The organism is Thalassovita mediterranea (genome assembly GCA_019448215.1).
GTDB lineage: Bacteria > Pseudomonadota > Alphaproteobacteria > Caulobacterales > Hyphomonadaceae > Henriciella.
In genome coordinates this window covers 1,745,847-1,858,693 of record CP080408.1, presented here as the reverse complement: position 1 = coordinate 1,858,693, position 112,847 = coordinate 1,745,847, and the positions used below count along the sequence as shown (strand labels likewise).

Annotated in this window: 113 protein-coding genes and 2 tRNA genes (2 of these 115 cut by a window edge); 68 read left to right on the top strand and 47 right to left on the bottom strand. The window is 60.9% G+C overall.

The features are described from left to right. Window positions 1–1,149, top strand: partial view of a winged helix-turn-helix domain-containing protein gene (locus KUV46_09260; GenBank protein QYI99543.1) — the 3' portion only. 84 nt of this gene lie to the left of the window's left edge; the window shows 1,149 of its 1,233 coding nt (coding positions 85–1,233); its start codon lies beyond the left edge, outside the window; its stop codon occupies window positions 1,147–1,149. On the opposite strand, the gene KUV46_09255 is transcribed toward KUV46_09260, so the two are convergent. Both KUV46_09255 and KUV46_09250 read right to left on the bottom strand, forming a co-directional pair. After that, on the bottom strand, window positions 1,146–1,814 hold the full coding sequence (locus KUV46_09255; GenBank protein ID QYI99542.1) for a hypothetical protein: 669 nt from the start codon (window positions 1,812–1,814) through the stop codon (window positions 1,146–1,148). The genes KUV46_09260 and KUV46_09255 overlap by 4 nt on opposite strands. Before the next feature lie 9 nt (window positions 1,815–1,823). Further along, entirely contained in the window at window positions 1,824–4,379 is a 2,556-nt protein-coding gene (locus tag KUV46_09250) for an alpha/beta hydrolase fold domain-containing protein (protein QYI99541.1), read from the bottom strand. A gap of 193 nt (window positions 4,380–4,572) precedes the next feature. Here KUV46_09250 and KUV46_09245 point away from each other — a divergent pair, with 193 nt between their 5' ends. Further along, complete coding sequence (locus tag KUV46_09245; GenBank protein ID QYI99540.1) at window positions 4,573–4,746, top strand: DUF1328 domain-containing protein; 174 nt, start codon at window positions 4,573–4,575, stop codon at window positions 4,744–4,746. A 9-nt stretch (window positions 4,747–4,755) separates the two neighbouring features. Here the strand turns inward: KUV46_09245 and KUV46_09240 are convergent, their stop codons facing one another. The 4 genes from KUV46_09240 to KUV46_09225 all read right to left on the bottom strand — a co-directional run bounded on the left by KUV46_09240 (window position 4,756) and on the right by KUV46_09225 (window position 9,208). Further along, a complete protein-coding gene (locus tag KUV46_09240) occupies window positions 4,756–5,493 on the bottom strand; it encodes a pyrimidine 5'-nucleotidase (protein ID QYI99539.1) in 738 nt (245 codons plus the stop codon). Continuing rightward, complete coding sequence (locus KUV46_09235; protein QYI99538.1) at window positions 5,493–6,488, bottom strand: DUF1036 domain-containing protein; 996 nt, start codon at window positions 6,486–6,488, stop codon at window positions 5,493–5,495. The genes KUV46_09240 and KUV46_09235 overlap by 1 nt, the downstream gene beginning before the upstream one ends. A 40-nt stretch (window positions 6,489–6,528) precedes the next feature. Beyond that, window positions 6,529–7,428, bottom strand: coding sequence for an acetylglutamate kinase (gene argB / locus KUV46_09230; protein QYI99537.1), 900 nt, complete (start codon window positions 7,426–7,428; stop codon window positions 6,529–6,531). Window positions 7,429–7,513: 85 nt separating this feature from the next. Beyond that, the gene (locus KUV46_09225; protein ID QYI99536.1) at window positions 7,514–9,208 is read right to left on the bottom strand and encodes a GIY-YIG nuclease family protein; all 1,695 of its coding nucleotides are present in this window, start codon (window positions 9,206–9,208) and stop codon (window positions 7,514–7,516) included. A gap of 124 nt (window positions 9,209–9,332) precedes the next feature. On the opposite strand from KUV46_09225, the gene KUV46_09220 reads away from it, so the two are divergent. The 3 genes from KUV46_09220 (at window position 9,333) to KUV46_09210 (ending at window position 12,060) form a co-directional block, all read left to right on the top strand. Beyond that, a complete protein-coding gene (locus tag KUV46_09220; GenBank protein ID QYI99535.1) occupies window positions 9,333–9,884 on the top strand; it encodes a lipocalin family protein in 552 nt (183 codons plus the stop codon). 581 nt (window positions 9,885–10,465) lie between these two features. After that, on the top strand, window positions 10,466–10,972 hold the full coding sequence (locus KUV46_09215) for a nuclear transport factor 2 family protein (protein QYI99534.1): 507 nt from the start codon (window positions 10,466–10,468) through the stop codon (window positions 10,970–10,972). Window positions 10,973–11,526: 554 nt separating this feature from the next. Then, on the top strand, window positions 11,527–12,060 hold the full coding sequence (locus tag KUV46_09210; GenBank protein QYI99533.1) for a hypothetical protein: 534 nt from the start codon (window positions 11,527–11,529) through the stop codon (window positions 12,058–12,060). A gap of 53 nt (window positions 12,061–12,113) precedes the next feature. Here the strand turns inward: KUV46_09210 and KUV46_09205 are convergent, their stop codons facing one another. Beyond that, entirely contained in the window at window positions 12,114–12,581 is a 468-nt protein-coding gene (locus tag KUV46_09205; protein ID QYI99532.1) for a GNAT family N-acetyltransferase, read from the bottom strand. Between the two features lie 133 nt (window positions 12,582–12,714). Between KUV46_09205 and KUV46_09200 the strand changes: the two genes are divergently transcribed. Together KUV46_09200 and KUV46_09195 are read left to right on the top strand one after the other, a co-directional pair. Then, window positions 12,715–12,951, top strand: coding sequence for a hypothetical protein (locus KUV46_09200; GenBank protein ID QYI99531.1), 237 nt, complete (start codon window positions 12,715–12,717; stop codon window positions 12,949–12,951). A gap of 98 nt (window positions 12,952–13,049) precedes the next feature. Next, entirely contained in the window at window positions 13,050–13,967 is a 918-nt protein-coding gene (locus KUV46_09195; GenBank protein ID QYI99530.1) for a hypothetical protein, read from the top strand. Here the strand turns inward: KUV46_09195 and yihA are convergent. The 4 genes from yihA to rpmH form a co-directional block, all read right to left on the bottom strand. Beyond that, complete coding sequence (gene yihA / locus KUV46_09190; protein QYJ02381.1) at window positions 13,957–14,526, bottom strand: ribosome biogenesis GTP-binding protein YihA/YsxC; 570 nt, start codon at window positions 14,524–14,526, stop codon at window positions 13,957–13,959. The two genes, KUV46_09195 and yihA, sit on opposite strands and share 11 nt — an antisense overlap. 71 nt (window positions 14,527–14,597) lie before the next feature. Continuing rightward, a complete protein-coding gene (gene yidC / locus KUV46_09185) occupies window positions 14,598–16,433 on the bottom strand; it encodes a membrane protein insertase YidC (protein ID QYI99529.1) in 1,836 nt (611 codons plus the stop codon). A gap of 41 nt (window positions 16,434–16,474) precedes the next feature. Then, window positions 16,475–16,867, bottom strand: a complete 393-nt coding sequence (gene rnpA, locus KUV46_09180; GenBank protein QYI99528.1) for a ribonuclease P protein component — start codon at window positions 16,865–16,867, stop codon at window positions 16,475–16,477. Window positions 16,868–16,904: 37 nt separating this feature from the next. Next, window positions 16,905–17,039: a 50S ribosomal protein L34 gene (gene rpmH / locus KUV46_09175; GenBank protein QYI99527.1), complete on the bottom strand. Its 135-nt coding sequence runs from the start codon at window positions 17,037–17,039 to the stop codon at window positions 16,905–16,907. A 282-nt stretch (window positions 17,040–17,321) separates the two neighbouring features. On the opposite strand from rpmH, the gene KUV46_09170 reads away from it, so the two are divergent. The 4 genes from KUV46_09170 to KUV46_09155 are packed head-to-tail and all read left to right on the top strand — an operon-like array spanning window position 17,322 to window position 21,795. After that, entirely contained in the window at window positions 17,322–18,047 is a 726-nt protein-coding gene (locus tag KUV46_09170; protein QYI99526.1) for a DUF547 domain-containing protein, read from the top strand. A 41-nt stretch (window positions 18,048–18,088) separates the two neighbouring features. Continuing rightward, window positions 18,089–18,835, top strand: a complete 747-nt coding sequence (locus KUV46_09165) for a VTT domain-containing protein (GenBank protein QYI99525.1) — start codon at window positions 18,089–18,091, stop codon at window positions 18,833–18,835. Continuing rightward, on the top strand, window positions 18,832–20,367 hold the full coding sequence (locus KUV46_09160; GenBank protein ID QYI99524.1) for an FAD-dependent oxidoreductase: 1,536 nt from the start codon (window positions 18,832–18,834) through the stop codon (window positions 20,365–20,367). The genes KUV46_09165 and KUV46_09160 overlap by 4 nt, the downstream gene beginning before the upstream one ends. Window positions 20,368–20,388: 21 nt before the next feature. Next, window positions 20,389–21,795 carry a HAMP domain-containing histidine kinase gene (locus tag KUV46_09155; GenBank protein ID QYI99523.1) on the top strand — a complete coding sequence of 469 codons (1,407 nt, stop codon included), beginning with the start codon at window positions 20,389–20,391 and terminating at the stop codon, window positions 21,793–21,795. A 1-nt stretch (window position 21,796) separates the two neighbouring features. Here KUV46_09155 and ggt read toward each other — a convergent pair whose 3' ends face one another. Both ggt and KUV46_09145 read right to left on the bottom strand, forming a co-directional pair. Next, a complete protein-coding gene (gene ggt, locus KUV46_09150; protein ID QYI99522.1) occupies window positions 21,797–23,575 on the bottom strand; it encodes a gamma-glutamyltransferase in 1,779 nt (592 codons plus the stop codon). Next, entirely contained in the window at window positions 23,575–23,874 is a 300-nt protein-coding gene (locus KUV46_09145) for a hypothetical protein (protein QYI99521.1), read from the bottom strand. Before KUV46_09145 ends, ggt begins: the two co-directional genes overlap by 1 nt. A gap of 212 nt (window positions 23,875–24,086) precedes the next feature. On the opposite strand from KUV46_09145, the gene KUV46_09140 reads away from it, so the two are divergent. Continuing rightward, window positions 24,087–25,067 (top strand): P1 family peptidase, encoded by a 981-nt coding sequence (locus tag KUV46_09140; GenBank protein ID QYI99520.1) that lies wholly within the window; start codon window positions 24,087–24,089, stop codon window positions 25,065–25,067. 62 nt (window positions 25,068–25,129) lie between these two features. Beyond that, a tRNA-Arg gene (locus tag KUV46_09135) sits at window positions 25,130–25,206 on the top strand. 15 nt (window positions 25,207–25,221) lie between these two features. Here the strand turns inward: KUV46_09135 and KUV46_09130 are convergent. Further along, on the bottom strand, window positions 25,222–25,494 hold the full coding sequence (locus KUV46_09130) for a hypothetical protein (GenBank protein QYI99519.1): 273 nt from the start codon (window positions 25,492–25,494) through the stop codon (window positions 25,222–25,224). A 152-nt stretch (window positions 25,495–25,646) separates the two neighbouring features. Next, on the bottom strand, window positions 25,647–26,135 hold the full coding sequence (locus tag KUV46_09125; GenBank protein ID QYI99518.1) for a hypothetical protein: 489 nt from the start codon (window positions 26,133–26,135) through the stop codon (window positions 25,647–25,649). A 124-nt stretch (window positions 26,136–26,259) separates the two neighbouring features. Between KUV46_09125 and KUV46_09120 the strand changes: the two genes are divergently transcribed. From KUV46_09120 to KUV46_09100, 5 genes are all read left to right on the top strand, one after another. Then, complete coding sequence (locus tag KUV46_09120) at window positions 26,260–26,943, top strand: hypothetical protein (GenBank protein QYI99517.1); 684 nt, start codon at window positions 26,260–26,262, stop codon at window positions 26,941–26,943. Window positions 26,944–27,001: 58 nt separating this feature from the next. Continuing rightward, window positions 27,002–28,087, top strand: coding sequence for a hypothetical protein (locus tag KUV46_09115; protein QYI99516.1), 1,086 nt, complete (start codon window positions 27,002–27,004; stop codon window positions 28,085–28,087). A 95-nt stretch (window positions 28,088–28,182) separates the two neighbouring features. Beyond that, complete coding sequence (locus tag KUV46_09110; GenBank protein QYI99515.1) at window positions 28,183–29,364, top strand: VWA domain-containing protein; 1,182 nt, start codon at window positions 28,183–28,185, stop codon at window positions 29,362–29,364. Between the two features lie 189 nt (window positions 29,365–29,553). Then, on the top strand, window positions 29,554–30,456 hold the full coding sequence (locus tag KUV46_09105) for an alpha/beta hydrolase (GenBank protein ID QYI99514.1): 903 nt from the start codon (window positions 29,554–29,556) through the stop codon (window positions 30,454–30,456). A 5-nt stretch (window positions 30,457–30,461) separates the two neighbouring features. Then, on the top strand, window positions 30,462–31,238 hold the full coding sequence (locus KUV46_09100) for a crotonase/enoyl-CoA hydratase family protein (protein QYI99513.1): 777 nt from the start codon (window positions 30,462–30,464) through the stop codon (window positions 31,236–31,238). Window position 31,239: 1 nt separating this feature from the next. Here the strand turns inward: KUV46_09100 and KUV46_09095 are convergent, their stop codons facing one another. Together KUV46_09095 and KUV46_09090 are read right to left on the bottom strand one after the other, a co-directional pair. After that, complete coding sequence (locus KUV46_09095; protein QYI99512.1) at window positions 31,240–32,943, bottom strand: DUF2207 domain-containing protein; 1,704 nt, start codon at window positions 32,941–32,943, stop codon at window positions 31,240–31,242. After that, window positions 32,940–33,506, bottom strand: a complete 567-nt coding sequence (locus KUV46_09090; GenBank protein QYI99511.1) for a LemA family protein — start codon at window positions 33,504–33,506, stop codon at window positions 32,940–32,942. Before KUV46_09090 ends, KUV46_09095 begins: the two co-directional genes overlap by 4 nt. Window positions 33,507–33,693: 187 nt before the next feature. Between KUV46_09090 and KUV46_09085 the strand changes: the two genes are divergently transcribed. Continuing rightward, window positions 33,694–35,715: a S9 family peptidase gene (locus tag KUV46_09085; GenBank protein QYI99510.1), complete on the top strand. Its 2,022-nt coding sequence runs from the start codon at window positions 33,694–33,696 to the stop codon at window positions 35,713–35,715. Between the two features lie 59 nt (window positions 35,716–35,774). Next, window positions 35,775–36,629, top strand: a complete 855-nt coding sequence (locus KUV46_09080; protein QYI99509.1) for a DMT family transporter — start codon at window positions 35,775–35,777, stop codon at window positions 36,627–36,629. On the opposite strand, the gene KUV46_09075 is transcribed toward KUV46_09080, so the two are convergent. Then, window positions 36,630–38,468, bottom strand: coding sequence for a PDZ domain-containing protein (locus tag KUV46_09075; protein ID QYI99508.1), 1,839 nt, complete (start codon window positions 38,466–38,468; stop codon window positions 36,630–36,632). A gap of 168 nt (window positions 38,469–38,636) precedes the next feature. Between KUV46_09075 and KUV46_09070 the strand changes: the two genes are divergently transcribed. From KUV46_09070 to KUV46_09060, 3 genes are read left to right on the top strand one after another with little or no spacing between them, the layout of a single operon-like run. After that, window positions 38,637–39,908 carry a TCR/Tet family MFS transporter gene (locus tag KUV46_09070; GenBank protein QYI99507.1) on the top strand — a complete coding sequence of 424 codons (1,272 nt, stop codon included), beginning with the start codon at window positions 38,637–38,639 and terminating at the stop codon, window positions 39,906–39,908. A 50-nt stretch (window positions 39,909–39,958) separates the two neighbouring features. Further along, the gene (locus KUV46_09065) at window positions 39,959–40,489 is read left to right on the top strand and encodes an HAD family hydrolase (GenBank protein QYI99506.1); all 531 of its coding nucleotides are present in this window, start codon (window positions 39,959–39,961) and stop codon (window positions 40,487–40,489) included. Then, the gene (locus tag KUV46_09060) at window positions 40,486–41,178 is read left to right on the top strand and encodes an aspartate/glutamate racemase family protein (GenBank protein ID QYI99505.1); all 693 of its coding nucleotides are present in this window, start codon (window positions 40,486–40,488) and stop codon (window positions 41,176–41,178) included. The genes KUV46_09065 and KUV46_09060 overlap by 4 nt, the downstream gene beginning before the upstream one ends. Window positions 41,179–41,281: 103 nt before the next feature. Here the strand turns inward: KUV46_09060 and KUV46_09055 are convergent, their stop codons facing one another. From KUV46_09055 to KUV46_09035, 5 genes are all read right to left on the bottom strand, one after another. Then, the gene (locus tag KUV46_09055) at window positions 41,282–41,719 is read right to left on the bottom strand and encodes an EVE domain-containing protein (protein ID QYI99504.1); all 438 of its coding nucleotides are present in this window, start codon (window positions 41,717–41,719) and stop codon (window positions 41,282–41,284) included. A gap of 80 nt (window positions 41,720–41,799) precedes the next feature. Further along, the gene (locus KUV46_09050; GenBank protein ID QYI99503.1) at window positions 41,800–42,300 is read right to left on the bottom strand and encodes a DUF4188 domain-containing protein; all 501 of its coding nucleotides are present in this window, start codon (window positions 42,298–42,300) and stop codon (window positions 41,800–41,802) included. Between the two features lie 20 nt (window positions 42,301–42,320). After that, window positions 42,321–43,133 (bottom strand): DUF3445 domain-containing protein, encoded by an 813-nt coding sequence (locus tag KUV46_09045; protein ID QYI99502.1) that lies wholly within the window; start codon window positions 43,131–43,133, stop codon window positions 42,321–42,323. Continuing rightward, on the bottom strand, window positions 43,123–43,749 hold the full coding sequence (locus KUV46_09040) for a class I SAM-dependent methyltransferase (GenBank protein ID QYI99501.1): 627 nt from the start codon (window positions 43,747–43,749) through the stop codon (window positions 43,123–43,125). Before KUV46_09040 ends, KUV46_09045 begins: the two co-directional genes overlap by 11 nt. A gap of 2 nt (window positions 43,750–43,751) precedes the next feature. After that, entirely contained in the window at window positions 43,752–44,453 is a 702-nt protein-coding gene (locus KUV46_09035; GenBank protein ID QYI99500.1) for a hypothetical protein, read from the bottom strand. Window positions 44,454–44,608: 155 nt separating this feature from the next. On the opposite strand from KUV46_09035, the gene KUV46_09030 reads away from it, so the two are divergent. The 3 genes from KUV46_09030 (at window position 44,609) to KUV46_09020 (ending at window position 48,184) form a co-directional block, all read left to right on the top strand. After that, on the top strand, window positions 44,609–46,690 hold the full coding sequence (locus KUV46_09030; protein QYI99499.1) for a S9 family peptidase: 2,082 nt from the start codon (window positions 44,609–44,611) through the stop codon (window positions 46,688–46,690). Between the two features lie 8 nt (window positions 46,691–46,698). Beyond that, entirely contained in the window at window positions 46,699–47,712 is a 1,014-nt protein-coding gene (locus tag KUV46_09025) for an adenosine deaminase (GenBank protein ID QYI99498.1), read from the top strand. 73 nt (window positions 47,713–47,785) lie between these two features. After that, window positions 47,786–48,184, top strand: coding sequence for a DUF1622 domain-containing protein (locus KUV46_09020; protein ID QYI99497.1), 399 nt, complete (start codon window positions 47,786–47,788; stop codon window positions 48,182–48,184). Here KUV46_09020 and KUV46_09015 read toward each other — a convergent pair. Then, entirely contained in the window at window positions 48,181–48,657 is a 477-nt protein-coding gene (locus tag KUV46_09015) for a GNAT family N-acetyltransferase (protein ID QYI99496.1), read from the bottom strand. The genes KUV46_09020 and KUV46_09015 overlap by 4 nt on opposite strands. A gap of 126 nt (window positions 48,658–48,783) precedes the next feature. Here KUV46_09015 and KUV46_09010 point away from each other — a divergent pair, with 126 nt between their 5' ends. Continuing rightward, on the top strand, window positions 48,784–49,302 hold the full coding sequence (locus tag KUV46_09010; protein ID QYI99495.1) for a hypothetical protein: 519 nt from the start codon (window positions 48,784–48,786) through the stop codon (window positions 49,300–49,302). On the opposite strand, the gene KUV46_09005 is transcribed toward KUV46_09010, so the two are convergent. Together KUV46_09005 and KUV46_09000 are read right to left on the bottom strand one after the other, a co-directional pair. Then, entirely contained in the window at window positions 49,299–50,267 is a 969-nt protein-coding gene (locus tag KUV46_09005) for a sensor histidine kinase (protein QYI99494.1), read from the bottom strand. The genes KUV46_09010 and KUV46_09005 overlap by 4 nt on opposite strands. A 55-nt stretch (window positions 50,268–50,322) precedes the next feature. After that, complete coding sequence (locus KUV46_09000; GenBank protein QYI99493.1) at window positions 50,323–50,844, bottom strand: methanogen output domain 1-containing protein; 522 nt, start codon at window positions 50,842–50,844, stop codon at window positions 50,323–50,325. Window positions 50,845–51,076: 232 nt separating this feature from the next. Between KUV46_09000 and KUV46_08995 the strand changes: the two genes are divergently transcribed. Beyond that, window positions 51,077–51,367 carry a hypothetical protein gene (locus tag KUV46_08995; protein ID QYI99492.1) on the top strand — a complete coding sequence of 97 codons (291 nt, stop codon included), beginning with the start codon at window positions 51,077–51,079 and terminating at the stop codon, window positions 51,365–51,367. A gap of 139 nt (window positions 51,368–51,506) precedes the next feature. Here the strand turns inward: KUV46_08995 and typA are convergent, their stop codons facing one another. Beyond that, complete coding sequence (typA, locus tag KUV46_08990; GenBank protein ID QYI99491.1) at window positions 51,507–53,336, bottom strand: translational GTPase TypA; 1,830 nt, start codon at window positions 53,334–53,336, stop codon at window positions 51,507–51,509. Between the two features lie 89 nt (window positions 53,337–53,425). After that, on the bottom strand, window positions 53,426–55,099 hold the full coding sequence (locus KUV46_08985) for a basic secretory family protein (GenBank protein ID QYI99490.1): 1,674 nt from the start codon (window positions 55,097–55,099) through the stop codon (window positions 53,426–53,428). A 102-nt stretch (window positions 55,100–55,201) separates the two neighbouring features. On the opposite strand from KUV46_08985, the gene KUV46_08980 reads away from it, so the two are divergent. Beyond that, window positions 55,202–55,663: a PH domain-containing protein gene (locus KUV46_08980; GenBank protein QYI99489.1), complete on the top strand. Its 462-nt coding sequence runs from the start codon at window positions 55,202–55,204 to the stop codon at window positions 55,661–55,663. Window positions 55,664–55,778: 115 nt separating this feature from the next. After that, window positions 55,779–56,354 (top strand): type 1 glutamine amidotransferase, encoded by a 576-nt coding sequence (locus KUV46_08975; GenBank protein QYI99488.1) that lies wholly within the window; start codon window positions 55,779–55,781, stop codon window positions 56,352–56,354. Window positions 56,355–56,411: 57 nt separating this feature from the next. Here the strand turns inward: KUV46_08975 and KUV46_08970 are convergent, their stop codons facing one another. After that, window positions 56,412–56,867, bottom strand: coding sequence for a hypothetical protein (locus KUV46_08970; protein ID QYI99487.1), 456 nt, complete (start codon window positions 56,865–56,867; stop codon window positions 56,412–56,414). A gap of 129 nt (window positions 56,868–56,996) precedes the next feature. On the opposite strand from KUV46_08970, the gene KUV46_08965 reads away from it, so the two are divergent. Further along, the gene (locus KUV46_08965; protein QYI99486.1) at window positions 56,997–57,281 is read left to right on the top strand and encodes a metalloregulator ArsR/SmtB family transcription factor; all 285 of its coding nucleotides are present in this window, start codon (window positions 56,997–56,999) and stop codon (window positions 57,279–57,281) included. Continuing rightward, the gene (locus KUV46_08960) at window positions 57,278–57,982 is read left to right on the top strand and encodes an SdpI family protein (GenBank protein QYI99485.1); all 705 of its coding nucleotides are present in this window, start codon (window positions 57,278–57,280) and stop codon (window positions 57,980–57,982) included. Before KUV46_08965 ends, KUV46_08960 begins: the two co-directional genes overlap by 4 nt. Before the next feature lie 66 nt (window positions 57,983–58,048). Here the strand turns inward: KUV46_08960 and KUV46_08955 are convergent, their stop codons facing one another. Beyond that, window positions 58,049–58,810 carry a hypothetical protein gene (locus tag KUV46_08955; GenBank protein QYI99484.1) on the bottom strand — a complete coding sequence of 254 codons (762 nt, stop codon included), beginning with the start codon at window positions 58,808–58,810 and terminating at the stop codon, window positions 58,049–58,051. A 209-nt stretch (window positions 58,811–59,019) separates the two neighbouring features. Here KUV46_08955 and KUV46_08950 point away from each other — a divergent pair, with 209 nt between their 5' ends. The 7 genes from KUV46_08950 to KUV46_08920 all read left to right on the top strand — a co-directional run bounded on the left by KUV46_08950 (window position 59,020) and on the right by KUV46_08920 (window position 63,626). Further along, window positions 59,020–59,271, top strand: a complete 252-nt coding sequence (locus tag KUV46_08950; protein ID QYI99483.1) for a GlsB/YeaQ/YmgE family stress response membrane protein — start codon at window positions 59,020–59,022, stop codon at window positions 59,269–59,271. A gap of 144 nt (window positions 59,272–59,415) precedes the next feature. Continuing rightward, complete coding sequence (locus KUV46_08945) at window positions 59,416–60,654, top strand: argininosuccinate synthase (protein QYI99482.1); 1,239 nt, start codon at window positions 59,416–59,418, stop codon at window positions 60,652–60,654. A gap of 352 nt (window positions 60,655–61,006) precedes the next feature. Further along, a tRNA-Gly gene (locus KUV46_08940) sits at window positions 61,007–61,101 on the top strand. 42 nt (window positions 61,102–61,143) lie between these two features. Continuing rightward, the gene (locus tag KUV46_08935) at window positions 61,144–61,521 is read left to right on the top strand and encodes a hypothetical protein (GenBank protein ID QYI99481.1); all 378 of its coding nucleotides are present in this window, start codon (window positions 61,144–61,146) and stop codon (window positions 61,519–61,521) included. A 427-nt stretch (window positions 61,522–61,948) separates the two neighbouring features. Beyond that, on the top strand, window positions 61,949–62,251 hold the full coding sequence (locus KUV46_08930) for a GIY-YIG nuclease family protein (protein QYI99480.1): 303 nt from the start codon (window positions 61,949–61,951) through the stop codon (window positions 62,249–62,251). Window positions 62,252–62,381: 130 nt separating this feature from the next. Continuing rightward, complete coding sequence (locus KUV46_08925) at window positions 62,382–62,807, top strand: DUF2147 domain-containing protein (GenBank protein ID QYI99479.1); 426 nt, start codon at window positions 62,382–62,384, stop codon at window positions 62,805–62,807. A gap of 324 nt (window positions 62,808–63,131) precedes the next feature. Continuing rightward, window positions 63,132–63,626 (top strand): GNAT family N-acetyltransferase, encoded by a 495-nt coding sequence (locus tag KUV46_08920; GenBank protein ID QYI99478.1) that lies wholly within the window; start codon window positions 63,132–63,134, stop codon window positions 63,624–63,626. A 22-nt stretch (window positions 63,627–63,648) separates the two neighbouring features. Here KUV46_08920 and KUV46_08915 read toward each other — a convergent pair whose 3' ends face one another. After that, on the bottom strand, window positions 63,649–64,257 hold the full coding sequence (locus KUV46_08915; GenBank protein ID QYI99477.1) for a GNAT family N-acetyltransferase: 609 nt from the start codon (window positions 64,255–64,257) through the stop codon (window positions 63,649–63,651). Window positions 64,258–64,446: 189 nt separating this feature from the next. Between KUV46_08915 and KUV46_08910 the strand changes: the two genes are divergently transcribed. Beyond that, on the top strand, window positions 64,447–64,905 hold the full coding sequence (locus tag KUV46_08910) for a hypothetical protein (protein QYI99476.1): 459 nt from the start codon (window positions 64,447–64,449) through the stop codon (window positions 64,903–64,905). Here the strand turns inward: KUV46_08910 and KUV46_08905 are convergent. Further along, window positions 64,902–65,540 (bottom strand): hypothetical protein, encoded by a 639-nt coding sequence (locus tag KUV46_08905; GenBank protein QYI99475.1) that lies wholly within the window; start codon window positions 65,538–65,540, stop codon window positions 64,902–64,904. The two genes, KUV46_08910 and KUV46_08905, sit on opposite strands and share 4 nt — an antisense overlap. Window positions 65,541–65,799: 259 nt before the next feature. On the opposite strand from KUV46_08905, the gene KUV46_08900 reads away from it, so the two are divergent. After that, on the top strand, window positions 65,800–66,672 hold the full coding sequence (locus KUV46_08900; protein ID QYI99474.1) for an rRNA pseudouridine synthase: 873 nt from the start codon (window positions 65,800–65,802) through the stop codon (window positions 66,670–66,672). A gap of 872 nt (window positions 66,673–67,544) precedes the next feature. Here the strand turns inward: KUV46_08900 and KUV46_08895 are convergent. After that, window positions 67,545–69,092, bottom strand: a complete 1,548-nt coding sequence (locus KUV46_08895; GenBank protein ID QYI99473.1) for a propionyl-CoA carboxylase — start codon at window positions 69,090–69,092, stop codon at window positions 67,545–67,547. Window positions 69,093–69,199: 107 nt separating this feature from the next. On the opposite strand from KUV46_08895, the gene KUV46_08890 reads away from it, so the two are divergent. The 7 genes from KUV46_08890 (at window position 69,200) to KUV46_08860 (ending at window position 73,979) form a co-directional block, all read left to right on the top strand. Beyond that, window positions 69,200–70,051 (top strand): hypothetical protein, encoded by an 852-nt coding sequence (locus KUV46_08890; GenBank protein ID QYI99472.1) that lies wholly within the window; start codon window positions 69,200–69,202, stop codon window positions 70,049–70,051. Between the two features lie 90 nt (window positions 70,052–70,141). Next, complete coding sequence (locus tag KUV46_08885) at window positions 70,142–70,762, top strand: TetR/AcrR family transcriptional regulator (GenBank protein QYI99471.1); 621 nt, start codon at window positions 70,142–70,144, stop codon at window positions 70,760–70,762. A gap of 5 nt (window positions 70,763–70,767) precedes the next feature. Further along, window positions 70,768–71,274, top strand: a complete 507-nt coding sequence (locus tag KUV46_08880; protein ID QYI99470.1) for an SRPBCC family protein — start codon at window positions 70,768–70,770, stop codon at window positions 71,272–71,274. An 11-nt stretch (window positions 71,275–71,285) separates the two neighbouring features. Next, the gene (locus tag KUV46_08875) at window positions 71,286–71,753 is read left to right on the top strand and encodes a VOC family protein (protein ID QYI99469.1); all 468 of its coding nucleotides are present in this window, start codon (window positions 71,286–71,288) and stop codon (window positions 71,751–71,753) included. A 129-nt stretch (window positions 71,754–71,882) separates the two neighbouring features. Continuing rightward, window positions 71,883–72,185, top strand: a complete 303-nt coding sequence (locus KUV46_08870) for an SCP2 sterol-binding domain-containing protein (protein ID QYI99468.1) — start codon at window positions 71,883–71,885, stop codon at window positions 72,183–72,185. A gap of 105 nt (window positions 72,186–72,290) precedes the next feature. Next, window positions 72,291–73,238, top strand: a complete 948-nt coding sequence (locus tag KUV46_08865) for an alpha/beta hydrolase (GenBank protein ID QYI99467.1) — start codon at window positions 72,291–72,293, stop codon at window positions 73,236–73,238. Between the two features lie 78 nt (window positions 73,239–73,316). Beyond that, complete coding sequence (locus KUV46_08860; protein ID QYI99466.1) at window positions 73,317–73,979, top strand: glutathione S-transferase; 663 nt, start codon at window positions 73,317–73,319, stop codon at window positions 73,977–73,979. Window positions 73,980–73,982: 3 nt separating this feature from the next. Here KUV46_08860 and bfr read toward each other — a convergent pair whose 3' ends face one another. Both bfr and KUV46_08850 read right to left on the bottom strand, forming a co-directional pair. Further along, window positions 73,983–74,477, bottom strand: a complete 495-nt coding sequence (gene bfr / locus KUV46_08855) for a bacterioferritin (GenBank protein QYI99465.1) — start codon at window positions 74,475–74,477, stop codon at window positions 73,983–73,985. Between the two features lie 186 nt (window positions 74,478–74,663). Continuing rightward, window positions 74,664–74,864 (bottom strand): (2Fe-2S)-binding protein, encoded by a 201-nt coding sequence (locus KUV46_08850; GenBank protein QYI99464.1) that lies wholly within the window; start codon window positions 74,862–74,864, stop codon window positions 74,664–74,666. Window positions 74,865–75,016: 152 nt separating this feature from the next. Between KUV46_08850 and KUV46_08845 the strand changes: the two genes are divergently transcribed. The 4 genes from KUV46_08845 to KUV46_08830 all read left to right on the top strand — a co-directional run bounded on the left by KUV46_08845 (window position 75,017) and on the right by KUV46_08830 (window position 78,342). Further along, on the top strand, window positions 75,017–75,796 hold the full coding sequence (locus KUV46_08845; protein ID QYI99463.1) for a GGDEF domain-containing protein: 780 nt from the start codon (window positions 75,017–75,019) through the stop codon (window positions 75,794–75,796). An 89-nt stretch (window positions 75,797–75,885) separates the two neighbouring features. After that, window positions 75,886–77,487 (top strand): lysine--tRNA ligase, encoded by a 1,602-nt coding sequence (locus KUV46_08840; protein QYI99462.1) that lies wholly within the window; start codon window positions 75,886–75,888, stop codon window positions 77,485–77,487. Window positions 77,488–77,497: 10 nt separating this feature from the next. Then, on the top strand, window positions 77,498–77,857 hold the full coding sequence (locus KUV46_08835) for a hypothetical protein (GenBank protein ID QYI99461.1): 360 nt from the start codon (window positions 77,498–77,500) through the stop codon (window positions 77,855–77,857). A 95-nt stretch (window positions 77,858–77,952) separates the two neighbouring features. Then, on the top strand, window positions 77,953–78,342 hold the full coding sequence (locus KUV46_08830) for a hypothetical protein (protein QYI99460.1): 390 nt from the start codon (window positions 77,953–77,955) through the stop codon (window positions 78,340–78,342). A 66-nt stretch (window positions 78,343–78,408) separates the two neighbouring features. Here KUV46_08830 and KUV46_08825 read toward each other — a convergent pair whose 3' ends face one another. Continuing rightward, window positions 78,409–81,867 carry an indolepyruvate ferredoxin oxidoreductase family protein gene (locus KUV46_08825; protein ID QYI99459.1) on the bottom strand — a complete coding sequence of 1,153 codons (3,459 nt, stop codon included), beginning with the start codon at window positions 81,865–81,867 and terminating at the stop codon, window positions 78,409–78,411. 129 nt (window positions 81,868–81,996) lie between these two features. Here KUV46_08825 and KUV46_08820 point away from each other — a divergent pair, with 129 nt between their 5' ends. The 3 genes from KUV46_08820 to KUV46_08810 all read left to right on the top strand — a co-directional run bounded on the left by KUV46_08820 (window position 81,997) and on the right by KUV46_08810 (window position 85,081). Then, window positions 81,997–82,491 (top strand): Lrp/AsnC family transcriptional regulator, encoded by a 495-nt coding sequence (locus KUV46_08820; protein QYI99458.1) that lies wholly within the window; start codon window positions 81,997–81,999, stop codon window positions 82,489–82,491. After that, window positions 82,491–83,630, top strand: a complete 1,140-nt coding sequence (locus KUV46_08815) for a beta-lactamase family protein (protein ID QYI99457.1) — start codon at window positions 82,491–82,493, stop codon at window positions 83,628–83,630. Before KUV46_08820 ends, KUV46_08815 begins: the two co-directional genes overlap by 1 nt. Before the next feature lie 173 nt (window positions 83,631–83,803). Further along, on the top strand, window positions 83,804–85,081 hold the full coding sequence (locus tag KUV46_08810) for a phytanoyl-CoA dioxygenase family protein (GenBank protein QYI99456.1): 1,278 nt from the start codon (window positions 83,804–83,806) through the stop codon (window positions 85,079–85,081). A gap of 32 nt (window positions 85,082–85,113) precedes the next feature. Here KUV46_08810 and KUV46_08805 read toward each other — a convergent pair whose 3' ends face one another. Then, window positions 85,114–86,190 (bottom strand): DUF2332 domain-containing protein, encoded by a 1,077-nt coding sequence (locus tag KUV46_08805; GenBank protein QYI99455.1) that lies wholly within the window; start codon window positions 86,188–86,190, stop codon window positions 85,114–85,116. Window positions 86,191–86,199: 9 nt separating this feature from the next. Next, a complete protein-coding gene (locus KUV46_08800) occupies window positions 86,200–87,378 on the bottom strand; it encodes a thiolase family protein (protein QYI99454.1) in 1,179 nt (392 codons plus the stop codon). Window positions 87,379–87,597: 219 nt separating this feature from the next. On the opposite strand from KUV46_08800, the gene KUV46_08795 reads away from it, so the two are divergent. From KUV46_08795 to KUV46_08780, 4 genes are all read left to right on the top strand, one after another. Continuing rightward, window positions 87,598–87,900, top strand: a complete 303-nt coding sequence (locus KUV46_08795; GenBank protein ID QYI99453.1) for a PepSY domain-containing protein — start codon at window positions 87,598–87,600, stop codon at window positions 87,898–87,900. A 73-nt stretch (window positions 87,901–87,973) separates the two neighbouring features. Next, on the top strand, window positions 87,974–88,651 hold the full coding sequence (locus tag KUV46_08790; GenBank protein QYI99452.1) for a response regulator transcription factor: 678 nt from the start codon (window positions 87,974–87,976) through the stop codon (window positions 88,649–88,651). A gap of 1 nt (window position 88,652) precedes the next feature. Further along, on the top strand, window positions 88,653–89,975 hold the full coding sequence (locus KUV46_08785; protein QYI99451.1) for a HAMP domain-containing histidine kinase: 1,323 nt from the start codon (window positions 88,653–88,655) through the stop codon (window positions 89,973–89,975). A 172-nt stretch (window positions 89,976–90,147) separates the two neighbouring features. Then, the gene (locus tag KUV46_08780; protein ID QYJ02380.1) at window positions 90,148–91,194 is read left to right on the top strand and encodes a zinc-binding dehydrogenase; all 1,047 of its coding nucleotides are present in this window, start codon (window positions 90,148–90,150) and stop codon (window positions 91,192–91,194) included. A gap of 4 nt (window positions 91,195–91,198) precedes the next feature. Here the strand turns inward: KUV46_08780 and KUV46_08775 are convergent, their stop codons facing one another. The 6 genes from KUV46_08775 to KUV46_08750 all read right to left on the bottom strand — a co-directional run bounded on the left by KUV46_08775 (window position 91,199) and on the right by KUV46_08750 (window position 100,439). Beyond that, the gene (locus KUV46_08775) at window positions 91,199–91,612 is read right to left on the bottom strand and encodes a hypothetical protein (protein QYI99450.1); all 414 of its coding nucleotides are present in this window, start codon (window positions 91,610–91,612) and stop codon (window positions 91,199–91,201) included. Window positions 91,613–91,696: 84 nt separating this feature from the next. Beyond that, window positions 91,697–92,047, bottom strand: a complete 351-nt coding sequence (locus tag KUV46_08770) for a DUF1801 domain-containing protein (protein QYI99449.1) — start codon at window positions 92,045–92,047, stop codon at window positions 91,697–91,699. A 180-nt stretch (window positions 92,048–92,227) separates the two neighbouring features. Then, window positions 92,228–94,411: a M13 family metallopeptidase gene (locus KUV46_08765; GenBank protein ID QYI99448.1), complete on the bottom strand. Its 2,184-nt coding sequence runs from the start codon at window positions 94,409–94,411 to the stop codon at window positions 92,228–92,230. Between the two features lie 86 nt (window positions 94,412–94,497). Beyond that, a complete protein-coding gene (locus KUV46_08760; GenBank protein ID QYI99447.1) occupies window positions 94,498–97,716 on the bottom strand; it encodes an efflux RND transporter permease subunit in 3,219 nt (1,072 codons plus the stop codon). After that, a complete protein-coding gene (locus KUV46_08755) occupies window positions 97,713–98,990 on the bottom strand; it encodes an efflux RND transporter periplasmic adaptor subunit (GenBank protein ID QYI99446.1) in 1,278 nt (425 codons plus the stop codon). The genes KUV46_08760 and KUV46_08755 overlap by 4 nt, the downstream gene beginning before the upstream one ends. A gap of 24 nt (window positions 98,991–99,014) precedes the next feature. After that, on the bottom strand, window positions 99,015–100,439 hold the full coding sequence (locus KUV46_08750; protein ID QYI99445.1) for an efflux transporter outer membrane subunit: 1,425 nt from the start codon (window positions 100,437–100,439) through the stop codon (window positions 99,015–99,017). Window positions 100,440–100,687: 248 nt separating this feature from the next. On the opposite strand from KUV46_08750, the gene KUV46_08745 reads away from it, so the two are divergent. The 8 genes from KUV46_08745 to ald all read left to right on the top strand — a co-directional run bounded on the left by KUV46_08745 (window position 100,688) and on the right by ald (window position 109,242). Next, entirely contained in the window at window positions 100,688–101,992 is a 1,305-nt protein-coding gene (locus KUV46_08745; GenBank protein QYI99444.1) for a two-component sensor histidine kinase, read from the top strand. Window positions 101,993–101,995: 3 nt separating this feature from the next. After that, window positions 101,996–102,652: an RluA family pseudouridine synthase gene (locus KUV46_08740; GenBank protein QYI99443.1), complete on the top strand. Its 657-nt coding sequence runs from the start codon at window positions 101,996–101,998 to the stop codon at window positions 102,650–102,652. A gap of 106 nt (window positions 102,653–102,758) precedes the next feature. After that, on the top strand, window positions 102,759–104,165 hold the full coding sequence (pstC, locus tag KUV46_08735; GenBank protein QYI99442.1) for a phosphate ABC transporter permease subunit PstC: 1,407 nt from the start codon (window positions 102,759–102,761) through the stop codon (window positions 104,163–104,165). Then, window positions 104,158–105,759, top strand: a complete 1,602-nt coding sequence (gene pstA, locus KUV46_08730) for a phosphate ABC transporter permease PstA (GenBank protein ID QYI99441.1) — start codon at window positions 104,158–104,160, stop codon at window positions 105,757–105,759. The genes pstC and pstA overlap by 8 nt, the downstream gene beginning before the upstream one ends. Before the next feature lie 17 nt (window positions 105,760–105,776). Next, a complete protein-coding gene (gene pstB, locus KUV46_08725) occupies window positions 105,777–106,586 on the top strand; it encodes a phosphate ABC transporter ATP-binding protein PstB (protein QYJ02379.1) in 810 nt (269 codons plus the stop codon). Between the two features lie 20 nt (window positions 106,587–106,606). Beyond that, window positions 106,607–107,311 carry a phosphate signaling complex protein PhoU gene (phoU, locus tag KUV46_08720; protein ID QYI99440.1) on the top strand — a complete coding sequence of 235 codons (705 nt, stop codon included), beginning with the start codon at window positions 106,607–106,609 and terminating at the stop codon, window positions 107,309–107,311. Beyond that, on the top strand, window positions 107,308–107,994 hold the full coding sequence (phoB, locus tag KUV46_08715; protein ID QYI99439.1) for a phosphate regulon transcriptional regulator PhoB: 687 nt from the start codon (window positions 107,308–107,310) through the stop codon (window positions 107,992–107,994). The genes phoU and phoB overlap by 4 nt, the downstream gene beginning before the upstream one ends. Window positions 107,995–108,120: 126 nt before the next feature. After that, on the top strand, window positions 108,121–109,242 hold the full coding sequence (ald, locus tag KUV46_08710; protein ID QYI99438.1) for an alanine dehydrogenase: 1,122 nt from the start codon (window positions 108,121–108,123) through the stop codon (window positions 109,240–109,242). Window positions 109,243–109,249: 7 nt separating this feature from the next. On the opposite strand, the gene KUV46_08705 is transcribed toward ald, so the two are convergent. Further along, complete coding sequence (locus tag KUV46_08705) at window positions 109,250–110,257, bottom strand: RluA family pseudouridine synthase (protein QYI99437.1); 1,008 nt, start codon at window positions 110,255–110,257, stop codon at window positions 109,250–109,252. A gap of 86 nt (window positions 110,258–110,343) precedes the next feature. Here KUV46_08705 and KUV46_08700 point away from each other — a divergent pair, with 86 nt between their 5' ends. Further along, on the top strand, window positions 110,344–112,053 hold the full coding sequence (locus KUV46_08700; GenBank protein QYI99436.1) for an alkaline phosphatase D family protein: 1,710 nt from the start codon (window positions 110,344–110,346) through the stop codon (window positions 112,051–112,053). On the opposite strand, the gene queF is transcribed toward KUV46_08700, so the two are convergent. Together queF and KUV46_08690 are read right to left on the bottom strand one after the other, a co-directional pair. Then, window positions 112,050–112,514 carry a preQ(1) synthase gene (gene queF, locus KUV46_08695; GenBank protein QYI99435.1) on the bottom strand — a complete coding sequence of 155 codons (465 nt, stop codon included), beginning with the start codon at window positions 112,512–112,514 and terminating at the stop codon, window positions 112,050–112,052. The genes KUV46_08700 and queF overlap by 4 nt on opposite strands. 3 nt (window positions 112,515–112,517) lie before the next feature. After that, on the bottom strand, window positions 112,518–112,847 hold the end of the coding sequence (locus KUV46_08690) for a calcium/sodium antiporter (GenBank protein QYJ02378.1). 705 nt of this gene lie beyond the right edge of the window; only the last 330 of its 1,035 coding nucleotides appear in the window; its start codon lies off the right edge, out of view; its stop codon occupies window positions 112,518–112,520.

The following is a 112,847-nucleotide window of genomic DNA, read 5'->3' as shown; positions in this document are numbered from 1 at the left end:
GTCGAACCGCGCGTCATGGACCTTCTCATGCTGCTGGCCAGCAAGCCGGGCGAGGTCTTCTCCAAAACCGAGATTGCAGACGCGCTTTGGGGCGACGTCCACGTCAATGACGATGCCCTGACCCGCAGCATCTTCAAACTCCGCAAGGCGCTCGGCGATGATGCGAGGAATACGCGCTACATCGCGACTGTGCCAAAGCGCGGCTACCGGCTCATCGCTGAGGTTTCGCATCCGCCCGCACCCGCCCAGACAGCTAACGAGCCAGCCGCTAATCGCTTCGGCCGTGTCCACTGGGTCGGTCTCGCCGCCTGCCTTCTCGTCCTCATCGCCGGGCTGGTGTTCTTCGGCTCAAACACGTCAACGCCCACCGACGACACGGCGCCCGCAGCCAACGATGAGCGTATCGCCCGCGCCGACGGCTTCTACAGTCAGTTCACCCGGACCGATAATGAAGCGGCGCTGCAACTCTACCAGTCCGTCCTTGATGAGACGCCAGACAATGCCGCCGCCCTTGCCGGGCTCTCCAACGCGCTGACACAGCGCGTCATCCGCTATCAGGGCAAAACTGAGGGCGAAGCCGACCGCACGACGCTGACAGAGGCCCTCGAAAGCGGCTGGCTCCGATCAGATGAGGCGATTGCCCGCCTCGACCGCGCCATCGCCCTTGCGCAGCAGGCTACCGAAATTGATCCGTCCCATGCCCGCGCCTGGCGCGCGCTTGGCCTCGCCTTGGCTGCAAGGCAGGATTTCGAGGCGGCCGAGCGCGCCTATGAACGCGCCCTCGTTATCAATCCTGATGACTGGGGGACGATGATCAACCTGTCAGAACTTGCCGGCTTGATGGGGCAGCCTGCCCGCTCGACGCCCTATCTGGAACAGGCCTGGACGGCGATGGACCGCAGCTATCAGAGCGACCCCGTCGCCATCCGCCCCTGGCATAGCGACGTCGGGCTCGCGATCGCCGAGGCGAAAGTCGCCAGCAGCCAGCCGCAGGACGCCGAGCTCTGGTATCGCCGCGTACTCGCCCTCGATCCGCTCAACCCAGACGCCGTAAGAGGCCTCGCGGCCTTGCTCAGCCAGTATGGCGACAGGGAAACCGCCGATGAGCTGTGCAGAGACCTCGCCCGCGCCACGGACGAGGCCTGCTAGCAGGCCTCCCAGCTCTGAAGCCGACCCTCCCAGACGGTAACCTCGCCACCATTCTCCAGCCATGCGACCTCGGCGGCATGCGGGATGACCATACCCCTGATCTTTCGATAGTCTCCGAACGGGCCCCGCCATGGTGCCGTCTCGAACCCGCCCTTTACCGCGCGCGGGCGATCCACCGCATAGGCCTCGGCGATATACCCCTCATCATCCAGCGAGAACCGGATCTCGCCAGCCACCTCGCCCAACTTGGCACGCACGATGATTGCATCACCGCTTGCTTCCCATTCGAGATGAGGGTTCTGCAGCATGGCACCGGGCGCCCACGGCAGTTCGGCAAGATACCGCAGCAGCTCTCCACGTGTTGCGTCCGGCGATGAACTGACACGGACCATCGGGACAAGCCCCAGCACGCTGACGCCAATCTGCCCTTCACCATCTCTCAGACAGTCGCGCACGTGAACAAGACCGAACGGTCCCGTACGCGCCCGCCAGTCGAACGCACATTCGCTCAGGGAAATTGTCTGCGCCGCCCGGAACGACATCCAGCGCGAGGTCGCATCCTGACGCATGCGCCCGGACTGCGAGAAGCGGACATGGCCCGTCCCCGCCGCTTCGCTAGCACCAAGTCGGTGAGCAAGCTCGCGGATAGGGCCGGGAAGATCCATCAGCGAAGCCTAGGCCGAAACCGCTTCCAGACGCTGTTTCGCCTTTGCCGTTTCGAAGCCGTGATAGCCGCTGGCGGCGATCTGGTCGCAGATGATGCGGTAGACATCGACGCCTGCGACATAGGCCATGAAGGTGCGCGGCTTGCCCGGCACATTGGCACCAATGTACCAGCTATTGGCCTGCGGAAAGAGGGTCTGGTTTGCCATCGCCTCATTGTGCTCGGCCCACTCTTCTTCGGCGGCCTCTGTCGGCTCAATCGTTTCCAGACCGCGCTCACGCATCCAGCCGATACAGTCGCTCACCCAGTCCACATGCTGCTCGATGGAGACCATCATGTTGGAGAGGACTGACGGGCTGGACGGCCCGGTAATCGTGAACAGGTTCGGGAAACCGGCAATCGCGATGCCGAGATAGGTATGCGGCCCGTTCGCCCACTTGTCGCGCAGCGCCGTGCCGCCCTTGCCGCGAATATCCACCTTGAGCAGCGCACCGGTCATCGCATCGAACCCGGTCGCAAAGACGATCACGTCGAAGTCTTCCTCGCCCGCGCTCGTCTTGATGCCTCTCGGCGTGACCTTCTCCATCGGCGTCTTGCGAAGGTCGACCAGGGTCACATTATCGCGGTTGAAGGTCTCATAGAAATTGGTGTCGAGACATGGCCGCTTCGTGCCGAACGGATACGAATACGGCGTCAGCGTCTCGGCAATTTCAGGGTCCTTCACGCGCGCCTTGATCCGCTCGCGAATGAAGTCAGCGATGATCGCATTGGACTCCTCGTCCGCCAGCGCGTCGGCGAACTTGGTCGTCAGGCCCGTCAGGCCCTGCGTCCAGCCTTCTTCAAGGCGCCGCTGGCGCTCCTCAGCTGGCACCATGGCCGCAGGCTCCAGCGCCCGCTCCGGCTTTGGAATACCTGCGAAATTATACTTCTGCTCCTCACGAAAGTCGCGGTAGCGGCCTTTCATGTCAGAGACTTCCTGATTGGTCAGCGGCCGGTTGCCCGCAGGCAGAGAATAGGCCGGCGTGCGCTGATAGACGGTCAGCTGGCTTGCCTGCTCTGCGATATGCGGAATGGCCTGAATGGCTGAAGAGCCCGTGCCGATGACGGCGACTTTCTTGCCGGTAAAATCGACGCCCTCATGCGGCCAGCGACCGGTGACATAGGTCGGGCCTTCAAAGCTGTCTGCGCCTTCGATATCGGGCTCCTTCGGCACAGACAGACAGCCCGTCGCCATGATGAAATACTTGGCAGAGATCGCCTCGCCCGTATCGGTATAGATCGTCCAGCGCGAGGTATCCTCATCATAGATCGCACGCGTCACGCGCATCTCGAAGGTGATGTCCTTCTTCAGGTCATAGCGTTTGGCCACATGTTCTGCATAGGACAGGATTTCCGGCTGCGTCGCATAGCGCTCGCTCCAGCTCCAGTCCTGCTCCAGCTCCGGGTCAAAGCCATAGGAATAGCCAAGGCTTTCAATGTCGCAGCGTGCGCCCGGATAGCGGTTCCAGTACCAGGTCCCGCCGACATCGTCGCCCGCCTCGATGACGCGTGTCTTCAGCCCCATCTCTCGCAGGCGCTTGAGCTGGTACATGCCCGCAAAGCCTGCGCCCACGACCACCGCATCGGCCTGCGAATAGCGGCCAAGGTGCTGATCGATCTGGTCGCCGACATAGTCGATAGCCTTTGCCTGTGCAGGCAGAAGGCCCGGCATGGCGAAGAAATTATGCATCTGCCGGTCGAACTGTTTGAAGGTGACCGGCACGCCCGCCTTGCGCAGCGCGTCGGCATAGGCCTCGCTCTCTTCGCGCAGGATGTCGTACTCCGCCGTCACCACAACCGCTGGCGGCAGGCCGGACAGATCCTTGGCGTGCAGAGGCGACGCATCGACATTCTTCCGGTCGGGCTCATTCGGCGCATAATGGTCCCAGAAGTACTTCATCATCGGCGTATTGAGCAGCAGCTGGTTGTCCATGTTCGCGTAAGACGGCCGCGTCATGTCGCAGTCGGTCACCGGGTAGACCAGCATCTGAAGCGCGATCTTCGGCGCGCCAGCGGCCTTCGCCTTCTGGCAGACGATCGCTGCGAGATTGCCGCCCGCACTGTCGCCGCCCACCATGATGGGCAGGTCAGCGCCGCCCAGCGTTTTCAGGTTCGCCGCTGCCCAGTTCAGCGCGTCCCAGGCATCATTCGCTGCCGTCGGATAGCGATGCTCTGGCGCCTTGCGATAGTCGACCAGCAGCACGGTGCACGCCGTGCGCTCGGCCAGCTGGCGCCCGACACAGTCATACTGGTCAATGTTCGACAGGACCCAGCCGCCGCCATGATAGAAGACCATCACGCCCTTCGGCTTGTCGACCGGGCGATGGATGCGCGCGCGGATCTTCGCGCCGTCGCTTGCCGGGATCTCGATGTCGCGCGTTTCGGCCATTTCCGGGCCGTCGGGATAGGCGCTCGCCATGCCCTCGCCGATCATCCGGGCTTCATCCGGGCTCAGCTCATACATGGGCGGGCCGTCCGCCTGTGCGAACTGGGCCAGCAATGCAGTTGTCGCAATATCCAGTTTCATGGCCTGTCTCTCCCTTGTCTTTTGCTGCCATGGTCGCTTTTGGAACGCGTTATGGCAATCGTGCACGCAAGGGAAAGCGGTGTGATTGGAGAACAGGAATGGGCCGGGTGCCCGAATGTCTGCCGGAACCTGAAAGGCACCAAGCGGGTTTTCTCAGGAAGACAAACTCAAACCGACCGTGAAAGCGTACCCCATGATCAAGCTCGCCTTCGTCTTCCTCATCATCGCCCTGATCGCAGGCCTGCTCGGCCTCACAGGCATTGCCGGCGTCGCCGTCGATATTGCGATGTTCCTCTTTATCGCCGCCCTGGTGATCTTCGCCGTCCTGCTTATCCTCGGCCTGACGGTGTTCAAGAAAGTCACCTGAACAAGGTCCTCAGAGGCCCCGGACAGCTCCGGGGCGCACCACCTGCAGGACGCCCTGCAGGAAGCCCGTGAGGTCGTCGGTCAGATAGTCGACATGCGGGTGGTCGGCGTCATCCGCCCCCGCAGGCCGCGCCTCGACCGGCTCATGGCTCCAGTCCTTCTTTGAGTGGACTAGCACAGTCGCAAAGCCCATCGCATGGGCGGGCTTCAGGTTGCGCTCAAGGTCCTCAAAGAAGACCGCCCGCGCCGGGTCGACATCATGATGGCGGCAGAAGGCGTCATAGGCAGACTGCGTCGGCTTCGGCGCATAATCGCTGTCCTCGATGCCGAACAGGCCATCGAAACTTGCCCCCAGCTTCATATACTCGGTCACGCGCTCTGCGTGGCGGCGCGAGCCATTGGTATAGACGAGCTTGCGCCCCGGCAGCGCCGCGATCACCTCACAGAGGTCCGGCAGGTGCGGCAGCGGCGAGAGGTCGATCTCATGCACATGCGCAAGGAAGTCCTCAGGCGACATGCCATGCATCGTCATCATGCCGCGCAGGGTCGTGCCATGCTCGGCATAATACCGCTTCTGCAGCGCCCGCGCCTCGTTCCGCTCCATGCGCAGGAAGCGCGCGACGAAATCCGTCATCCGCTGGTCGATCTCGGCGAAGAGGTCGCACTCGGCCGGATAGAGCGTATTGTCGAGGTCGAACACCCAAGTGTCGCGCCCCGCCAGCGCCTCAAACTCATCTGCCAACGCCATCAGCCCGCCGCCTCGTCAAAGTCGCGCTCAAAGAACTCATAGGTGAGCTTCCCGTCCGCCGCAGGCGCCGTGCCCTTGAAGGACACGGTGCGATAGGCCGACGCCTCGCAATCCTCACGCCCGGCAATCGCAAACCGCCCACGCGACACGCAGAAGAGGTCGCTCGCCCCTTTAAGGCGCCGCGTGCCGTCCTCAGTCTCCATCTCCGCGAACACGAAATGCGGCGCGTTCAGCAGCGCATCATCGATCGCCCGCGCGCAACCACCAGATTCCAGCTGCCACCAGCCGCGGCTCTCCCAGCCTTCGCCCTTTCGCCGCGCAATCGCCGCCCAGATCCGCTCATGCGTGCGATTACAGAGGGTGAGGCCAACCTCCCGCCCCTTCTCGCGTGCAATCTGCTCCAGCACATCGACCAGTTCGGCATCGCTCGTCTCGGCGCTCAGCTCATTCTCATTCAGGAAAGTGCGGATCGCGCCGCGCGTATTGCGCCCGATATAGCCGTCAATCCGCCCCTCATAGACGTCCGCCTCGTTCAGCAGGCGCTGCACACCGGCCGCCGCCGCCGTTTCGAGGTCATAGTCCTCAAGCTCCTTGAAGCTCGTCGTCCAGGCGTCCGCCTCCTCGATCAGGACCGGCCTGAACTTGCGCGATGACAGCCCCATGGACGCGCATTGCGACGGGCTCTCGACAGAGAAGCTGCCCGTCGTATCGACGCAATAGGCATTGTCCCCGCCCCAGACCTTGCGGCCACCCCGGTGCGCAGACGAAGACCGCCCGAACAGGTAATGCACGCCCGGCTCCAGCGGCCCTTCCAGCGCAACCTCGCAGGAGCCGGGCCGCAGCCGCGTCCACCCCTCGACCGTCACGCCCTGGCCCTCGAACCGGCCGGTCGCCGCCTCAACCACATAGCTTGTCTGATTGCACAGCTGCCAGCCGCCCGGGCTCGCCGGAAGGCCGCTATCGCCTTGCGCCGCCGCCGCACCGGGCAGAGCCACGGCCAGCGCCGCGCCCGCGAAAAGCCCGCTTACAAACCGCCTAAAGGACAATCGTCCCGGCCCCGTGTTCTGTGAAAAGCTCCATGAGAAGCGCATGTTTCGCACGTCCGTCCAGAATGACCGCCCCGCCGACGCCATTCTTCACGGCGGACGCGGCCGTTTCAAGCTTGGGTATCATACCGCCGGACGCGACCCCGTCGCGCACCAGCGCTGGCACATCATCGGCCTTAAGCTCGCGGATCAGTTCCTTCTTGCCGTCCAGCACGCCGGCCACATCGGTCAGCAGCAGAAGGCGCGTCGCCTTCAGCGCAGAGGCAATCGCCCCCGCCGCCGTGTCGGCATTGACGTTATAGCGCTTGCCGTTCGCATCGACGCCCACAGGCGCGATCACCGGGATGAAGTCATGGTCGTAATTGGTGAGCAGTTTCAGCACCGCCACATCGACCGCTTCCGGCTCACCGACATAGCCAAGGTCGATCACCTGCTCGACATGGCTGTCAGGGTCGCGTGTCGTGCGCGTCGCGCGGCGGACCCGCATCATGTCAGCGTCAGAGCCAGAGAGGCCCACCGCCTTGCCGCCCGCCTTGTTGATCGCCCGCACGATGGATTTGTTGATCGGGCCCGACAGGACCATCTCGACCACTTCCATCGTCGCATCATCGGTCACCCGCAGCCCGTCACGAAACTCTGACTTGATGGACAGCCGGTCCAGAAGGCTCGCAATCTGCGGCCCCCCGCCATGCACGATGACCGGGTTCACACCCAGATGCTTCAGCAGCACGACATCGCGCGCAAACGCCTCTGACAAGGCCTCATCCACCATGGCATGCCCGCCATATTTGATGACCACGGTCTGGCGGTCATAGCGCTGGATATAGGGCAGCGCCTCAGACAGGGTTTCAGCGGTGAATTGCGCAGGGGTATGGGGGGTATCGCTCATGGCGCCGCGTTTAGCGGGTTTTGGGAGGTGGGGGAAGGTCGGGCTTCTTCATTGCTGGCCTCATATTGCTCGTGCAGCAATCCACTTATTCTCCCCTAGCGATTTCTGCGTTCACAATAGCAACAATCGTCTCGAGAGGCGCTTTGAAGTATTCTCGTCGGTTATTCACCCGATAAGCCAGAAGTGCGGCATGTACCGCAGTCTCAAGCCCCTCAGGGTTGTCATGAACCCAGCTTTTCACCACATAAAAAGGTATTGCCACACCAGTAGCCGCCGAAAGTTCTCTCGCGCGATTTATTGCCGTCCCAGAAGTCCAACCAACTTTGTAAATGCCTTCCTCCATGGCCGGATTCCGCATCACGTAAACTACTCCGCTGGCAGCGGGGTCGAAGTCCCCTTCAGGAGCTTCAACAAGTTCCTGAATATCTTTTTGAGCGGACGAAATTAGGGATTTCACATAAACGACATTCTCTTGGTCAACTTCATCTCGCCAAGTATTGCGAGCTTTCACCCAAGTTCGACCGGTTACGCTCTCACCATTTGGGCCCGTTCCAATACTTGAGGCCTTTAATCTTCGCCAATGACCCTCCGTCTCAACCATGAAATGCGGCACGTCGATCTTGCTTGATACGATGCCGTCATCCGAGACAAACTCTACAGCAGTGACAGTCTTAAATTGGTGTTTGAGGCCTTTGCCCCCTTTCGATGTGAAGGATTGCTTTTTTTGCCCTCTCTCGACCAATATTCTTTCCTGAACTTTCAACCTGTGTTTGAAATACTGTGGAAGCGCGAATAGCGCTTTTGACAGATCCCACATCGCTTTGGCCGAATTAATCGCCTGCATGTTTTCTTCTATAAACGCCTGCCGCGCTTCTTCATCTTTAATATAATCGAATATTATTGGATCGTCAGAACGCATCATGAAGGTGTGCTCGGTTTCTATCATGTGACACCGGCCCAAAATTTTCTGACTTATGAGATCAATCTCACCCGCGATGATTGTTCTCATAGCGGTGGTTGTCCCTTCCAGCGGGAGTGGATCGCCCGCAGTCTTCCGCTCATTCGCGATTTCGTTGACCAAACCGATTTTCCACGGCGGCGTATTCTCTAAGTCCATTTCCGGAGCGCCTTCTCCACATCGCTCCTTCCACTCTTCGTCGCTAAGGACCTCTCCACCCAACATATACCAATGTAGAGAGTTGCCACGCCTGACGAAGGAAAATCCCGCAAAAAGAAACTCTCGTCCCTCATCGTTTCTGACACTAAAGTCCAAGACACTGCCATTCGCTGTGAAATGGAAAACTATATCCTCCTGCAGCTTACCCAATTCCTCGAAATTCGCTATTTTCACGTCCGAGGAGGTAATGAAATCAAAAAAGTCCGCGAAGCTGAAAAGATGATTGAGCTCTTTTAGGGGAGAAGCAAAAGGCGCAATGCTTCGTTCTATAAAGTCTATTTTGCAGAACGGTTCTATGTAATTAAAACTTACAGGCTGCGTATAAAGCCCGGACGAAGCATATCTATTCGTATACTCATTCACAAAATGCCTGAGGAGGGCATCAACAGGATATCCAGCGCCGGACTTAAAATTGCGCTCTATTATTTGTTTATATGCCTGCGTCAGACGCCGCGCGTCTTTTTCCAACTTCCTACGCTCGCTTCTACTCATGCCAGCATGGCGCTTCTCCATTTCGCCAGAAATTAACCTATGGTCGAGTCTGGCCTCATGCGGCACCCTTGAGAGTAGCGACAACCGTTTATTTTGATCAGAAATACTCATGCAATCACGCCTTAGATATTTTATCCTTTGGTTTAACGTAAAACGCGGTTTGATCCACCCAACCAAGTCCGCCCTCACGCGTTACCCGCTCTCGACACCCAATCCACAAGTCTCCGAGAGCCCCATGCGCAAACTCTATTTCGCCCTCCCCCTTCTCGCGCTGATCCCGCTGGCGGCGGCCTGTGCGCTCAGCCAGCCTGATTACCGCGATGCCAGCGGAGAGCCTGCCACTGTCGATGAGGTAGACCTCACCCGTTATGCCGGCACCTGGTATGAGATTGCCCGCTATCCCAACAGCTTCGAGAAGAACTGTATCGAGACCACGGCGACCTATGGCCTGAACGAGGACGGCACGGTCAGCGTCGTGAATGAGTGCACGAACAGCGAAACCGGAGAGACAAAGCGCGCCGAGGGCACGGCCCGCGTGGTCGAAGGCTCGAACAATTCCAAACTCGAGGTCAAGTTCGCCCCTGACTGGGTGCCGTTTGCCTGGGGCGACTACTGGATCCTCGCGCTGGAGGCCGACTATTCCGCCGCCCTCGTCGGCTCCCCCGACGGCAAATACCTCTGGATCCTCGCCCGCGAGGAGGCGCCAGACCAGGCCGTGATCGACCGCATGCTGGCTGCGGCCCGCGAAAAGGGCTTTGCGACTGAGCCGCTGGTGTTCAGGCAATAGACTGAAATCAAGGCAGGCGCCTCCCCTCTCCCGGATGCGGGAGAGGGGGTAGGGGGTGAGGGCGCCGATCTTGGTGGTTGGCGCGAACGCCCCACCTAACCTTAGACGTTGCAGCCCTCATCCAGCCCCCTCATGGTGAGCGAAGTCGAACCACTCCCGCATTCGGGAGAAGGGAGAAGAACCGGACCTTCAGGCCGAATGGCAGACCCTGCCATTGGGCCACAGCCAGCCTCTTTCGATCTGCTTTTCCGGGTCAAGGGCGCTTCGCGTCCGGAGGATTATACCCTTGACCCGGAAAATCAGATCGGACACGCGCCCACTCGCGGGAAGGACAAACTCCGAAAACCGCCCTCTCAAGCCCATCCCCACCGTTCCGAAGACCCCTGTGAAGACAGGGGTCCATGGTGTTTCCTTTCAGCTAACCACCAGCTTGGACGAGGCTCCATGGATACCTGCCTGCGCAGGTATCTTCGGCAAACTCGCGAACACTCTCATTCGGCTGCCAGCTTCCCTCAATCCACCAGCCTTGCCAACGCGGCAAACCCCGCGCATCCTCCCTGCCAACCAGAAGGGGGACACGCATGAAACTTTCCACCAGCATCGCCGCCGCACTCACCGCAGCGGCCATCACCGCCGCACCGGCTGCCGTTGCCGACAATCACGCCGAGTTTGACCCGGCCGCCGAAGCCGCCGCCATTGATGAGGCGCGCACCGGCTTCATGCACGCCATCTCCACCGGCGCGATGGCGGAGCTGGGCGCCCTCCTCCATCCGCAGGTCATCATGGTCGTCCCCGGCGGGCCAGAGCATCTCAAAATGTATGAACAGGCTGAGCAGCCGCCCTTCCCGGCCGGCGCCACCATCGAGATCACGCCCACCGAAACCGTCGTGATCAATGAGACCTGGGCCTATGATTTCGGCACCTCGATCATCACCTACACCCCCGACGGCAGCACAGAGCCGCTGGAGCTGCGCGACACCTATCTCATGCTGCTCAAAAAGCATGACGGCAAATGGAAACCCTACCGAGAAGTCGCCAGCGCAACCCCGCCCCCCGGCGGCTGGCCTGACCTGAATATGGTGCCTTAGGCAGGGGCGGGCCGGCGCCGCTCATCCCGGACCTGATCCGGGATCTCGTCCGGCAAGCTCAACCTTCAAGGCACGCGCCTTCCCTCTCCCGATTACGGGAGAGGGATTGAGGGTGAGGGCGCCGACGTCAGAGAGTGGTGCGAACGGCCCACCACGTAGAACCGCTGCAGCCCTCATCCCCGACCCTTCTCCCGCATTCGGGAGAAGGGAGAAACAGGGTACCCTCAGGCCTTGAGGCGATGACATCATAGGTCCCCGAAGCTCATCTTCACCGACCCGAAGACCCCTGTGAAGACAGGGGTCCATGGTGCCTCCTATCAGCCAAGCACCAGCTTGGACGCGGCTCCATGAATACCTGCCTGCGCAGGTATCTCCGGCGAACTTGGAAAAGTCTCTGCCCCCTCTCAATTCTTCCAATCCACCGCCTCCAACGCCCTCATCCTGAGCGTGGTTCGTCAGGCTCACCATGCGGGTCGAAGGACGAGGGCGCCCACACCCCCGAGGAAAAACCCAAAACATCCCCATCCCCCGGAACCAGCCATACACTCCCCCGAATGCTGGACTGGCCAACCCTTGTGAAAGCGCATGCGCTCGTACCCGTCTGGTACTGGCCGGTCCTCTGGCATCATCTCGCCAGACTGGAAGCCACCGCAGAGCTTGCCCGCGCCGAAGGGCGCGGCGGCTTTGGATGGGAACTTCTGAAGACAGGTGTCATCCGCGTCACGCACTGGCCAGAGTCGGACGCCGAGCGCGCCGCGCGCGGCGCCCTGCCGCGCAGTTTCGACTACACCCCCTGGACACGCCTCGACCCGGACCTTGCGCCCGCCTGGCCGCTGCCAGACCCGTACACCGCAGAAACACCGCCCATACACCGTGGCTGCACCCTCCATGCACCACCCGGGGTGCACCCGGCCGCCCGCGCGCCGCCTCCCCTTCGTCCGCTCATCCCGGACTTGATCCGGGATCTCTTCGAAGCGCCCGGAAATCAGTCCGGTGGACTGATTTCAGCGAAGAAGGCCACGGCAGTGGCAAGCAAGCTCAGACCCGGATTGGCCGAGATCCCGGCCTGCGCCGGGATGAACGGATAAAAAACTGAAGCACCAACCGCCCTGCCCACAAGCAGCGCGGCCGCACGCGCTGGTCAGGCCAGCGCCTTCACCATGAAGACCGAGTTCGGGTCTTCCCGATAGTCTCCGAACGGGCCGCAGGAGACAAAACCGTGGCTTTCATAAAGGCTGCGCGCGGGCTGGAAGGCAGGCTGGCTGCCGGTCTCGAGGTAGACCCGTGAATAGTACCGCTCATTGGCCGCCGAGAGGATATGGCGCAGCATCGACTTGCCGAGCCCACCCCGCCTGAACTGGGCGACCGTATGCATCGCCTTGATTTCCCCTGATTTTCCGTCAGAAAGACTCTTCAGCGCGCCGCAGCCAACCAGCTTGTCGCCGTCGCGCATTTCCCAGACCGTCAGGTCCGGCGCGCGCATCGCCTCGATCCTGAGAGCATGGGAGCTTTCTGGCGGGGTCGTTTCGAGCATCAGCGCCTTGTGAGCGCCGATGAGGCCTCTGAAATCCTCTGCGTCGAGGTTGGCGGGCGCGATGGAAACGGTCATCTCGGGTGTCAGAAATGCCGCGCGGCGGGCCGACTTGCAAGCCAAAATCTTGTGACACCGCCCCTGAAAGGACGGCTTGAAACGAAAGCGGAAAACCTCAATGCTGACAGGTATGGCATCCAGATCCCGACACGTGAAGACACTCGCCCTCCTCCTCGCCGGCATGGCGCTCACGGCCTGCGTCGGCCCACGAAAAGAAGCGGTTCCCTACATGTCGAGCGAAGGCGTCGCCAATGCGGCCTACACCGCGAACTATAACGGAAACGCCTCCGCCAGCGGGAAGGCCCGAATCCAGCCAGCCGCTCAGACCGAAGAGACGGGCAAGTCGGAAGAACAAGCCGCTGAACCCGCCGAGGCCAGCGAGAAGTAAGTGTCTCGCCGGGCCTGAATTTGCGTTCATGTCACAGTCAGGCGGGGGCTGTTAGTCTGAACACAGACTGACTGAAACCGACACGTACTGGAGACATCATGTCCCGTTCTTTCCGCCGCGCTGGCTTGCTGCTTGGCCTTGTTTCCGCTGGCTTTCTCGCAACGGCCTGCACCACCTATGACGCTTATGGCTACTATGATGATGGCCATTATGGCGACGGCTACTATTCCGACGACTATTATGACAGCGGCTATGGCACGGGGTATCTGAACGACGGGTATTACGGCGCCGGTTATTATGGCGATGGCTATTATTATACCGGCAGCTCCATCGTCTATTCGCAATATGTCTACTACCCGACCCGCGATGGCTGGCTGAACCGCCATAATCGGAATTACCGCCACCGCGATGCCCGGCCGTCCCAGCGCGTCCACCGGGGACAGGACGGACGGCGCGGCGTGCCGCCTCGCTTCCGTGATCAGCGCCCGGACAATGTCCGCGACCAGCGTCCAGACCGCCCACGCTATGACCGCGACCGGGGCCGCGATGGTGACTGGAATCGAGGCCGGGACCGGGATCGGGACAGAAACCGCGACCGCTACAATAATCGCGACCAGCGCCGCGACGGCCGTGACGGCAACCGCGATCGCAACCGCGACAACCGGGGCAACCGGGGCAATCGCGGCGCAAACCGCGGCGACCAGTCCGGCGTCCAATATCAACGTGGCTCCCATCGCGGCTATGGTAACCGGAACCAGGAAGACCGGGGAAACAGGGGACGTGGAAATCGCGGCCAGCAGGGCGCGGATATAAACACGAACCGCCAGCATGCCCGGGCCGCTGCCCAGCAGGCACGCCAGGAACGCCGCGTTTCGCGTCGTGAAGCGCTGCAGGAACGCGAAAGGGCTCAGCGCGCCCAGAGCGATAACAACCAGCCAGATAGCGAACTGCGCGGTGGACGCGGATTAGAGCCTATTAGCCGGCGCGACCGCGATCGCGGTGTCGTCAGGCAGTAAGCTGGTAGATCTCGGCGCGAAGTTCCGGCAGGCCGCCGCCCTTTTCGGCGGAGGTCAGCCGGATGACCGGATGGGCGGCGGGGCGCTTCTTCAGTGCTTCGGCCACTTTGGCGCGGACCGCATCGGCTTCGGTCTTCTTGACCTTGTCTGCCTTGGTCAGGACGATCTGATAGGTCACGGCCGCTGAGTCCAGCATGTCCATGACTTCATGGTCAGTATCCATCAGGCCCCGGCGGGAGTCGACGAGCAGGAAGACCCGGCGAAGATTCACCCGGCCCCGCAGATAGCGGAGCGTCAGGCGCTGCCATTCCTGTGCCTGCGTGCGGGAAACTTTCGCATAGCCAAAACCTGGAAGGTCAACCAGCCAGAGACGGCCTTCACCAAGGTTGAAGTAGTTCAGCTCCCGCGTACGACCTGGTTCTGAGGAGGCACGGGCGAGGTTCTTGCGCCAGAGAAGCGCGTTGATCAGGCTGGACTTGCCGACATTGGAACGGCCCGCAAAGGCAATCTCTGGCCGGTCAGCCTCTGGCAGCTGGGTCAGCGCGGCGGCGCCGAGCACGAATTCGCATGGGCCCGAGCAAAGCACGCGGGCAGCCTCTATCGTTTCCTCGCTGAATTCAGGGGCGTCGCTCACGCATCTTCCTTTTTACGCCCAAGCAAGCGGGCGATCAGCTTGTCGAGCTCTGTCTCAACCCCATTCCGGCGCATGATGAAGTATTGCTGGATGAGGGACAGGACGTTCGACCAGACCCAGTAGAGCACCAGACCGGCGGCAAAGCCTGCAAACACGAACATGAAGATAAGCGGCAGGAAGCGCATGATCATCTTCTGCGTCGGATCGGTCGGCGGCGGTGAAAGCGCCTGAATGCCCGACATGGTGACACCGTAGAGGATCGGCAGGATGCCGATACCGATGACAAGACCAATGATCGGGATCGCCTTCACATCGGCAGCCGCCCATGGGAGCAGGCCGAAGAGGTTGCCGATCGCAGTCGGGTCCGGCGCGGAAAGGTCGTTGATGTACCAGAAGGATGCGTGGCGCATCTCGATGGTGACGAACAGCACCTTGTAGAGCGCGAAGAAGACCGGGATTGTGAGGAGGATCGGGATACAACCTGCAATCGGATTGGCTTTCTCACGCTGGTAAAGCTTCATCACTTCCTGCTGGCGGCGCTGCGGGTCTTCCTTGAAGCGCTCCTGGATCTCTTTCATCGGCTCGGCGAGCTTTTTCATCTTCGCCATCGACTTGTAGGACTGGTTGTAAAGCGGAACGAGCGGCAGGCGGACGAGAACCGTCAGCGCCAGAATTGCGAGACCGAACGTCCCCACCATGCCTTCGAGCCAGCGCAGCAGCGAGAAGAGCGGCTTGGTGATGTAGTAAAGGATGTTGCCCCAGTCGATCGCGTCCTCGAAACGCGGCACGCCGCCTTCCTGATAGGTATCGAGGACGGCGAGTTCCTTGGCGCCTGAGAAGATACGGTTCTCTGAGGTGACCGTCTCACCCGGCTCAATGACACGGGCGGCGCTCGCCACGGTGAGCTGCATGACAGGGCCGGTCTCACGCGACAGGCGCTCATAACGGCCAGCAAACTCATATTGCTGCTCAGGGATCAGGGTGGTCATCCAGTATTTGTCGGTAAAGCCCAGCCAGCCGCCTTCGGACGCGCGGCGCACACCGAGATCGTCGGAATCCTTCAGGCCCTTGCCCTGGTCCAAATTCTTGTAATTGCGCCAGGTAAGATTGTTATCGAAGACGCCAATCAGGCCCATATGCGCCATGCCGGACGTGCTCGATGAGCCAGGGTCAGTTGCTTCGAGGAATTCCTTCCACTGCCCCTGACGGCGGATGGAGCCGAGCGGTGCCAGCGTGCGCGCTTCCGAACCGGTGTTCGTCAGGCGGTCGCTATAGGTGAACATGTAGTTCTCATCGACGCTGATCGTGCGCTCGATAGAGACGCCATTGCCTTCATAGGTCAGCGTGACCGGATTGCCGGTCGACAGCGTCGGGTTGCCCTGAACCTGCCATTCGGTCGCTGGGCCGGTGACCGGCTGGTTGCCGTCGAACCAGTACCAGCTGGCGAAATAGCCATGGTCGAAATTCGTTGGACGCAGGAGGCGCAGCTCATTCACGCGCTCAACGGTCGTATAGTGATCCTTGAGCTGCAGGTCGTCGAGGATCGCGCCGCGCAGGCGGATCGAGCCGTCGACGCGGTCGGCGTCCAGCGTGACACGTGAGTTCGCGCTGAGGGCTTCTTCAACCGACTCGGCGGCGGTGACCTGTTCGATCGTGTCACCTGCCTGCGGGACGGCCGCCTCGCGCTCTGCCTCTGCCTGCTCCTGCGCTTCCAGACGCGCTTCTTCCTGCGGTTGCAGGACGAAAGTCTGATAGCCAAAGACGAAAACCAGCATCAGCACGATTGCGATGATGAAATTGCGCTGGTCCTGCGGGTCCATACCCTGGTTCATGTCGTTATAATCCGCCGGTATTCCGTGATAACAAAAAGGGGTCAGGCCGGGCCCGACCCCGCATTCAAGGCTGCGCGGAGGCTTATCAGCGCGCTTTCCATATCGTCAAGCAAGCGCTGCCAGCCAATTTCAGCCGTATCCATGCGCGCAATGAAGACATAGTCGGTATGTGGGACACCATGGCGCGGCAGAAGCTCTCGCGCGGCGGACCGAAGCCGGCGTTTCGCACGGTTGCGCACGACGGCATTTCCGATCTTCTTGGTGGCGGTAAAGCCCTCGCCAATCGTCGCTTTTTCGGCCCGCGCGCCAGTCCGCTGGCGGGCCTGAATGACGAGGCTCTTGCGGCGCTCACTGAGCCCTCCGCGCACAAAAAGAAACTGAGGCCGAACGGTGAGCCGCTCGACCTCAGCAAATGTATCTTCGACTGTCGTCATGGCAGCGCTCCAGACGCCGGAGCGGCGCAGGCAGCCTTTAGGCTGACAGACGCTTGCGGCCCTTGGCGCGGCGGCGCGAAAGCACCTTGCGACCGTTCTTGGTGGCCATGCGGGACCGGAAACCGTGACGGCGGGCGCGCTTAAGACGCGAAGGCTGGAATGTACGTTTCATGGGCGTCGAGCCTCAATCAAGTGTTGACCGAATTCGGAAACCGCGGCTGATACAGGCTGCATTCGGGTAGGTCAAGGCTACCTAACCAGTCTTTCCAGCCCTTTTACTGCGGCGAGCGGCGGGCGCCGATCCTGCCGCCGGGACAGTTCACGCTCGTGTGAAGCAGCGGGACTGGAGTGTGACGTGTCAGCCGCGAAGACGAAGTCTATATGCCCGGTTATGAAACTTGCAGTCCATACATTTTCCCGCATAGCTGCGGTCCTCACAGGGGTAGCCGTCGCCATGACATCATTTACAGCGTCCGCGCAGGGCGCGATTTCTCATGAAAGCTGGGGCGACATCCTCGAAGCCTATGTCTCGCCCGGCCCTGACGGGGTGAATCTGGTCGACTATGGCGCGCTCGAGGCCAATGCCGAAGATCGCGAAAAGCTGGACGCTTATATCGCCCAGTTCGACGGGGCCGATATCGCCGCGATGGAGCGCGATGCGCAATTCGCGGCCTGGTCCAACCTCTATAACGCGGTGACTGTCCGCTATATCGTCGAGAAATATCCGACAGATACGATCAAGCCCTGGTACTCGACCGGCCCGTGGAAGAGCATCAAGGTCCGTGCGGGCGATGACCTCATCTCCCTTCACGGCATCGAGCATGACGTGCTGCGCAAGCAGTGGAGCGATGATCCGCGGCTCCATTATGCGATCAATTGCGCGTCCTATAGCTGCCCGGACCTTCGCACCACGCCATGGGTGGCTGAGACGCTGAATGCAGACCTCGATGACGCCGCCCGCGCCTATGTGAATCATCCGCGCGGCGTGCGCGTCGACGGCGACAGCATCGATGTCTCATCCATCTATAAATGGTTCGAGGAAGATTTTGGCGGCTCTGAAGCTGCCGTGATCGACCATCTCATCCAATATGCCGACGCCGACCTCGCAGAACAGATAGCTGCCCGGCGAAAGATCGACGACTATGATTATGACTGGTCGCTCAATGACACGGCGAAATAAGCCTGTCTCACACCCTGACATCCAGCTGAAAGCCCATCGCCATGTCTGAAGATAATACCAAGACCGGGACGTCCATCTGGGTCCGCCTCTGGCCGATCTATGTGATTGTCGCGGGTCTCATCGCCGCATGGGCGTTTGGCCTGTTCGACTATCTCTCCATCGAAACGCTGCAACGCCAGAATGCTAGCATGCAGGCCTTTGTGGACGAGAACATTGTCCTCGCTGTGGCCGCCTATATCGCGATCTATGCGCTTGCGACGGCTTTCATGCTGCCGGGCGCACTCTGGATCACGATTGCGGGCGGCCTGCTCTTTGGCCTGTTCGGCGGGAGCGCGGCCACAGTCGTCGGCGCCACGCTGGGCGCGAGCGCACTTTTCCTCGCGGCGAAGACATCGATTGGCAAGACGCTGCAGGAGAAAGCGGGCGGCTTCGTCAAGCGGATGGAGAAGGGCTTTCAGGAGGACGCAGTGTCCTACATGTTTGCGCTCCGACTCCTGCCGCTGGTGCCGTTCCCGGTCGCCAATATCGCCCCTGCCCTGCTTGGCGCGAAGTTCCGCGATTATGTCCTCACCACGGCGCTCGGCATTGTCCCCGGCGTGGTTGCATATACGTGGATCGGTGCGAGCCTTGGCGCGACGTTTGATCAGGGCGAGACCAATTCGCTGCTGGATGCGGTCGCCAATTTCGCGCCGGCCTTCCTTGCGCTGGCCGTCGTGGCGCTGCTGCCAGTGGCCTACAAGAAGATTTTCCGCCGCAAGGCGGCCCAGATTGAGGAAGCTGCCCAATGAGTGATGATGCGACCGCCAAGCAGAATGCCCGCGCGCCCATCCCGGGCGAGCAGTCCCCTGACAAGGTAAATACTGAGCCTGCGCCCCACTCGGTTGGCGCCGCGCCGCATCGCAATCTCAAGGCTGATCTGGTCGTCATCGGCGCCGGGTCTGGCGGTCTCTCAGCGGCTGCCGGAGCGGCCATGCTGGGGCTGAAGGTCGTTCTGTTTGAAAAGGGCGAGATGGGCGGCGACTGCCTCAACTCCGGCTGCGTGCCGTCAAAGGCGCTGATCTCTGCTGCGAAATACGCCGCTTCGGCGCGCGAGGGCGTCGATTATGGCATTGTCACGGGTACGCCGGTGACGGACTGGCAGAAGGTGCAGGCGCATATCCGCTCTGCCATTGATACGATCGCGCCCGTCGACAGCCAGGAACGGTTTGAAGGCCTTGGCGTCACCGTTATCCGCGAACATGCGAAATTCTCGGACCCCCAGACGATCAATTCGCCCAGCGCGACCGTGAAGGCGCGCCGGATCGTTATTGCGACCGGCTCACGCGCTTTCATTCCGCCCGTGCCGGGCCTTGCGACGGTCAACTATCTTACCAATGAGACCATTTTCGATATCGACAAGCTGCCGCTTCACCTGATCATCCTTGGCGGCGGGCCGATCGGGATGGAAATGGCGCAGGCTTTCCGCCGCCTCGGCTCTGAGGTCACGGTTGTCGAGATGGGCCGCGTGCTCGCCTCGTCTGATGAGGACCATGCCAGGGTCGCTGCTGACACTCTCCGCGATGAGGGTGTGACGCTGCTGGAGGGCTATGAGGCCGCCAGCGTCAGTGAAAGCGACGGCACGATCGTGCTGGAAGCTGAAGGTCCGGACGGCAAGAAGATCGTGCGCGGCAGCCACCTCCTCGTTGCGGCTGGCCGCCAGCCGGTGCTGGATGGGCTCGATCTTGAAGTCGGCGACGTCGAATACGACAAGCGCGGCATCAAGGTCAGCCAGAAGCTGCGCTCGATCTCCAACAAGCGGGTCTGGGCGCTAGGCGATGTCGCGGGGATGGGTCAGTTCACCCACCTTGCCGGTTGGCATGCGTCTGTGCTGGTGCGCCGGGCTTTCTTCAAGCAGGGCTCGCGCGCCGACAGCCTGCCACTGCCAGCGGTGACGTACACCTCGCCGGAGGTTGCGCAGGTCGGCCTCACCGAAGCGACGGCGCGGAAGCAGTTTGGCGACAAGGTCGAGACGTCCGTCTTTGCCTTCGAGGAGAATGACCGCGCCATTGCCGAGGGCAAGACCAAGGGCGAATGCAAGCTCGTCATCCACAAAGGCAAGCTGGTCGGCGCGTCGATTGTGGGCGAGGGCGCGGGCGATATCATCCAGCTGGTCGGCTATGCCATGTCGAACGGAATGAAGCTGACATCGCTCACCAATTTCATCTCGCCCTACCCGACGCGGACCGAAGTCGTGAAGCGGGCGGCGAGCGCGCATTTCTCTGGCGCCGTGTTCGGCCGGCCCGCGCGCCTTCTTGTCAGCTTGCTTCAACGCATCGCCTAGCTTAATTGCCGCTGCGTGCCGTTGCGTGAGCCTGAAGCGAATACGACCAACCGACGCGGGCTGTTCGACAGCCTGAGCGTGCGGCTATTCCTCGTTACGATCGGCGTGATCCTGCTGATCGAATTCATCATTTTCCTGCCGAGCGCCGCCAATTATCGCGAAAGCTGGCTGAATGAGCGCGTGCAGGCGGCACGTATTGCGGCCCTCTCACTCGAGGCCGCGCCAAGCCGCATGGTGTCCGAAGAGCTATCCAACGACTTGCTTATGCGCGCCGAAGTGCTGGCCGTGGCTGAGCTCAGCGACGATATGCGCGAGCAGATCCTGCCGCCCGCCATGCCGCTCGAAGGGCCGATGAAAGAGATCGACATGATGTCGGAGAGCTATTTCGGCGAGATTGGCGAGACGCTGGAGACCCTGCTGGCAGAGGACGGACGGATGCTGGTCATTCGCGGCATGGGCTCTGGCGAGGGGCGCGTGCTGGAAGTCATCCTACCAGAAGCGCCGCTGAAGCGAGGGCTAACCGCCTATGCCGCGCGGATCCTGATCGTGTCGCTCATCGTCTCGATCACGGCGGCGATGCTGATCTATTTCCTCCTGATCGCGCTTGTCGTGCGGCCCATCCAGCGGGTGACGCAGGCCGTCATCCAGTTCAGGCAGGATCCGGGCAGCTGGACGCGGCGGCTGGGGCCGACTTCGCGGCGCGATGAGATTGGCCGCGCGCAGAATGCCCTGGCCGACATGGAAGAGGCCGTTTCCGACAGCTTCCGCCAGCGCGAGCGGCTGGCTCAGCTTGGCGAGGCGGTCGCCAAGATCAATCACGACCTCAGAAACACGCTCGCCACCGCGCAGCTTGCATCTGATGCCCTCTCGACGTCTGATGACCCACGCGTACAGCGCGCCGTCCCGCGGCTCGAACGCGCGCTGGAGCGGGCTATCGGCCTTGCAAGCGACACGCTGCGCTATGGACGCTCATCCACGCCAGTGGCGCGTCTGCAGATGGTGAGGCTGGCCGAAACGGTGAGCGAGGCGGCCATGGAAGGGATTGGCGATACCGGTCAGGTCCGCTTCGCCAATGAGATCGACCCCGGCCTCACCGGCTATTGCGACCCGGATCATCTCTACCGGATCGCGGCGAACCTGATCCGCAATGCGGTGGAAGCCATGGGAGAGGCTGGCGGGACGATCACCGTGTCCGGCGACCCGACCCGCATCGATTTTGCAGATACTGGCCCGGGCCTGCCAAAGCGGGCGCAGGAGAACCTCTTCAAGCCTTTCGCCGCTTCATCGAGGCGGGATGGGACGGGGCTTGGCCTGTCGCTGTCGCGTGACCTTGCCCGCGCCATGGGCGGGGAGCTTTCGCTGGTAGAGACCAGCGAGGCGGGCACGCGGTTCAGGCTGACCCTTCCCGCTGCGCCGCCTGCCAAATAGGCTAGTCGAGCGTCAGGGCGACGCCTTCGCGGCGGGGGTCTGCCCCGCCATCAAGCCCGTCGCCGCGCACGATAATGACGTGAAGACCTGAATTCTCGCCAGTCCGCTCTTCAACAGGGTAACCTGCAGCCGACAGCGCATCGGCCCAGTCCTGACCGCGCTCCACATCAATCTCGACGCCGACAGATGGGCCGCGGGCGATCACGTTCGGAAGATTGATTGCTTCCTGCGCGGAGAGACCCCAGTCGAGCACGCCGACAATCGTCTTGGAGACATAGGCCACGATGGAATTGCCGCCCGGAGACCCAGTGACCATGAAGAGGTCGCCGTCCTGATCGAACACCATGGTCGGGGACATGGACGAGCGCGGGCGTTTCCCACCCGCCGGTGCATTGGCCACTGGCAGGCTGTTGATCGTCGGCTGGCGCGAGAAGTCGGTCAGCTCATTGTTGAGCAGATAGCCGTTCACCATGCGCGAATTGCCGAAGGCGGACTCGACCGTCGCCGTCATGGAGACGGCGTTGCCCTGACCATCAATGATGGAAATGTGGGTCGTGCCTGGCGTTTCATCGGTGAGGTCCCTGCCCCACATGCCGATCATCGAACCGCGGCCGAGAACCTCACCCGGGTCACCGGGCTGCGGGTTTGCGTCTGGCGCATAGACATCGCCGACGCGCGCGTCGAAATAGCGCGGATCGATCAGGTCAGAGGTCGGCACCTGAACGTAGTCGGCATCGGCGACATAATGATCGCGGTCAGCATAGGCGATGCGCTGGGCATCGACCCATGCAGCGAGCTTCTCATCGCTATAGCCGGGGCCGCTGCCCTCGGTCATGCGCTCGTAAAGACCCCAGATCATGTTCTGGGTGACCGCGCCGGAGCTTGGCGGCGGCGCAGAGCAGATGCGCATTGTTTCATGGTCGCCGCATACGGCCGGGCGCAGCTTCACTTCGTAGGAGGAGATATCATCTAGCGTCATCGTGCTGGGCAGCGGTTCCTGCGAGAGCACATCGACAATGGCCTGCGCATTCTCGCCTTCGTAGAAGGCGGACGGTCCGTTTTCGGCGACAGACTGGAGGAGGTCGGCATAGGCAGGATTGTCCCGCACCGTGCCGACAGTCAGCGGCTCACCTTCCGGGAAGAAGTAGACGCTTGCATTTTCGTCCTCATCGAGGCGCATGGCACCGCGAAGACGGTCATTCGCGAGAAGACCGGCAAGGCGCGGAGAAACTTCGAAACCATCGCGGGCAAGATCAATGGCAGGCTGGAAGAGCGAAGCCCATTCGGCTTCGCCTTCTGCCTCATGTGCAGCCTTGTAGAGCGCGATCATGCCGGGCACGCCTGCCGAGCGGCCCGATTGCCATGCCGTGACATAGTCGAGGACTTCGCCGTCGACCACGAACAGGTTTTCGTCTGCGGCCTGAGGCGCCGTCTCGCGCCCATCGAATACGGTCAGCGCATCGTCCTCATAGTCGTAATAGACCATGAAGGCCCCGCCGCCGATGCCGGAGCTCTGCGGCTCAACCAGGCCGAGGACCGTGTGAACGGCGATGGCGGCATCGATCGCGGTGCCGCCTTCACGCAGGATTTTGAGGCCCGCTTCTACGGCGCGGGGATCTGCCGCCGCCACCATGGCGCCCTTGTCCCAGATCCTGGGCGCAGGCGCTTGCTCTGTTTCTTCTAGTGTCGGTCGGTCGGGGACGCTGGTTTCAGATTGTGGCTGACACGCAGCAAGCGCGACCAGAGCGAGCGCTGGACAGAGCAAGGTGGAAGGTTTCATCAGGACTCCTCTTCGGTGTCCCCTTCAGCGGTTTCACCGGTCATGGTGTTTTCCATGCGATAGGGCGTTTCACCCGCATTATCCATAGGCACTTGAGGCATTGCCGCGCGCACTTCGCCAAGATTGGCGCTGATGCAGTCATCAAGCTCTTCCTGCGTCGCCTCACCATCGGCGCCTGCGCGCTCAATGCACTGGCTGAGGTTCGGGACTTCCGTCGAATAGGTCTGCGCCTCTTGTGCGGCTGCCGAAAGGCCGCCTGCTGCGATGGCTGAGACTGCGATGGCAATTTTGAGTTTCATGTCCTGCTCCCCTGACACGTTAAGACCTTACCCATTGGGGCGGTGGGCGCAAATGAAGCTTTTGTGCCCGGCTTGCCTGACTGCAAGCAGGTTTCATGCCGGAGAGGCGGGGCGGCTGGCGTGTTGTGTCAGGGGGCTGCCAGCTTTAGGGGTCAGGTTGACGCGAACTCCTGTCCCAGCCCGGGACGGGCGAAAATGTGGAGCAGCTCGATATGTCCCGGCCCGGCCCAAAAAATCTCATCACCGACGTTCCAGGAATCGAGGTCGGCAATGCGGAAAACCGGGACGTGCTGACCGGTACGACCGTCATTGTCGCGGATGAGCCCGCAACGGCCGCCTGCGCGGTCGCCGGAGGTGGACCCGGCACACGCGAGACGGATCTTCTGCGTGCCGACACGATGGTTGAGCAGGTCGATGCCGTCGTGCTGTCGGGCGGCAGTGCCTATGGTCTCGCTGCCGCAGATGGTGTGTCAGCGAAACTCGGCGCGATGGGGCGCGGCTATGGCCTGAAGGACCTTCCGGGCGTGCCAAAAACGCCAATCGTTCCAGCGGCCATTCTCTATGACCTTGCCAATGGCGGCGACAAGGGCTGGGGCGAACAGCCGCCCTATCGCCTGCTTGGTGAAGAAGCGTTTGAGAACCGGGCGAAGTCCTTCCCGCTCGGCAATGTTGGTTGCGGGCTTGGTGCAAATGCTGGTGCGCACGCAGGCGGGCTTGGCTCTGCCTCGCTTCGCACGGCTGACGGGATCACGATCGGCGCCCTTGCGGGGGTGAACTGCTTCGGCTCGGTCTTTATGCCGGGGACAACCTGCTTCTGGGCCTGGCCGTATGAGCAGAATGGTGAGTTTGGCAATCATCGCCCGGGCGAGGGCTATAATCCTGACCCCGAAGAATGGGGCGATGCAAAGATGAACCCTCAGCCCGGCCAGAACACGACGATTGCGTGTATCGCGACCGATGCAGCGCTTAGCCCGGCGCAGGCGCACCGCGTCGCCCAGATGGCGCTTTCGGGTTTCTCCCGCGCGATCAGACCGGTTTTCGCACCTTTCGATGGGGATGCGCTGTTCGTTCTGTCGACCGGCAAGATCCCTCTGGAAGAGCCCTCACCCATTTCCCTGACGCGCATCGGAGAGCTTGCCGCTTCCACGCTCGCAAGGGCGATTGCACGGGGTGTATATGAGGCAGATCAGTAGACTGCAGCATAAGCGCTTGCATCGTGCGCGCGGCGCCGCTATGTGTCCGCCCTCTCAACGGAGCACCCGTAGCTCAGCTGGATAGAGCACCAGACTACGAATCTGGGGGTCAGAGGTTCGAATCCTCTCGGGTGTGCCATTTCTTCCACGAAAATCAGCAGGCAAGGCCGGGCTTATTGCCCCGCAATGAGCGCCATTTGGTCAAGGCCTGCTCACGAAATTCCTCAAGACGGTCCCGGGTGGTTTCGTATTTCAGCTGATCAGAGTCTGTCGGCTGCTGATCTTCCCGGAAACTGGCCCAGGCTGCGTCGAGCGCCTCAATCTCATTTTCGATATCGTCGATGAAGTCATTCCAGTCTTGGCGGGACTCAAGACCACTGGGCAGTCCGGCGTGGCTGACGAACACACTACTCGGTTTAAATTTCATGGAGGAAGTTGCTTCGTTTCTCTGTTATTCGAATACAATCAAAGCGCTGAGGTGGATCTAGTTCCAAGCAATCACGTAAAATCAGGCATAGCTTTATCTTGGCTACACGTTTTCTATTGCAGGCTCAAGCAGACGATAAAATATTTAAAATTCTAGACTGTTTCGCCTGGCGTCACCTGACTGATGACATGACGGATAGTCATGAAAAGCCTGACGACCGTGGCGGTGAGTAGCGCGCATACCATGACTGTGAGCGCGAAGATCACCTCATACATCAGACGGTACCAGCCATCCGGCATCTGATCGAATTCTCCCACCGGCAGCACCAGCATGAGGAGCAGGATGACAGCCCCGACAAGACTGATGGTTGAGAGCCAGGCGACCTGCGAAATACTTCGATATACGTCATCATCGAAATCGGTCTTCGTCTGATTGGTCAGCCCGAGAAGCGTCAACATGAGGGCCAGCGTGGTGGCCGAGGCGCCCGCGATGGCAGAGCCAAGATAGAGGCCCGTCTGGGTCAGCGCCTGAATGAGATTTGTCGCTTCTGCCTCGCTGTAAACATTGCCGATGGCAAAGCGCGCGCCAATGCCGATAAGGATAACGAGCCCGGTCGTCAGGACCACCGCGAGATGCTTCATGTCAGGAATGCCTCCTCCAGCCTGTTGCCAGACCTAATGCGGCAGGCCTTGCTCGCGTTCCGACCGCACGGTGAAGCGGAAACCTCACGGCGGGCCTGCGCGTTTGATGAAAGTGACTCAATGCTTGCTGACACCTGACGACATCTGGCCGGACGGCCTGCCGGAGAGCGACCCGCTGATTTCGCAGCTGCGAGCGCGTGTCCACCGCGACGGCATCTGCGCCGAAGACTTCCGCCTGCTGGCCGAGCGCGGCGGCGAAGCGTTCCAGCTGGTCTTTGGCGAAAACGTGCTGGTGAAGATCGAGTTTGATGTCGCCAGCGTCGGTGAACATTCGCATCTGGTCCATGTGGCAGACGCTGGCAGGCGCCCCGAAATCATCACCGCCTACCCGGAAGATGGAGAGCTGCGCGTGCTCGGGCCGATGGGCTGGGGCGAAAGCCCGCACTCGCCCTTACGGCAGCCGCGCGGCACGCAGCGCGTCGGCATCATTGCCAGGGACTTTGGACATCAGCGCTGGCTGAAAGTCGCCGTGCTCGCCCGCGCGATCGATGAGGCGCGGCTGAACTACAACTTCCTGTTCCAGAATTCCAATTCAGTCGTGGCGACACTGGCGGATGCAGCCGAGACAGGATTTATCGACTTGCCGGGCGGCGGTCTGAATCTCGGCTCGGGCAACCTGCTCTATGATGAGCTGATGGGCGGCCGCCAGGCGCCCCGCTTTCTTGTGCGCGGCGGCACGTCCTATTCAGCGGGCACAGAAAGCCCTGTTCCCGATACGTGGCCGCAGTCAGCAAATACAGACGGTTAGCGGGAACGCCCCCTTCGCAAGTCCGTTGGTTTTACAATAGACAAGCAAGGAGAAGAACATGTCAGAACAGACATCCCTCGACACTTTCAGGCAAGCATTCGCCGGCTTTTCCGACAAGACGACAAGCGTTTACGTCCCGCGCCCTTCCGTGGAAGTTGGTGGCGAGAAATGGCGTATCCTGCGCAAGAATGTCATCGACGCCGTCGAAAAGCACGCGCCGGACGCGGCCTTCATTAAGGAGCGGCTTGAGAGCTTTGAGCTCGCCGACTTCCGCGCCAACGGCATTGCGCTTTTCGAGGACAAGGACAATCAGCGCATGGCGCATCTCAATGCGCGGCCGGTCGCCTCGATCACAACGGGCGAACATCCGTTCATCCTGCCGCTTCTCGCCGACTATCAGAGTCGCAAGACCCATTGGGTTCTGTTCGTGACGAAGAGTGAGCCGAAGCTCTATCTCTATCAGGGCGGCAATGTGAAAGACATGACCGACCGTCTCGACGCGCCGAAGTATCGCTCCGTCGAAGCACGCCGCCATGTGCAGGATGATGTGTTCTTCCATTCCGGCTCACGCGGTTCTGCCCGCAGCAGTGATGGCCGCTCTGTCTATCACGCCCTCGGCACCGGACAGGACGAAGAGCGCGACAAGACGGACCGCGCCTTCTATGAGGAAATTGCCAATGCGGCCGATGAGGCGCTGCCACCGCAGACCAAGACGCTGCACCTGATCGGCGACGAAGGCACTGTCGGGCATTTCGCCAAGGTGATGGAAGCCGGCCGGTTCGATATCGTCCAACATCACGCAGGCGGTACTGAAAATGTGGACCAGCACATCATCAAGGCCTTTGCCGAAGAGCCTGCCGTTGATGGCGAACTGCCGGAAGGCAAGAGCCTGCCGGACCTGCAGGATGCCGCGAAAGCCGGCCAGCTCGGCACGCTCTACCTGCCGCTTGAAAGCGCTATGCTCGAAGAGATGCACGATCAGGCCGATGAGCATGTGAAGTTCCGCGAGTTCGACCATGACAGCGCGGAAGCCGAGCAGAACCGCACCACCATGCTGGCGCTCGAAAATGGCGCCGACATCAGCTGGTATGCAGCGCATGATCATGACGCTGTTGCGGAAATCCGCGCCGATCTTCGCTGGTAATCGTCCGGCTATCTTCCAGTTGCGCCGCGTCAGCCCTTGGACAGAGGGCTGGCGCGCGCTAATGTGTTTAGAAGAGACTGGAGAGATAACCGCCCATGTTCCTCAACTTCTTCAATGAGCTTCGTTCCGCCAAGATCCCCGTCACGCTGAAGGAGTATCTTCTCCTGCTCGAGGCAATGGACAATGACGTGATCGAGATGGAGGTCGAGGACTTCTACTATCTCTCGCGCGCCGCGCTCGTGAAGGATGAGCGCAATCTCGACAAGTTCGACCGCGTCTTCTCCCACGTCTTCAAGGGCCTCGACACGATGCAGGACGCTGTCGACGTGCAGGACCTGCCTGAAGAGTGGCTGCGCAAGATGTCGGAGAAATTCCTCACCAAGGAGGAGATGGACGAGATCGAGGCCATGGGCGGCTTCGAAAAGCTCATGGAGACGCTCAAAGAGCGCCTCGAAGAGCAGAAGAAGCGCCATGAAGGCGGCAATAAGTGGATCGGTACGGGTGGCACGTCGCCATTCGGGGCCAATGGCTACAACCCGGAAGGTGTGCGCATTGGACAGGAAAAGTCCCGTCACCGCCGCGCCGTAAAGGTCTGGGACAAGCGCGAATTCAAGAATTACGACGACAGCGTCGAGATCGGCACGCGCAACATCAAGGTTGCGATGAAGCGCCTGCGCAAATGGGCGCGCGATGGTGCCAATGAAGAGCTCGACCTCGACAATACGATCCGCAAGACGGCCAAGCAGGGCTATCTCGACATCGAGATGCGCCCCGAAAAGCGCAACACGGTCTCAGTCCTGCTGCTGATGGATGTCGGCGGCTCCATGGACCCGCACGTCCGCGTGATGGAAGAGCTGTTCTCTGCGGCCCGCTCAGAGATCAAGAACCTCGAATACTACTACTTCCACAACTGCATCTATGAGGGCCTCTGGAAGGACAATCGCCGCCGGATGAATGAGCGCATCCCGACCTGGGACGTGCTCCATAAATATCCATCTGACTATAAGGTCATCGTCGTCGGCGACGCCACGATGAGCCCCTATGAGATCACCTATGCAGGCGGCTCGGTCGAGCACTGGAACGAGGAGGCCGGCGGCCTCTGGATCCAGCGTTTCGTGGAGCAGTTCCCGAACTTCGTCTGGCTCAACCCGGTCAAGGCCGGCGCATGGGACTATACCGGCTCCATCAAGCTGATTAACGAGCTGATCGGCCCCGGCCGCATGTTCGAGATGACCCTACAGGGCCTCGAAGACGCGATGAAGGAACTCAGCCGATAGGCACATTCCTACTGGTGTAAAACTAAACAGCCCGCGTGGTTCGACTTCACTCACCATGCGGGCTTTTTGTATCTTCTCAGAAGACCGCATGGTGAGCGGAGCCGGACCATCGGCGTGCGCAACGCCTTTACAGCCGCCGCGGCAACCCTTCTAAATCCCGGAAAACTAAAACAGTGAGGAGACGCGCCCATGCCACGTATCAAGGCCAATGGCATCGAGATCGAATACCGCGAGATCGGCAACCCGGATGATCCGATGCTGCTGCTTGTCTCAGGCTTTTCCACGCAGATGATTCCCTGGCCGGAGAGCTATCTTGAAGGGCTGGCCGCCGCAGGGCGCCGCGTCGTCATCTTCGATAATCGCGACATTGGCCTGTCGACCGAGTTCACCAATGAGATCCCCCCTGCCCCGGGCGACATCATAAAGGGGCTTTCCGAGGGCAAGGACATGTCCAAGGAGGTGCCTTACCTTCTCGACGACATGGCCGCCGATGCGGCCGCGCTGATCACGGCGCTGGGCGCGGACAAGGCCGACGTCATGGGCAATTCCATGGGCGGCATGATCGTGCAGCTGATCGCGCTCAATCACCCTGAGAAAGTGCGCACGCTCATCCCTGTGATGACAACGTCTGGCGAACCCTCCCTGCCGCGCTCAACCCCGGAGGCCCAGAAAGCCCTTACGGCCCAGCCGGAAATGCGCACCGCCGATGCGGTGGCCGAAATCTCTGTCGCATCACGCCGTGTCATCGGGTCGGCCGACGGTGTCCGCAACAGCGATGAGGAAACGGCAGAGAGCGCCCGCGCGAGCTTCAACCGCTCGGACCGGCCCATGGGTGTGGCCCGGCAGTATGCCGCCATCCTTGCCCAGCCGCGCTGGCATGAGCGCCTGTCCACGATCAGCGTGCCGACGCTTGTCCTGCACGGAGCCATCGACCCGCTCATCCTGCCAGCTTGCGGCGAGGACATCGCCAAGCGCGTGCCGGGCGCAAAGCTCGAAATCATCGACAAGTGGGGTCATGACATGCCCAACGCGATGGTCCAGCCGCTGCTGGAGAAGATCGTTCCTTTCCTGAAAGCGAACGAACCGGGCTGAAGGCAATGAGCGAGGCCGCACCTGTCCTGACGCAGACGGATGACAACATCCTCATCGTCACCATCAACCGGCCTGCGGCGCGCAACGCCGTAGACCGGGAGGCCGCGCAGGCGCTCTATGAAGCCTTCAAGGCGTTCGACGCGGATGACAGCCTGTCGGTTGCGATCCTGACAGGGGCGGAGGGAAACTTCTGCGCGGGTGCAGACCTCAAAGCCGTGTCCGAAGGACGCGGCAATATCACGAAGCTGGACGGCGACCTTGGCCCGATGGGGCCAACACGCCTTGCCCTCTCCAAACCCGTCATCGCCGCCGTCGAAGGCTATGCCGTCGCTGGCGGGCTGGAGCTCGCGCTCTGGTGCGACATGCGGGTCGCCAGTGAAACTGCGCGCTTTGGCGTATTCTGTCGCCGCTTTGGCGTGCCGCTGATTGATGGCGGCACCGTTCGGCTGCCACGGCTGATTGGTCAATCACGGGCGATGGACATGGTGCTGACGGGGCGCGAGGTCGGTGTCGGCGAAGCGCTCACCATCGGTCTCGCCAACCGCCACGCTGAAGCTGGCGGTGCACTCGATGCCGCACTGCAGCTTGCCCGCGAAATCGCGGCCTTCCCTCAGGCCTGCATGCGCGCAGATCGGGCCTCCCTGCTAAACCAGTGGAGCCTGAATAAAGAAACCGCCCTGCGCGAAGAGATCAAAGGCGGGATGGACGTGATACGTTCAGGCGAGACGCAAGCTGGCGCGGCGCGCTTCACGACAGGAACAGGCCGGCACGGCAAGTTCTAGCTTACCAGCCGCCACCGCCGCCGCCGCCGCCACCGCCGCCGGAGAAGCCTCCGCCCCCGGAGCCGGATGAGGATGAGCTTTGCGGCATGGAAGCCGCGACGGCCGCGGCGACGTTCGCCGTGACCGCCTTGTTCAGGCTGGCGACAGAGCCGCGCCCCATATGGGCTGCGCTCCAGCCGGGATTATAATCGGCTGCTTCCTGAGGCAGGACGGACTCAAAATGCTTGGTCCAGGGCTTTTCCACGCCGAGCGCGATGGCATAGGGCAGGAAGGTTTCGTACCGGTCCTTCGTCATCGGCGGCGGACGGTCGCCGCCAACTTCGGCCGCGTTAAGCTGCAGCTTCTCGGCCGTCTCCATGTAGAGCCTGAAGCCCTTGATCTTGGTGCGGACATCCTCGCCTTTCTGGGTGGCGGCAGGCATCAGATACATGAAAAGCCCGTTCATCGCCGCGATGACGATGACTAGGCCCGTCAGCCAGTTATTCCAGTTGGTGGCGTGAACGATGGCAAAGATGATGGCGACCGCAGACAGCGCAATCGCGACGAACGTATAGCTGAGATTCCAGCGAAAATAGTCGGAGCCGAATTTGTCTGACACCTTCTTGCGGAAGGCCTGATAGGCGGCGGTGAAGTCCTTGTCATAGCTCTTGCCGAGCGTGACAGGTTCGCTACCTGCGAAAAGCTTACGGTACAGCGTCCATTCCTCGGCAGGCAGGCGCGGCGCCGCAGAGGCCGGCTTGGGTGTAAGCACGGTGTTCTTCTTGTCCTCGGCATCGATGTCGAGCCTGCCCTTGATGCCGAGGTTCACCAGCGTCGAAATCAGCGCGTCATGATCGTTGAAGCCGCGATGATAGATATGGTGACAGGCGGCGGGTGAATATCCTGCAGGCGGCTCATAAAGCGCGAAGACAGGCCCGCGCGCCGGATCACGCCCGACGCGGTTCCAGGAGCGGTAAAGGAATATGAAAACCCCGATGAGCGAAGCGAGCAGGACAGCGAGTGAGCCATGCCGCTGCCACCAGAGCGCGCGCTTGTCGCCTGCAGATGGCGGATCGATGACGCCCTTTTCAATGCTGAGCGACACAGTGAGCCCTTCGCGCCGGGCCAGCGGCGCGGTCGTCTCGAACACATAGTCACTGCGCATGCGCTCGAACCGGTAGGCGCTGCCGTCACCACCCTGCGCGCCGGTATAGCCAGATTGCGCGACATAGCTGCCGCCTTCAGGAAGCGAGATGCGCGCGCTGGCTTCGCGGATCGGGAATTCCCAATAGCTGCCCGTGACGTTCCAGTAGAGCTCATCATAATCGTCGAAATAGCGAACCTGGTTTTTGACGCGGTAGCTGATCTCATAGACGTGTTCGCCCACGCTGAGGCGCCGGTCCGGGTCCCCGATGCGGATGCGATAGGCATTGCCCTCGGTCGACGTCTCGTAAGGCTCATCATCACCGCCGCGCTCGACCGACAGGATGTCATAATCGTAGCGGAGCCGGTCGCCATTGTTCTCAAAATAGCGTGGGAGTTCGCGGAAGATGCCGCGCTGGATCTGATCGCCCTCGGCTGTGATATTGATCGTTTCGGTGACGATGATGTCGCCATTCTGCTGGACATCGATGTCCACATCGAAACGGTTGATGACCTCTTCAGCGGCTGCCGGAAAAACCGCCGCGACGAGCAGGCAGAGGAGAGCGAGGACGCGGATCATCACGATTTGCCTCCGAAATCGACCTCCGGCAGGGCCCTGTCTGCGGTCTCGATCTCGAAATAGGCGGCCTGATGGAAACCGAACGGGCCTGCGATGAGACTACCGGGGAAGGTCTCGACCGCGGTGTTCAACTCACGCACGGCCCCATTGTAGAAGCGGCGGGCCATTTCGATCTTGTTTTCAGTGTCGGACAGGTCGTCCTGCAGATCCTTGAAATTGGCGCTGGCTTTCAGTTCGGGATAGCCCTCACCAAGCGCGATCAACTTTCCGATCGGACGAGAGAGCGCGCTCTCTGCGGCCCCGCGCGCGGCAGCATCATCGCCTGCGGCGCGGGCCTGATTGCGCTTTTCAACTACCTCTTCGAACAGCTGGCGCTCATGGCTGGCGTAGCCGCGAACAGTGGCGACGAGGGACGGGATCAGGTCAGCGCGGCGCTTGAGCTGGACGTCGATGTCAGCCCAGCCATTGTTCACCATCTGACGCTTGGCCACCAGATTGTTGTAGAGGATGATCGCGGTCACAACGAGCAGGACCAGAACGCCGATCAGGACGAAAAGCGCAGCCATGATGGCTCCTCTTCTTGCAAAACCTGAGGCGACTATCAGGCATCCCGGCCTCTCTGTTAAGGCCTTTATTGGCCTCCCGCGCCCGCGATTGATGCAGGCATGCGCATCTCCGGCATACAGCTTCCCTCTCGGTTGACAGCGCCGCATGGCAGGCGCACCCAAAGTGCAGTCGACCGGAGGAATGGACATGAAAAACGCGCTGATCGCCCTTCTTGGCTCAACCATGCTGGCTGCCCCCGCTTTTGCGCAGGACGCCGAGGCGGGATCAGAAAGCCCGGCTTCGGAAGCCTCCTATGGGGGCCAGTCTGGCCCGGACATGTCCCTCGAGGCGATGACGCCTGAGGATGAATCGGTGAATGTCGGCCTGTCAGGACAGGACCCGGCCAATATTGCGCGCTATCTGCTCGCCAGCGGCGCGGGCAGCGTGTCGATTTCTCCGGATGGCGAAATGCTCGCCTTTCGCTGGGACGTGACGGGCGAGCCGCAGCTCTGGAGCCTGCCTGTCAGCGGCGGACAGCCACAGCAGCTGACCTTCGGCAATGGCATCACTTTCTTCTCGTGGTCGCCGGACAGCGAAACGCTGATCTATGGCGCCGACAATGATGGCAATGAGCAGGAGTCCTACTACCGCATCGCTGCAGACGGCTCGTCCGAAGCGCTGGTTCTGGCGGCTGTCGAAGGTGGCTTCCGCTCCTTTGGTGATTTCGGCGCCGACGGCGAGACAATCGCTTTCGCCTCAACCGAGCGCAATAGGCAGGACTTCGACATCTATACGGCGAACCTCTCGACCGGAGAGACGACGCGCCTCTATGAAGGCACGTTCGGCTTTTTCGCGCATGACATCTCTCCCGATGGCACAAAGCTGATCGTCAGCGAAACGGTGGGCGAGGATTCCGACAATCTCTACCTGCTCGACATTGAAAGCCGTGAGATCACGACGCTCGCGAAACCTAATCCGCGCGCCAATCATACGAATGGCGGTTTCGCCTGGCTGCCGGACTCGTCGGGCTCGTCGGGCTTCTATTTCGCATCCAATGAGGACCGGGAGTTTTCAGCCATCACCCGCTATGACGTCGCGTCGGGCGAGATGAGCGTAGTGAAGGAGGCCGACTATGATCTTGGCGGGATCGAACTTTGCGGCGAAGCCGGGGCCTACATGGTCTACACCGAAAACGTCGATGGTTTCGATACGCTGCACATTGACCGGGATGGCGAAGACGCCGGCCTCGACACCAGCTTCCTGCCAGAAGGCCAGTACCAGACGAGCTGTACGTTGACGGGGACCAAGCTCTTGATCCACGTCAACGGCTGGCGCACGCCGGGCGATGTCTATGTGATGGACCTTGAAACCGGTGACCATACCCAGGTCTTCGCCTCCAATTATGCAGGCCTCGACCCGGACCGCCTTATCCGCCCCGAAAGCGTGCGCATGATGGCGCGTGACGGGGTAGAGCTTCAGGGTCTCCTCTATCTGCCGGACGAAACCTCCCGCACTGAGGATGGGCCACCGCCGGTGATCTTCTTCGTGCATGGCGGGCCGACCGGCCAGTCGGTCGCAAGCTTTGACCCGGTCGTGCAATATCATCTCGACCGCGGCCTTGCCGTCTTTGAACCCAACGTGCGCGGCTCCACCGGTTTCGGGCGGACTTATGTCACGCTGGATGACCAGAAGAAGCGCCGCGACAGCGTGCGCGACCTGATCGACATGCTGGCCGCGCTGGAAGAAGACGGCCGCGTCGATACGAGCCGTGCGGCTGTCGTAGGTGGCTCCTATGGCGGCTATATGGTGAACGCTGTTCTGGCGCTTTATCCCGATGCTTTCGACGCGGGCGCGTCGCTGTTCGGCGTCGGCAACTGGGTGACCGCGCTTCAGGTCGCCTCGCCCGGCCTCAAGGCGTCCGACCGGATCGAGTATGGCGATATCCGCGAGCAGGAATGGGTCGACTATTACACCGAGAACTCGCCCGTCACCCTCGCTGACCAGATCAAGGTGCCGGTCCTCTATTCGCACGGCGTTCAGGACCCGCGCATCGACATCTACGAGACAGAGATCATGGTGAAAACGCTGCGCGAGAATGGGATAGAGACGCCCTATGTCCGCATCCCGGATGAGGGCCATGGCTGGCGCAAGCTGAAGAACCAGCTCTTCTATTTCCGCCGCCAGGCTGAATTCCTCGAAGAACAACTGATGGGGGATCACGCCGAATAGAGGCCTTCCTTGCTGAACGCTCTGGTCACGCGTCCCGGTTTCAGGCATCGGGGCGCGTGATGGCCTTTCCGCTCCGCCTCTTTCTTGTGACGGCACTCGCCATGACGGCGTTTGCCGCGAACTCCGTGCTGGCGCGCCTTGCCATGGCGACCGGCGAGGCAGGCCCGTGGAGTTTTACGCTGATCCGCCTTCTCTCAGGCGCGGTCGTACTGGCGCTGATCGTCTCGCCCAAGCGCGCGATAGGGTCTGGCAGCTGGGCATCAGGGGCCGCACTCCTTCTTTATGCAGCGGCGTTCTCGCTCGCCTATCTTACCCTTGCGACGGGGACGGGCGCGCTCATCCTCTTTGCCATCGTCCAGATCACCATGATCGGCTGGGGCATCCTGCAAGGCGAACGGCTGGCGGCCGCGCGGTGGGCAGGACTGGCGCTGGCACTTGGGGGGCTTGTCTGGCTGCTCCTGCCCGGCCTTGAGGCCCCGCCCCTGATCGGCGCGCTGCTCATGGGCGCGGCAGGTATTGGCTGGGGCATCTACTCGTTACGCGGCCGCGGTGCGAGCCAACCGACCGTCATGACGGCCGGAAATTTCGCACGCGCTTGCGTGCTGGCCATTGTGATTGCAGGACCTGCACTGCTTCTCAGCGGCGAAGCCTTCCCAAGCATCGAAGGCGTCGTTTACGCCCTCGCATCTGGCGCAATCACATCGGCGCTTGGCTACGCAATCTGGTACGCCGCGCTGCGCGATCTTAGCGCCAGCCTTGCTGCGATCGCGCAACTGACCGTACCTGCCATCGCCGCCCTAGGCGGCATGGTCTTCCTGAGCGAGCCGCTGACCTTGCGCTTTGTGATCGCCACCGGCCTCATCCTTGGCGGCGTCGCGCTTGCGAGCTTTGCCCGCCGCAGATCACCGAACTGATCAGCCTGCGTCCTCGGTCTCTTCGACGCCCAGCCAGTCTTCGCGGAAGCGTTTCTCTGCTGCCGACAGCTCGTCGTCACCAGCTTCCTTGCGGGTGACCTTGAGCGCGGGGTCTTCAACGAGGGTGACCGAGACATTGCCCTCACCGCTGCGCGAAACATAAGCGACCTCGACAGTGTCGCCCGGCTCAAGGCGTGAGAGCGCCGTGTCCACGTCGCCAGTCGAGTTGATGTCGAAACGACCGATCCGGACGATTTCATCGCCGCGATCCAGCCCGGCCTCATAGAGCGGCGTGCCGCGCACCGTGTTGGACGCAATCTTCACGACGGGGCCATCGCCCTCAAAGCTACCGCCGATCCAGGCCTTGTCCGGATTGGCAGGCCCAAGCTCAAGCCCCGCCTGCGCAAGGAGCGGGCCATAGTCCGGCAACGCGCCTGTTTCGATATAGTTCGCGAAGAAGCCTTCCGCGAAGGCCTCATCACCCGTCACCTCGGCCAGCGTGACCTTCAGGTCTTCATGCGTGTAGGGCGTCTCGGTCTTTCCGAATTTCTGCCAGAGGCGGCGCATATAATCATCGAGCGAAATGCCCTCAAACTTGCCACGAAGTTCAAGGTCCAGCGCAAGGCCGATCATGGCCCCATAGGGATAGTAGGACACGAACGTGTTTGCGTTGTTGTCGGGGTCGATCGCGGTCGCTGCATCGACGAAAGGCGCACGCAGGCTCATCGCCATGGGCGAGCGTAGCTCGCGCCCAGCGCCGTTCACGACGTAGCTGAGGTTCCGGCTCAGCGTTTTGAGATACCCATCGACATCTTCTTCGCCTGCCCGCCGGATCATCAGCGGGGCATAATAGGTGGTGAAGCCTTCCGCGAACCAGAGCGTGGTTGTGGGATTAGCCTTCGTGAAGTCGAAGGGCTCCAGCTCTGCCGGACGCAGGCGTTCGACATTCCAGGCATGGATGAACTCATGCGAAAGCGTGCTCAGCTGGCCGAACTCGTCCTCATAGAGGCCCTTGGTGTTGCTGATGACGGTAGAATTGCGATGCTCCATCCCGTCGCCGCTAACATGGGGCAGATAGTCGGCGATGAAAGTGTAGGTGCCATAGTCAAAACGCGGCGCCTCTCCGAAGAGCTTGATCTGCTCATCGACGACATTCTTCGCCATCTCGGCATAGGTATCAGCGTCTTCTGGCGTGCCGTCATGGTGGATGGCGAGCCGGATTGTCTGGGCAGTATCGCCCTCCCCGATCGTCCATTCGCGGAGATCAAAATCGGACAGTTCGGTCGGGCTATCCATGAGGTATTGAAAGTCCGGCGCAGTGAACGCCATCGCGGCATCTGTGGGAACGAGCTGCGTTGCCGCTTTCCAGTCCGGGGACGCAGGCTCAAAACTGATCTCGACGGGCCGGTTTTCCATACCCTCCGCCCAGAGCAGCGTAGCGGGCATGTTGAGATGCGCATGGGTGAGATCAATCTGCGAATAGGTGCCGTCGGCGCGGTCGGCATAGAGGGTGTAGGTCACCGTCGCCTCGCCGCCATGGCCTTCGATTGTCCATGAATAGGGATCGTCCTGCGATACAGCCAGCGCCTGCCCGTCCGCATCGACCGCGCTCAGGCCGTAAACATTCTTGGCAAACTCATGCAGCGCATACCGCCCCGACGAAGCACGCGACATGCGCACAGTGAGCGGCCCGTCGCCGATCTCACGGAAGGTGACAGCGATTTCCGCCTCATGGTGCACGGCATTCGGGAAGGACACGTCATAGGAAACCGCCGCGTCCTGCGCCCACGCGCCTGCAGAAAGCAGAAGGGCTGCACTCCCCAATAGTATTGCGCGCATGGTCCAGCTCCTTCTGCCTGTCTTCCCTCGCATATAAGCGGTTCGCCGGGCTGGCGACTAGGTGAAGTGCTGTCTCAACGCAGCTGAGCTGACGCCGCGGCGCTTCAATCCCGGGCATTCATCATCAATGATTGACGCCCGCGCCGTTCCCGGCCATTGCCTTGCGCCATGAGTGAGGCCCCCGCCACCCGCAAGCATGGGAAGAATGCCTTCCTGTTCGTGATCGTCTGTGTGGCGATGGACATGATGGGCTTTGGCATCATCATCCCCGTCATGCCTTCCCTGCTCGAAGAGCTGACGGGTAACCCGGCTTCAGAAACCATCGTTATCGGCGGCTACCTGATGGCGACCTATGGCATCCTCAACTTCGTTGCCATGCCCACAATCGGCAATCTGTCGGACCGGTATGGCAGGCGGCCCGTCATGCTGGTTTCCATCGCCACGCTGGGCATGGATTTCATCATCATGGGGCTCGCCGACTCGGTCTGGCTTCTCTTTATCGGCCGCGCGCTGACCGGCATCTCATCGGCCACCTTCTCGACCGCGAACGCCTACATTGCCGACGTCACAGAGCCTGAAGAACGCGGCAAGGCGTTCGGCATGATCGGCGCAGCTTTCGGCATTGGCTTCATCCTTGGCCCGGCAATAGGCGGGCTTCTGGGGTCGATCGATACACGCCTTCCCTTCTTCGGCGCGGCTGCGCTCTCCATCGCCAATTTCCTGTATGGCTATTTCGTCCTGCCGGAATCGCTGGCCAAAGAGGACCGCCGCCCTTTCAATGTGAAGCGCGCCAACCCGTTCGGGGCCGTCAAACACTTCTCAAAGATCCCGAAGGTTGGCTGGTTCATCGTCGCCTTTGGTATCTTCCAGTTCGCCCACAGCGTCTTCCCGTCGACCTGGAACTTCTATTCCGACATCCGCTATGACTGGTCCGAAACGCAGATCGGTCTCTCGCTCGCGGCGGTCGGTCTTGGGTCTGCCGTCACGCAGGTCCTGCTGATCGGGCCGGCCATCAAGCGGTTTGGCCCGGTGCGCACCGCCCTTGGCGGCATCGGCATCATGGTGCTCGCGCTCGGGCTTTTTGCAGGTGCGGTACAGGGCTGGATGATCTATGCAATCATTCCGCTCAGCGCGCTTGGCGGCGTGTTCGGCCCGTCCATCAACCAGATCATGTCCGGCCTGACACCGCGTAACGCGCAGGGTGAGCTTCAGGGCGCGACAGCCAGCCTCAACGCATTCTCCATCATCTTCGCCCCGCTTCTGATGACGCAGACGCTGCACGCTTTCTCGGCGCCCGATGCGCCGGTCTACTTCCCCGGTGCGGCCTTCCTCCTTGCGTCAATCCTGACGGCGCTCTGCCTCATCCCATTCATGCTCGGTGTGCGCGCGAACCGGCGGGCCGTGTCAGAGCTTGGACAGGACGAAGGCGCCAGCAGCTGAATGCAGCACCCTGATCTGGTGCCGCCGCTGCGCTTGGCGTAGGAAACCTTATGGCCGAACGACGCCCCGCCCTTTTTCTCGACCGCGACGGCGTCCTCAATGTCGACCGCGGCTATGTCAGCCGCATCGAGGACTTCGAGTGGATCGAGGGCGCCAAGACCTGCATCGCCAACTTCAACAGACGCGGCTGGTATGTCTTCGTTGTCACCAACCAGTCAGGCATCGCGCGCGGCTATTACACAGAGGCCGATATGCAGGCGCTGCACGACCATATGACCAAAGAGCTGAAAGAGGCCGGCGCCCATATCGACCGCTTCTATCACGCCCCCTGGCATGAAGACGGAGAGATTGCGCGCTACCGCAAGTCGAGCATCGATCGCAAACCGGGGCCAGGCATGCTGCTGCAGGCCATGGCGGACTTCAACGTCAACCGCGAACAGAGCTTCCTGATCGGCGACAAGGAAACCGATCTCGATGCGGCCCGCGCAGCAGGCGTCGGCGCCTTCCTGTTCAGGGGTGGCAATCTTGGCGTTTTCGCCGAATGGGCGCTCGCCAGCTTTGAAGACGGCGTGCGCGGATGAAGCGGATCGGCATCCTCGGCGGGATGAGCCCGGAAAGCACGATCATCTATTACCGCGCGCTGAACGCCGGCGCACGCGAGCGGTTAAGCGCCCTTGCGACGGCAGACTGCGTCATCGCCTCCATGAATTTCGGTGAGATTCAGGCCATGCAGAAGGCAGGCGACTGGGCTGGGGCCGGTGAACACCTTGTACGAGCTGCGAAGGGGCTTGAGGCCGCTGGCGTCGACCTCGTCCTGCTTGCGACCAACACGATGCATCGCTGCGCCGACACCATAGAAAGCGCGCTTGGCGTGCCCTTCCTCCACATCGCTGATGCGACGGCCATCAGGCTGAAATCAGATGGCCGCGCACGTCCGCTTCTGCTTGGGACCGCCTACACGATGGAGCAGGACTTCTACAAAGGACGGCTCGCAGACCAGCACGGCCTTGGTGTGATTGTGCCGGGTGAGGCCGACCGCGCGCGCATTCACGCCATCATCTTCGACGAGCTGGTGAATGGCATCACGCGCGAAGAAAGCTTGGACGCCTTCGTTGATATCGTTCGCAAATATGCGAAAGCCGGCGCCGACAGCGTCATCCTCGGCTGCACCGAGATTGGCATGCTGCTCGACGCCGGCAATTCGCCTCTGCCCGTCTATGACACCGCGCTCATCCATTGCGAGGTCGCACTGGAAATGGCCTTGGCCTAGCGCTTGCGGGGGCAGAAAGGACCAAACGCCAGCGTCGCGATTTCCTCCCCCGTTGACGGGGGAGGTGCCGGCAGGCGGAGGGGGCAAGCCGAAGCAAAGGAACCTAGAGCGGCTTCAGCGTCTTTCCGTTAAGCCCGCCCATGCGGCAAACTTCCATCCACTCATCATCCTTCACAGGCTGGACCGAGAGACGGAAGCTCGTGACGAGCGCCATGTCCTCAAGTTTCTCGTTCGCTTTCACATCCTTGAGGGTCACGGATTTCGGCATATCGCAGACCGCCCGCAGATCGACGCAATCCCAGCGATCGTCATCGGTTGTTTTGTCCTGCGCGCTCTCTGCCGAGACCTCGACAATGCCGACAACTTCGAGGCCCTTATTGGAGTGGTAGAAGAAGCCTTTGTCGCCCACCTTCATGTCGCGCATGAAATTGCGCGCCTGGTAGTTGCGAATACCGGTCCACTGCGTGCCCTCTTCGCCAGCTTCTTTCTGGTCGTCCCAGCTCCATTTGAACGGCTCGGACTTGAACAGCCAATATGCCATCGCTGTCTCCTCTCCATGACTTCGTGAGCTGACATAAGACGGTTCGCCGTCATTGCGACAGGGACAAGCAGAGGCTTGGCTCACACGATGTCAGTGGTGTCTGTCCCATCGCTTTGCCTGAGACGTCCGCGCGCCGATCGGCGTCGGCCATCGGCTGGGGCCAGCGTACCTGCCTGCCCGAGGCCTGTCGCGGGCATGGCATTGTAAACGGCTTCATACGCACCGGATTTAACAAGGTAGGTCTCATGCCAGATCCCGACATCACCACTTGAGCCAGCCGTTCGATTGAAGGCCTTCCAGGCCGGCAGATGGGCGAGTGTGCGGTTGGTCGCATACGCTTCCAGATGCTCAAAACTGCGCCAGTACTGAATGACCATCGTGCCTGGAAATCCGAACACTGTTCGAGCATGCAAAAGCCCAAGCTCGGGATGCTTTTCAAGTTCAGCCAGCATGCGCGGCATGGCCATGAATGGCGGCCACCATTTCCAGACTTTCCAAGCCTTGTTGACCCGCATCCCGATCAGGAAAACAACAAAGTCTCCTTCGAGCTCTGCTGTCATCCGCTGATCGATACGCGCCACTTTTGTTCACCAGCTCTTGTTCAGCCCGTCGCCGCCGACTGGAGGCAGGCTTCGCGAACCAGAAGCTCAAGCTCATTCCAGCCCTTATAGGCGCGAAGATCCCGGTCGGCGCCGATCCAGGCATCCTCGAAGCTTTCGCGAAGATCATCATCAACAAGGATCGGCAAAAGTGGGTCGAGACAGACCCGGATGGTGAAACAGATCGCGCCTGTTTCCGGCAGCTTCCTTACCGTCTGGCGCTCAACGCGCAGGAACAGGTCTTCAGGCTCTGCCGCAAGCGTCAGCGGGCGCTCCTGCGTGAAGCGCTGCGCGCCCGCCTGGACGGTCCAGTTGAACCGCTCAAGCACCTTGCCCGGCGCAAGGTTGGTGAAGATCCGGTCGATCCGGCTGGCAAGCTCCGGGCTGCCGCCCGGTACAGGGCCGTGCAGGTCATGCAGCGTGCCGCCCATCACTTCAGGCAAGGACCAATAGGTCGGCGCCGTCACCGCGGCCGCGACAAGACGCCAGACGCCGTCATGGTCAGGCTCCAGCAGGCAGAGATCATCGGATACAAGCGTCGCCGCCCTTGCGAGGGCATTTTCGAACGAGCTTTGCGATGAGGTATTCACGGCCTCACCAATCATGGCGAGCAGTTCGCGCGCGGCAGGGCCGTTCAATTCTCCAAGCAGCGTTTCCTCGGGCTGTTCCTCGAGCAGCATGAGCCGGTCCAGCTCGCAGCCATCCATCTCCATATCCGGCAGGAGCCAGCTGCGCTCCGGAATGGGGTTCAGCGCCGGGGCGACTGCAGGCGGGCCATGCAGAAAAGGCAGATAGGGCGGCGTCCTAAGCGGCACGTGCCTGCCCCCAGCTGACGAAACCTGCAATCTTTGGCGTGCTCGGCAGGTACATGGTGTGCACATCTTCCATGACGAAACCGGCGTCAGCCAGCATCGCCTTGGCATCGCGGGTGAGGTGACAGCCGCCTGCAAGCGGTTTCCAGAACCGCTCGACCCGGCGCTGCCATTTGGCGACGCCCTGGTCAGGGGCAAGGCCATGCTCGGAGAAGAGCACCTTGCCGCCCGGCTTCAGGACACGGCGGACTTCTGCCAGCGACCCGGCCCAGTCAGGGATAGTGCAGAGCACGAAAGTGATCACGACCGTGTCGATACTATCGTCAGGCAGTGGCACGTCTTCAGCGCCCGTTTCCAGAAATTCGATCCGGTCCGCCCAGCCAAACTGGTTCGCCTCCTTGCGGGCGCGCGCCATCATTTCAGGCGATGGTTCGAGAGCGTAGAGCTTTTCCAGCTTCGAGGCGTCGTAGAAGCCGAAATTCGTGCCTGACCCACAACCGAGTTCCAGCACCTTGCCGGTGGCGAGCGGCACGACCTTCTCGCGCTGCTTCATGATCGGCTTGGTCGCGCACGCGCACGAGATGAGTGGTGGTACGACGAATTTGTCCCAGAGCCCCAAGGTCAGCTCCCTGTTTCGAGTTGCTGGCGCGCGGCGGCATTGGCCGGCTCAAGTCGCAGCGCCTGCTGTGTGATGACAATGTCATAGGCGAGGCCATCTGCCATGGGGGCGTAAACAGCAGAGCCGAACTGGCTGCCCTTCACGCCGACCCGCTCGCCCTGCTCACGGGCAAGGGCGAATACGTCGAGGCCGGGGTTCTCCGACAGGGCGAGACCATTGCTCGTCGCCTCACTGACAGAGCTTGTATTGTACCGGCGGTTCATCCGGCCTTCCATATATTCAAGCCGGTAGACGCTGTCATAGCCCAGCATGTTAGCCATGGGTTCAAAGGTGATGACGCGCGCGCCGAGCGAGAACTCATCCCCGCTAAGAACACAAGGCTCTCCCTCGGCGCCCGGGTCGAAACAGATGACCTCACCGCCGCCTGCGAGATCGACATTCACCCGGTAGGCATTCTCTTCGCCGCCGACCGCCGCAAAGGTGACGCGCGCGACGGGCCGCTCATAGGTCAGGCGCTCATAGGTCTGCAGGTTCAGGCCGAGAAACGTGCCGATGCCAGCGATCCCCAGAAAACCGATCCCGAAGAGGAAGCGCAGCGCACCGGTCATAACCCGCAGCTTGAAAAGTCGTCCAAGCCCCGCAAAGGTCAGCATCAGGCCAACGACACCCGACAGCGCGGGCAATATCCACCAGATCAGGTCCATTTTCTCATCTCCATCGCCCCCCAAGGCGGTATTTCCAGCAAGACCCTAGCTCATCAGGGCAGCATGTCACCAAAATAACGCCTGCTTAACCCTGTCATTGCGGAATGTGCATGCTAGACATTCCTGCAATGTCAAAAGCTGCGGGAGGATTTCAGATGAAAAAGTGGGCATTTCTTGCGGGCGTCTGCCTGACCGGATTGTGCGCGTTGGGCGCTGGCGCGCAGGACGCAGGCAGCGACGAGGAAAGCCGCCGCTTCACCGCTGAACGCGTCTTCGACATTGAATACGCAACCTCTCCCCAGATTTCGCCTGACGGCTCGAAGATCGTCTATGTCCGCCATTCCATGGACCAGCTGAAAGACCGCGACCGCGGCGACCTCTGGATCATCGACGTCGCCTCTGGCGAGCAGCGCCCGCTCGTGACAGGCGGCGCATCTGCCGGAGCGCCGGCCTGGTCTCCCGACGGCTCGAAGCTGCTCTACTCCACCGCCTCGGCTGACGGTAAGCCAGAGCTTCGCCTCCACTATCTCGACACTGGCCAGAGTTTCTCCCTCGCCCAGCTTGAGTACGGCGCTGGCGGCGCGAAATGGTCGCCCGACGGCTCGAAGATCGCTTTCTCGATGTTCGTGAAGGGTGAGAAGCCAAGCTTTGCCACCGCCCCTAGCCAGCGCGAAGGCGCAGAGTGGAACGAACCCGTCCGTGTCTTCGATGATCTAACCTTCCGCTTCGACGGTCAGGGCTATCTCGAGGAAGGCACCACGCACACTTTCGTGCTCTCTGCCGATGGTGGCTCACCGCGCCAGGTCACCAAGGGCGACGCTGATCTCGGCGGGCCTGTCTGGCTCGACAATGATACGCTGCTCGTCACAGGCAACACGGCCGAAGACGCCGACCTCGACCCGATCGAGAGCGAGATTTACGCCGTAGAGCTCTCCGATCTTTCCATGCGCCCACTGACCAGCCGCGACGGCCCTGACTTTGGCCCTGTCGTCTCACCAGACGGGCGCACGATCGCGTTCCGCGGCCATGACGATAATCTGAAAGCCTATGAGCAGGCCAACCTCTACCTGATGGATGCCGACGGCTCGAACGTCCGCGAAATTGCCGCCGACTTCGACCGTGAGATCGGCGCCCTGCAATGGGCACCCGATGGCCGCTCGCTCTACAGCGCCATTGAGAATGCCGGCAATATGGACATCTTCCAGATCACGACGGGCGGCGACACCTCCATCGCCGTCTCAGGCCTTGGCGGCACCTCTATCGGCCGGCCCTATGCGGGCGCAGACTTCTCTGTTTCGCAGACGCGTAATCCAGTCATCGCCTATACCGCTGGCACCGCCGACGCCCCAGCAGAGGTCGCGGTCGCCGGGCGCGGCGTGAATGCACGTACGCTGACCTCACTCAATGCCGACGTCCTGCCCTATCTCGACATGGCCCGCGTTGAGGAAGTGAAAGTCTCTTCCAGCGCCGATGGCCGCGAAATCGAGGCCTGGGTGGCCCTGCCGCCAGACTTTACCGCCGATGGCAGCTTCCCGATGATCCTTGAGATCCATGGCGGCCCGTTCTCCATGTACGGCCCCTTCTTCGCAAGCGAGATCCAGCGCTATGCCGCCGAAGGCTATGTGACCGTCTGGGCCAACCCGCGCGGTTCGACCGGCTATGGTGAGGAGTTCGCCCAGCTGATCGACAAGGCCTATCCGTCCACCGACCATGATGACCTGATGACCGTCGTCGATGAGATGGTGGCCCGCAATTATGTCGACCCGGAACGCCTCTTCATCACTGGCGGGTCTGGCGGTGGCGTCCTCACCGCATGGGCCGTTGGCAAGACAGACCGTTTTGCGGCAGCCGCCACGATCAAGCCGGTGATCAACTGGTTTACCATGGCGCTGGCAGGCGATATCGCCCCCTTCGTCTGGCGCCACTGGATCCGCGAGGACCCGTGGGAAAACCCGCAGGCCTATTTCGACCTCTCGCCAATCTCGCTCGTTGGCAATGTGACGACGCCGACGCTTGTCATGGTGGGCGAGGAAGACTGGCGCACGCCGACCTGGGAAGCTGAGCAGTTCTACACCGCTCTGAAACTCCAGGGCGTCGACACGGCTCTTATTCGCGTTCCAGGCTCCCCGCACTATATCGCCGGTCGCCCGAGCCGCCTCATCGCCAAGACCGACAACATCATGGGTTGGTTCGCGAAGTATGATCCTGCAAAGCAGGACGAAGAAAGCGAGGAATAGGACCCACAATGTCAGACCTTGATGCCCTGATCGACGCGCTGCCCAAGGCCGAGCTGCACCTTCACCTCGAAGGTAGTCTCGAGCCTGAGCAGCTTCTCGAATTTGCCGCCCGCAACAAGGTCGACATTCCCTTCAAGACGCTTGAGGAAGTCCGCGCCGCGTACGAGTTCTCGAACCTGCAGGACTTCCTCGACATCTATTATCAGGGCATGTCGGTCCTGCAGACAGAGGCCGACTTCCACGACCTGACCGATGCCTATCTGCAGCGCGTCGCCGCCGATAATGTCCGCCATGTCGAGGTTTTCTTTGACCCGCAGGGCCACACCGAACGCGGCATCCCATTCGACGTGCCGATCCGCGGTATCCTGAAAGCGCTCGACGCGGCCAACGACAAGTACGGCATAACCTATCGCCTTATCATGTGCTTCCTGCGCCACCTCTCCGAGGAAGAGGCGTTCGAGACCTGGGACCAGGCAAAGCCATGGCTCTCAAGGATCCATGGCATCGGCCTCGACAGTTCAGAGAATGGCCACCCGCCTTCCAAGTTTGCGCGCATCTATGAAGAGGCCCGCAAAGCCGGGCTGAAGCTTGTCGCCCATGCAGGTGAAGAAGGCCCGCCCGCCTATGTCTATGAGGCGCTGGACGAGCTGAAGGTAGACCGCATCGATCACGGCAATCGCTCGCTGGAAGATGAGAAGCTTGTCGCCCGCCTCGCTGAAAGCGGCATGACGCTGACAGTGTGCCCGCTTTCGAACCTCTCGCTTTGTGTCGTCGATGACCTCAAAGAACACCCCATGAAAAAGATGCTGGAACTTGGCCTCAAGGCGACGGTGAACTCCGACGATCCGGCCTATTTCGGCGGCTATGTGAACCAGAACTTCCGCGAAACGGCCAAGGCCGTCGGCCTGACGCGTGACGACATCATCACGCTGGCGAAGAACAGTTTTACAGGCTCCTTCCTGCCAGCCGAAGAGCAGGCAAGGCACCTCGCCGAGATCGACAAGGTCGCCGCCGCCCATTGAACTTGGCAGGGCCTGAAGAAAACCGTCTGGAACCTGCGGCACGTCCCGAGCGTCGCTTGGCTAGGAGGCCCCCATGGAATCTGGCGAAACGAATTATCTGACGAGCATTCTTGAGACGCTGTCGTTCTGTATTGAGCTTGTCTCCGCACTGATCCTGATCATCGGCTCGCTGGTTTTTCTGTGGACGGTTGCAACCGGCCTGCTTTCGCCATCGCTTAGCGCGACCACAGCCCTGCAGCGCGGCCGCCTCAAACTTGGCACATATATTCTTGCGGCGCTCGAATTTCTCATCGTCGCGGATATTCTCTTCACGATCGTTCACCGCACCCTCGACGACGTGATCGTCCTCGCCATTGTCGCCGGTGTACGCACAGTCGTCAGCTACTTCCTCGGCAAGGAGATTGAGGCGCTAAGTCAGGAAGAAAGCGAGGCGCTTGGACTGTCCGGCCACCGCGCCCGAAAAACGGGCTAAGGCCCCGTAAGCCGCCTTTGGCCCGGCCGGATCGATGTGTCGACCTTCTCGGTCCAGCCCATTGCGAGATAGGCCTTCATCGCCAGCGCATTCTGGTCATCGACATCGAGCGAAAGCGGCGCGCGCGCCAGATCACGCGCAACCTCCAGCAGGCCTGATCCCACCCCGCAAAGTCGCCAGTCCTCAGCAACAAACAAGTGCGGCACATAAGAGCTTTTCCGCTCCAGCGTCAGGAAACCGATCACACCGGCATGGGGCTCTTCGGCAACGATGCAGCGCGAAAGGCGAAGTGTCTGGCGAAGGCGGATAAGCTCATCGACGGGGCCGCTGCGCCAGGGAAAGGCATCGAGGCAATCGAGAAAAAGCGTCTCCACGCTGACATTGTCAGTCCGAGCATAAGGCCTGATCTTCCAGCCTGCACCCTGATGAAGCAAAAGCGCCATGAGGACATGTGTATCGCGCCATGCGGCCATGCATAGAAGTTTATGACGCTTTGGTAACGCGATGTTCCGCTTTCCCCCTCACCCGATGCAAACAAGCCACAACTTGCCAGTCCGGCATTCTCCGCAAATAGTGCGTGCAAAGAGATGGAGGAGTTCATGAGATCAGCCTGTCTTCTGGCCGCCGCGCTTGTCGGCCTGCCAGCCAGCGCCGAAGTCGTCACCGCGACCGCAGATCATTACACGCTGCGCCATGAAGCGGTGTCGGCGCTGGGCGTCGAGGAGACATGGGAGCGCCTCATCCAGCCAGACAGCTGGTGGCACCCAGATCACACCTATTCCGGCAAGGCCGAACACCTCTGGCTCAACCCGAATGCGGGCGGATTGTGGATGGAAAGCTGGGAGGGCAATGCGGTTGAGCATGGCCGCGTCCTCTCAATCCTTGAGAACAAGATGCTGCGGCTCGACGCTCCTTTCGGGCCATTGCAGGGCATGGGCGTACAGGTCGTCTGGACCATCACGCTGGAAGAAGATTCCGAAACTGGCGGCACGAAGATCGTTTTCGATGAAGTGGCGAACGGATCGAGGCAGAGCAGCCTCGCGCAGATCGCGCCTGCTGTAGATGGCGTAAAGCAGCAGGCGATTGCCCGCCTCGCCGATCCTACCCTGACCGACTAGGCGAGCGTCACGAATTGAAGTCTGAGACGCCTGCCGCCTTCATCATTACGCATCACTGCGACGCCCGCCTGCTTGGCCAGCGTGTCGATCAGCGTATTGGCCTCTGCGGGATCTCCGGTCGCAGGGACGTCAGACCATTGGCCGCTATCTGACAATTCCAACCAAGGGCCGCCCTCGTCCAGATCAGCGCGCAGCTCTATCCGGCCCTCACCATCGCCGTCATCAGGCGCGAAAACGCGGGTCAGCGTTTCATGAATGATCAGAGCGAGCGGCGTTACCTGCGGCACGGACACGGTGAAGCGTGCGTTCAAGGACAGATCAATATCTCGCTCGGTGGGCAGGATTTCGGCGGCCTGCCGCGCCAGTTTCTCTGCAAGATCGGAGATGTCCACGCCGGTTTCGCCGCTTCGATAGGTCAGGTCCAGGCCTGCGGACATGGCGCGAAGGCGTCCGATGGCGTGCTCGACAAAGCGTTTTACTTCCACATTCGCCGTTAGCCGTGCAGCGCGTCGCAACAGTGATATCTGCAGCTGCAGATTATTGTTCACCCGGTGATGAAGCTCTTTCGTCAGCAGGCGGTTGATCTCCAGTGCTGCCTCTGCCGACTGCTGGGCCGCGCGGCGGGCACGCACTTCCTGGTCCAGCTCCGCGACCTGCAGGCTGAGCGCCGCGAAATTATCGCCGTCGTCTGAACTGAAGCGAAGCGTAAAGTAGACGCCGCGACCGGCCCGGCGCAGACGCTTGCCAACGCCGCGCAGTTTCAGGTCTTCGCCATCTGCGTCCTTCAAGGTCAGGCTTATGGGAAGGGGGTCTGCGCTGGTGCGCAGGCTTGAGACGAGGTCGCCAAACGCTTCGTCACCGCCAGCCAGATGCGATCCAAGCTCTGACCCCGGCTTTGCCCCCGACAGGATCTGGCGCATGGGGCCATTGCTGGCGTGTATGACCCCGTCGTCGCCAACCAGCATCAGCGCCTCCCTGGAGACGTCGAAAATATCTACCCAGTCCGCGAAAGGCGAAGGATCAGGCGCCAAAATATTCGCGCCCCTCGGGCGCTTCATCAGGTTGCACCAGATTGACCACGACCCGGCATCCTGTGTCTCCGCGCGCGATGGCTTCCTCGATCACCACATTGGCATAGCCAAGATTGTCGGCAGCGATGGTCCCGAACACATTCGACGTCATCATGCAAAGCGACGGGCGCCCGTCGACATAACGGCCAAACGGGCAGGCATTGTTGCCCAGCACGATCTTCGTGTCGTCGGCTTCAATAATGTAGAAGTCGCCCTCGATGCGGCGTTTCAGGTCGACGAGCACCTCGCCGATCTGGTCGCGGCTGAGATTCTGGACATTGATCTCATTCTTGTAGGCCTGGTTGATCTGACGCCCGATGGCGCCGCCAACGACGGAGATATAGCCAGAGGCATCTTCTAGACCGACAACGGCCTCGAGCGTGCCGGAGAGTTCACGAAGAAGCGATCGCAGGAAAACGTCCCGGTTGAGCCCTACTTCTGCCGATCCAACAGCCGCGTCAGTGCCTGCCATGCTCAAACTCCCCAACTTGAGTGTTGATAACATAAGTTAGACGGAAAGGTTGCGTCGGCCACTGCAGCAAGTTTTACGGTCTGACCGATAGCGTCATGCCGTCCAGTGGATACGCGTGCGTGCCTACAGGCTGGGCGATTGGGCGTCTCACGAAAATTTTTCCCCATCACCTCCTTGCGCAAATCACGATTTCGTCACATCGCTCAACATCCGCTTATGAAAGGGTCCGGACATGAAAAAACTTTTCTACATTGCTGCTGCTGGCGCATTCGCCGCTGTCCTCGCTGGTTGCGAAGGTGAAACCACTGAGGTCGAGATCGAAACCCCGCCTGCAGAAGAAGAAGTCGTCATCGAAGAAGAAACCGTTGGTGACGAGCTTGAAGAAGCTGGTGAAGCAATCGAAGACGGCACCGCTGAAGCCGTCGAAGAGACAGGCGAAGCGATGGATGATGCTGGCGAAGCCATCCAGGATGCTGCCAACGACACCGAAGAAGCTATGACGGACGACGAAACCCCGAACTAAGTACGGGGTCTCCGCGCCTCTGCCGCATGGCGGGGGCCAGGTCTGCCAGAAACGAAAGCGGCCAGCCCAATATCGGTGCTGGCCGCAATCATTTTGACGTCTGAACCACTCTCGCAAGCGATAGCAGCGCTATACCACTTTACGCGCTGGCTGCCTTTGCCGCCTTCTTACGCTCATGCGGGTCGAGGTGGATCTTACGCAGGCGGATGGACTGCGGCGTCACTTCGACCAGCTCATCGTCAGCGATATAGGCCAGCGAACGCTCCAGCGTCATCTGCAGCGGCGGGGTCAGGCGCACGGCCTCATCAGTGCCCGACGCGCGCACGTTGGTCAGCTTCTTGCCCTTCATGACGTTGACCTCGAGGTCATTGTCGCGCGTATGCTCGCCGATGATCATGCCCTGATAGACCTTGTCGCCAGGGTGGATCATCATCGGGCCCCGGTCTTCGAGGTTGAAGAGGGCAAAAGCCACTGCCTCGCCCTGCTCCATCGACACGAGCACGCCGGTGTGGCGGCCTTTGATCGGGCCTTTGTAGGGCGCGTATTCAAGGAAGACGCGGTTCATGATGGCCGTGCCGCGCGTGTCAGACAGAAGCTCACCCTGATAGCCGATCAGGCCGCGCGTCGGCGCGTGGAAGACAAGCCGCGTACGCCCGGCGCCCGATGGCTTCATCTCCATCATGTCGGCCTTGCGCTCCTGCAGCTTCTGCACAATCACGCCGGTGTGCTCATCATCGACGTCGATGACAACTTCCTCGATCGGCTCGAGCTTTTCGCCCGTATCCGGGTCTTCCTTCATGACGACCTTCGGACGCATCACGCCAAGTTCAAAGCCTTCGCGGCGCATGGTCTCGATAAGGACGGCCAGTTGAAGCTCGCCCCGGCCGGAGACGGTGAAGGCTTCGGCTTCGGTCGAGCGCTCCACCTGAAGCGCAACGTTGCCCTCAGCTTCCTTGACCAGACGGTCCCAGATAAGGCGCGAGGTCACCTTCTTGCCTTCGGTACCGGCCAGCGGGCTGTCATTGACGCGGAAGGTCATGGAGAGCGTTGGCGGGTCAATCGGCTGGGCCTGGATAGGCTCACTGACCGAAGGATCGACAAAAGTGTCGGCCACGTTCGCCTTGGTGAGGCCTGACAGCGAAACGATGTCGCCAGCGACGCCTTCCTCGATCGGCTCACGGCCAAGACCGCGGAACGCCAGCACCTTGGAGACACGGCCCTGCTCAACCAGCTCACCATCGCGCGAGAGCACTTTCACCGTCTGGTTTGGCTTGATGGTGCCGGAGGTGATGCGACCGGTCAGGATGCGGCCAAGGAAGTTGTCGGACGAGATGGTCGTCGCGAGCATCCGGAACGGGCCTTCCTCGGTGCGCGGCTCTGGCACATGCTTGATGACCAGCTCGAACAAAGCCGCCATGTCGGTTTCCGGCTTCTCGTGATCCATGCTCATCCAGCCATTCTTCGCCGAGCCGTAGAGGATCGGGAAGTCGAGCTGTTCGTCATCGGCGCCAAGGTCAGCGAAGAGGTCGAACACTTCGTTGATGACGTAGTCAGGACGGCTGTCCGGCTTGTCGATCTTGTTGACGCAGACGATGGGCTTCAGGCCCACTTTCAGCGCCTTCGACACAACAAACTTGGTTTGCGGCATTGGGCCTTCAGCGGCGTCGACCAGCACGATCGCGCCATCCACCATGTTCAGGATACGCTCCACTTCGCCGCCAAAGTCGGCGTGACCCGGCGTGTCGACAATGTTGACGCGCGTATCGCCCCAGACGACCGACGTGGTCTTGGCGAGGATCGTGATGCCGCGCTCGCGCTCCAGATCGTTGGAGTCCATCATCCGGTCGGCAGTCTCTTCATTCTCGCGGAAGGTGCCGGACTGTTTGAGAAGGCAGTCGACCAGCGTGGTCTTGCCGTGGTCAACGTGGGCGATGATCGCGATATTGCGAAGCGATGTAGGCTCGGTCATGGGAGGATAAGGCTTTCAAGTCTTGTATGGGGCGCGCTTTACACGCCTTGGCCCATAAAAGCGAGTGCCTGCCCACAGGCAGCGCGGTCTCAGAGCTGAGGGAGCTCAGGAAGCGCGCGAACGACCGCCAATGCTGGAAGGTTGGTCATCCACTCGCCGCAGGAGATTGGCGCCAGCTCCTCGCCATTCAGCTGGCCAAGGACGATGGCTTCGCCAGAACTGCACGCGCGCCGCATTTCAGCATAGGCCGCGCCCGGCGCGTCGATAAGGTCGACACCGTTAAGCCGCCTCAGCTGCGGGTTGCCGGGCAGCTGGCCGCCGCAATGCTCGCTGATATCGGTCCAGTAATGGTCTTCGCGCTGATAGAGGCTAACCTGGTTCTGGCAGACATCCCGCTGCAGCGCGCCAAGGGCGGCCGCTGCTAGCTGGAAATCATCAGGATGAGGGTCGGTCGGCGCCAGAAGCTCTACCTCAACCCCGATCTTCGAAAGGCCAATTAGGAAGCCGCTCCACTCTTCGGCGTCCATGCCCTCAGCAAACATGTCCATCCGGCGAGCAAAGGCCTCTCCGCCAGCCTCGCTCGCCGCCGCCTTGAAGGTCGCTGAATCGAAAGTGCGGTCTTCTCCGGTGCGGGCGAACACATCCTTCCAGATGTCCAGAATATCGCCGCCACCATGTTCACGCGACGCTGCCTCGGCGATCAGCTGGACCAGTGCGCCGCAATCATAGGGCGCCCGCCCCCGGCTGCCATAGCGTGTCGCGATCAAAGGCCGACGCACCAGCGCGCGCTGGCACTGATTGATCTTCTCTTCAATGTCGGCACGCAGCTGAGCCTCATCCATCCCGGCGCGCATGGAGATGTATTCCGCCGCCCCCTCATGCACCCAGGACTGCTGTGCATTCTCGCTGGAGCTGTAGAGCTGCCCGATCCACACATGCACCGTTTCATGAAGGGCAAGGCTCTTCATCCGGCCCATGAAGTCATCATCCGATGGGTCAAGCTCGAAACCGCGCACATTCAGCGTGATGAAACGGCCAAGGGAGCTCCCCTTGAAGCTCGCCCCGTCGCCTTCGCGATAAGTCATGACCAGAACGGGCGGCGCAGGTGGCGGCTCAGCAAACCGGTCTGTCAGTGTCTCGCTGACCGCGTCGATATCCGCCACGAACTTCTCGCGCAGCCAGCCCGGAATATCAGGACCCGCGATCACGGTGGCATGGTCTTCGGTGATGTGATCTTCCGGGCCAATATAGACGAAACCACCCGTCGCCGCGGCGACGCTTTCGCCGCTCGCGCGGCGCTCATTTGCGGCGAGGAAGACCTCTCCATCCGCCATCCCGCTCGCGGCCATAAAGGTCTCATAGCCGCTCAGCGACAGCCCCTCGCTCAAGACCGTCCAGCCCGCCTCACCAATTCGGAGCACCGGGACATATCTGCGATCATAGAATTGGTCAGAAGGTTTGAGCCGCATCTCAAAACTCTCAAAGGCGGAGCCGTCCACCCGAGCAAGGACCGTCCCGTCGAACTGCCAGCCATCGCCCTGCGGCATCCAGAGCCGGATGCGCTCATCGGCCTCCACCCACCCCTCAAAGCTCACGCTTTCTGCAGGTTCGGCCAGCGTCCATACCGCCGCCAGCTCATCACCCTGGCGCTCAAGCATTACGTCAGCGCGCGGAATCTCTACGTCTTCGCTCGTCTCGCCAACGGCAAGTCCGGCGAATAGCGTCATGACGAGAAGGACGAGCAGGGGTCTGAACAGCATCATCCCTGGGTTCTGACCGAAACCCCACCCCGTGCCAAGTTGCGGAACGTCTGGTCCTGCCCCCCGTTGGTCAGCAAATCTTACAATCACCGGAAGACCGCCGCCATGACTTATATCGAGAAGCATCTGAATGACGGCGAGACGCTCGTTCGGGTCGGGCGCTTTCACTGGCTCTGGTACGCACGCGCCTGGGCCGCGCTCATCCTGTTTGGCTGGCTGATCGTCGGCTTCATCTATTTCATCTATGAAATGATCCGCCTGATCACGACCGAGTTCGCCGTCACCGACAGGCGGCTGGTCAAGAAGACCGGGTTTATAGCCGCAAATGTCGATCAGATGTCCCTCGAAGCCATTGAGGGCGCCAGCATGAAGCAGGGCGTGATTGGCCGCATATTCGGGTTTGGCAATCTGGACATTGAGGGACGCGGCGAAGGCGAGGTCGACTTCCCTACCATGGCTGCACCCGCCAAATTCCTGAAAGCCGTCAATGAAGCGAGACGGCTGACCGAGCGCGCCTCTGTAGACCGCCTGGCTGAAGACCTTGCCCACAAGGAGGAGACCGCTTGATGCGGCTTTTTAAAACAGGTCGCGCCGGGAACGAGGACGTCGCCGCGCCGTTGGTATGATGTGCAGCCAGAAAGGCTGCTCTGACAGAGAATTCTAGAAATTCAGGAGATAGAATATGTCCAAGAGAGCAGAAGGAAAAACGGTCGCCATTCTCGCCGCAGACGGCTTTGAGGAAGTGGAACTGACTTCCCCGAAAGAAGCGCTGGAAAATGCAGGCGCCAAGACTGTAATTGTGTCGCTCAAGAGCGGTGAAATTCAGGCCAACCAGCACCGTGAACACGGCATCATGGTCGGTGTCGACAAGACGCTCGACGATGTCAAAGCGGACGATTTCGACGGTCTTCTCATCCCGGGCGGCCTGTTCAACCCGGACACGCTTCGCCAGAGCCAGAAGGCGCTGGATTTCACGTCGAAATTCTTCGAGCAGGCCAAGCCAGTCTTCTCGATCTGTCACGGCCCGCAAGTGCTGATCTCTGCAGGCCTGGTTGAAGGCCGTGAGATGACTGGCTTCGCAGCAATCCAGCAGGATCTGAAGAATGCAGGCGCAGTCGTGCGCGATGAGAAAGTCGTGGTCGATAAGGGTCTGGTGACGTCACGCAACCCGGACGATCTTCCCGCGTTCAACGACAAGATCGTCGAAGAGCTTTGCGAAGGTAAGCACGAAGCTCAAAAGAAATCGGTCGCAGCGTAACACATCCCCTCGCTCTATGACCGAGCCGAAGCGCCTCCCTTTCAGGGGGGCGCTTTTTTATTTGCGCGGCGCCTGCCCGTCCGGGTTCAACCGCCAGTGATTTTCGATGACATCCTGCCAGATCGTATAGATGAAGGTTGCCGACCAGGTGATGACCATGAAACCGCCCAGTGCCTGCATCATCGCCACCATGCGGATCGCGCCATCGGTGGATACCTGCGCATAGCCAAGCGTCGCGAAGTTGATCCCCGAAAAATAGATCAGATCATAGAAGCTGCCGTCGAAATCACCGCTCAGTGAGCCCCACCAGCCTGCATCGATCATCACCTTGTAGGCACCGGCATAGGCTATGATTTCGATCGTGTGCACCGTCAGCAAACCAAGAAACGCCGTCAGGATGCCGCGATGCTTCTGCTCGCCGAGATGCGGCGTGAACAGGCGTATGAACAGGATGGCGAAGTGATGGAAAATCCCCAGTGCCGCCGCCAGGAGAAAGCCTGCGAGAAGTGCCATGTGCGGCCCCTTTCCAGTCTGAATCTCGCCTGCACCTGAGAAGCCCGGCTATCCGTGTCAACGAAACGTGCGAATATTAGCTTGATCGCTAATTAGTAGTTGTGCTAATTAGCGTTTATGACAAATAACGTGTTCAGTGCTCTGGGACATCCCCTCCGCCGTCAGGTCATGGACCTGCTGCGCAAGGGGCCGCGCACGTCTGGCGAGCTTGCCGAGGCGTTCGACGCCAGCTGGCCAACGGTCAGCCGTCACCTGGCTGTGCTGAAGGATGCCGATCTCATCACAGCCGAAAGACACGGCACCAGCATCATCTACCGCGCGAATACGAGCGTGATTGAAGATGCCGCCGCCGCCCTTCTGGCTCTGATCGGCAGAGACAATGGCGATGACGACATGAAGGAGGCCGCAGAATGATCAAGACAGGTTTGATATGGTCGGGGCTGGCGATCGCTGCCATGCTGGGAACGCTCGTCTGGGCATGGTCCGCCCTCCCATCAGGCGTGGATATTCCGGTTCACTGGGGCCCGAGCGGAGAGGCGGACGGTTTCGCCACGCGCGACAAGGCCTTGCTTATCCTCGCCATTCTGCCCGCAAGCGCGATCTTTACTTCAATTCTGCTCGCCGCCGCGCCTTATCTTGACCCGTTCAAGGCCAATCTCCGGCGCAGCCGGCAGGCCTATACGGCAATCTGGGCGGGTAGCATGGTGCTGCTCGCGGCACTGACGGCGGGCATCGCCCTGATGATGATCCGCGGTGCCAATGGCGCGACGGACTCCAATGAATTCGTCCGCTTTGTCCTTGCAGGGTGCGGCGTACTGTTCGTCATCATCGGCAACTACCTGCCAAAGACGCGCAAATCCTTTTTCCTGGGTATCCGCACGCCCTGGACGCTGACCAGCGACTATACCTGGGAGAAGACCCACCGCCTTGTTGGCCCGCTCTACATTGCGGCAGGCCTTATCGGCATCGTGCTCGCCTTCACCATAACGGGCATCTGGCTCGCGCTCAGCTTCACCGGTCTCGTCCTCGGCGTCAGCCTGTTCGGCGTCGCCTATTCCTGGTGGGTGTGGCGCCATGCGAATGACCGGAATGAAGGCGCAGACTACGTGGTCTGATAAATGGAAAAGCCCTCGCCGGTTGCGACCAGCGAGGGCATGTTAGTTCGGTCCACATAGAGCGGCCTAGTTATCGCGGTCCTTCACCTCGGCCTCATTGGCAATTGCGCGGTCCTCGGCGTCGAATTCGACGCTTGGGGCTGCGCCGCTGCCGTAAGAGCGTGACTTCGCCGCCAGCCGGTTCATCGACTCTTCCATCGTGCCCTTGCCGACCGCCATGGTTTGCGCAGCCGACACGCCGACCGCTTCGGCATCGTCGAACTTGCCGAAATCAGCGCCGAGGAAGACAACTTCCCAGCCCTTTGCCTCAACGCGGTCCAGCGCGGCTTTCGCGCCTTCATGCGTGATCTCCCGCGAGGAGTTTTCCAGGCCGTCCGTCATGATCACGATGACGGCCTTTTCCGGATTGTCGCTTTCAGCTGTCGAGATGATACGCCCGATGGCATCGAAAAGCGGTGTCATCCCGCGCGGGGAAACCTCGTCAGAGGTGACCGACTGCCAGTCGTCTGGCGCCACGTTTTCGCGCAGCACATCATACTGAAGCCCATCCTGCGCATCGAAGACCGCCAGCGTAACCGACGTTTCCAGCGGCGCCGTCTCGCCTTCGCCTGCTTCGCCAACAGCGGCGGCATAAGCGTTGACCGAGGTCAGCGCCTCATCCCAGAGGTTCGACATCGAACCTGTCCGGTCGAGCAGGATGTAGGAATGGACCGCCTTCGGCGCTTCCGGCTCTGGCGGTGTATCTGGCGCGGGGGCTGGACGTGCAGCGCACGCAGCGAATGCAAAACCTGCGACCAGGGCCGCGCTCAGGAACGCTTTTCTCAACATGCGATCATCTCCTCCAGTGACCTTGGACCCCACCCCGGAGTCCGATGGAGCAGAAGCTCACCCGCAAATGCGGCCATGAAGGGGCAGCTTCGCGGTGATCAGGGGGTGATCTTCGGGCAGGCCGGGCGTCCGACAAATTCGAGGCGGCCGGAACTCGTCCCGGTTGCAGCGTGTTCTTCATGAACAACTGGCAAGAAAGGATACGCGAAATGGATATTGTTGGAATTCTCATCTGGCTCATCATCGGCGCAGTCGCAGGTTGGCTCGCTGGCAAGGTCATGCGCGGCGGCGGCTTTGGCCTCCTCGGCAACATCATTGTCGGTATAGTCGGCGCAGTACTCGGCGGCCTGATCTTCGGCCTGCTTGGCATTGGCTTTAGCGGTATAATCGGAAATCTGATCGGTGCCTTCCTCGGCGCCTGTATCCTGCTCTTCCTGATCAGCCTCGTAAAACGCGCCTGATCTGGTCAGCAGACACAAACCGACAAAGCCCCGGCCCGGACGCCGGGGCTTTTTTGTGGCTTCAGCCCAATCCTCTTGCTCCGCAGGCGCACTTGAATATGTTGCGCGCCAGACCGACCCCCTGCCCCAATGGAGCAAACAGCCATGGCTACCAAGCACGCGCCGAAGAAAGTCGTCCTCGCCTATTCCGGCGGCCTCGACACCTCGATCATCCTGAAATGGCTGCAGACCGAGTTTGGCGCAGAAGTCGTGACCTTCACCGCAGATCTTGGTCAGGGCGAAGAGCTGGAGCCAGCCCGCGAAAAGGCGCTGAAGCTCGGCATCAAGCCGGAAAACATCTTCATCGAGGATGTGCGCGAGGACTTCGTCCGCGACTATGTCTTCCCGATGTTCCGCGCCAATGCCGTCTATGAAGGCGTCTACCTGCTCGGCACCTCGATTGCCCGTCCGCTGATCGCCAAGCGCCAGATCGAGATTGCAGACATCACCGGCGCCGATGCCGTCTGTCATGGCGCGACCGGCAAGGGCAATGACCAGGTCCGCTTCGAGCTTGGCTATTACGGCCTCAACCCGGACATCAAGGTGATCGCCCCGTGGCGCGACTGGAGCTTCAAGTCCCGCTCCGACCTTATCGCCTTCGCCGAAGAGCACGACATTCCGATCGCCAAGGACAAGCGCGGCGAAGCGCCTTTCTCGATCGATGCGAACCTGCTGCACACCTCCTCAGAGGGCAAGGCGCTCGAGGATCCAGCCGTCGAGACCCCAGATTTTGTCTACCAGCGCACCGTCTCCCCGGAAGACGCGCCGGACCAGCCGGAATACATCACCGTCCAGTTCGAGAAGGGCGACCCCATCGCCATCAATGGCGAAGCGATGAGCCCGGCGACGCTTCTCACCGCCCTCAACGAGTATGGCCGCAAGCACGGCATTGGCCGTCTCGACCTTCTGGAAAACCGCTTCGTCGGCATGAAGTCACGCGGCATGTATGAGACCCCGGGCGGCACCATCCTGCTCACGGCCCATCGCGGCATCGAACAGGCCTGCCTCGACAAGGGCTCGGCCCACCTCAAGGATGAGCTGATGCCAAAATATGCAGAGCTGATCTATAACGGCTTCTGGTGGAGCCCGGAGCGCGAAATGCTCCAGGCCGCCATCGACCATTCCCAGCGCTATGTCGAAGGCGAGGTCCGCCTCAAGCTCTACAAGGGCAATGTCATCCTGGTGGGCCGCTCATCGCCTTACTCGCTCTACAGCGAGAAGATCGTCACCTTCGAGGACGACCACGGCGCCTATGACCAGAAAGACGCCGAAGGCTTCATCAAGCTGAATGCACTGCGGTTGAGGCTACTGGCGGGACGCGACAAAAAGGCGGGAAAGAACTAGCGGCGCCGCGCAGCGGCTCTGCCCTGAGGGGCTAAAACAGATCAGTCGCCTTGCAACGCCCGATGGTTCGACTTCGCTCACCATGCGGGCGTATTCGAACGCTGTTGGATGCCGCATGGTGAGCGAAGTCGAACCACGCGGCTTTCATCACCTCCCCAGATCCGCTCACCCCGGCGAAGGCCGGGGACCCGGACAGTTGACACTCTCCGCCTGCGCCGTTAGTCCCCCGCTCCATGATCAATATGACGCTCTATTATTGTTGCTGTTCATAGCACCCTGACGCGCCCCTCTGGTGGCGCGACCTGAGCCTTATTGTCTGAAATCCTCACAATCGATTGCTGACCCCTGATCCGGGCTGCTTGCTCCCAGCCGCGCTGTAAACGCGGCCCCGTTCACCAAGACCGGGAGTGGCCACGGTGAGAGGTTCGATTCCTCGGCAGCCCACCAGCGGGCACGCCATCGGCTTGTGAGCCACGCAAGGGACGCCCCATGCGATACATACGTTTCGAAAGCCAGGTGCCCTATGCGGGCGCCTCCAGCCGTCTCGGCATCTTCCAGATCGCGTACCGCCTGCGCGACGCCGACGCCACGCGTCTCGACGATGCGAACGCACTCACTCATCTGCTCAAATGGTTCACCGAAAACCTCGATGGCCCAAAGCAGCTGAGCCTTGAAGCGAACAAGCGCGCCATATGCTGGTTCAAGCCCGCCGCACGTGAGCCGATCAGCCGAATTTGGCAGATGAAAAGCCTGATAGAGCCGTATGGCTACTGGATCAGCGTCCGCAAAACGTCTGATCCCGGTCTCGTAATCTACGAGGATGGCTGGCAGGTCGCCGCCATCCCTCGTCCGACAAGACAGAACTGACCAAACCGGCCGCCGCCTCCATGCCGCGCTGCAAACGCGGTCCCTATCCAAAGTGGAGTGGCAGGGTAATGGGGTTCAATTCCCCGGCGGCCGTCCAGTCTCCCGTCCCGGCCAGTACGCAATATCACGTATAGCCTGCGCCATTGCCCGGCCGCATCCTCGCCCGAAACAATGGGCGCGAGTGGGAGGCGCGGGATACATGGGCAAACTGACAGTGGATCCGCTGGCCATCGCCGCGCTTGCAGGCTTTGGCACCCTCGTCGCCATCGTCCTTGGCATCACGATCTGGTTCATCCGCCAGTCGACCAAGAAACCGGGCGAGCTCTAGGCTCGCCCGCCCGCTTTCGTTCTTTCTGGCCTTGCGTGTACCGGACAAGCGCTGATGATGGACCCCGCGATCAAGTCGCGGGGAGGCGCATACAGGCAGATGGCCAGGTACGATTTCATCGCAGTCTATCTGCTCGCAAATCGCAAGAACGGCACGCTGTATGTCGGCTCGACATCCGACTTGCCGACGAGAATGGACCAGCACAAAAGTCGCAAAGGCTCGGTATTTACGGCCAAATATGAGGTTCATCGTCTCGTCTGGTTTGAGCATTTTCCCGAAATGGAGCCCGCCCTTCGCGCAGAACGGCGAATGAAGGAGTGGAAACGCCGTTGGAAGATCGAGCTGATTGAGAAAAGCAATCCGCATTGGGATGACCTGACGTCTTCGCTACTCACCTATTGATCAGCAGTCGCATGCAGCGCCTCCCCGTGGCCTGACCACGGGGTCCATCTCCCGTCGCCAAAATCATTGATCGACAGCTCCGGCCCAAAGCGCGCATAATCATGGGCATCCCCACACCCGGAGCCTGCCCATGCGTCTCATCCCTGCTTCCATCGCCATCCTCGCCCTCGCCCTGCCCGCCGCGGCAGAGCCTGCAAACCACGACGTCTTCGGCACGTTCTACACGGCCGCAGGAACCTCCCGCGTCACTATTGAAGACTGCGGCGATGGCAGCCCGTGCGGCCGTGTCAGCGCGATCAATCCGAACGTGCTTGAGCCAGGAACGACACCCGAGGACCTTCGCACCAAGGCCGGCGACCCCGTGCTCGGCCTCCTCATCCTCGAAGGCTTCGAACAGAAGCGAAGCGACTGGAGGGGCGGCACAATCTATGACCCGGAAAACGACAAGACCTACGCCGCGCGCATCAAGCGCCTCGAAGATGGCGACCTCGAGCTGAAAGGCTGTGTCGGCCCGATCTGCCAGACGCAGATCTGGACCGAGTATGAGGGCGATTAGCCTCCGCGAGCCTTGAGAACACCATAACCCGGGTGACCCAGACCCCTCACCGCTTCCGAAGATACCTGCGCAGGCAGGTATCCATAGCGGCCGGCCCGCAGCAGCCCGCATGGTCGGCGAAGTCGAACCACGCGGGCGGTACGCACCTCTTGCGTGTTGCAGACCCCACCCCGACCCTCCCCAAAGGGGAGGGAGCAAAACACGCTGCCACCTGCACCCCCTCCCCGCCCAGCGGGGAGGGTCGGGGTGGGGCCCTTCGCGGCAAAAGCTATGGCCGCCCCCCCAACATTGACGCCTCTCACCAACCGGCGCATCTAGCCGCCCATGCAGATACGCCTCTTCCAGCCCGAAGACCTCGCCGCGCTCCATGTCATCAATCAGGCCGGTGTACCTGGCGTCGGGCATGCAGAGACAGCAAATGACCTCGACAAACTCATCGAGATGGGGACCTGCTTTGTAGCCGCCGCTGAGAACGGCGCACCGCTCGGCTTCATCAACCTCGTCGCGCCTGGCACAACCGCTTACGAAAGCGACAATCTGCGATGGATTGAGGACTGGATCGCCCGTGAAGAGGTCAGCGCCCATTATGTCGACCGGATCGCGATTGGCGAAACCGCGCGGGGACAGGGCGTCGGCGAAGCGCTCTATCGCGCCGCATTCGAGGCGGCAAAGCCAAACGCCTTCCTCTGCTGTGAGGTAAACACCCACCCCGATAATCCGGGCTCACACCGCTTTCATCAGCGGCTGGGTTTTAAAGCCCTTGGAGACCACCGCTACCGCGCGGACTATGCCGTCCGGTTTTACGCGAGAGCCCTGTAGCCAACCCGAAGTGCGCGCGTCTTCAGGCGGCGCTTTCAAAAAAATTCTTGCCCTGGATCGCCGCGAGGACCTTGTCCATGGCAGGGCCGAGGTGTTTCTCGCCAAGTTTGGCGATCACCTCATCCAGCACCATACGGAACTGGATCGTGGAGCCATCGCTGCCCATGCTTTTCGCGCCGATCGCGCCGAACAGCGCGCGGCCTTTCTTGTTCTCCCAAAGAACGTCGGCGATCAGCTCATCGAAACCGGCTTTTCTGGAGTCAGCCGCCAGAAGCGCGATGAGCAGGCGGGCGAGGCCCTTGCTATGCCAGGCGTCCAGCAGGCCGATGGAAAAGTCGCCGCGCTTGTCGGTCTCATTGCCGCGCTGGGCATGAACGGCCCCGATGATCGGCTTGTCGTCCTTACTCTCGTCAATGGCGACCCAGGCAATATGCTTGGCGCCGTCCACGTCCGAAAGACGGTGCACCACATGGTCAGGCAGGGTTGCCGCGCCATTGAAGAAGCGCAGATAGCGCGAACGGTTCGATAGCTGGCTGATCGCATGGCGCAGTGCGTCTTCATCGGCGGGCACCATCGGGCGCAGGCGCACAGGCTCTCCGTCGAGTGTCTCGATCAAGATATCTCTTGTCATTTGCTGCACCTGCTCAATAATTTATGCTGCACCTGCGAAATAGGTAACTTGCCGTCGCTTTCCAAGCCCTTAATGGCCGCGTTTGCCATGCGTATTGTCACGGCAGGTCGACGCTTTTGAAACGGGTCTGACTTGACGCGGTTCCGATGACTGTAATGATCGCGCCTTCGGCAGACGCGGGGGGACGTCATGGACGGACCGGTAAAATTCAGTTTTCTGATGATTGTTGCGACGGGCGCCTTCGAGATTGCGATCTTGAGCTTTAGCGGCGCCGTCTGGCCCTATGCCGATATGGGAGAGGCCCGTGCCCACCTCGCCTTTGCGAATGCTGCGGGGTTCGTCACATTCATCTGCTGTCTGCTGATCTTTGCTGGCGGCGCCCTTGTTGCCGGACGGGCGCCCGGCTGGCATGCGCGCGTCACCAATGCGCTATCTGGCCTCGTCTTCCTGGTGGGACTATTGACGGCGGGCATTCAGGTTACAGAGGCGATGAATGAGTGGTTCGAGGCATCGCCGCGTATGCCGGGTTTCATGATTTCAATGACCCGTATCGGCATGCTGCTCGCTCTGGTCTGGCTTTTTGGGTCCGCAATCCTCGCAGCTCGCTACGCCCTTAAGGGGCGCAAAAAAGTCGAAGCGAGCGATTAGGCAGCGCATTCATCGATCACAGCGCGAACGCCTTCATTCACCGGCATCACCAGAAGGGCACTTCCTTCCGCCGCCACAGCGAACCGTTCCGAAGAGACGATATCGCCAAAGATTGAGGCATCCATTGGCAGCCTTGCAATCGCGATCGGCATGACGTCGCCAGCATCGCGCCAATAGCCGCCTGCCGCGCCCTCATCAGTGAAGACACCGAGGCGCGCCTGGCGGTTCCCGGTGAGGTCGATAGAGCGGGTCATGATAATCTCACCGGCTTGCGGGTCGCAGCCTATGGTGAAAATCGCCTCTGACTCTGGCGGGCCGAACATGGCTTCACCGCCATTCATGAACCACTCGCCATCAGTAAGTTCGAGAGACGCAAGCTCGCCGTCTGGCGCGAGATCGGCCTCGGCGGCACTGTAGTTTTCAGGACGCGCGCCATCAGTTGTCTGCTGCTGGGCATTATCCGCTTCGCTCTCATTGCTCTCCTCGACGGGGGCAACTGGGTCAGATGTGCCGGGCGCGGCCTCTGGTGTAGTTTCCGGTTCTGCGCTCTCCGGGCTGCAAGCCGCCATCAGCGACAAGGCTGCGGCGATGATGATGCGCGAGAAGAAGCCTGATTTCGGCACGTTGGGTTTCATTGCGTATCTCTGGTTCTGGACCGGTTTATTCTGTCGGCTAACGCCCGTCTTTACGTTTTGATCCCGTCGCCCGGCATTGCCCACTGCTGGCAATGACCCGGGACTATGCGCTGGGGCGCCCTTCCGGTGGGAAACTTTCTTTTCTGTGGAAAACGGCAGAAACACCGCCACTACACCGTCAGTGCACCGAAGTTTTCATGGAAATTTGCCAACCATCCCACATCGCCAGGCCGGGCGCGGTCTGCTAGGCACAAGCGCGATGTCGAACACCTATACCTATGACGGAACAGAGCCGGTCAGGCTCAACAAATGGATGGCCAGTCTCGGCATCTGTTCGCGCCGAGAGGCAGAAACGCTTATTTCTCAAGGCTCTGTGACGGTCGAGGGCGCCAAGGTCAGCGAACCGGGTCACAAGATAGAGCCCGGCCAGACCATGACCCTTGCCGGCAAGGCGACCAAGGCCCTCGACGACCAGCTCACCATCGTCCTGCACAAGCCTGTGGGCTACGTCTCCGCCCAGCCAGAAGGCGAGCAAATCCCGGCAATCCGCCTGGCAAGCAAGGATAATTTGCTTGGAAAAGCGCCCAAGATTCCGGGCCGTAACCCAAACTTTGCGCCGCTTGGGCGACTGGATATGGACTCGCGCGGCCTCTTGCTGCTCTCCGAAGACGGTGTGCTCGCAAAGGCCGTGATCGGCCCGGACTCCGCCCTCGACAAGGAATATCTCGTCACTGTTCAGGGCCAGATCACCGACCCAATCATCGGAAAGCTCCGTCACGGCCTCTCTCTTGATGGTCGGAGGCTGAAAGCCGCCAAGGTCGACCTCGTCTCCCCCGGTCGCTTGCGCTTTGTCCTGCGTGAGGGACGCAACCGCCAGATCCGACGGATGTGCGAGCTTGTTGGCCTTGTTGTTGTTGACCTTTTTCGCACGCGCATTGGCCCGCTTCAGCTGGACAAACTGCCAGAAGGCAAATGGCGCGCCCTTACCAGTGAAGAGCGCGCCGCCTTGATCAAGGCTTCGAAGCCTTTGTCGGGCGCTTCCGGCGGATCCAGGGCCAGAAAAGCTTCAGCCAGATCCAGAGGAAAATCCCGATCAGGACCAGCCAGGGCAGCCCCACGGCGAAAGCCGTGATGACAGCAGCTATCGCGCTGGAAAGATTATAGAAAAAGTCGCCAATCGCTTCGCCCAGAGGGTTCGATCTCGAGCCTGAGAAGGCGGGGACTTTTGTCTCGTATGAGACATCCAGCGACGACATCGACACCCGAAGCCGAAGCGCACGAAGCTGGGCCTCGGTCGACTCGATCTCTCCAATCACCCGCGCCAGCTCACGCTCGATCTGGAGCAGGTCGCCAAGCGTGCCATCGCGCCGCTCCAGAAGGCCTTCGAGCCGCGAGCGCAATGTCCGCTGCGCATCGAGACGCGCGCCTGTGTCAATGATTGAGCGGGTCAGGTCTTCTGCCCGGGTAGAGCGTGATGTGATTTCGCCATCCGCCGCTTCGGTTTCAGCCTCGACATCGCCCAGAAACGTCTCGATCCAGTCAGGTGTCGCCCGAATGGAGACATTGCCAGAGACATAGTCCTCATTCGAATTGTAGACGTTCGAATTGATCACGATGCAGGTCTCGGTGCCTGCTGTGCGGCAATCCTCGACATGACCCTGCAGCATCGGCTCCACGCTGCCTTTTGGAAGGCGCAGGCCAAGCGAGTGGCTATAGGCGATATATTGCTGCGCGCCGGGTTCGACGTCTGGGCGGTCCGGCGCTGGCGATGGCTCTGCATAGCTCTCGTCAGACATCGCCATGCGGCTTCCGCTGACGGCGACCTCCTGAACCGGCGCCTCCATTGGCCTGTCATAGTCTGCTGCGCTTTCGCTGCCCGGACCACCACAGCCTGCGACAAGTGCCAGCGCGATGAAGGCTGGACTGATCTTCTTCAACATTTGCATCCCTCCACAATAAGGAACACATATGTGAGCGTTTACTCACGGCAAAATTAAGGCGGGATCAGGGCCTTGGTCCGAAAACCGTCTTTCCAGGTTCCAGACGCCTGCGCGCATGGTGCACGAAGTCGACAAGGAGCGGCCTCGTATCGCGTGGGTCGATGATTTCTTCCGCAAAGAAGGCCTCAGCCGTGCGGAACGGATCCTCCATCGCCTCGAACTTCTTGTAGAGACTGGCAAGCAGCGCTTCCTTGTCGTCGGTCTCGGACAGTTCTTTCCGGAATGCCGCTTCGATACCGCCCGCCATCGGCAGTGAGCCCCAATTGCCGGATGGCCAGCAATAGCGCCATTTCGCCTTGGTCGGGTTCATCATCGCAGACCCTGCAAGCCCATAGGCCTTGCGGATCACGACCGCGCAGACAGGCACGGTGGCCTGATACACCGCCGCCATGGCGCGCACGCCCTTGCGGGTCACGCCTGCTGTTTCATGGCGCACGCCAACAGCGAAGCCGGCGCAATCAACAAAGTGCACGACCGGCAGATGGAAGGTCGAGCAGAGGTCCATGTGGCGCATGACCTTGTCGCAGACATCTGCCGTCCATGCGCCGTCCAGGAAGAACGGGTTGCCCGCCATGATGCCGACGGGGTGACCGTCAATGCGGGCAAGGCCCGTCACGATGCCCCTGCCCCACTGGCGACCAATCTCGAAGAAGCTGCCCTTGTCGACAGAGGCCTCGATGATCTTCTGCGGTTTGTAGGGCGTCTTTCCGTCTTCCGGCACGATGGAGATGAGGCTTTCCTCGCGGCGATCCGGATCGTCCGTCGGCTCGGTGACCGGCGGCAACTCATGCACCGAGGATGGCAGATAGGAGAGGAAGCGCTTGGCCGCCTTGAAGGCGTCGGCTTCGGTCTCGACCACATCGTCGACGGTGCCGTTCTTGGCCTGAATTTCCCAGCCGCCCAGCTCTTCCTTCGAGACGTCCTCGCCGATGGCGATCGCCACCGGTGGGCCGGCCACGAAGACTTGCGACAGCTCTTTCACCATCACCGAATAATGGCTGGCGCCAACGCGGCCTGCGCCGAGGCCCGCACAAGGCCCGAGCGCGAGCGAGACCATCGGGATCTCTCCCATGCCATCGACGATCAGTTCCCAGCTGGGCGTCTCTGGAATGTAGGTGCGCGGATCCTTCAGGAACATCTTGATGGAGCCGCCGCCGCCCGTGCCATCAATGAGCTGGACTAAAGGCATCCGGTATTCGACGGCCTGTTTCAGCGCGATGACGGTCTTGCCCCGGATCGAAGCATCTGCCGCGCCACCGCGCACGGTGAAATCGTCGCCCAGCACCATGGTCGGGCGGCCATCCAGTGTCGCCCGGCCAACGACGGAATTGGATGCCATGAAGCTGTCTAGCTTCTCATCCTCATCATAGGTTGCGACACCGGCGATCTTGCCAATTTCGTGAAAGCTTCCCGGATCGACCAGAAAGGACACGCGCTCGCGGACGGTGAGCTTGCCCCGGCCGCGTTGCCGCGAGACCGGCTCTTCGCCGCCCATCTTTTCCGCCATGCGTTCCCGCCGGCGAAGCTCTTCTATCGACTTCTCCCAAGACATGGGTACAGCTAGACGATGTGCCCCAGTGTCAGGTCAAGAGCCGATATCGAATTGGGCGCTCGCGCTGGCTCGAATTTTGCAACCAGATGGCCATGATGATGAGATCCTTGCTTCGCAAAACGTTTCTTGGCGCAGCCTGCATGTCGGCTGTCTCATTCATGGCTTGTGCGCAGGACAGCGCTTCAGAAGACGGCCTTGAGGGCCTCGACTGCAAGGCGCTTGCGGGCACAGAGCAGGTCCTCTCCGAGAACGATGAGACCTATCTTATCTTCGGTGAAATCCATGGAACGCGCGAAGCGCCGCGCGCCTTTGGCGAGATCATCTGTGAGGCCGCAAAACAGGGCCCTGTCGTCGTCGGTATTGAGCGCCCGGCGAACCTGACCCGCGCGATGCAGACATTTGTCGACAGCGATGGCAGTGATGATGCCCGCTTCAATCTGCTTCGTGGCTTTTTCGACGGCACCGACTGGGGCCTGTCGAGCCAGGCATTCCTGGACCTATTCGTGCGGATGCAGGAGCTGAAATCACAAGGCGCCGACATCCGCATGATCGGCTTCACGTCGACCCGTATTGTCGGCGAAGGCAGCCAGACACCTTATGAAAAGGCGCTCGCCGGTGAGCTTCAGCGTGCCAGCGCACGTAACCCAGATGCCCGCATCATGGTGCTGGTCGGCAATCTCCACGCCCGCCTTGAGCCCTACCCGGAACTCGGCGACCGGCCCGGCTTTGACCCGATGGCCATGCACCTGCCAGATGGCGAAGTGCTGAGCTTCAATATCGCCCATACGGGCGGCACGTCGCATATGTGCGGCGCCGAGGGCTGTGGCCCGATGCCGGTCGATGACAAGTCGCGCCCGTATGAAGACGGCCTCATGCTTACTGACCGCGATTCCCGCTATAACGGCATCTGGAACATCGGCCCGATCACGGCCTCCCCGCCCGTCGGCAAACGCTACTAGCAGCTTCTGAGAAGGCAAAGATCGCACCCTGTCAGGAGGCGCAATCTCGTTTGACTCGACAACATACCAACCGGTTGGTATGTATACTCAATGCCTTCGACCAGACCCGCCCCTGCCCGCACGAAACTCCTCGATGCCGCGCTCACCCTGATCCGGGAGAAGGGCTTCAGCGCGACCAGCGTCGATGAGCTTTGCCAGGCCGCTGGTGTCACCAAGGGGGCTTTCTTCCACCATTTCGAGAGCAAGGAAGCGCTGGGCGCAGCCGCCGCCAACCACTGGAGCGAGGTTACCGGCGCGATGTTCGCCGCGGCTGACTACCACCGCGAGACCGACCCGCTGGCCCGGGTGCTGGGATATATTGAGCTGCGCAAATCGCTACTCGAAGGTGAGCCGGCTGAGTTTACCTGCGTCGCCGGAACCATGGTTCAGGAACAGTTTGGCGCAAGCGAAGATATCCGTACGGCCTGCCGCGATTCCATATTCGGCCATGCCGCCACGCTGGAAGCAGATATCAGCGCGGCGATTGCCGCCTATGGCCTCTCACCGGACTGGACCGCCAAAAGCCTCGCCCTGCACAGCCAGGCTGTGCTTCAGGGCGCCTTCATCCTGGCCAAGGCCAGCTCTGACAGGGAGGTGGCGCGCGACATGGTCGACCACCTGTCACGCTATGTCCGCTCTCTCTTTCACCGACCGCCAGCACAGGAGGCATAAAGCCGATGGCAACCCCGATAGATGTAGAACCTCGCAACACGCTCGAAGTCGTCATTGGCCGTGTCATCGACGCGCCGCGAAGCGCCGTCTGGAGGTGCTGGACGGAGGAGGCCCTTCTCAAGCAATGGTATTGCCCGAAGCCCTGGTCGGTGCCGGAAGCCGAATTCGACCTACGGCCTGGAGGGCGGTTCAACACCGTCTTCCTTGGTCCGGACGGTGAGCGGATGGAGAATGAGGGGATCTGGCTCGAAATCGTTTCGGAAGAGCGCCTCACCTTCACCGACTTCTATACCGAAGGCTTTGTGCCACAGGGCGAGGGCTTCATGACTGGCTTTGTCGAACTTTCCGACATGCCGGACGGGAAAACCCGCCTTGTCTGGGGCGCGCGCCACAGGAATGCCGAGGCCGTTCAGCGACACCTCGACATGGGCATGCTTGATGGCTGGAACATCTGCGTCGAGCAGCTTGAGGAAACGGCCAAGTCTATCGCGTCCGCGCGGCTAACGGCCTGAAGGGAGCAGACATGGCCTACACATCAAAAGTGCGCACCTGCCTCTGGTTCGATGGACGCGGCGAAGAAGCCGCCGAGTTCTATACCACGCTCCTGCCGGGCAGCCATATCGAGAGCCGCTCCTATCCAGAGCCCGACAAGCCTGCGCTCGTGGTCGAGTTTACCCTCGCGGGAGCCCCCTATATGGTGCTGAATGGCGGACCGATGTTCGAGCATTCGCCCGCCGCCTCTATATCCGTGCTGGCCGATGACCAGTCCGAGATCGACCGGCTTTGGGACGCGCTCACGAAAGATGGCGGCAAAGAAAGCATGTGCGGCTGGGTCGTCGACCGGTTCGGTGTCTCCTGGCAGGTCGTGCCGTCGGTCCTTCCATCCATGATGGAGAGTGACGACAAGGCAGCGGCTGGTCGGGCACGCGCGGCGATGATGAAAATGAGAAAATTCAATATCGCGGCGCTGGAGGCGGCTTTTCGCGGCTAGCTCTGAACGCGTTTCCTGCACGGTGCCTGCGGTCTGGATGACACAGCCGTCATTCTTTCGCCTTTGCCTCTTGCCAGAGTGATACCCAGCCTGCTTTATCCCATCGGAGTCCAATTCGAGGAGGCGTTCATGGATCTCGCAACTCTCACTGCAAAAGCAAATGAAGCAGTGTCTGCTGGCGGTGATTTCACCAAAAAGGTGAAATTTGACTTCGGCGATGCCGGCAAGCTGTTCATCGACGGCGCGAATGGCAAAGCCGACAATTCCGACAGCGAGGCTGATGCGACGGTAAAGGTCGACTGGGACGACTTCCAGAAGCTCGTCGCTGGTCAGCTCGACCCGACGATGGCCTTCATGCAAGGCAAGCTGAAAGTGCTGGGCGACATGTCGGTTGCCATGCAGCTTCAAGGCCTGATGAAGAAATTCAGCTAGGTTTGCAGGGCAGACGGGCTGGTCACGGCCTGCTGCCACACCAGTTTAAAGGCGCTGAGCGGCGAGTTTGCTGCCAGCGCCTTTTTTTCTTTGCTAGGCAAGCGTATGGACCAGGAAGACAGAGACCGCCGGAGCAGTTTTGTCCTACTGGACAAGAACCCTCCGCCCGAGGGTGCAGAGCTGGTCTGGTTTGAAGGCATGGCCGGGCGCAGCCTGCGGGCCTGTCTCGCCCCATCGACGCACGCCAAGCCGCGCGGGACTGCCATTATATGTCCCGGCCGTACCGAATTCATCGAGAAGTATTTCGAGACCGCACGCGACCTGCAGGCGCGCGGCTTTGCCATCGTCATTCTGGACTGGCCCGGTCAGGGCCTTTCAGACCGGCTGCTGGAAGACCCCAAAAAAGGCCATATCGACCGGTTCGAGACCTTCATGAGCGCCCTTCGAAATGGGTTGGACGCCATGCCGGGAGACTTGCCCCGGCCTTATGTCTGTGTGGCGCACTCCATGGGCGGCGCGATCGCGCTCGCAGCCATGGCGCGAAAACTGGTGCGGGTGGATGCTGCCGCGTTTTCTGCGCCGATGTGGGGCCTGCCGGTCAATCTGGCGGTGCGCTATATCATTTGGGCAATGCGCGCCGTTGGCCGCGACGGCGATTATGCCCGCCAGCCCGGACCGCCTGAAACCTTCGAGAACAACATCGTCACGCATGACCGTGATCGTTGGCAGCTGCAGCGCGACCTGATCGCCGCCGTGCCGGAATTGGAAGTCGGCCCGATGACCTGGGGCTGGCTTGGCGCTTCGCTCGACATTCTGAACGAGACGCGAAAACCGGCACTTTTGCGCGGCGTTGACTGCCCCGTCTTTGTCGCGAGCGCCGGGGACGAACAGCTCGTCGACAACAAGGCGCACGCGAAGGTCGCAAAGCATATTCCGAGCTGTACGCACATCACGATCAAGGGCGCACGTCATGAGATCCTGATGGAGCAGGATGTCTACCGCGAGCAGTTCTGGGACGGGTTCGATCAGCTGCTCGCGACGTCAGGCCTTTAAACAACGCCCTGGCGCTCCAGATCACTCGCACCGGCCAGACGCATCCTGCGCAGCTGCCGGACGGCAGGGGGCCGCGACATGATCAAGATCCACCACCTCGAAGACAGCCGCTCACAGCGTATCCTGTGGCTGCTGGAAGAACTTGGCCTCGACTATGAGGTCATCCGATATGAACGCGATCCGCAAACGAGGCTCGCGCCGGACGCACTGCGCGCTATCCACCCGCTCGGCAAATCGCCTGTTCTGGAAGAAGGCGATGTCATTGTCGCAGAGACGGGCGCTATCATCGAGTACGTCATCGACACGCATGGCGCCGGGCGCCTGAAACCCGCGGCCGGCACGAGCGAACAGCGCGCCTGGACCTACTGGATGCACTATGCCGAAGGGTCTGCGATGCCACCGCTTCTGATGAAGCTGGTGTTCCAGATGCTGCCGCAGAATGCCAATGCGCTGATGCGGCCTGTCGTGAAGGCGATCACGTCGCGCGCGGAGAATGGCTTCATCGACCCGCGCCTGAAGGAGCATATCGAGTTCTGGGAGAGCTCGCTCGCGCCGACGGGATGGTTTGCCGGCAGCGAGTTTACCGCTGCCGACATTATCATGAGTTTTCCACTGGAGGCCGCTGCGAGCCGAAGCGATGCCGGGCAATACCCGAATATCTCAGGCTTCCTGACCCGCATCCATGAGCGGCCCGCCTATAAGCGGGCGCTGGAACGCGGCGGGCCTTACGCCTACGCGTAAGGCTTATGGGGCCGGGTCGAGCGTCTTGTTCGGCTCGGACTGGAGCTGGATGTAGTTCTGGATGCCGATCCGGTCGACGAGTTCCATCTGGGTTTCCAGATAGTCGATATGCTCTTCTTCGCTCGCGAGGATCTTGAGGAAGAGATCGCGGCTGACATAGTCGCGGACCTTTTCAGCCTGCTCCATGCCGTCACGAAGGACCGGGCAGGCCTCACGCTCAAGCTCGAGGTCGCTGGCGAGGATTTCCTCGACCGTCTCGCCGATCTTCAGTTTGCCGAGGTCCTGCAGGTTTGGCAGGCCGCCAAGGAAAAGGATGCGCTGAATGAGCCAGTCGGCATGCTCCATCTCCTCGATCGATTCCTTGTACTCGTGCTCGCCCAGGATGGAGACACCCCAGTCCATCAGCATGCGCGAATGGAGGAAGTACTGATTGATCGCCGTCAGCTCATTCTTGAGACAGGCGTTCAGGAATTCGATGACTTTCGGGTCGCCCTTCATGGTGCACTCCTGAGGTCGAAGGTTTCGTCTACTGTCCGAAATATCACCGAAAGGCGGCGTTTCAAGCAAAAAAATTGTATAAAATCAATTGCTTATGATAGTGAGAAGCAATTGCACGGATGCAATGCCCGAAGCGGCTGTTTTAATTTGAGTTTGTCTTGGACCGGCGTTGCTGACGCCTGACGATTATTCTGCAGCGGCCTGGAGTGGCTCAAGCGCCGTCGCCTCGACACGCTCGGAAATCATCTCACCGATCGTCGTTCTGCACTTGCCGCAATTGAAGGCGCAGCCATGGTGAGCCTGAACCGCTTCGGGGCTGCGTGCACCAGCATCGACGGCGTCGCGGATGCCGGAATCGTTAATGCGCCTGCAAATGCAAATGATCATGGTTCTCAATTAGCAAGTTTGAGAATGATTGTCAATCAAAAGAAGTGATTTGAGTCACAGCGTGTAGCCGGGCTGTTTACCGTAAAATTTGATAGAAATTTTCGAACTGGCTTTCGCGGAATTTCCATCGCCTGAATGTAAGGAGGCGAGTCATGTCAGAACGCCTCCTCTCGGATATGGCGCCCATCAAGGTGAATTACCTGCGGGCAGCCCTGATCGCGGTGATATCCGTGATTGTGACCTGGGTCATGACGGGGTTCGCCTTCTGGATCGATCCGGTCCCGCCAGCTGTCGCCGAGGAAATCCTGGTCTCGACCTGGGTGATCGCCACCCTTGTCCCCACATGCGTGTCATTCCCTGTCGCAGTCATCCTGCAGCGCGAACGGCTGAAGCTCGCCCGCGCACTAACGCAGCTTGAGGATGCTCATGCTGAACTCGCGCGCTCTTCGCGCATCGATGCGCTGACGCAACTTCGTAATCGAGAAGCTTTTCTCGCGGACGTAGAAGCCCTCAAAGCTGAAGGCCTACGCGGCTCGATGCTGATGATCGATGTCGATCACTTCAAATCGATCAACGACACGTGGGGCCATGCCACCGGCGATGAGGCCCTGAAGCTGATCTCCGACGCCATTCGGGGCGCAGTGAATGAGGGCGATATTACGGGCCGGTTGGGCGGTGAGGAGTTTGGCGTCTTCGTCGCGTCTGAAGGCCTCGACGCTGGACGGCAGGTCGCTGACCGTATTTGCCTGAACATTGCGCGCATCGCCTTCTATCCACGCGGCGGTATCGCCCGGCGCATTACGGCCAGCGTAGGCCTCGCGACAGGTGACCTTGCCCGTGACACGAGCATGATGATGTCGCAGGCCGACCGCAGCCTCTATGAGGCCAAAGGGTCCGGGCGCAATCAGGTGAAGGTCTACAAGGCCGCCTGACCTGCACGTCCACGCCGGCGCCAGCTTGACCGCACGTCCCTGCCCTTCTACCTCCGCCACAGTTTAACACCGGTTTGAGTGGAGATATCATGAGCACGCTTCCAGAGCTTGCAGACACGGCGAAGGCCTGGCCTTTTGAACAGGCACGTGCGCTGCTGAAACGGCTCGAGAATATGGAGCGTGCGGGCAAACCCAAAGAGGGCCCGGTCACGTTCGAGACCGGCTATGGCCCGTCCGGCCTTCCTCATATCGGCACGTTCGGTGAAGTCGTCCGTACGACGATGGTGCGCACGGCCTTCGAGACTCTGACCGACGGCAAGTATGAAACGCGCATGATCTGCGTGTCCGATGATATGGACGGCATGCGCAAGGTGCCGCCGACGGTGCCGAACCCGAAAGACCTTGAAGCCTACATGCAGATGCCGCTGACGGCGGTGCCGGACCCGTTCGGCACGCATGAAAGCTATGGCGCGCATATGGGCGCGCGCCTCTGCGCCTTCCTCGACAGCTTCGGTTTTGACTACGAGTTCAAGTCAGCGACGACGCTCTACAAGACCGGCGTGTTCGATGAGGCGCTGCTGCGGGCCCTCGAAAAGTTCGATGAGATCATGGCGGTCATGCTGCCGACGCTCGGCGCTGAGCGTCAGGCGACCTACTCGCCCTTCCTACCGATCTCACCGTCGACGGGCCGCGTGCTCTATGTGCCAATGAAGGCTACGGACGCGAAGGCTGGCACCATCACTTTCGAGGATGAAGACGGCACAGACGTCACCATCCCGGTCACGGGCGGCGCCACCAAGCTGCAATGGAAGCCGGATTTCGGCATGCGCTGGGCCGCGCTCGGCGTCGACTTCGAGATGTTCGGCAAGGACCACCAGGACAATGCGCCGATCTATTCAAAGATCTGCAAGATCCTCGGCAGCCAGCCGCCGCAGCAATATGTCTATGAGCTCTTCCTCGATGAGAAGGGCGAGAAGATTTCCAAGACCAAGGGCAATGGCATCTCGGTCGAGGACTGGCTGGCCTATGCGCCGCAGGAGAGCCTGTCACTCTTCCAGTTCCAGAAGCCACGCGTTGCGAAGAAGCTCTATTTCGACGTCATTCCGAAGGCGGTCGATGAGTATCTGACCTTCCTGTCGAAATACCCGGAAGAAGAGGCAGCGCGCCAGATCGAGAACCCTGTCTGGCATATCCATTCCGGCAATCCGCCGGAAGGCGATACGCCTGTGTCCTTCGCGCTGCTGCTCAACCTCGTCAGCGCCGCAAACACTGAGACCAAGGAACAGCTCTGGGACTTCATCTCGCGCTATGCGCCTGAGGCCAGCCCTGAGAGCCATCCCTTCCTCGACAAGCTCGCTGGTTATGCGATCCGCTATTACGAGGACTTCGTGAAGCCGACGAAGGTCTACCGTGCGCCTGACGAGAAAGAGCGCGCCGCGATGGAGGACCTCGCCAATCGCCTGTCGTCCCTTGAGGGCGAAGCCGATGCCGAGACGCTCCAGAACCTGACCTTCGAAATCGGCAAGACGCATGAATTCGAGAACCTTCGTGACTGGTTCAAGGCGCTTTACGAGGTGCTGCTGGGCCAGAGCCAGGGGCCGCGCTTTGGCGGCTTTGCAGCCCTCTACGGCGTCCACGAGACGGCAAGGCTGATCAAGGGTGCGCTGGCGCGCGACACGGAATCGGCTTGAGACTGAGCGCATGAAAGCGCTCATCCTTGCCCCGCTAGCTATTCTTGCCCTGTCTGGCTGCCTTGCCGCCAGTGTCGCTGGTGCGACTGTGGGGGCAATCGGGTCCGGCGTCGAACTAGCCGGGAAGACGGTTTACTATACCGGCAAGGGCGCTGTCGGCCTCGTCTCGGGCGGCGATGGCGTTCCCGTCACTGTCGCCGATGATATCGGCAATATGGAGCGCGGGCGGCTGAAGCTGACCGTGCGGTTTCGCGATCGCGGCGACATGTATGTCAGCGACCGGATCATCCCGGCGCGCGCCCTGGAAGACGAACTGGACGCCCTGTCGGAGCGCGACGATGTCCTCGACGTCTATGTCGACAGGCCCTGATCCCTCACCGGTTAACCAATAAAACCTGCCTATCTCCGAGGCCTGCCTGAAGACCTTTCTGCCAGTTTTCATGCGGGCAATGAGGGGGCAAGCGCATGAGGGGACTGATCGCATCGGTATTGGTCGGCGCAGGACTGACATCAGGCTGCACGGTGGCCAAGGTAACAGGCGAAGCAGCCGCCCTGCCCTTCAAGGGCGCCTATCACGGGACGCGCGCGGCTGGCACAGGCCTCTACTATACCGGGCGCGGCGCATACGCCGTCGGTAAAGGCGCCTACCATGTCGGCAAGTTTCCGATCGAGGTGGCTGACGGTGTTCTTGATACATCTGCGCGGGTGCTGACGCTGACCATCATGACGCTGAACGCGGCCGGGCAGGTCAGCGCGATCAGCAAGGACATTGCCGCCGCGTCGCTCTACGCAGAACTTGCGGCGCTGGAGAGCAGCGCTAATGTGCTCGAAGTCATCGTCAGCGTCGCGAGCTGACCGAAAGAAAAAGGCCGCCTCCATCTACCGGAAGCGGCCTTCTCATATTGGTTTGGTTGGCCAGGCTTATTCAGCCGCGATCAGCGTCTTCTTCTGCTTCGGCATGCCGCCTTCCGGCCAGTTCTGCAGAAGCTCTGCCTCATGGCCTTTTGCCGCTTCGACGGAAGCTTCCTTGACGTGGCCATAGCCGCGGATCTCGTCCGGGATGGACGCAATCGCGATGGCAAGCTCATGGTTCTTCTTGGTCAGCTTGCCTGACATGTCGGCGACGCGCTCAAGATAGGTGTCGCGGAGACCGCGCTCCATCTTGCGCTCCTCGGTATAGCCGAACGGGTCGAAGGCCGTGCCGCGAAGACCCTTGAAGCGGCGCATCATACTGAAGACCGTTTTCATCCATGGGCCGAACGGCTTTTTCTTGAGATGACCGTTGGAGTCCTTCTTCGCGATCAGCGGCGGCGCCATCAGATAGCTGATCTTGCCACCGTGGAAGGTTTCGCGAAGCTTCTTCTCGAACGAGCCGTCAGTGTAGAGACGCGCGACTTCATACTCATCCTTATAGGCCATGAGCTTGAAGGCGAATTTCGCAACGGCTGCAGTGAAGCCCTCGCCAAGGCCTGCTGCTTCTTCGTCCTTGCGGACTTTTGCAACGAGGTCGCGATACTTCTGCGCATAGGCTTCGTTCTGGTAGGCCGTCAGGCGCTCTGCGCGGTTCTCGATGATCTGGTCCAGCGTCATCGGGGCGACATCGCCGCGAGGGTCCGAGGTCTGCTCAAGACGGTCCGGGTCAACAGCTGCAATCCGGCCAACGTCGAAGGCCTTCATGTTCTCTTCGATCTTCACGCCATTGAGCTTGATGGCGCGGTAGAGACCGCGAAGCGAGACGGGCACGAGGCCCTTCTGCCAGGCGTAACCGACCATGATCATGTTCGTGTAGATCGCGTCGTTGAGATAGCCGAGGGCGAGCGATTCAGCGTCGATAGAGCCAAAATCCTTGGCCTGACGCTTCACGCGGGCGGCGAGAAGCTGGCTTTCAAAGGTCTTGGACCGGTCGCGGATGAACTCGCTGGTCGGCGTCACGTCAGCGTTTGCCGTCACATGCGTCCGGCTGACATCCATGAGCGAGATGGCGTCGCCGCCAGCCGCCACGACAAGGTCGCAGCCGATGATGGCATCGGCGGAAGCCGGTGGCACGCGGCCTGTCGAGATCATGTCCGGCTCACGCGCAAAGCGAAGATGCGAGAGCACAGGGCCGCCCTTCTGGGCAAGGCCGGTCATGTCGAGCGATGAGGCTGCATTGCCGTCAACATGCGCCGCCATGGCGAGCACAGCCGCCACGGTCGTAACGCCCGTGCCGCCGACGCCGGTGAACAGGATGTTCCATGGCTGGGCGACAGGTGGCAGGTCCGGCAGCGGCAGGTTCGATGCATCTACATCGAGAACCGGTGCGTCTTCAGCTGCGAAGTGTGCATCCTTGATGGTTACAAAGCTCGGGCAGAAGCCGCGGAGGCAGGAAAGGTCAGTGTTACAGGTCGACTGGTTGATGCGGCGCTTGCGCCCAAGTTCAGTCTCGACCGGCTCAACTGAGAGACAGTTGGACTTGATCGAGCAGTCACCGCAGCCTTCGCAGACTTCCTGGTTGATCATCACGCGCACGCGGTCCGGTTCACGCAGGCCGCGCTTGGAGCGGCGGCGCTTCTCGGTTGCGCAGACCTGGTCATAGATCATGACGGAGACGCCCTTGGTGTCGCGCAGCATTTTCTGCACGTCATCGAGCTCTTCGCGGTCATAGATCTTCACCGAACGCGGCAGGCCTTTTACGCCTGCATAACGGGTCGGGTCCTCGGTCACGACGACGATCGTCTTCACGCCTTCGGCCTCGACCTGTTGGGCGATATCGACCGGGGTCTGGCCGGACTCGACGGTCTGGCCGCCCGTCATCGCGACGGCGTCATTGTAGAGGATCTTGTAGGTCATGTTCGCGCCGGAGGTCACCGCAGCGCGAATGGCAAGCGAACCAGAGTGCGAATAGGTGCCATCGCCGAGATTGACGAACATGTGGTCTTCGTCGGTCGCGAAATACTGGCCGATCCAGGCAACGCCTTCGCCGCCCATCTGGCTGGTCATGTCGGTCTTACGGTCCGGCATGAAGTTCGCCATGTAGTGGCAGCCGATACCGGCAAGCGCGCGCGAGCCTTCCGGCACGGTGGTCGACGTATTGTGCGGGCAGCCCGAACAATAGTGCGGCGTGCGGACAGTTGGCGACGCATTCGACTGCGCGGCCTGACCGGCGGCGCCGACGCGCTGGAAGTAGCGGTCTGCGGCGGACTTGTCCCATTCGCCAGGCACAGCGCCGACGAGCGCATGCGCCATTTCCGGGACCGGAATGGAAGACACCTGGCTGAGCAGCGGCTTGCCGAAACGGTCCTGCTTGCCTTCGATGAAAGGACGCTCATTGTCGGGCAGGCTGTAGAGAACGGAGCGAAGCTGCTCTTCGATCAGCGGGCGCTTGTGCTCGATCACGAGAACGCGCTCGAGGCCCTTACAGAATTCACGGATACGGGTCGGCTCCAGCGGCCAAGGCATCGCAACCTTGAAGACGCTGATGCCGAGACGGCCAGCTTCTTCTGGCGTGATGCCAATCGCGGCAAGCGCCTCGAAGATGTCGCGGGCAGCCTGACCTGTGGTGATGATACCGACGCGCGGCTTTGGCGACGGGACGAGCACATGGTCGAGCTGGTTTGCGCGGACCCAGGCCTGTGCCGCTGGCAGTTTCACCTCGCGAAGGCGGCGCTCTTTCTCGATCGGATTGTCGCCGCGGCGCATGTGGACGCCGCTTTCGGGGAATTCGAAGTCCGGCTTGATAAGGTTGAGGCGGTTCAGCGTGACATCGACGACCGCGCCGGAGTCCATCGTATCGGCGAGCGCGATCAGGGAGGTCCATGCACCGGAGAAGCGGCTCATCGCCCAGCCGTGAATGCCGTAGTCCAGCACATCCTGAATGGAGGCCGGGTTCAGGACAGGGATTTCCGCGTCGCGCATCGCATATTCAGACTGCGATGGAAGCGTGGATGATTTGCAGGTGTGGTCGTCGCCGCAGATGGCGAGGACACCGCCGAGACGGGAGGTGCCGGCTGCGTTGGCGTGCTTGAAAGCGTCGCCCGTGCGGTCAACGCCCGGCGCCTTGCCGTACCAGATGCCGAACAGGCCGTCGCGCTTCGCACCCGGGAAAAGACCAAGCTGCTGCGAGCCCCAGACAGCCGTTGCGCCTAGGTCCTCATTGAGACCTTCCCAGAACTCGATCTCATACTTGTCCAGCCACTTGCCGGCAGCGCGAAGCTGCTGGTCATAGCCACCGAGCGGCGAGCCGCGATAGCCGGAAATAAAGCCGGCCGTATTGTGCCCGGCCTCAAGGTCGAGGCGCTTCTGATCAAGCGGCAGGCGCACCAGCGCCTGGATACCCGTCATGTAGGCATGACCCTCGACAAGATCGTATTTATCGTTCAGCGTGACTTCGCGGTGTTCCAAAGAACGGCTCCCATAAAGCTTTGAAGCTATATTATTTGCATTTTTCGCCGAAAATGCTTGCCCATATTGCCGTATATAGCGTAAGAACAGGCAAGTTGTTCCATTTTAGAGCGCGCATAGGGAGAAAAATTGCCCCAATCACTTGACGCCATCGACGCAAAGATTCTGGACCTGATTCAGAAAGACGCCGCCCTCTCTGTCGCCGAGATCGCAGACCGTGTGGGTCTGTCGTCGTCTCCCTGCTGGCGCCGCATCAAGCGCATGGAAGAAGCGGGCATCATCCGTGGCCGCGTCACCCTGCTCGACCGCGACGCTCTGGGTCTTGGCTTCGAAGTCGTCGCGAGCGTGAAGCTGGCGCTGCCGAGCAAGGAAAACCTCGCCAAGTTCGAAGCCCTCGTCCTCAAATGGGCCGAGGTTCTTGAATGTATGACGGTAACGGGCGCTGTCGACTATGTGATCCGCATCACGACGACCGACATGCATGCCTACGACACGTTCCTGCGTGAGAAGCTGCTTGGGTCCGGCCTTGTTTCGGACGTGCAGTCGCGCATCGTGATCAATATTGCCAAGCGCACCACCGCCCTACCGCTCGGCCTCGTCAGCGACTACGTTCCGGCAAGCTGATGGCGGGGCGCACCCTGCCCTTTCCACTCCGAAAGTTCGCAGCCCTCGCTGGCGCGCTCAGCCTTTTATCCGCCCCAGCCCTGGCCGCGCCGGTCACGCAAGACTGGCTGGATGAGCAGGTCACCGAGATCCACAAGGAGTACGGCCTGATCGCCCTTGGCGCGGGTGTCCTTGAGGTTGGCAACGAGCCGGTCATTGCCCTCGCAGGAACGGAAAGCTCGAATTCAGACACGTCCATCACGAAAGACGCTGCCTGGCACATAGGCTCCAACACCAAGGCGCTGACAGCCCTTCTCTATGCGCGCCTCGTGGAAGAGGGACAGGCCGAATGGGGCGCATCTGTCGCTTCGCTGTTTGAGGGTCAGGCGAGCTCGATTGATCCGGCTTGGACCGACGTCACCATTGAAGACCTCTTCGCGCACCGTTCCGGCGCCGGTCAGGTCGGCCCGGTCTGGCTGCTGTCTCGCGCCAGCGATGATAGCCCTCTGACAGAGCAGCGACTGGAAACTGTCCGCGCACGGCTTGCCGAACCTCCACCCGGAGAAATTGGGACGTTCGAGTACAGCAATCTCAATTACATCATTGCCGGGTCGGCTATCGAAGTGATCACAGGCATGAGCTGGGAAGATGCGATCCGCGAGATGGTCTTTGAAGCCGAAGGCAGCGACTGGGCTGATGGCTGGGGCTTCGGCGCGCCGCAGTCGGGGCCGGTCGGACATAATACCGTGTTCGGCTTCAAGGTCTCCGCCGGCCGGGGCAGCGGGGCAGACAATCCGCCGGCGCTTGGACCTGCAGGCACGGCGCACGCCACGATAGACAGCCACCTTCGACTGCTTGCCACGTTCATGGACGAGGAAAGCGACCTCATGACCTTGGGCACGCGCGAGAAGCTGCTAGCGCCGTGGCCGGATGAAGACGCCGATTACGCCATGGGCTGGGGCATCGGTAGCCGCGACGAGCTTGGCCGGGTCTACGCCCATCGCGGCTCCAACACGATGTGGCTGTCGCATGTTGAGCTGGTACCGCAGGAAGACACAGTCCTGATCGTGAATACGAACCTCTACACCGACGCAACGATTCAAGCAGTGGGTGAGCTCGTCGGCCGGATAGAACGCCGCCTTTCGTCGCCCGACAACTAGTCTGAACCTTCGCCAGAGTAGCCATCTAAGCTTTCCGCGCGGCGGCCCTGCCGACGCTGCGTCATGCTTGACCGTTTTATCTCTTCGGTTGAACCTCCTGCCAAAGCGCCCGTAGACGCTGGGTCTTGCCACTCAATTCCCGGCCGCGAGAAGCGCCGCACAGGAGGATTGGCATGATCACACTACCCCATCACGTAGAGTTTCTTTCGGGCGCCTGGCTATCTGAAGCGAAGTCCTGGCTGGAGCGCGAAACCGCTGAACGAAAGACACGGCTGTCGGGGCCTTTCTCGATCAGCGGCGTGTTCACCGACGCACCGCCTCACCTCAATCTTCCCGGCAATGTCGCATCCTGGCAGGCGAGCTTTGATGGCGACAGTATCAGCGTGGCACGCGGCGCCAACGAAAATGCCGACTGCCTTGTTGAGGGTGACTATCAGGCGGCGCTGACCATGGCGCAGCATGTCGGCCTGCTCGCGCCGGGGGCGAGAGAGCATATGTGGCGCGAAGCACGCCAGATGTTCGGAAAGGACTGCGTTCGGGTCAAAGGCGCTATAGCGGGCGACGAGGCTCAGATGCTGCTGACCATGCTGCACGACCATATGGGCACCATGACCGTCGAGAATCCGGACCTCCACCATCGCGCAGCGCGTCAGGGCCTGCTCGGCAAGGTGCGTGAGATGGAGGAGAACGGCTACACCATCATCGAGAATGCGATTTCAGACGATTTCGCCGACGAGATCCGTGAGGCCGTCTTCAGGGCGACAGCGCCGTATCACCGGTTCGCGCTGCAATGGATGCTCTACCATGGGCGTGAGTTTGAGCTGTTGGCACAGCACCCGCAGCTGATGACCCTGATTGATGCGTCTCTTGGGCGCGGGGCCGTTATCGGGTCACTCTCGGCGATCATAAGGGGGACAGGACCGGGTACGATCCCCATGCACACCGACTATGCGCATGTGCCGGAGCCCTATCCGGAGTTCGCCATGACGGGCGTCGGCGTCTGGGCCTTCGAAGACTGGACCGAAGCGTCAGGGCCAACCGTCATTGTGCCCGGCAGCCACAAGATGCGCCGCGCACCAAGGCCCGGTGAAGGGCTGGACCAGGGCGTGCCCGTCGAAATGCCGAAAGGCTCGGTCGTCTTCTTCACGCATGGGGTCTGGCACTGGCAGGGCGACCGCACAGAGCCGGGCGAGAGAGTGACGCTGCACTGGCATTTCAATCGCGGCATCCTGCGAAGCCTTGAGCCCAAGAAAGTTGACCCGCAGATGATGGCTCGCAACGCCCCGCGCCTTGGCGAGATGCTGGGCGAGGATGACTGGTTCGACAAGATGCACGGCGTCGGACGCGACTATGGCCGCCTCGACTATATGAACAAGCTCCACGCCTTCACGCACAAGCAGAAGGCGCTGATCATGGAAGGGAGCGGCGAAACGCTGCGCGCAGCGGAGTAGGGTCTCCGTCCGCGGCCGAACTGGCCTGACAGTTATACCAGCGGCGCGACCACCTGCGTGACGTGGCCGTTTGAGCGGTTGAGCGTGCGTGCCTCGCCACCTGGCCAGAACTGCAGGCGCGTTTCCATCATCGGCGTATCGGTGTTGCCGCCGAAAAGCGCTTCAGATTCATAGGATAGCCAGGCCAGCGGCGCGTCCGGCGTCGCGCGTTCGCCATGCGCGGCGATCGTGCTCATGATCTGTCCGATCACATCGCGCGGCGGATAGATCAGGAAGACGGAGTGAAAGACGACGGTGAGCCCTTTTGCCGGGCGCGCCTCAAGCTTATTGGTGAGCCAGTCAGCAGCGTCCGCCTTGTCCACGCTTATGCCCGTCTGCTGGGCCAGGCTGACTGCCGCATCGAGGCGCGACAGGCGCTCTTCCTGATCGGGCCAAGTGTAGCATTTCAGGCGCATGACCTGTTCAGGGTCGCTGAGATCGAAGGGTGAGAGGTCGCAAGCCGCCCTGCTTTCGATGCGCGGATGGGCATCCAGGTAACGGGGCGGATCAAGCTGCCAGTCGGTGGTGATCGTGACGCCGGTTTCGGGCCGTTGCAGGCGCTGCCAGCTGGCGGTCGAATAGCTGTAGCGATCCCATTTCTGATTCAGACCCGCGCTAGCACCCAGCTCCAGAAGATGCATCGGCATATCGAAACGGTCCGCCAGCTCCAGAAACCCGGGCAGGAGGGCAATGCAGCGCCGTGTCTCATTGGTCTGCGGCGGACTCTCGAGGAAAGCGTTGACCCAGTCGCGGTGTGCCGCCAGCCAGTCGCGGGCGAGCGGCCAGACGTTGCTCATCTTCCAGTCAGGATCCGACGCTGGATAGGTACGCGCCAGTTCGGGCGCACGGCCCGTCAGCACCGCGTGATGGAGGCAACCGGCTAGCCGGAGCGCCAGCGCATCCTTGCGGGGATTGGTCGGCCAGTCAGAAACAAGGCCGGCGATGATACCGCCGGCCTCGAAATCTTCTGCAAAGGCAAGACAGAGGTCTGCCGTGAATGACGAGCCCAAAGTCCGGCACCATTCCGCCTGTTCGCGGAAATGGGCCGGGATAATTGTCTCGCCTAGCAAGCCTGGCGCCTAGACGCGCTCAACGCACATGGCGATGCCTTCGCCGCCGCCGATGCAGAGCGAAGCAACGCCCTTCTTCACATCGCGGTCTTCCATCGCAGCGAGCAGCGTGACGAGAATACGCGCGCCAGACGCACCGATTGGGTGACCCATGGCGCAGGCGCCGCCATTCACGTTGACGATGTCATGCGAGAGGCCGAGCTCTTTCATGGCGATCATCGGAACGACAGCAAAGGCTTCGTTGATTTCCCAGAGGCCGACATCGTCTTTGGACCAGCCAGCCTTTTCGAGGGCTTTCTTCATCGCGGGCACGGGCGCCGTGGTGAAGTATTTCGGCTCATGCGCATGGCTGGAGGAAGACACGATCTTGGCGATTGGCTTCAGGCCGCGCTTTTCAGCTTCGGACTGTTTCATCAGGACCAGAGCCGCCGCGCCGTCAGAGATGGCCGATGCGTTTGCTGCGGTCACGGTGCCGTCCTTGTTGAAGGCCGGGCGAAGGCTCGGGATCTTGTCCGGCATCGCGGTGCGTGGAAGCTCATCCGTGTCGACCGTCACATCGCCCTTGCGGGTCTTCATCGTGACAGGAACGATCTCGCGCTTGAACTTGCCTTCCTTGGTCGCCTTCTGGGCGCGGGCGAGCGTCTCAAGCGCATAGGCGTCCTGCTGCTCACGCGTGAACTGGTATTCGCGGGCGATCATGTCGGCGAAGTTGCCCATCGGGCCGCCTTCATAGGCGTCTTCGAGACCGTCGGTCGCCATGTGGTCTTTCATGCCGGCAGCGCCGTATTTGTGGCCCTTGCGCAGGTCAACGAGGTGCGGCGCGTTGGTCATCGACTCCATGCCACCTGCGACCACGATGTTCGCATTGCCAGCTGCAATGGCGTTCGCGCCCATCACAGCCGCCTGAAGGCCGGAGCCACACATCTTGTTGATGGTGGTGGCTTCAGTGCCCTTGTCGAGACCGGCCTTGATGGCGGCCTGACGCGCCGGGGCCTGACCCTGACCTGCAGGCAGGCAATTGCCCATGATGATCTCGTTGACGTCCGTCTCAGATAGCTTGGCCTCTTCTGACGCTGCTTTCACAGCAATGGCGCCAAGCTCATTTGCGGACATGCCAGCGAGGTCGCCCAGCAGACCGCCCATGGGCGTGCGGGACATACCTACGATTACTACGGGATCATGAGCCATCTTTTCCTCCGGGCTATTTTGTCGTCTTTTGCGTGTGCGAAGAGATGCGCCTCAGGCGACGCAGCGTCAAGCCCTTAACCGGCCTCTGCCACGCCTCCATGCGTGCAGTGCAACATTGGGAAACTGTATAGTTCCGGCAAAATCCCTTTCAGGTGCCGTGTGCGAAGGTCCAGTCATCCAGAAAGTTCTGGAACACTGAAAACGCTTAGGAGAAACCTGATGAAACTTCCAATTCGCACCCTCGCCGCTGCCGCTGTCATTGGTGGTGCCGCCACCGCAGGCGTCGCCATCGCCGACGTCGAAGATGCCCGCGCACTGAGCGACGCCGACATCTCGCTCGTCGATGCAATCGTCGCAGCTGAAGGCGCAACACAGGGCAAGGCTTTTGACGCCCAGATCGAGGATGATTCCTTCTCGCCGGAGTTTGAAGTCTCCGTGGTTGCAGACGGCAAGATCTATGACGTCATCGTCGATGGCGTCACGGGCGAAGTGACCAGCACGCGCGAAGACCGCGATGACTAGGGCACGCCCCCTGTAAATTCCCCCGCCCTGCCGCATATCCTGCGGCAGGGCATTTTTTCTGGAGAGAACACGCTTGCGATACCTGCTGGTAGAAGATGACAGGGAAACGGCCGACTATGTGAGCCGCGGCTTTCGTGAGCATGGCGATGTCGTCGATCACGCCGCCAATGGCCAGGACGGCCTGATGATGGCGACCGATGCAAACTATGACGCACTCATCATCGACCGCATGCTGCCCGGTATCGATGGCCTGAAACTGCTCAATATGTTGCGTGCAGGCGGCAACCAGACACCGGCCATCTTCCTGACCGCCATTGGCGGGATCGAAGACCGTGTAGAGGGCCTTCAGGTCGCGGAAGACTACCTTGTAAAGCCCTTCGCCTTCGCGGAGCTTCACGCCCGTGTCGGCGTACTGGTGAGGTCTGCTGCCCCGAGCGATGCACCGCAGACGACCTACGCACTGGCAGGTCTCTGCCTTGATCGGCTCAAGCGTACCGTAGAACGCGATGGAGAAGTGATCAGCCTTCAGCCCGTGGAATTTCGGCTGCTTGAATACCTGATGCGGCATGAAGGCCGTGTCGTGACCCGCACCATGCTGCTGGAGAATGTGTGGGACTTCAATTTCGACCCGCGCACCAACATTGTCGAAACCCATATCAGCCGGCTTCGCTCGAAGATCGACAAGGGGTTTGATCGCCCGCTCATCCACACGGTTCGCGGGGCCGGCTACAGGCTGTCAGACGATGGATAGGATGCTGAGCTCATCAGGCTTCAGGCTGACGGCCATGGCCGCAGGGCTTTTTGCGGCCTGCACGCTGGCGCTCTGCATCCTCATCTATCTCGGCCTGCGCGACGACATGGAAGACCAGCTGCGCGCGCAGATCCGCAATGAAACCAGCCAGTTGATGGGCGACTATAATGATGACGGGCTGGAAGAGCTGCGCCACGACATCAGCGAACGGCTCGAACGCCACCCCGGAAATCGGCTGCGATATACGCTGACCAATTCGGGCGGGGTATCCATCTTTGATCGCATCGAATTGCCCGAGAGAGGCGGCTGGAGCAGGCTGAAGCAGGAAGGAGCGAGCGACCTCATCGTCCTGACGACGCCCCTCGATGACGGGTACAGGCTTGGTATCGGCGCCGATACGCGGATCGTCGGTGAGGCCGCAAGGGCGCTGCGCCACGCCATGCTGGTTGTGGTGATCCCGGCCCTAATGCTCAGCCTCATCGCAGGCCTGCTTGTGAGCCGCCGCTTCCTGGCCCGGGTAGAGAATATGAAATCGACCGCAGAGGCTGTCGGGCGGGAATCGCTGAGCGCCCGGATGCCCGTCTCGCCTTCGGGCGATGAGTTTGACAGCCTCGCAGGCACGATCAACCAGATGCTCGACCGCATCGAGGCACTGGTGCGGGACGTGCGCTATGTCTCTGCCAGCATCGCGCATGACCTCCGGACCCCGCTTGGACATCTGCGCCAGCGCCTCGAACACCTCGTCGAAACGGCAGACACACCGGCCCAGCGTCATGAGCTGGCGGAAACGACAGCCCTGCTCGACGAAGTCCTCGCCACGTTCGCCGCCCTATTGAAAATCGCTGAGCTTGAAAGTCGGTCCACACCTATTGCCGCTGAAACGGTCGAGCTTTCAGACATTGCCGGGCGCGTCGTTTCGACCTTCGCTGCCGTCGCTGAAGCGGAAAACAAGTCGATTTCGCTGGTGAGCGCAGAGCCGGTGTACGTTGTCGGAGACGCGCAGCTGATCACCCAGATGCTGGTCAACCTGGTGGAGAATGCCTTGCGCCATAATCAGCCGAGTGTGCATGTCGAAGTGGGTGTCAGCACGCGTGAAGGCGCGGCGCAGCTGCTCGTACGCGACAATGGTGTTGGCATACCGGAAGGTGAACTAGAGAACGCGATCAAGCCTTTTCACAGGCTGGACCGGAGCCGTACGACGGCCGGGTCCGGGCTCGGCCTCAGCCTTGCAGCCAGCATTGCTCGCCATCACGGCGCGGAGCTTCAGCTCAGGAAGCTGGAGCCGGGTCTGGAAGTGCGCTGCCTGTTTCCAAGGCCAGCTTAAGTTTTCGTCTTTGCCTTGCGTCCGCCATCGGCTGCCTCCATGTCGGTGCGAACGAAAATGAGCCCGCAAGGAGGAAAGCGAAATGGCTTCAGGACTTCCAGACACATTCAAACAGCTTCGCACGCTCGTGACAGAGGATAGCAAGCTTGAGCTTTCCCTTGCCGACGTGAAAATGCCGACGCCGGGCGACACTGATATCGTCATCCGCGTGGAGGCCACGCCAATCAACCCTTCTGACCTCGGCCTGCTGGTCGGTGCAGGCAATCTGTCGACGCTGCGCAATGAGGGCACAAAGGACAATCCGAAGCTGGTCGCAGATATTCCGGGCGCTGGCATGCGCGCCATGCAGGCCCGCCTTGGCCAGTCCCTTGCCGTTGGTAATGAAGGCGCAGGCACGGTCGTCGCCGCTGGCTCGTCCGATGCAGCTCAGGCGCTGATGGGCAAGACAGTGACCGGCCTTGGCGGCGAGTTCTATGGCGAATACCGCATGCTGAACGTCGCGCAGGTCATGGAACTGCCAGAGGGCGCAACAGCCCGCGACGGCGCGTCATGCTTCGTCAATCCGCTGACCGCGCTCTCCTTCCCGGAAACGATGCGCATGGAAGGCCACAAAGGCCTCATCCATACCGCCGCTGCGTCCAACCTCGGCCAGATGCTCAACAAGATCTGTATCGCTGACGGCGTGCCGCTGGTGAACGTCGTGCGCAAGCCGGAGCAGGAACAGATCCTCCGTGACCTCGGCGCGCAGCATGTCGTGAACTCGTCGAGCGACACCTTCATGGAAGACCTGATCAAGGCGATCGTAGAAACCAAGGCGACGCTGGCCTTTGATGCTGTTGGCGGTGGCCCGCTCGCCGGTCAGCTCCTCACGGCAATGGAAGCGGCGGCCAATATTGGCGCTGAGTATAGCCGTTATGGCTCAGCCGATCCGAAGCACGTCTATATCTATGGACGTCTCGACCTGTCGCCGACCACCATCCCGCCGGGCGTCGGCATGGCGTGGAGCGCAGGTGGCTATCTGCTGACCTACTTCCTGCAGAAGATCGGCGCTGAAGGCCGCGAGAAGCTGCGCAAGCGCGTCATGGCTGAGCTGAAGACGACCTTCGCAAGCCACTATACCGACGAGATTTCGCTGGCCGAAGCGCTCGATCCGGAAACGCTTCAGAACTACAACGCGAAGCGCACAGGGGAGAAATTCCTCATCAACCCGACGCTTTAAGCGGTCAGTTGCCCGCCTGAGCGACGGCAGCTGCAGCGCGGTTCTCTTCGGGCGTGCGTATGTGAACGCGCACGCCCCCTAGAGCCGGGCTCGTAACATCAAACGTGTCGCCCGAAGCCATGCCTTCCGGATAGGTCGTGCAGGTTTCGGAGGCTGCAAGGCTCGACGTGGCGCAGAGGCGCGCACCGTCCAGACGGTAAGTGCCCTGAAACGCCGTCCCGCTCACATCGCCAGTGAATGTGCCATCGTCATTATAGTCGATGACCATGGTGTGCCCCTGCGTGGACATCACGATGCCATCGCGAACCACGAAGTATAGCGTGTCTATGGGAGGCGCGGCCTGAACCGTTGCCGTCTGAGCAGCTGCGGCCTGAGCGGCGACGAGAGAAATGGCGGCGAGAAACAAATATTGGCGCAACTTCGCGCTCCTGTCTGATCGATGCGCGAAGGCTACCACGCGTCGACACAAATCCAACGGCGTTATTAGCGGTGACAGCCAAGCTCAGGCTGCGTCGAGCGCGATCGCCCTGTCGATGATGTCGAGCAATTCGTCATCAATTTCATCGAGGCTTCGGATCTTCACATGACGAAGCGACTTACCGCTGCCTTCGATCCGCCCATAGAAACTCGACTCCAACTGCGCCCCCTGCCAGAGCTGGAGGTTGCAGTGTCTGGAATGCGCGATGATCGAGACGACACGGTCATGACCCGTCCAGCAAGGTGAAGCGTAAGCCATCGTCGCGATAAGTCTCGGCCCACGCGAAGGTATGACGCGCGACAGCTCCAGCGCGATCTCCTTCACCGGCCCGGAAAGCCTGTCGAAATAGGCGCTGACCGCCAATGGCAAAGGCATTCTACCCTCCAGGATCACCCCGCTTGCCGTTAAGGCAAGAAGGCATCCTAGAAGCCAGACCTTTGGCACGCTGGAAAGGGCCAGCACGCAGGAAACACCTCTATAATCGCAGTCGGAACGGAAAAAGGGCAGACCTGACGGCCTGCCCTTTCACGATTACTCAGCAAGATCTGCTGCGTGTTACCAGATGCGGATACGCTCTTCCGGCGGAAGGTAGAGCTCATCGGTATCTGCCACGTCGAAGGCTTCGTACCATTCGTCAAAGTTACGAACGATACCGTTGACGCGGTACTCTGGCGGCGAATGCGGATCGGTCAGAAGCTGGTTACGCTTTGCTTCATCGCGATACTTCGAGCGCCAGACCTGCGCCCATGCCATGAAGAAGCGCTGGTCACCGGTATAGCCGTCGAGGATCGGCGCCTGCTCATCCTCACTAACGACGCCGTCACCATTTGCGTCGAGGCTGATCTGATAGGCGCGGTAAGCCAGCGACAGACCGCCGAGGTCACCGATATTCTCGCCAAGTGTCAGACGGCCATTAACGCATGGGTCGCCTTCGCCGAGCGGACAGTACTGGTTGTACTGGGCAACCAGAGCCGAGGTCAGCTCATCAAATGCGCTACGGTCGCTTTCGGTCCACCAGTTGGCGAGGACGCCGTCACCATTGTACTTGGAGCCCTGGTCGTCAAAGCCGTGGCCCATTTCGTGGCCGATCACGCCGCCGATGGCGCCGTAATTGACGGCTGGATCAGCGCTGATGTTGAAGAAAGGCGGCTGAAGGATAGCAGCCGGGAAGACGATCTCGTTATAGCCTGGATTGTAATAGGCGTTGACCGTCTGCGGCGTCATGAACCACTCATTGCGGTCAGGCTGCTCGTTCAGGCGGGAGAGGTTGTCTTCCATGCCCCAGACGGCTGCGTTCACAGCATTCTGGAAGGCGTTGTCAGTGATTTCGAGCGTTTCATAGGTCTCGAACTCGCCCGGATAGCCGATTTTCGGATTGAACTTGTCGAGCTTCTCGCGTGCGCGCTCACGGGTCTCTTCACCCATCCATTCGAGGTCTTCGAGATTGGCGTGCATGGCTGTGCGCAGGTTCGCGACCAGCTCATCCATCCGCTCCTTGTTTTCCGCCGGGAAGTGACGGCTGACATAGACTTCGCCAATGGCCTCACCAAGCGTACCCGACACGGCAGACACGGCGCGCTTCCAGCGAGGGCGTTGCTCGGGCTGACCGCTGAGTGTGGTGCCGTAGAAGGCGAAGTTTGCGTCATCGATTTCCGATGGCAGAACCGATGCGAAGTTCGACAGCATGTGGGCGGCGAGATAGGCTTTCCACGTATCGAGATCAGCGGTGTTTGCCAGCTCGAATGCCGCCGGGATGCCAGCGCCGAGCTTATCGACATCTTCCTGCGAGAGACCAGCAGAAGCGATTTCTTCTGCCGTTGGCGGGACTTCGGTGACGAGGAACTCTTCCTCGCCCATGACACCAAGCTGTTCCAGCGCGGTTGCTAGCGGGAAATCGCCAGCAAGGGCGATCAGCTCATCGCGCGTCAGCTTGTTGTAGGTGATTTCCGGGTTGCGGCTGACGGCGCGGTCCCAGTCAGCCTGAGCAAGCTGGGTTTCAAGCGCCAGAACGTCGGCCGCCTTTGCTGCCGCATCCTCATAGCCAGCCTTCTCAAGGAAGAAGGTCAGCAGCTCTTCATACTTCGCGCGGATCTCAACCGATTTCTCGTCGTCCTTGAGATAGTATTCGCGGTCCGGCAGGCCGAGGCCGCCCATCGACATCTGGAAGATATAGTCGTCCGGATTCTTGTCATCGACCCAGACGAAGCCATTGATCGGCGATGAGAAACCCGGCGACATGAAGACGCGTGCCAGCGCCTCGCGGCTGTCGATGGCTGCGATCTGGTCAAGATAAGGCTGGGCTGGCGCCAGGCCTGCTGCCTCGATCGCGTCGGTGCCCATATAGGCATTGTAGAACGCGGCTACCTTGCCTTCAGCGGTGTCGATTGGCGGCTCTTCAGCTGCAAGATCTTCGATGATGAAGCGGGTCTGCTGCTCGGATTTCTCACGAAGAAGATCGAACGCGCCGTAGCGGGTCTTGTCGGCTGGAAGTTCGAAATTGTCGAACCACTCGCCGCTTGTGTACATGAAGAAATTGTCGCCCGGCTGGACATCGCGGTCCATCAGACCGGTATCGATACCCCAGCTCCCCCAATAGTCAGGCGAAGTGGTTTCCACGACACGCTGAGCGTCGGCTGTCTGGCTCGTTTCTGGCGGCGTAGAAACGTCCGCGGTCTGATCAGTAGTGGCACACGCGCCGAGAAGAGCTGCGGCAGCAACGCCGGACATCAGATATTTCATCTTTGGGGGTCTCCATCAGGTTTTATTCTTGATAGCGCGGCAAGTTGCGGGAAATCCACCCCGTAGCTTGCCGCGAAAAGGAAATATTATTCTGCCGGGTGAGGGCGCGCACCGCGGCTGGTGCCAATGAGTTCTTCCTCATCAATATTAGCTTCACCCTCATAGGAGTCGCCAATCTTGCGATAGGGCATGCCGCCCCACGTCCAGCGGAAGATGCGGCCAACTTCGCATCCAACGGCGTAGAAAGCCGGAACGAGAAGAAGCGACACAAACAGCGCGAATGCCACCGCAGAACCAAGCGATACCACCATTGGCTTCAGGAATTGGGCCTGCACCGACTTCTGCGCAATCATCGGCAGAATACCGACAAAGGTGGTGACAGACGTCAGAAGCACCGGGCGGAAGCGGGACACACCTGCATCGACGATGGCCTGGAGCGCACCTGCCCCTTCCTCTCGCCGTCGGTTTATATAGTCCACCAGGACGAGGTTATCGTTGATGACGACGCCAGCGGCCGCCCCGATGCCAAACATCGAGAAGAGCGCCATTGGTGTATCGAAACCAAAGTGACCGAACACTGCGCCAGCATAGCCAAACGGGATGGCCAGCATGAGAAGAAGCGGCTGGGAGTAGGACTGGAAGGCGATGGCAAGCAGGATGTACATCGACACGAAGGCGATGATGTACAGCCTCGTAATATCCTGCACGAACTCCTGTTCGCTCTCGATATCGCCGACCGCACCCCGCGTGACCGTTGGGTACTTCTTGGCAAACTCAGGCCAGAAGTTCTGCTCCATGTCGGCAAAGATGGTCGCCCGCGTGCTGTCGCCAACAAGATCAGCGAAGACGGTCACCGAGCGCATCCGCTCACGGCGCTGGATCCGGTCGATACCAGGAGCAAAGGAAATCTCTGCGACCTGTTCGAGCGGGATCTCGCGGCCGTCATTGGTGCGGATACGAAGGTCGCGGAGGCTATCTACGGATTCGCGGGTTTCCTTCGGATAGCGAACCATGACGCGGACATCATCGCCATCACGCGGAAGGCGCTGGGCTTCGATACCGTAATAGGCAGCGCGAACCTGCGAGGTCACATCACCGAGCGTTACACCAAGCGATGTCGCACCAGGCTTGAGGTCGATGCGAATTTCCTGGGCCGCAGAGGAGAGGTTGTCGCCAATGTCGAAGGCCTGCTCATAGGTTGCGAGCTGAGCTTTCACATCGTCGGCAGCCTGACGCAGAACGTCGAGATCATCATTGTTCAGCGCGTAGCGGATGGAATTGTCGGCATTGTTGATCGTGAACTGGAAGTTCACTTCCTCAGCGTCCGGGACTTCACCGAAATTGGCGCGGATCTCGTCAGCGATTTCCTTGGTCGACACGCCGTCCGGCCGGTCCTGCGGCGGGATCAGGCCAATCCACGACTGGACGTCGCCCTCCGTCGCGACGATCGAAATGTCGCGGATCATGTGGTCGCCGCCCAGTTCCGGGTAGCGCTCATCGAATGTCTGGCGCGCCTGCTCCACCGCAAGTCGCAGCTGGTCACGCACTTGAAGCGAACGCGATTGCGGCGAACCATCGGGCAGGTCAATGCGGACCTGAACAAGGTCATCTTCGATCTGAGGCATGAAGCGGAACGGCACGATGTTCGATTGCACCAGCATGATCGCGAGCACAAAGAGCGCCGTGAAAATCGCAACCGTGACGTACCGAAACTTCACCGCGTATTCGAGCAGCGGCTTGTAGACCCGGTTTGCAAACGTGATCAGGCTGTCAGCGATCGTCTGCTGAAGGCGCATCAGCTTGCCGAGTGGGCCGTCAAACTTTTGCGGCTCCATATGGCCGAGGTGCGATGGCAGGATGAACATCGACTCGATGAGAGAGAATGCCAGCGCCGCAACAACGACATAGGTGATCTGCGCAGTGAACTGGCGTTCAGGGCCGGGGATGAATGCCCACGGCGCAAACATGATCATCGTTGTAAGAACGCCGAAGATAACCGGCTTGAGCACGAGCTGCGTGCCGACAGTCGCAGCACCAAGCCCTTCTCTTCGTCCGCTCTCGACCTCTTTGTGGATATTCTCGCCAACGACAATCGCGTCGTCCACCACCACGCCAATCACGAGAAGAACTGCAAAGAGAGAGAGGAAGTTCAGCGACACGCCGAAAAGCGGCAGGATCATGATCCCGCCGGCAAAGGCAGTACCGATACCGATCGTCACCCAGAACGCCACGATAGGGCGCAGGAAGAGGATCAGGATGATAAGAACGAGCGCCATACCCTGCACGGCTGCAGAGCTGATCGTGTCCATACGGCCTTCATAGACCTCCGACATGTCGAACAGCAGGTCGAGCTTCAGGCCTTCAGGCAGAGCATCCTGTCCGCGGCCGCTATTGGCGCGTTCAATGAAGTCCTTGATGTTGTTGGAGTAGAGAACGATGTCCATCTTCTCTGGTTGGTTCACCATGATGAAGGCGGTCGGTTCGCCATTGAAGGTGGCGTCCAGCTCGCCATCGACAAATCCATCAACGACGTTTGCAACGTCGCGAATGCGGATGGTGCCGAACTCTGCGCTCTGGCGAATGACGATATTCTCGAAGTCTTCACGCGTATCAGCAAGCTGACGGGCCTGGATCGCCACGGTGCCGGTTTCGGTGCGGACCGTGCCGCCCGAGGAGTTGATCGAGGAGCTGCGAACCGCATTGGCGACTTCGGCAAACGTCATGTTGTAGCGGCGCAGAGCCGCTTCTGAGACTTCGATGGAGACTTCTTCGCCGAGCGTTCCCTGAACCTGCGCCAGCTCGCCGCCCTCAAGCAGCGCAATCCGGTCGCGCATCTCATCTGCATAATAGTCCAGCGTCGCCGGATCGACATTGCCGTGAAGCGCCAGCCCCATGAACTGGTTGTTCGCGCTCCATCGGCTTACCTGGGGCGGGAAGGAAGATTGCGGCAGGTTCGAAATCGTATCGACACGGCGCTTCACTTCATCGACGAATTCGTCGACGTCGATATCAAGCTCGGTCTGCAGGTTGACGTAGCCAACACCCTCACGTGCGACGCCGGTCAGTCGCTTCAGGCCATCGATATCGGCAACAACTTCTTCAAGGCGTACGACAATCTGGTCCTCAACATCCTGTGGGGACGCGCCGGGCCATGCGATAGAGACGCTGGCGCCATTCCAGTCGCCTGCGGGGAAGGCTTCTTTCTCAAGACTGAGGAAGCCGAAGGTGCCGCCAATGAAGGCGACGACCATCAGAAGGTTGGCAGCAATGCCATTTCTGGCCCACCAGGCGACAAGACCGCTCATTGGGTAGCTCCTTCAGTTTCACCGGCAACCTGTGCAGCGGCGGTGTCCTCTTCTTCGTTCTCATCGGCGGATGACTTGCGCGGGGTGCGCGGAACGAGCGAGCCGTCGGGCATGCGCTCGACAACCTGGATGCTCATGCCATCGAAAGCAGCCTGGATCGGCGAAACGACAGCCAGCTCACCATCTTCAACACCGCTGGCGACAAAGGCCCCATCATCGGTGCTGTAGACCACGTCGACAGTACGGATATGCAGCTTTCCTTCAGGACCATCGCCAATGAAGACCTGATCGACGCCGCGCAGGGCCGAGCGGGGTACGCGGACGACGTTTTCTAGCCGGCGTCCATCAATCTCAGCATCGACAAAAAGCCCTGGCGCCATCGGCACACCGTCATCGGCGCCCGTGCCATAAGGGTCTTCGAGCTCTGCGATCACGTTGATAAGGCGGGTCTGCGGGTTGAGAGCCGCTGCAGTGCGCTTCACACGGCCAACCCACTCGCGCGGCTCGCCGGCGACATTGGTCGTGAAGACCACGCGCGGCCCCGGATTATCTGCTGTCTCAGCAAAGGCGAGCGGAAGACCCGTGCGGCCAAGCTCATCATCGGAAAGCGGCAGGGAAACTTCGACGACATCGGTTGCGAAAATCGTGCCGAGCGTCTGGCCCGGGCTCACGAACTGGCCAAGGTCGGCGCTTCGCTCACGCACACGGCCAGAGAAAGGCGCGGTCACCGCGGTCCGGTTGAGAGCGAGCTGCGCGTCGGCGAGTAGCGCTTTCGCAGAGTCGAGATTGGCTTGCGCTTCGGCGAGTTGTGGCTCGCGGCGGGCAAGTGGGCTTGCATCCTCAATACCAAGGTCTGCAAGGTCCTGCTCGGCAAGATCAGCCTCAGCGCGCTCTCGTGCCAGTGCCTGCTGGGCTGAAGCGACGCCAGACCGGGCGCGCGTCACGGCCAGCTCATAGTCGGCCGCTTCAAGGCGAACGAGCACCTGTCCCTGGCGGATAAAGCCACCGTCGACGAAATCTGGAGATACGTAAGAGATACGCCCTGCGATCTGAGGCGCGACGATGATCTGCCGCTTGGGACGAACTTCACCCTGCGCGCGGACCTTGAGGTCCAGATCTGTCTCTTCTGCGACTTCAGCAAAGACCGAGAGACCGCGAGGCTGCTCTTCGGCACGCTCCACCGGAGGCTTGAACAGTTGGGTCAGGACAAAGCCGGCCCCGACGATGCCAACGAGGACGATGACTGGCAGCAGGATTGTGATGATACGCTTCATGGGAGGTCTCTGTTTCGACGTCTTCTATATTTCTGGTTCAGAGGCCAAAGCCTCCTCGCTGACCGCACCACCTATCGCGAGATGGAAGGAAATACGGTTGGAAACGCGGGCTGACCGGGTTGCGATCAGATTACTCTCTGCGTTTAGTCTACGTGTCTGCGCGTCGATCAGATTAAAGATCGACACAAGGCCACTGGAGTACTGACGCGTAGCGATCTCTTCCGCCACAGTCGCTTCTTCCAGAGCGCGCCGTTGAGCCTCCACCTGCGTTGCCAGAAACTCATCGGCGGCCAGCGCATCCTCGACCTCACGCCAGGCCTGCAGGACGTCGCCAGCATAGTTCGCCAGCGCGCTTTCAGCAAAAGCGATGGCCGCGTCGCGGTCTGCACGCAGAGCGCCCCCGTTGAACACGGGCTGGGACAGGCTCGCGATGGCATTCGCGGCGATGCGGACCGGGTCGAACAGGTCGGCGAATTCAGTCTGGTTTGTTCTCAGCGACCCACTCAGGCTGAGCGTCGGGAGCAATGCCAGGCGTGCCTGTTCGGCCCGAAGCCCAGCGGCCGTCAGACGTGCCTCTGAAGCTGCAATATCCGGGCGACGCGACAGGAGAAGCACTGGCGTTCCGGCCGCTTCGATAGGTGCCAGCTCCGGGAGCAGACCCGGCGCTTCGATTTCGTCGGCAGGATAGCGTCCCACAAGAATTTCAAGCCGGCGCGTTGCGTTGCCAAGTGCCTGCTGACGGGCAGCGATTGCCGCTTCCGCCGTAGCGCGCGCACTGCGGGCCAGACGAACGTCGAGCGCGCTTGACAGGCCGCGCGAGAAGCGTCTCTCCGTCAGCGTCACGATGCGGTCGCGGGCCTCAAAAGTGGCAATGGCAAGACGCTCCTGCGCGAGCGCTTCGTTCAGATCGGTCCATGCAATGGCCGTCTGCGCAGCGAGGGTAAGGCGCAGCGATGCGAGATCGGCCTCACTCGCAGCGAGATCAGCTTCTGCAGCGTCAACGGCGGCCTGGATCCGTCCCCAGAGGTCGGCGGTCCAGCTCGCATCAACGCCAAGACCATAGGCTGGGTCGGTGAAACGTTCGTCCAGGGGCTCGCTGTAGGTCGAATTGACACCTGCTGAACCGGAGACCGAAACGTTCGGAAGCGAACGGCCATAAACAGAGCGCGCCTGCGCCCGGCTTGCCTGCACGATTGCATATTGCGAGCGAAGGTCAGGGTTTGCCGCAAGCGCTTCGGCAACCAGCGTCTCCATGACCGGATCGCCGAATTGGGAGATCCAGTCACCCGTCGGCAGCTTGCCGGAAACGCCGCTTTTCGCCCACGTCTTGGGGGCGTCAGGCGCCGCAGGGAACATGGCAACAGGCTCTCCGGCCAGGCTCTCGACGTTCGGCATGCTGCTACATCCAGCAAGCGCTACGGCAGCGATGATCAGGCCTTCGAACTTCATTCCATCCTCACTTGATGTGATCGCAGCTCTACGCCCCGACTACTCGACTGTCAACAAATGATTATCGAATTTCAATAATCATTCGCAGCAACTCGAAATATGGCGAAAACAGCTGTCTTTTCAGCCGCGATACAGCTCAGGCGACTTGCCGCACACCCGTTTTCTTGGTTTGGAGAAGAATGGCAAGCGCGCGCAAGCACCCTAAGCAATTGGCTCTACGCCGGGCGGAACGAATCCGGGATTTCGTCGTGCTCGGCATTTCAGCCAGCGGCTTGCTTGGCTTCATGGTGCTGACCGGCGCACTAGGTTTCTTTGAAGGCATCACAGCGATCATCGTGCTATCTCTGGGAGCGCTCGCCTATTTCGTTGGCTCGGCTCCGCCTGCGATTGATCTTGCTCCGGTCGATGACATCCAGGCCAGTGACGAGGCGATGAAATCGTCCGTACGCTCGCTTATTCATGCACTCCCTTTTCCAGCCTGTTACATTTCAGGCGAGGACCGCATCGATTCCGCCAACAAGAAGATTTCCGATCTCTTTCGGATCAATCATATCGAAGGCGCCCTCAAGTCTGTCATCATCAGGCAGCCAGACGTGCTTGCCGCGACCGACCGCGTCTCCCGCAGCCGCGCTGGTGAACGGGTTGAGTTCATGGCGATCGATGGCGACGAGCTATGGCTGGCCCACCTGACCCCGGGCCCAGAACCGGAAAGCGTATTCGTCGTTTTCGAAGACCGCACGGCCGTACACCGGGCTGAGCGGGCACGCGCAGACTTCCTTGCCAATGCCAGCCATGAACTTCGCACGCCGCTCACTGCCCTTGCCGGTTTCATCGAGACGATGAGAGGCCCTGCGCGCGATGACCGCGAATCCTGGGATGGCTTTCTCGAGATCATGCACAAGCAGACCGACCGGATGCGCCACCTCGTTTCCGACCTTCTCTCCTTGTCGCGCATCGAATTCAGTGAACATCGCGCACCTGACACTGTCATCGATCTCAGCGATGTTCTCAGCCAGACGGTACTCGCGCTCCAGCCCCTGGCAGCCGAACGCGCCATCGAACTCTCCATCGATGGGCTCGGACGGGAAATCCGCGTGACCGCCAAATGGGACGAACTCGCCCAGGTCATCCAGAACCTCATCAGCAATGCGATGAAATATTCCCCGAGAGGCGGCCGGGTCACAGTTTCCATTGGCACGGCGCGCAGCATGACGGATGCGGGAAAACTCGCGACCGGCTCGAATGAACAGGCGACGAGATCGATCCTCCTGCAGCCGCGCGCGTCCTCCGAAGCGGCGGCGGCCTGGATCAGCGTGAGCGATCACGGGGTTGGCATTGCTCGCCAGCACCTCTCTAGGCTGGGCGAACGCTTCTACCGAGTAGACGAAAGCCGAGGCGGCGACATTGAGGGCACGGGTCTTGGCCTCGCCATCGTCAAGCACATCATGGCCCGCCATAGAGGCGGCCTTGCAGTGGCCAGCAAGGAGCAGGAGGGCACCTGCTTCGGCGTCTGGCTTCCTTGCCTCGAAAGCCACGCCGCTCCGAAAAGTTGAAGCATGCCTGCTCCGCCAGAACCGGACTATGTCCCGCCTGGTCCAGACAGCCTGCATATCGTCTATATTGATGAAGCCCTGATCGTCGTAGACAAGCCGCGAGGCCTTTTATCGGTGCCAGGCCGTGGCAGCCTCAAGCATCCAAGCGTGCGCACCTACCTGTCTAACGCCTATGGATCCGTCTTCGATATTCATCGGCTCGACCTCGATACATCGGGCCTTATCGTGATGGCACGCACGAAGGCAGCCCAGTCAGAAATCGCCCGCCAGTTTGCCAGCCGCGACGTCATAAAAGTCTATGATGCACTGGTGAGCGGCACGATGGATGGCAGTTCGGGAGAAATCGACCTGCCGATCGGACGCGATTGGGATGACCGGCCGCGTCGCTGTATCGACACGAGCTCAGGCAAACCCTCGAGAACACTTTGGAAGCTTGAGACGCAATCAGCCACTCATGCTCATGTCAGACTGCAACCGCTGACCGGAAGGACACATCAGCTGAGGCTTCACATGGCGTCGATTGGCCACCCGATTCTGGGTGACAGGCTCTATGGCGAAGAATCGAGTGCTGGACGGCTTTGCCTGCATGCCAGCAGTCTTATGTTCAAGCATGCTGAATCAGATGAAATCCTGCAGTTTCAGAGCACTGCCGCATTCTAGGCGGTAGCTTCCAGCCGTCTCGCGCGCTTGTGATCAGTATGTGTCACATATGTGTCAATCAGCGACGTTATGAGGCCCCAAAGACGACTATTGGGTGCGCAGCGGAATGCTGGAAACTTTCGGACATCTGCCCGTCGCTTGGCTGCTCTTTGCAGTGCTCGCCGCGGCTGCTTTCATGGCCTTCTATATAGGCCGCACGCAGGCCGTGGGCATTGCCCGTGGGTATACCTCACAGCTGAATTCGCAGCCGAACTATCATGGCTATTTCGTTGCGATGGCGACCATCGCGCCGGCGGCAGTCATCCTCCTTCTCTACATGATGTTTGGCGAATCGCTGGTGCGCGCCCAGTTCGCAAGTGAACTTCCGGAGCGTATCCGCGCGCTCGGTGATCTGGAGCTCAGCCAGTATATCGACCGGATTTCAGAGCACGCGACACGCCGCGATGCGACGGCAACGGGCAATGCCTTGTTCGACGCAGCATCCGACCGTTACACCGACCTCGTTGGCCTTTCGCGCATCGCCGCTATCCTGCTCGCCGTTCTGGCAGCGACCGGAGGTTTCTTCTTTGGCCGCAGCCGCCTCAGCGGCGACTTCCGTGCGCGGGCGCGTGTCGAAGACGGCATCAAATTCCTGCTTTTCCTCTGCGCCGCAATCGCCATCCTGACCACGATCGGCATTGTGGCGAGCCTTCTGTTTGAAGCGCTTCGCTTCTTCTCACGCGTCAACATCTTCAGCTTCCTTTTCGGTACAGAGTGGAATGCGCAGACGGGTGCAGATTTCGGCGCCATCCCGCTCTTCTTCGGCACCTTCCTGATCGCATTCTTTGCGATGTTGGTCGCCGCGCCGATCGGCCTCTTCTCGGCGATCTACCTGTCGGAATATGCCAGCCCGCGCGTCCGCAGCATCGTCAAGCCGATCCTCGAGCTGCTCGCCGGCATCCCGACCGTGGTCTATGGCTTCTTCGCGCTGCAATTCGTCGCCCCGATCGTCCGCGCAAGCGCCACCTGGATCAACGGCCTCCCCTTCATTCCGGACGGTTTCCTGGCTGCGCAGCCAACCAGCGCGCTCGCCGCCGGCCTCGTCATGGGCATCATGATCATCCCGTTCGTGTCGTCTCTGTCCGATGACGTGATCAATGCCGTGCCGCAGACCCTGCGCGATGGCGCTTATGCGATGGGCGCGACCAAGTCCGAGACGGTCAAGCAGGTCGTCATGCCAGCTGCCCTACCGGGCGTGATTGCAGCCCTGCTGCTCGCGGTCTCGCGTGCCATTGGTGAGACGATGATCGTCGTTATGGCTGCGGGCCAGCGTGCCCAGATCACGCCCGACCCGACCGCTGACCTGACGACCATCACGGTTCAGATCGTCGCGCTGCTAACGGGTGATACAGAGTTCGACAGCGCCAAGACGCTGTCAGCATTCGCGCTCGGCTTCGTGCTGTTCATCGTCACGCTGATCTTCAATCTCATCGCGCTTCGCGTGGTCAAGAAGTACAGGGAAAAATATGAGTAGCCCGACTGAAGGCACAGCGAACACTGGCACCTTCGTTACCGAAGAAGCGCTGCAGCGCCTGAAGAAACGCCACGGCGCCGAGGCGCGTTTCAAGCTGTATGGGCAGCTTGCGATCGGCATCGCGATTGTCGCGCTCGTGACCCTGCTTATCTCGATCTTCGGTCAGGCAAGCAGCGCCTTCTCGCGCTATGTGCTGAGCTATGACCTCAACATAGAGGCGAGCTATGTCGACCCGGATGGCACGCGTGACCCCGAAGCGATCGCCCGTAATGTCAGCGGCTTTAACCTCATGCTGCAGGACCAGCTCGCCGACGAGTTTCTCTCCGATGACGCCGACCGGAATATTCAGCGCGAGCTTTATGGCATGTTTACCCGCCTTGCCGTCCTGCCCATCGCGCACGCAACCGCCGAATCCCCTGAGACCATTGGATCCGAGCAGATCTTCAATGTCGCGCTTGCCGACGATATTGATCTCTTCCTCAAGGGCGGCGTCAGCGCCCGTAAATCCGTCGAGATTGGCACTGTTGCAGCCGGAGAAGGCTCAACCGAGGATGGCGTGACGCTGACGATGGCCTCGCAGGACGCTGCTGAAAAGCTCGACGCAGCGCTTACCGAACTCACCCGGAGCGATGTCGATGATGCCCCGGCCGTCGCCCTGATCAAGGCTGGAAACACTTGGTACCGGATGGAAGCTTCCGAAGGCCGGGACCTCTCGCTGACCTATCTCGCCGGTCCGCGCGCGCTGCCGGCAGAAGGCGCCGATATGGAGGCCCTCGTTCTTGCGCAGAGCCAGGAAAACCGCACGGTCACTGACCGTCAGATCGCCTGGACCAGGATCCTGCAATCCCAGGGCCGCATCAAATCGGTGCTGAACACCAGCCTGTTCACCAATTCAGACAGCACCTATCCGGAGCTCGCCGGTACGGCCGCAGCTATCGTCGGTTCGCTTCTGACCATGCTGGTCACCGCGCTCCTCGCCATTCCGGTCGGCATCTTTGCAGCGGTTTACCTTGAAGAGTTCGCACCGAAGAACCGCCTGACATCGCTGATCGAGGTCAACATCAACAATCTTGCCGCGGTGCCATCGATCGTGTTCGGCCTGCTTGGCGCAGCTGTCTTCATCAACTTCATGGGGCTGCCGCGCTCTGTGCCGCTGGTCGGTGGTCTCGTGCTTGGCCTTCTGGTCCTGCCGACGGTGATCATCGCGTCGCGCGCTGCGCTGACGGCGGTGCCCCCTTCCATCCGGACGGCAGCGCTCGGTGTTGGGGCTTCGAAGACCCAGTCGGTTTTCCATCACGTGCTGCCGCTTGCCGCGCCGGGCATCATGACGGGGGCCATTATCGGCATGGCCCGCGCCCTCGGCGAAACCGCCCCGCTTCTGCTCATTGGCATGGTCGCCTTCGTTGCAGAAGTCCCCGACGGCCCGATGGACGAGTCGACGGTATTGCCCGTTCTGATCTATAAGTGGTCGACGGGTGCAGAACGCGCATGGGAACCGCAGACGGCAGCCGCGATTATCGTGCTGCTCATCTTCCTCATTCTCATGAACTTGATCGCGATCATTCTCAGACGCCGCTTTGAAAGGAGATGGTAGTCACCATGGACGGAAATATGGAACACTTCACCCAGACCAAATCCGCCGCTCGTGCAGACACCGCCTCTGCGCCGATCAAAGTCGATTGCCAGCACATCGACGTCTACTATGGCGACAAACGCGCGATCGAAGACATCTCGCTTGAGATCGAAGACCGGTCTGTGACCGCCTTCATCGGCCCCTCGGGCTGTGGCAAGTCGACCTTCCTGCGCTGCATGAACCGCATGAATGACACGATCGAGTCGGCAAAGGTCACCGGCAAGATCTTCATGGACGGCGCGAACATCAATGACCCGGCCATTGACCCGGTCCTGCTTCGCTCGCGCGTCGGCATGGTGTTCCAGAAGCCGAACCCGTTCCCGAAATCGATCTACGACAATATCGCCTACGGGCCGCGCATCCATGGCCTTGCCTCCGGCAAGGCAGAGATGGACGAGGTCGTGGAGAACTCGCTTCGCAAGGCAGGTCTCTGGGAAGAAGTGAAAGACCGCCTGCAGGCGCCCGGCACCGGTCTCTCCGGCGGCCAGCAGCAACGCCTCTGTATCGCGCGCGCCATCGCTGTCAGCCCAGAAGTCATTCTGATGGACGAGCCTTGCTCGGCACTCGACCCGATTGCGACCGCCAAGATCGAGGAGCTGATCGACGAACTGCGTGAGCGCTACTGTATCGTGATCGTCACCCACTCCATGCAACAGGCCGCTCGCGTCTCGCAGAAGACGGCCTTCTTCCACCTCGGCAAGCTCATTGAATACGGTGATACCGAACGGATTTTCACCAATCCTGAGCATAGCCGCACACAAGACTATATCACTGGCCGCTTCGGTTAAGCGGCAGAGAGACACCCGATATGCCTGACCATATTGTTACAGCCTTTACCGATGAGCTTGAGCATCTTTCGGCGAACCTCCTGCGCATGGGCGGTCTTGCCGAGAGCATGATCATGGATGCCAGCCGCGCCGTTGCGACGTTCGACCTTGAGCTTGCCCGCGACGTCATCAAGCGCGACCGCTCCATCGACGAGCTTGAAGTCGAAGCTGAACGCGCAATTATCCGCCTGATCGCCCTTCGCCATCCTATGGCGGGCGACCTGCGCGCTGTGCTCGGCGCCATGAAACTCGCTGGCGACATCGAACGTATTGGCGACCTCTGCAAGAATATCGCGAAGCGCTGCCTTGAACTGACCGGTGACGAAAACCGCGCCGCCGTCAAAGGCATTGAGCGCATGTCGCGCGCCGTGTCCCACCAGCTTCAGATGGCGCTGGACTGCTACCTCCGCCAGGATATCGAAGCGGCGAAGATGGTGCTCGATATGGATGACGATATCGACGACCACTACACCTCGCTCTTCCGCGAGACGCTGACCTATATGATGGAAGACCCGCGCCAGATCGGCTCGAACACCCATCTGATCTTCATGGCCAAGAACCTTGAGCGGATCGGCGACCACGCCACCAATATCGCCAAGGCCGTCTACTACATGGTCACCGGCGAGGCGACGACGGGCGCCAAGGTCGAATCCCGGCTTGCCAATGACGAGGGAGAGCAGCGTTGAAGCCATTCGTCCTGATTGCTGAAGACGAGAAAGCAGTCGCCGAACTGCTCCGCTACAATCTGGAACGTGAAGGTTACGACACTGCCGTCGCCCCTGATGGGGACGAGGCGATGCTCCTGCTCGAGGAGCGCCTGCCAGATCTCGTCCTGCTCGACTGGATGTTGCCAAAGGTGCCCGGCATCGAAGTGTGCCGCCGCATCCGCTCGAAGTCTGAAACCGCCAATCTGCCCGTGATCATGCTGACGGCCCGCTCAGAAGAAAGTGACCGTATTCGCGGCCTCGATACTGGCGCAGACGATTATGTCACCAAGCCATTCTCGACGACGGAGCTGATGGCCCGCGTACGGGCGGTTCTGCGCCGCATCCGCCCTGCCCTCGTTGATGACCGCGTCACCGTCGGCGACATCTCCATCGACCGGACGACCCACACGGTCAGCCGCAACGGCGAAGAGATCCATCTCGGACCAACCGAATTCCGCCTGCTTGACTACTTCATCCAGCATCCGGGCCGCGTTTTTTCACGAGAGCAACTCCTTGATGGTGTCTGGGGATCGGACGTCTATGTCGAGGTCCGAACCGTCGACGTGCATGTCGGCCGGCTCCGCAAGGCATTGATGAGCAAGGGCGGCGAGGACCCGATCCGCACCGTGCGCGCGGCTGGTTATTCCCTGCGATCGAATTAGGCTTCTGCCTGACCCGCCAAGCCGGGGAAATTATTGTCGCGACGTGTTCCTGCGCCGATGTGAATTGGCAAGACTTACCGCCTGACAGCGCATACCGTCCGCGAAATCTTATGCAGGAGACTGACGATGCGCATTGGTGTGCCGACTGAAATCAAGAAGCAGGAATCGCGTGTCGGCCTGACGCCAGAGAGCGTTGGCGACCTCATCAATTCCGGCCACGAAGTTTTCGTCCAGCAAGGTGCTGGCCTCGGCTCCGGCTTTGCCGACGAAGCCTACACCGATGTGGGCGCGAAAATCGTCGCGGATGCAGACGCGGTGTTCAAGTCTGCCGAGCTGATCGTGAAGGTGAAGGAGCCTCAGCCAGAGGAAACCGCGCGCCTCACGCCTGAGCACACGCTCTTCACCTATCTGCACCTCGCTCCCGATCCGGTTCAGGCAAAAGGCCTGATCGAATCTGGCTGTACCGCCATCGCCTATGAAACCGTCACCGAGCCTGCCGGCGGCCTGCCGCTCCTGCGCCCGATGAGCCAGGTTGCCGGTCGTATGTCCATGCAGGTTGCTGCCTGGGCCCTGATGCGCACAAAGCGTGGCCGCGGCCTTCTGCTGGGCGGCGTTCCTGGCACCCAGCCTGCCAAGGTCATCATTGTTGGCGGCGGTGTTTCAGGCACCAATGCTGCTGAGATTGCTGTCGGCATGCGCGCAGACGTTACCGTCTTCGACCGCAACAATAACCGCCTCGCTGAGCTCGACGCCCAGTTCAACGGTCTGGTCAAGACGATGTATTCCACCAAGGCCGCGCTCGATGCGGCCGTGAAGGAAGCTGACCTCGTGATCGGCGCCGTCCTGATCCCGGGCGCATCTGCCCCTAAGCTGATCTCCCGCGAGCAGCTGAAGACGATGAAGCCGGGCGCCGTGCTCGTCGACATTGCCATCGACCAGGGCGGCTGTTTCGAGACGTCGAAGCCGACCACGCACGAAGACCCGATCTATGATGTCGACGGCATCCTGCACTACTGCGTGGCGAACATGCCGGGCGCGGTGCCGCGTACCTCGACCTACGCGCTGAACAACGCCACCCTGCCTTTCGTTCTGCAGATCGCGAACAAGGGCACGCATGAGGCGCTGAACTCCAATGCGCACCTCGCCAATGGCCTGACCGTGGCCGAAGGCCACATCACGCATGAACAGGTCGCTCAGGACCTCGGCATGACCTACAAGCTGCCGGACTGGTTCAAACCTAAAGGCTAGACCCGCGTCAGATCTTCCGAAGCGCCGACAATAGCCCGTCCATATCGGGAGGCAGCGGCGCTTCGGCGAAGACGTCTTCTCCTGTCACTGGATGAACGAAGCCGAGGCTGGCGGCATGCAGGGCCTGCCTGTCGAACTGCCGTGCGCGCGTCGTGGCGTCGATGAAGGCCTCACCCGACCCATACGCCTTGATACCGCGCTGGCGGCCATAGGTTGGATCGCCAATGAGCGGCGCACCTATATGCGCCAGATGCACCCGTATCTGATGCGTTCGTCCGGTCTCCAGACGACATTCGATCAAGGCCGCGGCTGGAAGGCCAACGCCCTTGTCGAGTTCACCGAAAGTCTCTTTGGCCTTGTAGTGGGTCACAGCGTGACGCCCGTCTTCACTCTCCTCATCGCGAATGACGGCCATTTTCTTGCGGTCACTGGTGGAGCGAGCAATGCGCATGTCCACGGTGCCGACCAGCGGGCGCGGCGCCCCGCGCGTGATGGCGAGATAGGTTCGGTCAATATCGTGCGTCTTGAAAAGCTTCGACAGGCCTGCATGGGCAGGCTCGGTTTTGGCAACGACGAGGACGCCTGTGGTGCCCTTGTCGATCCGGTGCACGATCCCGGGGCGTTCAACGCCGCCGATACCGGGCAATTCTCCAGCGCAATGATGCAACAGGGCGTTCACAAGCGTGCCCTGCCAGCTGCCCGGCGCGGGATGGACCGCCATCCCCGCAGGCTTGTTCACCAGGATGAGGTGCTCGTCCTCGAAAAGAATATCGAGCGGGATGTCTTCAGGCTCTGGCGTCGCTGGCACCGGGTCCGGCATGTCGAGCGTGTAGGTATCGCCGGGCGACACGCCCGCCTTCGGGTCATCGGCGGTCCTGCCGTTGAGGCTGACGGCGCCCTCCTTGATGAGCGTCTTCGCGCGAGACCGTGAAAGTTCCGGCAATGCTTCGGACAGGAAGCGGTCGAGTCTCGTTCCCTTGTCCGTATCCGCCGCGGTGGCAGTGAGTGTGTTCATTGAGACAGCTTATAGACCTTGTTTCGCGGAGTCGTCATGATCGCGCTGTAGACAGGCGAAAATCGATTCCTGAGGAGCGGGCTACAATGAGCAAGATTTCCAGACGTCACTTTCTAGGGTTCAGCGCGGGCGCCGCGGGTCTTGCTGCCTGCGCCACCGAAACCACCGGCAATACGCCGCTCGTCGACAACCGCGCTGCATTCGCAGGCGAAGTGAGCTTTGACCATGGCGTCGCATCTGGCGACCCGCTCAGCGATGGCGTTATCGTCTGGTCACGCGTCACACCGGCCGATGAGGATACTCAGTCACCAGTGCCAGTGACCGTCCGCCTCTACCGCGATGAAGCGATGAGCCTGCTCGCAGCAGAAACCCAGCTCAACGCCACGTCCGCGCGCGATTTTACGCTCAAGGCGGACATTCAGGGTCTGCAGGCCGACACTGAATACTTCTACCAGTTCACGGCCCGCACGACATCCGGCGATGTCGTTTCCCCCGTCGGGCGGACGAAGACCGCCCCTGCCTCAGGCAAGCCGCCTGTAACCTTCGCCGTTGTCTCCTGCTCGAATTTCCCGTTCGGCTATTTCAATGTCTATGACGCCATTTCCAAGCGCACAGACCTCGACGCCGTCATCCATCTTGGTGACTATCTTTATGAGTACGGCGTCGATGGGTATGGCGGACAGGCTGGTCAGGAGATCGACCGCAACCACGAGCCGCCGATGGAAATCGTCTCGCTCGGCGACTACCGGACCCGGCACGCCCAGTACAAGCGCGACCCGATGCTTCAGGCCGCCCACGCTGCTGCCCCCTGGATCTGCACTTGGGACGACCACGAAAGCACCAACAATTCCTACCGGACGGGCGCTGAAAACCATCAGCCGGAAACCGAAGGCAACTGGACCGACCGCAAGCAGGCGGCCGTTCAAGCCTATCTGGAATGGATGCCAGTTCGCGACCCCGAAGCCGGACGCGCCACTGGCGGCATCTACCGCACCTTCAGCTTCGGCGACACTGCCAGCGTCTTCTGCCTGGAATCGCGCCTGACAGGCCGCTCAGACGAAATCTCTTGGGGTGCAGAACTGGCTGGGGTTGCCCCTGACGCTATCCCGGCCAAGGCGCAGGAAGTCATGGGGCGCGTCAGAGATGAGAGCCGCACCATGCTCGGCCGGGTTCAGGAAGAATGGCTTGATAGCGAGCTGCAGTCCTCTGTCGCAGGCGGCAAGACATGGCAGGTCCTCGCCAATCAGGTCATCATGGCCCGCGTACGCCCGCCAAACCTGATGGAAACGCTGACCGATGCGCAGAAAGCCGCGCAGAGCGGATACGTCGCCCAGATGATCCCGTTCAGCCAGCTTGGTCTGCCCTTCAACCTCGATGCCTGGGATGGCTTCCCTGCCGCACGTGAGCGCCTCTACGCATCGGCGGCGGCGTCAAATGCACGGCTTGTGACCCTGACCGGCGATACCCACACTGCCTGGGCCAATACGCTGCATGACAGCGCCGGCGCGCCTCGCGGGGTCGAATTTGGCTGCACCTCGGTCACCTCACCCGGCCTTGGCACCTACATCAAGGACGTACCGGACCTTGGCAACCAGTTTGCGGCCGCCAATGAGGATGTGAACTGGTACAAGGTGGACGGCCACGGCTATACGCTGGTGACGCTGACCGCGGACGATGTGACCTCGGAATATGTCGAAGTCTCTGGCATTCGCGACCAGTCCTACACGACAGGGTCTATCGCCCGCTTCCGCGCGGCGCGTACCGACGACGGCATGACGGCGCTTGAACGGGCCTAGCCGCGGCCGCGATATGTCGGCACACCTGTGTCCGGAACGATAAGGTCTTCTGGCGGGCGTCCTGTCTGCCAGAAGACATCAATCGGGATACCGCCGCGCGGATACCAGTAGCCACAGATCCGCATCCAGGTCGGGTCCAGTAGGTCTTGCAGGCGCTTGCCGATGGCAACGGTACAGTCCTCGTGGAAGGCGCCGTGATTTCGGAATGAGGTCATGTAGAGCTTCAGGCTCTTGCTCTCGACCAGCCACTCGCCCGGTGCATAGTCGATGACGATGTGCGCAAAGTCCGGCTGACCTGTAACGGGGCACAGCGACGTGAACTCCGGCACGGTAAAGCGCGCCAGATAAAGCGTTCCCGCATGCGGGTTCTTCACACGCTCGAGCTCTGCAGCTTCAGGCGAAGCGGGAATAGCGCTCGATCCGCCAAGCTGTTCAAGGCCGGTATAGATACTATCGCTCATGGATCAGAAACCTCCGATGCGCGGCAGGATGCCGAAGCTGAGCGACATGTAGACCGCATAGGCAAGAAGCAACACTGCGCCTTCCCAGCGCGCCAGCTTTCGCCCGGTATATGCAAACAGAACGAGCAGGAACACGGACAGGGCCAGCGCCCCCATGTCCTGCATCGTGACGAGGCTCGTCATCTCGCCATATCCCATGGCGCTGACGTCAACTGGCGTGCCCGCAGCAGGTTCTGGCGTGGACATGAGGCTGAACGGGAAGACCGCAGCCGACACACCCATGATGCCAAGAATGTTGAAGATGTTCGAGCCAATGACATTGCCAAGGGCGAC

What these genes read in the sequence shown, in the direction of transcription:
- KUV46_09255 (QYI99542.1), bottom strand. Translation starts at nt 1,814, where the DNA reads ATGGATCTTCCCGGCCCTATCCGCGAGCTTGCTCACCGACTTGGTGCT.
- KUV46_09250 (QYI99541.1), bottom strand. Translation starts at nt 4,379, where the DNA reads ATGAAACTGGATATTGCGACAACTGCATTGCTGGCCCAGTTCGCACAG.
- KUV46_09245 (QYI99540.1), top strand. Translation starts at nt 4,573, where the DNA reads ATGATCAAGCTCGCCTTCGTCTTCCTCATCATCGCCCTGATCGCAGGC.
- KUV46_09240 (QYI99539.1), bottom strand. Translation starts at nt 5,493, where the DNA reads ATGGCGTTGGCAGATGAGTTTGAGGCGCTGGCGGGGCGCGACACTTGG.
- argB (QYI99537.1), bottom strand. Translation starts at nt 7,428, where the DNA reads ATGAGCGATACCCCCCATACCCCTGCGCAATTCACCGCTGAAACCCTG.
- KUV46_09225 (QYI99536.1), bottom strand. Translation starts at nt 9,208, where the DNA reads ATGAGTATTTCTGATCAAAATAAACGGTTGTCGCTACTCTCAAGGGTG.
- KUV46_09220 (QYI99535.1), top strand. Translation starts at nt 9,333, where the DNA reads ATGCGCAAACTCTATTTCGCCCTCCCCCTTCTCGCGCTGATCCCGCTG.
- KUV46_09215 (QYI99534.1), top strand. Translation starts at nt 10,466, where the DNA reads ATGAAACTTTCCACCAGCATCGCCGCCGCACTCACCGCAGCGGCCATC.
- KUV46_09210 (QYI99533.1), top strand. Translation starts at nt 11,527, where the DNA reads ATGCTGGACTGGCCAACCCTTGTGAAAGCGCATGCGCTCGTACCCGTC.
- KUV46_09205 (QYI99532.1), bottom strand. Translation starts at nt 12,581, where the DNA reads ATGACCGTTTCCATCGCGCCCGCCAACCTCGACGCAGAGGATTTCAGA.
- KUV46_09195 (QYI99530.1), top strand. Translation starts at nt 13,050, where the DNA reads ATGTCCCGTTCTTTCCGCCGCGCTGGCTTGCTGCTTGGCCTTGTTTCC.
- yidC (QYI99529.1), bottom strand. Translation starts at nt 16,433, where the DNA reads ATGAACCAGGGTATGGACCCGCAGGACCAGCGCAATTTCATCATCGCA.
- rnpA (QYI99528.1), bottom strand. Translation starts at nt 16,867, where the DNA reads ATGACGACAGTCGAAGATACATTTGCTGAGGTCGAGCGGCTCACCGTT.
- rpmH (QYI99527.1), bottom strand. Translation starts at nt 17,039, where the DNA reads ATGAAACGTACATTCCAGCCTTCGCGTCTTAAGCGCGCCCGCCGTCAC.
- KUV46_09170 (QYI99526.1), top strand. Translation starts at nt 17,322, where the DNA reads ATGACATCATTTACAGCGTCCGCGCAGGGCGCGATTTCTCATGAAAGC.
- KUV46_09165 (QYI99525.1), top strand. Translation starts at nt 18,089, where the DNA reads ATGTCTGAAGATAATACCAAGACCGGGACGTCCATCTGGGTCCGCCTC.
- KUV46_09160 (QYI99524.1), top strand. Translation starts at nt 18,832, where the DNA reads ATGAGTGATGATGCGACCGCCAAGCAGAATGCCCGCGCGCCCATCCCG.
- ggt (QYI99522.1), bottom strand. Translation starts at nt 23,575, where the DNA reads ATGAAACCTTCCACCTTGCTCTGTCCAGCGCTCGCTCTGGTCGCGCTT.
- KUV46_09145 (QYI99521.1), bottom strand. Translation starts at nt 23,874, where the DNA reads ATGAAACTCAAAATTGCCATCGCAGTCTCAGCCATCGCAGCAGGCGGC.
- KUV46_09140 (QYI99520.1), top strand. Translation starts at nt 24,087, where the DNA reads ATGTCCCGGCCCGGCCCAAAAAATCTCATCACCGACGTTCCAGGAATC.
- KUV46_09130 (QYI99519.1), bottom strand. Translation starts at nt 25,494, where the DNA reads ATGAAATTTAAACCGAGTAGTGTGTTCGTCAGCCACGCCGGACTGCCC.
- KUV46_09125 (QYI99518.1), bottom strand. Translation starts at nt 26,135, where the DNA reads ATGAAGCATCTCGCGGTGGTCCTGACGACCGGGCTCGTTATCCTTATC.
- KUV46_09115 (QYI99516.1), top strand. Translation starts at nt 27,002, where the DNA reads ATGTCAGAACAGACATCCCTCGACACTTTCAGGCAAGCATTCGCCGGC.
- KUV46_09110 (QYI99515.1), top strand. Translation starts at nt 28,183, where the DNA reads ATGTTCCTCAACTTCTTCAATGAGCTTCGTTCCGCCAAGATCCCCGTC.
- KUV46_09105 (QYI99514.1), top strand. Translation starts at nt 29,554, where the DNA reads ATGCCACGTATCAAGGCCAATGGCATCGAGATCGAATACCGCGAGATC.
- KUV46_09100 (QYI99513.1), top strand. Translation starts at nt 30,462, where the DNA reads ATGAGCGAGGCCGCACCTGTCCTGACGCAGACGGATGACAACATCCTC.
- KUV46_09090 (QYI99511.1), bottom strand. Translation starts at nt 33,506, where the DNA reads ATGGCTGCGCTTTTCGTCCTGATCGGCGTTCTGGTCCTGCTCGTTGTG.
- KUV46_09085 (QYI99510.1), top strand. Translation starts at nt 33,694, where the DNA reads ATGAAAAACGCGCTGATCGCCCTTCTTGGCTCAACCATGCTGGCTGCC.
- KUV46_09080 (QYI99509.1), top strand. Translation starts at nt 35,775, where the DNA reads ATGGCCTTTCCGCTCCGCCTCTTTCTTGTGACGGCACTCGCCATGACG.
- KUV46_09075 (QYI99508.1), bottom strand. Translation starts at nt 38,468, where the DNA reads ATGCGCGCAATACTATTGGGGAGTGCAGCCCTTCTGCTTTCTGCAGGC.
- KUV46_09070 (QYI99507.1), top strand. Translation starts at nt 38,637, where the DNA reads ATGAGTGAGGCCCCCGCCACCCGCAAGCATGGGAAGAATGCCTTCCTG.
- KUV46_09065 (QYI99506.1), top strand. Translation starts at nt 39,959, where the DNA reads ATGGCCGAACGACGCCCCGCCCTTTTTCTCGACCGCGACGGCGTCCTC.
- KUV46_09060 (QYI99505.1), top strand. Translation starts at nt 40,486, where the DNA reads ATGAAGCGGATCGGCATCCTCGGCGGGATGAGCCCGGAAAGCACGATC.
- KUV46_09055 (QYI99504.1), bottom strand. Translation starts at nt 41,719, where the DNA reads ATGGCATATTGGCTGTTCAAGTCCGAGCCGTTCAAATGGAGCTGGGAC.
- KUV46_09035 (QYI99500.1), bottom strand. Translation starts at nt 44,453, where the DNA reads ATGGACCTGATCTGGTGGATATTGCCCGCGCTGTCGGGTGTCGTTGGC.
- KUV46_09030 (QYI99499.1), top strand. Translation starts at nt 44,609, where the DNA reads ATGAAAAAGTGGGCATTTCTTGCGGGCGTCTGCCTGACCGGATTGTGC.
- KUV46_09025 (QYI99498.1), top strand. Translation starts at nt 46,699, where the DNA reads ATGTCAGACCTTGATGCCCTGATCGACGCGCTGCCCAAGGCCGAGCTG.
- KUV46_09020 (QYI99497.1), top strand. Translation starts at nt 47,786, where the DNA reads ATGGAATCTGGCGAAACGAATTATCTGACGAGCATTCTTGAGACGCTG.
- KUV46_09015 (QYI99496.1), bottom strand. Translation starts at nt 48,657, where the DNA reads ATGGCCGCATGGCGCGATACACATGTCCTCATGGCGCTTTTGCTTCAT.
- KUV46_09010 (QYI99495.1), top strand. Translation starts at nt 48,784, where the DNA reads ATGAGATCAGCCTGTCTTCTGGCCGCCGCGCTTGTCGGCCTGCCAGCC.
- KUV46_09005 (QYI99494.1), bottom strand. Translation starts at nt 50,267, where the DNA reads ATGCTGGTTGGCGACGACGGGGTCATACACGCCAGCAATGGCCCCATG.
- KUV46_09000 (QYI99493.1), bottom strand. Translation starts at nt 50,844, where the DNA reads ATGGCAGGCACTGACGCGGCTGTTGGATCGGCAGAAGTAGGGCTCAAC.
- KUV46_08995 (QYI99492.1), top strand. Translation starts at nt 51,077, where the DNA reads ATGAAAAAACTTTTCTACATTGCTGCTGCTGGCGCATTCGCCGCTGTC.
- typA (QYI99491.1), bottom strand. Translation starts at nt 53,336, where the DNA reads ATGACCGAGCCTACATCGCTTCGCAATATCGCGATCATCGCCCACGTT.
- KUV46_08985 (QYI99490.1), bottom strand. Translation starts at nt 55,099, where the DNA reads ATGATGCTGTTCAGACCCCTGCTCGTCCTTCTCGTCATGACGCTATTC.
- KUV46_08980 (QYI99489.1), top strand. Translation starts at nt 55,202, where the DNA reads ATGACTTATATCGAGAAGCATCTGAATGACGGCGAGACGCTCGTTCGG.
- KUV46_08975 (QYI99488.1), top strand. Translation starts at nt 55,779, where the DNA reads ATGTCCAAGAGAGCAGAAGGAAAAACGGTCGCCATTCTCGCCGCAGAC.
- KUV46_08970 (QYI99487.1), bottom strand. Translation starts at nt 56,867, where the DNA reads ATGGCACTTCTCGCAGGCTTTCTCCTGGCGGCGGCACTGGGGATTTTC.
- KUV46_08960 (QYI99485.1), top strand. Translation starts at nt 57,278, where the DNA reads ATGATCAAGACAGGTTTGATATGGTCGGGGCTGGCGATCGCTGCCATG.
- KUV46_08955 (QYI99484.1), bottom strand. Translation starts at nt 58,810, where the DNA reads ATGTTGAGAAAAGCGTTCCTGAGCGCGGCCCTGGTCGCAGGTTTTGCA.
- KUV46_08950 (QYI99483.1), top strand. Translation starts at nt 59,020, where the DNA reads ATGGATATTGTTGGAATTCTCATCTGGCTCATCATCGGCGCAGTCGCA.
- KUV46_08945 (QYI99482.1), top strand. Translation starts at nt 59,416, where the DNA reads ATGGCTACCAAGCACGCGCCGAAGAAAGTCGTCCTCGCCTATTCCGGC.
- KUV46_08935 (QYI99481.1), top strand. Translation starts at nt 61,144, where the DNA reads ATGCGATACATACGTTTCGAAAGCCAGGTGCCCTATGCGGGCGCCTCC.
- KUV46_08930 (QYI99480.1), top strand. Translation starts at nt 61,949, where the DNA reads ATGGCCAGGTACGATTTCATCGCAGTCTATCTGCTCGCAAATCGCAAG.
- KUV46_08925 (QYI99479.1), top strand. Translation starts at nt 62,382, where the DNA reads ATGCGTCTCATCCCTGCTTCCATCGCCATCCTCGCCCTCGCCCTGCCC.
- KUV46_08920 (QYI99478.1), top strand. Translation starts at nt 63,132, where the DNA reads ATGCAGATACGCCTCTTCCAGCCCGAAGACCTCGCCGCGCTCCATGTC.
- KUV46_08915 (QYI99477.1), bottom strand. Translation starts at nt 64,257, where the DNA reads ATGACAAGAGATATCTTGATCGAGACACTCGACGGAGAGCCTGTGCGC.
- KUV46_08910 (QYI99476.1), top strand. Translation starts at nt 64,447, where the DNA reads ATGGACGGACCGGTAAAATTCAGTTTTCTGATGATTGTTGCGACGGGC.
- KUV46_08905 (QYI99475.1), bottom strand. Translation starts at nt 65,540, where the DNA reads ATGAAACCCAACGTGCCGAAATCAGGCTTCTTCTCGCGCATCATCATC.
- KUV46_08900 (QYI99474.1), top strand. Translation starts at nt 65,800, where the DNA reads ATGTCGAACACCTATACCTATGACGGAACAGAGCCGGTCAGGCTCAAC.
- KUV46_08895 (QYI99473.1), bottom strand. Translation starts at nt 69,092, where the DNA reads ATGTCTTGGGAGAAGTCGATAGAAGAGCTTCGCCGGCGGGAACGCATG.
- KUV46_08885 (QYI99471.1), top strand. Translation starts at nt 70,142, where the DNA reads ATGCCTTCGACCAGACCCGCCCCTGCCCGCACGAAACTCCTCGATGCC.
- KUV46_08880 (QYI99470.1), top strand. Translation starts at nt 70,768, where the DNA reads ATGGCAACCCCGATAGATGTAGAACCTCGCAACACGCTCGAAGTCGTC.
- KUV46_08875 (QYI99469.1), top strand. Translation starts at nt 71,286, where the DNA reads ATGGCCTACACATCAAAAGTGCGCACCTGCCTCTGGTTCGATGGACGC.
- KUV46_08870 (QYI99468.1), top strand. Translation starts at nt 71,883, where the DNA reads ATGGATCTCGCAACTCTCACTGCAAAAGCAAATGAAGCAGTGTCTGCT.
- KUV46_08865 (QYI99467.1), top strand. Translation starts at nt 72,291, where the DNA reads ATGGACCAGGAAGACAGAGACCGCCGGAGCAGTTTTGTCCTACTGGAC.
- KUV46_08860 (QYI99466.1), top strand. Translation starts at nt 73,317, where the DNA reads ATGATCAAGATCCACCACCTCGAAGACAGCCGCTCACAGCGTATCCTG.
- bfr (QYI99465.1), bottom strand. Translation starts at nt 74,477, where the DNA reads ATGAAGGGCGACCCGAAAGTCATCGAATTCCTGAACGCCTGTCTCAAG.
- KUV46_08850 (QYI99464.1), bottom strand. Translation starts at nt 74,864, where the DNA reads ATGATCATTTGCATTTGCAGGCGCATTAACGATTCCGGCATCCGCGAC.
- KUV46_08845 (QYI99463.1), top strand. Translation starts at nt 75,017, where the DNA reads ATGTCAGAACGCCTCCTCTCGGATATGGCGCCCATCAAGGTGAATTAC.
- KUV46_08840 (QYI99462.1), top strand. Translation starts at nt 75,886, where the DNA reads ATGAGCACGCTTCCAGAGCTTGCAGACACGGCGAAGGCCTGGCCTTTT.
- KUV46_08835 (QYI99461.1), top strand. Translation starts at nt 77,498, where the DNA reads ATGAAAGCGCTCATCCTTGCCCCGCTAGCTATTCTTGCCCTGTCTGGC.
- KUV46_08830 (QYI99460.1), top strand. Translation starts at nt 77,953, where the DNA reads ATGAGGGGACTGATCGCATCGGTATTGGTCGGCGCAGGACTGACATCA.
- KUV46_08815 (QYI99457.1), top strand. Translation starts at nt 82,491, where the DNA reads ATGGCGGGGCGCACCCTGCCCTTTCCACTCCGAAAGTTCGCAGCCCTC.
- KUV46_08810 (QYI99456.1), top strand. Translation starts at nt 83,804, where the DNA reads ATGATCACACTACCCCATCACGTAGAGTTTCTTTCGGGCGCCTGGCTA.
- KUV46_08800 (QYI99454.1), bottom strand. Translation starts at nt 87,378, where the DNA reads ATGGCTCATGATCCCGTAGTAATCGTAGGTATGTCCCGCACGCCCATG.
- KUV46_08795 (QYI99453.1), top strand. Translation starts at nt 87,598, where the DNA reads ATGAAACTTCCAATTCGCACCCTCGCCGCTGCCGCTGTCATTGGTGGT.
- KUV46_08785 (QYI99451.1), top strand. Translation starts at nt 88,653, where the DNA reads ATGCTGAGCTCATCAGGCTTCAGGCTGACGGCCATGGCCGCAGGGCTT.
- KUV46_08780 (QYJ02380.1), top strand. Translation starts at nt 90,148, where the DNA reads ATGCCGACGCCGGGCGACACTGATATCGTCATCCGCGTGGAGGCCACG.
- KUV46_08770 (QYI99449.1), bottom strand. Translation starts at nt 92,047, where the DNA reads ATGCCTTTGCCATTGGCGGTCAGCGCCTATTTCGACAGGCTTTCCGGG.
- KUV46_08765 (QYI99448.1), bottom strand. Translation starts at nt 94,411, where the DNA reads ATGAAATATCTGATGTCCGGCGTTGCTGCCGCAGCTCTTCTCGGCGCG.
- KUV46_08760 (QYI99447.1), bottom strand. Translation starts at nt 97,716, where the DNA reads ATGAGCGGTCTTGTCGCCTGGTGGGCCAGAAATGGCATTGCTGCCAAC.
- KUV46_08755 (QYI99446.1), bottom strand. Translation starts at nt 98,990, where the DNA reads ATGAAGCGTATCATCACAATCCTGCTGCCAGTCATCGTCCTCGTTGGC.
- KUV46_08750 (QYI99445.1), bottom strand. Translation starts at nt 100,439, where the DNA reads ATGAAGTTCGAAGGCCTGATCATCGCTGCCGTAGCGCTTGCTGGATGT.
- KUV46_08740 (QYI99443.1), top strand. Translation starts at nt 101,996, where the DNA reads ATGCCTGCTCCGCCAGAACCGGACTATGTCCCGCCTGGTCCAGACAGC.
- pstC (QYI99442.1), top strand. Translation starts at nt 102,759, where the DNA reads ATGCTGGAAACTTTCGGACATCTGCCCGTCGCTTGGCTGCTCTTTGCA.
- pstA (QYI99441.1), top strand. Translation starts at nt 104,158, where the DNA reads ATGAGTAGCCCGACTGAAGGCACAGCGAACACTGGCACCTTCGTTACC.
- pstB (QYJ02379.1), top strand. Translation starts at nt 105,777, where the DNA reads ATGGAACACTTCACCCAGACCAAATCCGCCGCTCGTGCAGACACCGCC.
- phoU (QYI99440.1), top strand. Translation starts at nt 106,607, where the DNA reads ATGCCTGACCATATTGTTACAGCCTTTACCGATGAGCTTGAGCATCTT.
- ald (QYI99438.1), top strand. Translation starts at nt 108,121, where the DNA reads ATGCGCATTGGTGTGCCGACTGAAATCAAGAAGCAGGAATCGCGTGTC.
- KUV46_08705 (QYI99437.1), bottom strand. Translation starts at nt 110,257, where the DNA reads ATGAACACACTCACTGCCACCGCGGCGGATACGGACAAGGGAACGAGA.
- KUV46_08700 (QYI99436.1), top strand. Translation starts at nt 110,344, where the DNA reads ATGAGCAAGATTTCCAGACGTCACTTTCTAGGGTTCAGCGCGGGCGCC.
- queF (QYI99435.1), bottom strand. Translation starts at nt 112,514, where the DNA reads ATGAGCGATAGTATCTATACCGGCCTTGAACAGCTTGGCGGATCGAGC.